At 54.9% G+C, this 115343-nt stretch carries 100 protein-coding genes, 1 tRNA gene and 1 pseudogene (2 of these 102 only partly in view); 54 read left to right on the top strand and 48 right to left on the bottom strand.

The genetic code is table 11. The features are described 5' to 3' along the window. From fimZ to B2Q93_RS10535, 3 genes are all read right to left on the bottom strand, one after another. A protein-coding gene (gene fimZ / locus B2Q93_RS10525; RefSeq protein ID WP_040076822.1) for a fimbria biosynthesis transcriptional regulator FimZ crosses the window boundary here: on the bottom strand, window positions 1-440 show its 5' portion. The gene continues 193 nt to the left of window position 1, outside the view; the window shows 440 of its 633 coding nt (coding positions 1-440); the start codon lies at window positions 438-440; the stop codon falls past the left edge of the window. Between the two features lie 734 nt (window positions 441-1174). Beyond that, the gene (locus B2Q93_RS10530) at window positions 1175-1915 is read right to left on the bottom strand and encodes a DNA-binding response regulator (RefSeq protein ID WP_286932848.1); all 741 of its coding nucleotides are present in this window, start codon (window positions 1913-1915) and stop codon (window positions 1175-1177) included. Between the two features lie 26 nt (window positions 1916-1941). Continuing rightward, window positions 1942-2649, bottom strand: coding sequence for an EAL domain-containing protein (locus B2Q93_RS10535; RefSeq protein WP_349679652.1), 708 nt, complete (start codon window positions 2647-2649; stop codon window positions 1942-1944). Between the two features lie 275 nt (window positions 2650-2924). Between B2Q93_RS10535 and B2Q93_RS10540 the strand changes: the two genes are divergently transcribed. From B2Q93_RS10540 to B2Q93_RS10590, 11 genes and pseudogenes are all read left to right on the top strand, one after another. Further along, a tRNA-Arg gene (locus tag B2Q93_RS10540) sits at window positions 2925-3001 on the top strand. A gap of 247 nt (window positions 3002-3248) precedes the next feature. Beyond that, window positions 3249-3704: a hypothetical protein gene (locus B2Q93_RS10545; protein WP_286932850.1), complete on the top strand. Its 456-nt coding sequence runs from the start codon at window positions 3249-3251 to the stop codon at window positions 3702-3704. A gap of 309 nt (window positions 3705-4013) precedes the next feature. Further along, window positions 4014-4289 (top strand): annotated as a pseudogene (yahO, locus tag B2Q93_RS10550) (DUF1471 family periplasmic protein YahO). A 317-nt stretch (window positions 4290-4606) separates the two neighbouring features. After that, window positions 4607-5692: a YncE family protein gene (locus B2Q93_RS10555; protein WP_286932852.1), complete on the top strand. Its 1086-nt coding sequence runs from the start codon at window positions 4607-4609 to the stop codon at window positions 5690-5692. A gap of 53 nt (window positions 5693-5745) precedes the next feature. Next, window positions 5746-7935, top strand: a complete 2190-nt coding sequence (locus tag B2Q93_RS10560) for a TonB-dependent receptor (protein ID WP_263617293.1) — start codon at window positions 5746-5748, stop codon at window positions 7933-7935. A gap of 120 nt (window positions 7936-8055) precedes the next feature. Next, the gene (locus tag B2Q93_RS10565) at window positions 8056-10029 is read left to right on the top strand and encodes a PhoX family protein (protein WP_286932855.1); all 1974 of its coding nucleotides are present in this window, start codon (window positions 8056-8058) and stop codon (window positions 10027-10029) included. A gap of 104 nt (window positions 10030-10133) precedes the next feature. Continuing rightward, window positions 10134-11522 carry a phenylalanine transporter gene (gene pheP, locus B2Q93_RS10570; protein WP_040076723.1) on the top strand — a complete coding sequence of 463 codons (1389 nt, stop codon included), beginning with the start codon at window positions 10134-10136 and terminating at the stop codon, window positions 11520-11522. Window positions 11523-11834: 312 nt separating this feature from the next. Then, window positions 11835-13073 (top strand): MFS transporter, encoded by a 1239-nt coding sequence (locus B2Q93_RS10575; RefSeq protein WP_286932859.1) that lies wholly within the window; start codon window positions 11835-11837, stop codon window positions 13071-13073. A 14-nt stretch (window positions 13074-13087) separates the two neighbouring features. Then, the gene (locus B2Q93_RS10580; protein ID WP_286932861.1) at window positions 13088-14113 is read left to right on the top strand and encodes a sugar phosphate isomerase/epimerase family protein; all 1026 of its coding nucleotides are present in this window, start codon (window positions 13088-13090) and stop codon (window positions 14111-14113) included. After that, window positions 14106-15248, top strand: a complete 1143-nt coding sequence (locus B2Q93_RS10585) for a Gfo/Idh/MocA family protein (RefSeq protein ID WP_286932862.1) — start codon at window positions 14106-14108, stop codon at window positions 15246-15248. The genes B2Q93_RS10580 and B2Q93_RS10585 overlap by 8 nt, the downstream gene beginning before the upstream one ends. A 75-nt stretch (window positions 15249-15323) precedes the next feature. After that, entirely contained in the window at window positions 15324-16304 is a 981-nt protein-coding gene (locus B2Q93_RS10590) for a LacI family DNA-binding transcriptional regulator (RefSeq protein ID WP_286932863.1), read from the top strand. A 3-nt stretch (window positions 16305-16307) separates the two neighbouring features. Here the strand turns inward: B2Q93_RS10590 and B2Q93_RS10595 are convergent, their stop codons facing one another. Both B2Q93_RS10595 and B2Q93_RS10600 read right to left on the bottom strand, forming a co-directional pair. Next, window positions 16308-17552: a mechanosensitive ion channel family protein gene (locus B2Q93_RS10595; protein ID WP_286932865.1), complete on the bottom strand. Its 1245-nt coding sequence runs from the start codon at window positions 17550-17552 to the stop codon at window positions 16308-16310. Window positions 17553-17631: 79 nt separating this feature from the next. Next, window positions 17632-19068, bottom strand: a complete 1437-nt coding sequence (locus B2Q93_RS10600) for an MFS transporter (RefSeq protein WP_286932867.1) — start codon at window positions 19066-19068, stop codon at window positions 17632-17634. 108 nt (window positions 19069-19176) lie between these two features. On the opposite strand from B2Q93_RS10600, the gene B2Q93_RS10605 reads away from it, so the two are divergent. The 3 genes from B2Q93_RS10605 to B2Q93_RS10615 all read left to right on the top strand — a co-directional run bounded on the left by B2Q93_RS10605 (window position 19177) and on the right by B2Q93_RS10615 (window position 21878). Beyond that, window positions 19177-20055: a helix-turn-helix transcriptional regulator gene (locus tag B2Q93_RS10605; RefSeq protein ID WP_046884390.1), complete on the top strand. Its 879-nt coding sequence runs from the start codon at window positions 19177-19179 to the stop codon at window positions 20053-20055. 24 nt (window positions 20056-20079) lie between these two features. Further along, window positions 20080-21114, top strand: coding sequence for a DUF2157 domain-containing protein (locus B2Q93_RS10610; protein WP_286932870.1), 1035 nt, complete (start codon window positions 20080-20082; stop codon window positions 21112-21114). Window positions 21115-21269: 155 nt separating this feature from the next. Next, the gene (locus B2Q93_RS10615) at window positions 21270-21878 is read left to right on the top strand and encodes a hypothetical protein (RefSeq protein ID WP_286932872.1); all 609 of its coding nucleotides are present in this window, start codon (window positions 21270-21272) and stop codon (window positions 21876-21878) included. A 28-nt stretch (window positions 21879-21906) separates the two neighbouring features. On the opposite strand, the gene nfsB is transcribed toward B2Q93_RS10615, so the two are convergent. The 3 genes from nfsB to B2Q93_RS10630 all read right to left on the bottom strand — a co-directional run bounded on the left by nfsB (window position 21907) and on the right by B2Q93_RS10630 (window position 23629). Beyond that, a complete protein-coding gene (gene nfsB, locus B2Q93_RS10620) occupies window positions 21907-22560 on the bottom strand; it encodes an oxygen-insensitive NAD(P)H nitroreductase (protein WP_040076712.1) in 654 nt (217 codons plus the stop codon). Window positions 22561-22680: 120 nt separating this feature from the next. Next, window positions 22681-23049 (bottom strand): MmcQ/YjbR family DNA-binding protein, encoded by a 369-nt coding sequence (locus B2Q93_RS10625; RefSeq protein ID WP_040076711.1) that lies wholly within the window; start codon window positions 23047-23049, stop codon window positions 22681-22683. Next, entirely contained in the window at window positions 23042-23629 is a 588-nt protein-coding gene (locus tag B2Q93_RS10630) for a TetR/AcrR family transcriptional regulator (RefSeq protein WP_040076710.1), read from the bottom strand. Before B2Q93_RS10630 ends, B2Q93_RS10625 begins: the two co-directional genes overlap by 8 nt. 190 nt (window positions 23630-23819) lie before the next feature. On the opposite strand from B2Q93_RS10630, the gene B2Q93_RS10635 reads away from it, so the two are divergent. Together B2Q93_RS10635 and B2Q93_RS10640 are read left to right on the top strand one after the other, a co-directional pair. After that, the gene (locus B2Q93_RS10635; RefSeq protein ID WP_040076709.1) at window positions 23820-24923 is read left to right on the top strand and encodes an MBL fold metallo-hydrolase; all 1104 of its coding nucleotides are present in this window, start codon (window positions 23820-23822) and stop codon (window positions 24921-24923) included. Between the two features lie 32 nt (window positions 24924-24955). Further along, window positions 24956-25297 (top strand): RamA family antibiotic efflux transcriptional regulator, encoded by a 342-nt coding sequence (locus tag B2Q93_RS10640; protein WP_040076707.1) that lies wholly within the window; start codon window positions 24956-24958, stop codon window positions 25295-25297. A gap of 40 nt (window positions 25298-25337) precedes the next feature. Here B2Q93_RS10640 and B2Q93_RS10645 read toward each other — a convergent pair whose 3' ends face one another. Then, window positions 25338-27482: a TonB-dependent siderophore receptor gene (locus B2Q93_RS10645; RefSeq protein ID WP_286932876.1), complete on the bottom strand. Its 2145-nt coding sequence runs from the start codon at window positions 27480-27482 to the stop codon at window positions 25338-25340. A 123-nt stretch (window positions 27483-27605) separates the two neighbouring features. On the opposite strand from B2Q93_RS10645, the gene B2Q93_RS10650 reads away from it, so the two are divergent. Continuing rightward, a complete protein-coding gene (locus tag B2Q93_RS10650) occupies window positions 27606-29174 on the top strand; it encodes an alpha/beta hydrolase-fold protein (RefSeq protein WP_286932878.1) in 1569 nt (522 codons plus the stop codon). On the opposite strand, the gene B2Q93_RS10655 is transcribed toward B2Q93_RS10650, so the two are convergent. Beyond that, window positions 29160-29408: a DUF1158 domain-containing protein gene (locus tag B2Q93_RS10655; RefSeq protein WP_046884383.1), complete on the bottom strand. Its 249-nt coding sequence runs from the start codon at window positions 29406-29408 to the stop codon at window positions 29160-29162. The genes B2Q93_RS10650 and B2Q93_RS10655 overlap by 15 nt on opposite strands. A gap of 486 nt (window positions 29409-29894) precedes the next feature. On the opposite strand from B2Q93_RS10655, the gene B2Q93_RS10660 reads away from it, so the two are divergent. Further along, window positions 29895-32618 (top strand): cation-transporting P-type ATPase, encoded by a 2724-nt coding sequence (locus B2Q93_RS10660; RefSeq protein ID WP_286932880.1) that lies wholly within the window; start codon window positions 29895-29897, stop codon window positions 32616-32618. Window positions 32619-32706: 88 nt separating this feature from the next. Here the strand turns inward: B2Q93_RS10660 and B2Q93_RS10665 are convergent, their stop codons facing one another. Then, window positions 32707-33828: a YbdK family carboxylate-amine ligase gene (locus tag B2Q93_RS10665; protein WP_286932883.1), complete on the bottom strand. Its 1122-nt coding sequence runs from the start codon at window positions 33826-33828 to the stop codon at window positions 32707-32709. 256 nt (window positions 33829-34084) lie between these two features. Between B2Q93_RS10665 and B2Q93_RS10670 the strand changes: the two genes are divergently transcribed. Beyond that, window positions 34085-34558: a cold-shock protein gene (locus tag B2Q93_RS10670; RefSeq protein ID WP_046884380.1), complete on the top strand. Its 474-nt coding sequence runs from the start codon at window positions 34085-34087 to the stop codon at window positions 34556-34558. Window positions 34559-34621: 63 nt separating this feature from the next. Here B2Q93_RS10670 and B2Q93_RS10675 read toward each other — a convergent pair whose 3' ends face one another. Next, complete coding sequence (locus B2Q93_RS10675; protein ID WP_207293159.1) at window positions 34622-35077, bottom strand: hypothetical protein; 456 nt, start codon at window positions 35075-35077, stop codon at window positions 34622-34624. Window positions 35078-35463: 386 nt separating this feature from the next. Here B2Q93_RS10675 and B2Q93_RS10680 point away from each other — a divergent pair, with 386 nt between their 5' ends. Next, complete coding sequence (locus B2Q93_RS10680; RefSeq protein WP_286932886.1) at window positions 35464-36162, top strand: GNAT family N-acetyltransferase; 699 nt, start codon at window positions 35464-35466, stop codon at window positions 36160-36162. 42 nt (window positions 36163-36204) lie between these two features. Here the strand turns inward: B2Q93_RS10680 and betA are convergent, their stop codons facing one another. The 3 genes from betA to betI are packed head-to-tail and all read right to left on the bottom strand — an operon-like array spanning window position 36205 to window position 39956. Next, entirely contained in the window at window positions 36205-37869 is a 1665-nt protein-coding gene (betA, locus tag B2Q93_RS10685) for a choline dehydrogenase (protein WP_286809752.1), read from the bottom strand. 13 nt (window positions 37870-37882) lie between these two features. After that, entirely contained in the window at window positions 37883-39355 is a 1473-nt protein-coding gene (betB, locus tag B2Q93_RS10690) for a betaine-aldehyde dehydrogenase (RefSeq protein ID WP_263616396.1), read from the bottom strand. 13 nt (window positions 39356-39368) lie between these two features. Further along, window positions 39369-39956, bottom strand: a complete 588-nt coding sequence (gene betI, locus B2Q93_RS10695; protein ID WP_046884375.1) for a transcriptional regulator BetI — start codon at window positions 39954-39956, stop codon at window positions 39369-39371. A gap of 128 nt (window positions 39957-40084) precedes the next feature. Here betI and betT point away from each other — a divergent pair, with 128 nt between their 5' ends. The 5 genes from betT (at window position 40085) to B2Q93_RS10720 (ending at window position 46000) form a co-directional block, all read left to right on the top strand. Then, complete coding sequence (gene betT / locus B2Q93_RS10700) at window positions 40085-42118, top strand: choline BCCT transporter BetT (RefSeq protein ID WP_046884374.1); 2034 nt, start codon at window positions 40085-40087, stop codon at window positions 42116-42118. A gap of 245 nt (window positions 42119-42363) precedes the next feature. Further along, window positions 42364-42705 (top strand): DUF6572 domain-containing protein, encoded by a 342-nt coding sequence (locus B2Q93_RS10705; RefSeq protein ID WP_046884373.1) that lies wholly within the window; start codon window positions 42364-42366, stop codon window positions 42703-42705. Between the two features lie 381 nt (window positions 42706-43086). Next, the gene (locus tag B2Q93_RS10710) at window positions 43087-43926 is read left to right on the top strand and encodes a sugar phosphate isomerase/epimerase family protein (protein WP_052953253.1); all 840 of its coding nucleotides are present in this window, start codon (window positions 43087-43089) and stop codon (window positions 43924-43926) included. Between the two features lie 76 nt (window positions 43927-44002). Further along, entirely contained in the window at window positions 44003-44287 is a 285-nt protein-coding gene (locus tag B2Q93_RS10715) for a TonB-dependent receptor domain-containing protein (protein ID WP_233801089.1), read from the top strand. Between the two features lie 774 nt (window positions 44288-45061). Continuing rightward, window positions 45062-46000 (top strand): IdsF, encoded by a 939-nt coding sequence (locus tag B2Q93_RS10720; RefSeq protein WP_286932890.1) that lies wholly within the window; start codon window positions 45062-45064, stop codon window positions 45998-46000. Between the two features lie 70 nt (window positions 46001-46070). On the opposite strand, the gene B2Q93_RS10725 is transcribed toward B2Q93_RS10720, so the two are convergent. From B2Q93_RS10725 to B2Q93_RS10735, 3 genes are all read right to left on the bottom strand, one after another. After that, complete coding sequence (locus B2Q93_RS10725) at window positions 46071-47903, bottom strand: glycoside hydrolase family 15 protein (protein WP_286932892.1); 1833 nt, start codon at window positions 47901-47903, stop codon at window positions 46071-46073. Window positions 47904-48205: 302 nt separating this feature from the next. Then, window positions 48206-48793 (bottom strand): DUF4142 domain-containing protein, encoded by a 588-nt coding sequence (locus B2Q93_RS10730; protein WP_040076684.1) that lies wholly within the window; start codon window positions 48791-48793, stop codon window positions 48206-48208. Window positions 48794-49233: 440 nt separating this feature from the next. Continuing rightward, window positions 49234-49791: a histidine phosphatase family protein gene (locus tag B2Q93_RS10735; protein ID WP_286932893.1), complete on the bottom strand. Its 558-nt coding sequence runs from the start codon at window positions 49789-49791 to the stop codon at window positions 49234-49236. Window positions 49792-49933: 142 nt separating this feature from the next. Between B2Q93_RS10735 and B2Q93_RS10740 the strand changes: the two genes are divergently transcribed. Continuing rightward, window positions 49934-50626 carry a hypothetical protein gene (locus B2Q93_RS10740; protein ID WP_286932895.1) on the top strand — a complete coding sequence of 231 codons (693 nt, stop codon included), beginning with the start codon at window positions 49934-49936 and terminating at the stop codon, window positions 50624-50626. Window positions 50627-50637: 11 nt separating this feature from the next. Here the strand turns inward: B2Q93_RS10740 and B2Q93_RS10745 are convergent, their stop codons facing one another. After that, entirely contained in the window at window positions 50638-51219 is a 582-nt protein-coding gene (locus B2Q93_RS10745) for a nuclear transport factor 2 family protein (RefSeq protein WP_286932897.1), read from the bottom strand. A 109-nt stretch (window positions 51220-51328) separates the two neighbouring features. Here B2Q93_RS10745 and B2Q93_RS10750 point away from each other — a divergent pair, with 109 nt between their 5' ends. After that, entirely contained in the window at window positions 51329-52210 is an 882-nt protein-coding gene (locus B2Q93_RS10750; protein WP_286932898.1) for a LysR substrate-binding domain-containing protein, read from the top strand. Between the two features lie 198 nt (window positions 52211-52408). Here the strand turns inward: B2Q93_RS10750 and B2Q93_RS10755 are convergent, their stop codons facing one another. After that, a complete protein-coding gene (locus tag B2Q93_RS10755; RefSeq protein ID WP_286932899.1) occupies window positions 52409-53605 on the bottom strand; it encodes an MFS transporter in 1197 nt (398 codons plus the stop codon). 152 nt (window positions 53606-53757) lie between these two features. Between B2Q93_RS10755 and B2Q93_RS10760 the strand changes: the two genes are divergently transcribed. From B2Q93_RS10760 to B2Q93_RS10780, 5 genes are all read left to right on the top strand, one after another. Beyond that, complete coding sequence (locus tag B2Q93_RS10760) at window positions 53758-54660, top strand: LysR family transcriptional regulator (RefSeq protein ID WP_286933416.1); 903 nt, start codon at window positions 53758-53760, stop codon at window positions 54658-54660. Window positions 54661-54993: 333 nt separating this feature from the next. Then, window positions 54994-55512, top strand: coding sequence for a CbrC family protein (locus tag B2Q93_RS10765; protein ID WP_286932901.1), 519 nt, complete (start codon window positions 54994-54996; stop codon window positions 55510-55512). Window positions 55513-55806: 294 nt separating this feature from the next. Continuing rightward, window positions 55807-56130: an antibiotic biosynthesis monooxygenase family protein gene (locus tag B2Q93_RS10770; protein ID WP_286932903.1), complete on the top strand. Its 324-nt coding sequence runs from the start codon at window positions 55807-55809 to the stop codon at window positions 56128-56130. Then, the gene (locus B2Q93_RS10775) at window positions 56123-56515 is read left to right on the top strand and encodes an amino acid-binding protein (protein ID WP_046884364.1); all 393 of its coding nucleotides are present in this window, start codon (window positions 56123-56125) and stop codon (window positions 56513-56515) included. The genes B2Q93_RS10770 and B2Q93_RS10775 overlap by 8 nt, the downstream gene beginning before the upstream one ends. Next, window positions 56512-57222 (top strand): ArsR/SmtB family transcription factor, encoded by a 711-nt coding sequence (locus B2Q93_RS10780; RefSeq protein ID WP_286932905.1) that lies wholly within the window; start codon window positions 56512-56514, stop codon window positions 57220-57222. Before B2Q93_RS10775 ends, B2Q93_RS10780 begins: the two co-directional genes overlap by 4 nt. Before the next feature lie 340 nt (window positions 57223-57562). Here the strand turns inward: B2Q93_RS10780 and B2Q93_RS10785 are convergent, their stop codons facing one another. The 7 genes from B2Q93_RS10785 to B2Q93_RS10815 all read right to left on the bottom strand — a co-directional run bounded on the left by B2Q93_RS10785 (window position 57563) and on the right by B2Q93_RS10815 (window position 63944). Next, the gene (locus B2Q93_RS10785; protein ID WP_286932907.1) at window positions 57563-57934 is read right to left on the bottom strand and encodes a hypothetical protein; all 372 of its coding nucleotides are present in this window, start codon (window positions 57932-57934) and stop codon (window positions 57563-57565) included. Window positions 57935-57994: 60 nt separating this feature from the next. Further along, entirely contained in the window at window positions 57995-58738 is a 744-nt protein-coding gene (locus B2Q93_RS10790) for a hypothetical protein (RefSeq protein WP_286932909.1), read from the bottom strand. 167 nt (window positions 58739-58905) lie between these two features. Then, a complete protein-coding gene (locus B2Q93_RS10795) occupies window positions 58906-59466 on the bottom strand; it encodes a fimbrial protein (protein WP_286932911.1) in 561 nt (186 codons plus the stop codon). A 27-nt stretch (window positions 59467-59493) separates the two neighbouring features. Beyond that, on the bottom strand, window positions 59494-62112 hold the full coding sequence (locus tag B2Q93_RS10800) for a fimbria/pilus outer membrane usher protein (RefSeq protein WP_286932913.1): 2619 nt from the start codon (window positions 62110-62112) through the stop codon (window positions 59494-59496). A gap of 33 nt (window positions 62113-62145) precedes the next feature. After that, window positions 62146-62844, bottom strand: coding sequence for a fimbria/pilus periplasmic chaperone (locus B2Q93_RS10805; RefSeq protein WP_286932915.1), 699 nt, complete (start codon window positions 62842-62844; stop codon window positions 62146-62148). 72 nt (window positions 62845-62916) lie between these two features. Further along, the gene (locus B2Q93_RS10810) at window positions 62917-63510 is read right to left on the bottom strand and encodes a fimbrial protein (RefSeq protein ID WP_286932917.1); all 594 of its coding nucleotides are present in this window, start codon (window positions 63508-63510) and stop codon (window positions 62917-62919) included. A 164-nt stretch (window positions 63511-63674) separates the two neighbouring features. Then, entirely contained in the window at window positions 63675-63944 is a 270-nt protein-coding gene (locus B2Q93_RS10815; protein ID WP_286932919.1) for a hypothetical protein, read from the bottom strand. A 224-nt stretch (window positions 63945-64168) separates the two neighbouring features. Here B2Q93_RS10815 and B2Q93_RS10820 point away from each other — a divergent pair, with 224 nt between their 5' ends. Both B2Q93_RS10820 and B2Q93_RS10825 read left to right on the top strand, forming a co-directional pair. Continuing rightward, on the top strand, window positions 64169-64966 hold the full coding sequence (locus B2Q93_RS10820) for a winged helix-turn-helix domain-containing protein (RefSeq protein ID WP_286932921.1): 798 nt from the start codon (window positions 64169-64171) through the stop codon (window positions 64964-64966). Continuing rightward, complete coding sequence (locus B2Q93_RS10825; protein WP_286932923.1) at window positions 64953-65432, top strand: hypothetical protein; 480 nt, start codon at window positions 64953-64955, stop codon at window positions 65430-65432. Before B2Q93_RS10820 ends, B2Q93_RS10825 begins: the two co-directional genes overlap by 14 nt. A 662-nt stretch (window positions 65433-66094) precedes the next feature. On the opposite strand, the gene B2Q93_RS10830 is transcribed toward B2Q93_RS10825, so the two are convergent. The 5 genes from B2Q93_RS10830 to arsH form a co-directional block, all read right to left on the bottom strand. Next, window positions 66095-66670: a C40 family peptidase gene (locus tag B2Q93_RS10830; RefSeq protein WP_046884504.1), complete on the bottom strand. Its 576-nt coding sequence runs from the start codon at window positions 66668-66670 to the stop codon at window positions 66095-66097. A gap of 275 nt (window positions 66671-66945) precedes the next feature. Continuing rightward, window positions 66946-67287, bottom strand: a complete 342-nt coding sequence (locus B2Q93_RS10835; protein ID WP_046884357.1) for a DHCW motif cupin fold protein — start codon at window positions 67285-67287, stop codon at window positions 66946-66948. Between the two features lie 84 nt (window positions 67288-67371). Then, window positions 67372-67629 carry a hypothetical protein gene (locus B2Q93_RS10840; protein ID WP_286932925.1) on the bottom strand — a complete coding sequence of 86 codons (258 nt, stop codon included), beginning with the start codon at window positions 67627-67629 and terminating at the stop codon, window positions 67372-67374. A 288-nt stretch (window positions 67630-67917) separates the two neighbouring features. Then, window positions 67918-68457, bottom strand: a complete 540-nt coding sequence (locus B2Q93_RS10845) for a VOC family protein (protein WP_040076662.1) — start codon at window positions 68455-68457, stop codon at window positions 67918-67920. 209 nt (window positions 68458-68666) lie between these two features. After that, window positions 68667-69365 (bottom strand): arsenical resistance protein ArsH, encoded by a 699-nt coding sequence (arsH, locus tag B2Q93_RS10850; RefSeq protein WP_286932928.1) that lies wholly within the window; start codon window positions 69363-69365, stop codon window positions 68667-68669. A gap of 81 nt (window positions 69366-69446) precedes the next feature. Between arsH and B2Q93_RS10855 the strand changes: the two genes are divergently transcribed. Genes B2Q93_RS10855 through arsC form a run of 3 tightly spaced genes read left to right on the top strand, consistent with a single transcriptional unit; the run spans window position 69447 to window position 71538 of the window. Further along, on the top strand, window positions 69447-69767 hold the full coding sequence (locus B2Q93_RS10855) for a metalloregulator ArsR/SmtB family transcription factor (RefSeq protein WP_046884353.1): 321 nt from the start codon (window positions 69447-69449) through the stop codon (window positions 69765-69767). 43 nt (window positions 69768-69810) lie between these two features. Next, on the top strand, window positions 69811-71100 hold the full coding sequence (locus tag B2Q93_RS10860; RefSeq protein WP_286932930.1) for an arsenic transporter: 1290 nt from the start codon (window positions 69811-69813) through the stop codon (window positions 71098-71100). A 12-nt stretch (window positions 71101-71112) separates the two neighbouring features. Beyond that, window positions 71113-71538, top strand: coding sequence for a glutaredoxin-dependent arsenate reductase (gene arsC, locus B2Q93_RS10865; RefSeq protein ID WP_046884351.1), 426 nt, complete (start codon window positions 71113-71115; stop codon window positions 71536-71538). A gap of 69 nt (window positions 71539-71607) precedes the next feature. Here arsC and B2Q93_RS10870 read toward each other — a convergent pair whose 3' ends face one another. Both B2Q93_RS10870 and B2Q93_RS10875 read right to left on the bottom strand, forming a co-directional pair. Next, entirely contained in the window at window positions 71608-72567 is a 960-nt protein-coding gene (locus B2Q93_RS10870) for a GlxA family transcriptional regulator (RefSeq protein WP_046884350.1), read from the bottom strand. Between the two features lie 92 nt (window positions 72568-72659). Then, window positions 72660-73436 (bottom strand): MBL fold metallo-hydrolase, encoded by a 777-nt coding sequence (locus tag B2Q93_RS10875; RefSeq protein ID WP_207293171.1) that lies wholly within the window; start codon window positions 73434-73436, stop codon window positions 72660-72662. A gap of 287 nt (window positions 73437-73723) precedes the next feature. Here B2Q93_RS10875 and B2Q93_RS10880 point away from each other — a divergent pair, with 287 nt between their 5' ends. Then, window positions 73724-74500 carry an alpha/beta fold hydrolase gene (locus B2Q93_RS10880; RefSeq protein WP_286932932.1) on the top strand — a complete coding sequence of 259 codons (777 nt, stop codon included), beginning with the start codon at window positions 73724-73726 and terminating at the stop codon, window positions 74498-74500. 292 nt (window positions 74501-74792) lie between these two features. Further along, a complete protein-coding gene (locus tag B2Q93_RS10885; protein ID WP_233801136.1) occupies window positions 74793-75170 on the top strand; it encodes a RidA family protein in 378 nt (125 codons plus the stop codon). 240 nt (window positions 75171-75410) lie between these two features. On the opposite strand, the gene B2Q93_RS10890 is transcribed toward B2Q93_RS10885, so the two are convergent. After that, entirely contained in the window at window positions 75411-75692 is a 282-nt protein-coding gene (locus B2Q93_RS10890) for a hypothetical protein (protein ID WP_263616438.1), read from the bottom strand. 380 nt (window positions 75693-76072) lie between these two features. Between B2Q93_RS10890 and B2Q93_RS10895 the strand changes: the two genes are divergently transcribed. Beyond that, window positions 76073-77038 (top strand): NAD-dependent epimerase/dehydratase family protein, encoded by a 966-nt coding sequence (locus B2Q93_RS10895; RefSeq protein ID WP_286932936.1) that lies wholly within the window; start codon window positions 76073-76075, stop codon window positions 77036-77038. A 139-nt stretch (window positions 77039-77177) separates the two neighbouring features. Then, the gene (locus B2Q93_RS10900; RefSeq protein WP_286932939.1) at window positions 77178-78374 is read left to right on the top strand and encodes an MFS transporter; all 1197 of its coding nucleotides are present in this window, start codon (window positions 77178-77180) and stop codon (window positions 78372-78374) included. Between the two features lie 16 nt (window positions 78375-78390). On the opposite strand, the gene B2Q93_RS10905 is transcribed toward B2Q93_RS10900, so the two are convergent. From B2Q93_RS10905 to B2Q93_RS10915, 3 genes are all read right to left on the bottom strand, one after another. Continuing rightward, on the bottom strand, window positions 78391-79287 hold the full coding sequence (locus tag B2Q93_RS10905) for a LysR family transcriptional regulator (protein ID WP_286932942.1): 897 nt from the start codon (window positions 79285-79287) through the stop codon (window positions 78391-78393). Between the two features lie 200 nt (window positions 79288-79487). After that, complete coding sequence (locus tag B2Q93_RS10910; protein WP_286932946.1) at window positions 79488-79880, bottom strand: VOC family protein; 393 nt, start codon at window positions 79878-79880, stop codon at window positions 79488-79490. A 171-nt stretch (window positions 79881-80051) separates the two neighbouring features. Further along, complete coding sequence (locus B2Q93_RS10915; RefSeq protein WP_286777641.1) at window positions 80052-80963, bottom strand: alpha/beta fold hydrolase; 912 nt, start codon at window positions 80961-80963, stop codon at window positions 80052-80054. 92 nt (window positions 80964-81055) lie between these two features. Here B2Q93_RS10915 and B2Q93_RS10920 point away from each other — a divergent pair, with 92 nt between their 5' ends. From B2Q93_RS10920 to B2Q93_RS10935, 4 genes are all read left to right on the top strand, one after another. Then, entirely contained in the window at window positions 81056-81631 is a 576-nt protein-coding gene (locus B2Q93_RS10920) for a CGNR zinc finger domain-containing protein (protein ID WP_286932950.1), read from the top strand. A gap of 542 nt (window positions 81632-82173) precedes the next feature. Next, on the top strand, window positions 82174-82749 hold the full coding sequence (locus B2Q93_RS10925) for a TetR/AcrR family transcriptional regulator (protein ID WP_286932953.1): 576 nt from the start codon (window positions 82174-82176) through the stop codon (window positions 82747-82749). Between the two features lie 48 nt (window positions 82750-82797). Then, window positions 82798-83274 (top strand): DUF1348 family protein, encoded by a 477-nt coding sequence (locus B2Q93_RS10930; protein WP_207293182.1) that lies wholly within the window; start codon window positions 82798-82800, stop codon window positions 83272-83274. A 290-nt stretch (window positions 83275-83564) separates the two neighbouring features. After that, complete coding sequence (locus B2Q93_RS10935) at window positions 83565-84047, top strand: glutathione peroxidase (RefSeq protein ID WP_207293183.1); 483 nt, start codon at window positions 83565-83567, stop codon at window positions 84045-84047. Window positions 84048-84106: 59 nt separating this feature from the next. On the opposite strand, the gene entD is transcribed toward B2Q93_RS10935, so the two are convergent. Then, window positions 84107-84754, bottom strand: coding sequence for an enterobactin synthase subunit EntD (gene entD, locus B2Q93_RS10940; RefSeq protein ID WP_212476911.1), 648 nt, complete (start codon window positions 84752-84754; stop codon window positions 84107-84109). Window positions 84755-84847: 93 nt separating this feature from the next. Further along, a complete protein-coding gene (locus B2Q93_RS10945; protein ID WP_046884337.1) occupies window positions 84848-87088 on the bottom strand; it encodes a TonB-dependent siderophore receptor in 2241 nt (746 codons plus the stop codon). 254 nt (window positions 87089-87342) lie between these two features. On the opposite strand from B2Q93_RS10945, the gene fes reads away from it, so the two are divergent. The 3 genes from fes to entF are packed head-to-tail and all read left to right on the top strand — an operon-like array spanning window position 87343 to window position 92635. Beyond that, entirely contained in the window at window positions 87343-88548 is a 1206-nt protein-coding gene (fes, locus tag B2Q93_RS10950; protein ID WP_286932959.1) for an enterochelin esterase, read from the top strand. A gap of 11 nt (window positions 88549-88559) precedes the next feature. Further along, entirely contained in the window at window positions 88560-88772 is a 213-nt protein-coding gene (locus B2Q93_RS10955; RefSeq protein WP_040076627.1) for an MbtH family protein, read from the top strand. After that, complete coding sequence (gene entF / locus B2Q93_RS10960; protein WP_286932963.1) at window positions 88769-92635, top strand: enterobactin non-ribosomal peptide synthetase EntF; 3867 nt, start codon at window positions 88769-88771, stop codon at window positions 92633-92635. Before B2Q93_RS10955 ends, entF begins: the two co-directional genes overlap by 4 nt. Before the next feature lie 65 nt (window positions 92636-92700). Here entF and B2Q93_RS10965 read toward each other — a convergent pair whose 3' ends face one another. From B2Q93_RS10965 to fepD, 7 genes are all read right to left on the bottom strand, one after another. Beyond that, window positions 92701-93258, bottom strand: coding sequence for an Ail/Lom family outer membrane beta-barrel protein (locus tag B2Q93_RS10965; RefSeq protein ID WP_207293186.1), 558 nt, complete (start codon window positions 93256-93258; stop codon window positions 92701-92703). A gap of 783 nt (window positions 93259-94041) precedes the next feature. After that, a complete protein-coding gene (locus B2Q93_RS10970; RefSeq protein ID WP_052953248.1) occupies window positions 94042-94287 on the bottom strand; it encodes an Imm31 family immunity protein in 246 nt (81 codons plus the stop codon). After that, entirely contained in the window at window positions 94265-103387 is a 9123-nt protein-coding gene (locus tag B2Q93_RS10975; protein WP_286932966.1) for a hemagglutinin repeat-containing protein, read from the bottom strand. The genes B2Q93_RS10970 and B2Q93_RS10975 overlap by 23 nt, the downstream gene beginning before the upstream one ends. 27 nt (window positions 103388-103414) lie before the next feature. Beyond that, window positions 103415-105091: a ShlB/FhaC/HecB family hemolysin secretion/activation protein gene (locus B2Q93_RS10980; RefSeq protein ID WP_286932969.1), complete on the bottom strand. Its 1677-nt coding sequence runs from the start codon at window positions 105089-105091 to the stop codon at window positions 103415-103417. Window positions 105092-105229: 138 nt separating this feature from the next. Then, window positions 105230-106030 (bottom strand): iron-enterobactin ABC transporter ATP-binding protein, encoded by an 801-nt coding sequence (fepC, locus tag B2Q93_RS10985; RefSeq protein ID WP_286932971.1) that lies wholly within the window; start codon window positions 106028-106030, stop codon window positions 105230-105232. After that, window positions 106027-107019, bottom strand: a complete 993-nt coding sequence (fepG, locus tag B2Q93_RS10990; protein ID WP_286932974.1) for an iron-enterobactin ABC transporter permease — start codon at window positions 107017-107019, stop codon at window positions 106027-106029. Before fepG ends, fepC begins: the two co-directional genes overlap by 4 nt. Then, window positions 107016-108020: a Fe(3+)-siderophore ABC transporter permease gene (gene fepD, locus B2Q93_RS10995; RefSeq protein WP_046884330.1), complete on the bottom strand. Its 1005-nt coding sequence runs from the start codon at window positions 108018-108020 to the stop codon at window positions 107016-107018. The genes fepG and fepD overlap by 4 nt, the downstream gene beginning before the upstream one ends. A 112-nt stretch (window positions 108021-108132) precedes the next feature. Here fepD and entS point away from each other — a divergent pair, with 112 nt between their 5' ends. Next, window positions 108133-109374, top strand: coding sequence for an enterobactin transporter EntS (gene entS, locus B2Q93_RS11000; RefSeq protein WP_233801171.1), 1242 nt, complete (start codon window positions 108133-108135; stop codon window positions 109372-109374). On the opposite strand, the gene fepB is transcribed toward entS, so the two are convergent. Continuing rightward, complete coding sequence (fepB, locus tag B2Q93_RS11005) at window positions 109371-110330, bottom strand: Fe2+-enterobactin ABC transporter substrate-binding protein (protein ID WP_046884328.1); 960 nt, start codon at window positions 110328-110330, stop codon at window positions 109371-109373. The genes entS and fepB overlap by 4 nt on opposite strands. Window positions 110331-110516: 186 nt before the next feature. Between fepB and entC the strand changes: the two genes are divergently transcribed. The 5 genes in view from entC to entH are tightly spaced (at most 10 nt apart) and all read left to right on the top strand, a layout consistent with a single transcriptional unit that may run on beyond the window. After that, complete coding sequence (entC, locus tag B2Q93_RS11010; RefSeq protein WP_286932979.1) at window positions 110517-111692, top strand: isochorismate synthase EntC; 1176 nt, start codon at window positions 110517-110519, stop codon at window positions 111690-111692. A gap of 9 nt (window positions 111693-111701) precedes the next feature. After that, entirely contained in the window at window positions 111702-113312 is a 1611-nt protein-coding gene (gene entE / locus B2Q93_RS11015; protein ID WP_286932981.1) for a (2,3-dihydroxybenzoyl)adenylate synthase EntE, read from the top strand. Window positions 113313-113322: 10 nt separating this feature from the next. Continuing rightward, window positions 113323-114177: an isochorismatase gene (locus tag B2Q93_RS11020; RefSeq protein WP_207293195.1), complete on the top strand. Its 855-nt coding sequence runs from the start codon at window positions 113323-113325 to the stop codon at window positions 114175-114177. Beyond that, entirely contained in the window at window positions 114177-114932 is a 756-nt protein-coding gene (entA, locus tag B2Q93_RS11025) for a 2,3-dihydro-2,3-dihydroxybenzoate dehydrogenase EntA (protein ID WP_286809718.1), read from the top strand. Before B2Q93_RS11020 ends, entA begins: the two co-directional genes overlap by 1 nt. After that, window positions 114933-115343 carry the 5' portion of a proofreading thioesterase EntH gene (gene entH, locus B2Q93_RS11030; RefSeq protein WP_286809717.1) on the top strand. It continues 3 nt past the right edge of the window, so only the first 411 of its 414 coding nucleotides appear in the window; its start codon is at window positions 114933-114935; its stop codon lies off the right edge, out of view. It begins immediately after the preceding gene.

Raw genomic sequence — 115343 nt, forward strand, 5'->3', positions numbered from 1 at the left:
TCGCTGAATTTGCCCCGTCTGGACTTGAAATGATTTATAAAATTTAACGTCTCCGCCGGGAAAAAGGAGTAACCTGATAAAATCATTTCTACGGCGTTATAGATATCATTTAAATCTTTACGTTTACTCACAAAACCGTTGGCGCCGGCAGCTAAAGCTCGCCCGGCGTAGAACGCCTCTGATTTTGAAGATAAAAAGAGTACCTTTATATCTTTGTTTATATCTTTGATTCTTTTCAGTAAAGAAAAGCCATCCGCGCCGGGGAGCTCAATGTCGAGGATGACAAGATCGACAGGGTGATTCCGAAGATACTCAAGCGTCTCATGGCAATCCCCTGACTTGAGTGTAATCTCAATATTTTTATTTTTCTGTAGCAGGACCTCTATCGACATTCTGACGATAGGATGTTCGTCCATAATGATTACGGATGCCGGTTTCATTGTTATGCCTCAGATGTTTAAAGCGTGGGTAAGTCGGAAGGATATTTTGCACATCCTTATGCGGGGGTCGTCGTTAAAAAGTCATCACTGCCATACTGGCATAGTGATGTTCAGGGCACCTCTTTATTATGAATAAAATACAAGCTCACCACAGCGTGAGATATTATTCAGGAAATTGATCTTATAGGTCTTATTATACCCGCTACGTTTTATCCGAAAAGCAGGTAAATGATTGTTAATGGCTTGCCTAATATGATGTTCTGGAGAGGAAAAACTATTATTTTAAAATTGGGTTAATAACCTGCCTGGATGAAGAATGGCAGCGAAACATGTGAATGTATCAGGAAAAAATAATACATCTCGCCAATTGTTGACAAAATGTTAATAATCGAGCGATGGCTTCCGTAGTTGAAATTCCCAGCATCGTCAGCGAAGAGGGTGCGCAGCCCGCGCTGTACCTTCATGTGAAACATTCAGAGAAATTTTTTCTACCAAAAGCCATATCTGCTGCGCGCCTGCCCGGCAACCAGCGTCCCGTCTACAACCAATCCTTGTTTACATTGCTATTACATTAATTACGCAAAACAGCCCGCAGTCGTAACCAGACGAATATTCTTTTTTGGCCGTATTTCTGGTGTTTAGCATCGTCAGAGCGGTGCCGTTAGGAATAGTTATATTTGTTATTCTTTTGTTTTTATTTAACAAAAATTTAACCAGATAATCTACGTCATTTCTTAACATTCTCCAGGAAGAGAGGGGCGATCGAACGTACTGGACGAGGCTGGAAGCTGGCCCAGTAGATGAAAGAGCTCCTGACGATGACTCAGCCCCAGCTTATTCAGGATGCGGCTAAGCCGGTAAACGACGCGGCTATAGGGCTGGCTATTCTCCTGTGCTATCTCCTTCAGAGATTGTCCACCCGATAACGGGAACAGCAGTTTCCACTCGTTGGCTGAAAACCACCCCTCTTTCGGCATATCGTGCGGATTCAACGCCGCTGGCAAGGCGGTAGCGCAAAGCTGGCGTTCGACGACGTGAAACGGGCCCGCCGTTTTGCAAAACAGGCGGCCCGGGTAGTTATCAGCGCGTACCAGCAAAGTGACTGGGGTATAGGGAGGGTAGAGCGTTATCCTGCGCAGGGCGTCAAGGAGTTCAAGCCACGGCGCGATGTCGCTTTCAATATCAATCACCAGCCGGGCGGAGGGCCAGAGCTGACTGGCGCCCAGGGCCTCGTCCAGAGTGTCATAACTGCGGCAATGCTTCACCGGTGGGGGGCTGCGTTGTAGCCCAGCGCAGAGATAGTTATCGCGGGAGACCAGGATCATCCAGGGAACTTCAGGTTTGCGCGTTTGATTTATAGCCTGGCTGAGATAGACCAGCCGATCAAAGAAAGGCGCGCTAAAACGGGACTGTGCGAAACCTAACGAATCACTTCCCGTGCGACGTCGCCGGTAACGGCGTACGGTCATGCGCATAGTTGTTCCCTCAGGCAAGCCTCCTTTTAGCCATGCCGTCTGCCGACGGAGGGCCATAAATATCCCTGGCCGAATCCGGCCCCCGCCTGACGCGCAAGCGCTAAATCCTCTTGTGATTCGATCCCTTCAACAAGGACGTTTCGCGCAAGCGTTGCGCAGAGGTTTACCAGGGATGAAAATGCGGGAGTCGTCTTCAGACGCCAGAACGCCATCTTATCGATCTTGATCCCGCTCAAAGGTAAATGCGCGTCGATGAAACCGTGGATTTGCGCTTCATCAACGTCATCGAGCCATATACGGCAGCCACGCCCGCACAAAAGATGCAGATGTTCTATCGCCCGGATGCGTGAGGTGCAGGGCAGGGAGAGAAGCTGAGCGGGTTCAACGATCTCAATATTCGCACCCGGACCGGGTAGCGGCAGCAACTGGTGAAATAAATCCACCTCTGTCAGCAGGGTTATCGGCAAGTTGATGAAAAGGTTGTGCCAGGGAAGGTGATTTTTGAGCGTCTCGCACTGTACTTGTAGCAAGGCGAGCGCCTGTTCCGCAGAGAGTTGTTGAAACCACGGCTCGCTTTGCAGGGCAGGCGACAAAAGGCTCAGCACTTCCACACCGACAGTGTGAAATGTGGCGAGGTTGACGATGGGTTCCAGCTTCATGCCGACGATGCCGCAGGGGAGAGACTGCAACGGACTCTTTAGCGGAGGGGAGGCCAAAAACGAGGTTAAGCTCACTTCACTGTCCTTTATACCGGCTTCCAGGGCGCCGGGTTACCGCAGAACAGTGTGTCGGGTGGCGGAGGGGGATAAAACTGGGCGTTACTTAATGTCGACTAAGCTATTTCGTAGTTGGCTGATCCGCCAGTAAATGTTGAAATTTTAAACGTATTGTTAAGGGGGAAAGAGACATCTGCTGAGATGCGCGGCAAACGCGCCGAAAGGCATTGACTCACCTGCTATTGACCGTATAATTCCACGCGTTTCACCACTGCGTAGTACCCGCATTCAGTGCGCCCTTAGCTCAGTTGGATAGAGCAACGGCCTTCTAAGCCGTAGGTCGTAGGTTCGAATCCTACAGGGCGTGCCATTTCGAATCAGAGACTCACCTCCCGCGTCACAAATGTCATGCTGAGACAGAGTTGGGACATCAGCCGTCAAAATCAAAAAGCAATGTCTGAAATAAACGCCTTCATACGGTTACTATGCGTTTAATCAATCTGAAACATAAGGTTAGGGTAAAACAGCACCGCCAGAACTGGTAGGAATAATCCTAATGAGTTGCGGTTGAAAGTTCATTCTGAATAATGGACGCAAACTTGTTATGGAAAACGCTTATGAGAATCTGGCTTGGTATCCTTTCATTTCTGGTTGTAATCAGTTCAAGTGCTTCGGCTGCTTCTCTCCAGCGGGAATACAACACATGGTATTCGGATGGGGTGGTACTTTACGGCATGACGCAAACCTCGGATGAGCTTCCGGTTATGGTTAGCATCTCACAGCAGGGTCATCCGGGCGCCAACATGGTTGTTTCCTACATCGCTGAAGGTGGGTGTGATACGCCTGAAAAGCCTTTCGAGGTGAGTGGACACGAAGTTCCCGCAACTTACAAATGCGTGAATATCGGACACAATCAAAAAATTGAACACTTTGCAGTGACTGATGCGGAGCGGGTAAATGGGATGGTTCAAAACCTGAAATCAGACTTTACGCTCGTCTTACAGAATGACATTAAAGTGTGGGCAGCGAATATTAAGACGCCGAAGTTTGGCGTTGCCCCCAATTTCTTATAGCTCTGCAGAGTCGCCGCCTGGAATGTTTTCGTTACTTTCGCTTCTTTAATTCGCGTCGTTAAAGTAATGAACCGCTGCCCGCTATACAAAATGCCCGTTGCACGGTACGGGCTGATTGAGACCATTAACCTCTGCTCGCCCGAACGCAACTGCCGCTTACCGTTAAAGAAACAGAGCCTGCATCCCGCACTGTCATAAATAATGCGTTCCAGCTCATGGAATTTGTACGCTTTCTCACCCATGCTGTTTAAACTTTGCGCACTGCCGCAAGGTCAGGTAGATCCTGTATTAATCAAAAGGAATCAGGTTATGAGAAAGACGACTGCTATTTTGTTAGGAACCGCTTTTTTCTTTACCACCAACGCCTTTGCTGCAGAACTTATGACGAAAGAGGATTTCTCTTAGGTCGAGTCTCAATACGAGAAAATCGGTACGGTTAATACCTCGGGTGAAACGGCGGTTTCGGATGCAAAAGAAGAGCTGATCAAAAAAGCCGATGAGAAAGGTGCTGATGTGCTGGTGCTGACCTCCGGCAATACCGATAAAAAAATCCACGGCACCGCCGACATCTACAAGAAAAAATAACCCTTCCACCGCCCCGGGAGACCGGGGTGGTGTTCAATCACTTCCCCTCTTTATGTCCCCCTTCGGCTTTTATGTCGGGAGATGTCCATATTTACACTTGATTACGAAAGGATAATAAGTATAGTTCTCATTCTCTTTAGTGTTTGCGGGTGACAGGGATCTTTCCGCAGCAGGAGTGAGCGCAGATCTCACAAGGAACACTGAGTGTTACGGTGGAGTCTGCAGGGGCGTAAGCCCAACATCACAACCATAAACGCATTTTCATGCGACGCAGACATCCGCCTCAAATTCGATTTGTACGGTAAAGGATGTTCCTGATGACCCAAAAACTTTCCGCCCTGGCGCTATTCGTTGCCCTCTCCCTGACGGGCTGCGCCACACAGCAATCCGCCGTCACCAAACCGGTAGCACAAACTCCCGACGCTGCGACAGCGCCCGCCCAGACCGGCGTGGTTAAACGCGAGCTGGCAGAGGGGCTGTATGAAATGGTGCTCAGCCCGAAAGGCGATGCGCTCTACGTAGCCAGCGCTGAAGGCTTTAAAGACGTGCAGGGTGGGGTGGTGTACAAGCTCGATCCCACCACGCTGAAAACCCTCGGCCGCAGCCATACCGACCTGAAAAACTTTGCGCTGGCGATCTCTGACGATGGCAAAACGGTCTATACCACCAATTCGCTGGATGGCGGCATCAGCGCTATCGACACTGCCGACGGCAAAGTGAAACAGCGCCTGCTCTTTAGCGAACGCAATAAAGAGGGGTATCCGTACGGTGCGCGTCAGGTCTTGCTGCATAAAGGCACCCTCTATATCGGCGGTGTCGCCGATCCGGCAGTAGTCTGGGTTGTGGATGCAAAAACGCTGAAGCTGAAAAAGACCATCAAGAACGCCGGTCAGTGGGTGACAGGCCTGCTGTGGTCTGAGCAAACCGACCGTATCTATGTGGCTAACGGCGGCGGTGAGATCCTGGTGCTTAACCCGCACACCAACCGTATCGAAAAACGCTGGAAACCGCTGGGCGATAAACCGGCGTTGCTGCTGAACTTCGCTGAAGACAAGGCCACAGGCCGTCTCTTTGTCACCGACAACTCGAAAGCGAAAACCACGCTGGTGCTGGATATCCACAGCGGCAAGGTGATTAAGCAGCTGGATGTCGGCGATTCGCTGGCGGTGAAATTTAACGCCAAACGTAATGAGCTCTACATCTCCCAGCGTGAGGCAGGAAAAGTACTAAGCCTGGATGCGACCACCTATGCGGTGAAGCAGAGCTGGGATCTGCCGCCGAACCCGAACAGCCTGCTGCTCTCTGAAGATGGCCAGACCCTGTACGTTACCGTCAAACAGCCGTTCAACAAAGATCACTCCACCAGCGGGCCGGATAGCGTCGTCAGAATCTCTCTTAAATAAAAATAGTCAGGCCCGGCAACGGGCCTTTTTGCGCGTATTTGAACGAGTTAACCATGAACAACACCAGAAAATTAAATAAAACGTTGCTGGCGCTGGCTATTGGCGCCGTCACCCACTCCGCCTGGGCCGCCGTTGACCCCAAAGAAGAGACCATTGTGGTGCAAGCCGCGCCAACCGGTGAGTTCAAGCCCGGCGGCGATCAGCTGGTGCCGGCCTTCCTGGATGGGCAGGTCGCCAACGGCGGACGCCTGGGGATGCTCGGCCAGCAAAACGCCATGGACGTGCCTTTTAACATCATCAGCTACACCTCCAAGCTGGTGGAAGATCAGCAGGCGCGCACCATCGGCGATGTAGTTTCTAACGACGCGGGCGTGCAGCCGCTGCAGGGCTATGGCAACTACGCGGAAAGCTTCCGCATTCGTGGCCTGAAGTTTGATGGCGATGACATGACCTTCGGTGGCCTCTCTGGCGTGCTGCCGCGCCAGGTGGTAGACGCGCAGATGGTCGATCGTATCGAGATCTTCAAAGGGGCTAATGCCCTGATGAACGGCGCGGCCAGTTCGGGCGTGGGCGGGATGATCAACCTTGAACCCAAACACGCCGGTGACATCCCGCAGGTAAAACTGGGGATGGATTACACCTCTGATGCGCAGATTGGCACCACCCTGGATGCGGGCCGTCGCTTCGGCGACAGCGATCAGTTCGGCGCCCGCGTTAATCTGGTCCACCGTGAAGGGGATAGCCCCGTCGACAACGATCGCCGCCGTACCACCCTGGCCTCGCTGGGCCTGGACTACAAGGGCGATAGCTTCCGCACCTCCGTCGATATGGGCTACCAAAAGAAAACGTTCCATGGTGGCACAACCGGTCTAAACATTTCAGTGGTCGATTTTGTCCCCTCGCTGCCGAAAAACGATCGCAGCTATTCGCAGAAATGGGCCTGGAGTGATATCGAGAATGAATTCGGCATGTGGCGCAGCGAATACGATATTAACGACAGCTGGACGGCTTACACCGGCCTGGGGGCGCAGCATGCTCACGAGCAGGGGCTCTACAGCGCGCCAAGACTGCTGGATGCAGACGGCACCGCGAAGGCCAGCCGCCTGGATACGAACCGCATCATCGACTCCGTGAGCGGGATGGCGGGGATTCGCGGTCAGTTTGACACAGGCTTTGTTTCACATAGCGTGAACCTGGGCTATTCGGCGCAGACGAAAACGGACAAAACCGCCTGGAAAATGTCGGCGCTGGCGGATAACCCGATCGTCAATATTTACCATCCTTATGCGGTTAATCCTCCAGTCAGCACGGACTCCGGTGGAAAGGGGGGGAATTACACCGATCCGCGTATAAGCGGACGTACCCGTCTGCAGGGCTGGTTGCTGAGCGACACCCTGAGCGTACTGGATGATACGCTGCTCTTCACCGTGGGGGCGCGTCATCAGAAAGTGGTGATTCGCGGCTACGATAAAATCACCGGGCAGGAGAACGCCGCCGACGGCTTCGACGGCAGCCGCTGGATGCCGACTTACGGGGTGGTCTATAAACCGTGGCAAGAGCTGTCGTTCTATGCCAACCACACTGAAGCGCTGCAGCCGGGCAAAACGGCACCTAACACCGCCAGCAACTACGGGCAAAGCACCGGCATCGTGCACTCTAAGCAGAACGAAGTGGGGGTTAAAGCCGATTTCGGACGTATCGGCGGCTCCCTGTCGCTGTTTGAGATCAAAATGCCGACCCCAACGCTCGACAGCGTAACCCAACACTACGGTCTGGACGCCGAACAGCGTAACCGTGGCGTAGAGCTGAGCGTCTTTGGCGAGCCGATGCTGGGCCTGCGCCTGAACGGCGGTGCGACCTGGCTACAGGCCGAGCTGACCAAAACCAACGGCGGCGTTAACCAGGGCAATGATGCCATCGGCGTGCCAAACTTCTACGCCGTGCTGGGCGCGGAGTATGACATCAAGCCGGTCGAGGGGCTTACCGCTATCGCGCGTGTAAACCACTCCGGCTCGCAGTATGCCAACCTCGCCAACACCAAAAAGCTGGATAGCTACACCACACTGGATCTGGGCGTGCGTTACCGCGTAGCGCTGAACAATAATCAGAATCAGATGACGGTACGTGCCGGCGTAGAAAACGTTACCGACGAAAACTACTGGGCGGGTGCGGACGACAGCGGCACCTATATCTACCAGGGTGAGCCGCGCACCTTTAAAGTCTCTGTTGGCTACGAGTTCTAAGTTTTACCTTCGTTATCCGGGGCAGGGATGCCCCATTCTTGCGTCTGTTATAAAACTGTCATGCGGAGTTTTTATAGTGTTCCCACCGTGCTATTTTCGAGCCAATGACAGGAAGCCATCGTGGGTAAACCTCTTAAGTCCGTATTTAAAAAAGAACATCGCGACGATGTCAGTAATCCCTCTACCAACCCGGCCTTTTCCAGCGTAGCGGAGATATTTCTCTCCCGCCGACGTCTTCTGCAGTTGGGTGCCGTTGCCGGAGCCGCAGCCGCGTTTCCCCTGCTGATTAAACCTGAGCAAGCCTTTGCGGCAGTTGCTACGCCCTCACCGCTGGCGAAAGCGGTCTCACTCGGTTTTACCAGCATCGCCGTGTCCACAGAGGATAGCGTCAGGGTCCCCGAAGGGTATCTTGCGCGGCCATTCTACCGCTGGGGCGACGCCACCGGCATTCAGGGGAATATGCCCGCCTTTAAACTGGATGCCAGCAACACGGCAGAGGAGCAGGCGGTACAGGCCGGTATGCACCACGACGGCATGGCGTGGTTCAGTCTGCCGCAGAATCAAGACAACCCCGCTCACGGCCTGCTGGCAATGAACCACGAGTATATCGATAACGGCATGCTGTTCCCCGACGGCGCGGCGAACTGGAATTTTGAGAAAGCGCGCAAAGGGCAGAACGCTATGGGCGTGTCGGTCATCGAAGTGAAAAAAGGGGACAGCGGCTGGGAGGTCGTTCGCCCCTCCGGCTACGCCCGGCGCATCACGGTTAATACACCGATGCAGCTTACCGGCCCGGCGCGCCACCAGCCGTTGATGAAAACGGCAGCCGATCCGCAGGGTGAGCAGGTGCTGGGCACCATGCAAAACTGCGCCAACGGCCATACGCCCTGGGGAACCTATCTCACCTGTGAAGAGAACTGGTCAGATATTTTTGTCAAAAAAGGCGATCATAACGCGCTGGAAAAGCGCTACGGCATTAGCGATAGCGATGAATCCTACCGCTGGAATGAAGTCGATGACCGTTTTAACGTTGATAAAACCCCGAATGAACCTAACCGCTTTGGCTGGGTGGTCGAGATCGATCCCTATAATCCCACCTCGACGCCGCGTAAACACACCGCGCTGGGCCGCTTTAAGCACGAGGGGGCCGCGGTAACGCTGGCGGCCGACGGACGGGCGGTCGTCTATATGGGTGACGATCAGAAATTCGAATATATCTATAAATTTATCTCAGAGAACAAATACGACCCGGCGAACCGCGATGCCAACATGCGTCTGCTGGAAACGGGCACGCTCTACGTGGCCCGCTTTAACGACGATGGCAGCGGCGAATGGCTCCCGCTGATCTACGGGCAGAACGGTCTGGATGCGCACAAGGGCTTTGAAAGCCAGGGCGATCTGTTAATCAAAACCCGACTGGCCGCCGATGCGGTAGGGGCGACGAAAATGGATCGTCCTGAGTGGATCGCGGTGGATCCACACAGCAGCGGTAGCGTCTATTGCACGCTGACCAATAACAGCGATCGCGGGAAAGAGGGCAAGGCGGCACCAGATGCGGCGAATCCGCGGGCGAATAACCAGTACGGCCATATTATGCACTGGCTGGAAGCCGGGAACGATCCTGCCGCCCAGGGTTTTGCCTGGGATATCCTGGTGCTGGCGGGGCGCGCCCAGAGCGACGATCCGCGCGCGAAAGGGACGATGAAAGGGGCCGAGTTCGGCAGCCCCGACGGCCTCTCCTTCGATCATCAGGGAGTGCTCTGGATCCAGACCGATGTCTCCTCCAGTACCATCAATAAGAAAGCGTACGAAGGGATGGGCAACAACCAGATGGTGGCGACCATTCCTGGCACCAATGATTATCGACGTTTCCTGACGGGACCGCGTGGCTGTGAGATCACCGGTATCGCCTTTACGCCAGATAACCGCACGCTGTTTATCAATATTCAGCATCCGGGGGAGGGCGGGGATGATATTACCGACCCGGCCAACCCGCGCGCCGTCTCTAACTGGCCCGATGCCAATCCGAATGGACGCCCGCGCGCCTCGACGGTGGTGATCACCAAAGCGGACGGCGGCATTATCGGATCTTAACCTCTGCATGCCGGGCGGCGTCCGCTGCCCGGCGATTCACTTGCTCCCATCTGCCTGAAGTGTTAAAAGGTGCCCCTTCTATTAGAAAGAGACAGGGGTAGGACGTGAAAGACGCGTCATCCGCTTCAGCCACTGGTGCTGCTGAAGCCTCGTCGGAACAGGCTCCGACGCTGCATCGTGGTTTGCAAAATCGCCATATTCAACTCATTGCCCTTGGGGGCGCTATCGGTACCGGCCTTTTTCTCGGTATCGGACCTGCAATTCAAATGGCCGGGCCAGCCGTACTGCTGGGCTACGCTATCGCCGGGATTATCGCCTTTCTGATCATGCGCCAGCTCGGCGAGATGGTGGTGGAAGAGCCGGTATCCGGTTCCTTTGCCCACTTTGCTTATAAATACTGGGGCCCGTTCGCCGGCTTCCTCTCCGGCTGGAACTACTGGGTGATGTTTGTGCTGGTGGGCATGGCTGAGCTCACTGCGGCAGGCATCTATATGCAGTACTGGCTGCCGGACGTGCCGACCTGGATCTGGGCCGCAGGCTTCTTCATCATCATCAATGCCGTCAATCTGGTGAACGTGCGCCTGTATGGCGAAACCGAGTTCTGGTTTGCGCTGATCAAGGTGTTGGCGATCGTCGGCATGATCGGCTTTGGCATCTGGCTGCTGTTCTCTGGTCATGGCGGGGAACGGGCATCGATCGACAACCTGTGGCAGCACGGGGGCTTCCTGGCGACCGGCTGGAAAGGGCTGATTCTGTCGCTGGCGGTCATTATGTTCTCCTTTGGCGGGCTGGAGCTGATTGGTATCACCGCCGCTGAAGCGCAGGATCCGCACAAGAGCATCCCTAAAGCCGTAAACCAGGTGGTCTACCGTATTCTGCTGTTTTATATCGGTTCGCTGGTGGTGCTGTTGGCACTCTATCCGTGGGTAGAGGTGAAATCGGACAGCAGCCCGTTCGTGATGATTTTCCACGATCTGAACAGCAACGTTGTGGCCTCTGCGCTGAACTTTATTATCCTGGTCGCCTCGCTGTCGGTTTATAACAGCGGCGTTTACTCCAATAGCCGGATGTTGTTTGGTCTCTCCGTGCAGGGCAATGCGCCGAAATTCCTGACCCGGGTCAGCCGTCGCGGCGTACCGGTGAACTCGCTGATCCTCTCCGGGGCGATTACGTCATTGGTGGTGCTGGTTAACTACCTGTTGCCGCACGATGCCTTTGGCCTGCTGATGGCACTGGTGGTCGCTACGCTGCTGCTGAACTGGGTGATGATCTGCCTGGCACACCTGCGTTTTCGCGCGGCGATGCGCCGTAAAGGGCGTGAAACGCAGTTTAAGGCCCTGCTTTACCCGGCGGGTAACTACCTCTGTATCGCTTTCCTGGCGATGATCCTGGTGCTGATGTGCACCATGGATGGTATGCGTACCTCAGCCATTTTGTTACCGGTGTGGGTGGTGTTTTTGTTTGTGGCGTTTAAGCTGTCGCGTAAAAAGTAACGGCAGGGTTTAAGGGCAGTGGCAACCTAGAGTGTCATGCCGGGCACGGTGGAATCGTTCCGTTCACCTCAAGTTCAGCAGAATATGGCATTGCACCACCCGTGAACGTGACAAGGGGGACCGTCGGGTCCCCCTTGTCAATCCCCGCGGCCCCGCAACGAAATCGGTGCTACGCACTGCGCTAGCGCATAAGAACCTTTATCGTGACCCCTCTCCCAATTCTGCTTCGATCCCCATGATCTTTCTTTTGTAATCGATTACTTTCCAATTGATGTAATTTGTAATCGATTACTTTTGAGGGTGGGGCAGATCATGGTGTCAACAACTGAAAGTCGTGGAAAGGCGATAGTCCAGCACCGCATGCTGGTGCCGCGCCTGTCGCTGATGATGTTCTTACAATTTTTTATCTGGGGGAGCTGGTCAGTTACGCTCGGCCTGGTAATGACCCAGCACAATATGTCACTGCTCATCGGTGACGCATTCTCGGCGGGGCCTATTGCGTCAATCTTGTCGCCGTTTGTGCTCGGCATGTTAGTTGACCGCTTCTTCGCCTCGCAAAAAGTGATGGCGGTGATGCACCTCGCCGGGGCGGTGATCCTGATGTTCGTCCCCGGGGCACTGGTGGCGGAAAACGGCGCGCTGTTAATTGGCCTGCTGTTTGGCTACACGCTCTGTTATATGCCTACGCTTGCCTTAACCAATAACATTGCTTTCCATAGCCTGGCGAACGTCGATAAAACTTTCCCGGTGGTACGCGTGTTTGGCACCATCGGCTGGATTGTGGCGGGGATCTTTATCGGGGTGACGGGCGTCGCCTCCAGCGTCACCATCTTCCAGGTGGCGGCGGTAAGCTCCGTGCTGCTGGCGCTCTATAGCCTGACGCTGCCGCATACGCCTGCGCCCGCCAAAGGGCTACCGGTCAAGGTGCGCGACCTCTTCTGCGCCGATGCGTTTGCGCTTCTGAAAACGCGTCACTTCTTTATTTTCTCCCTGTGCGCAATGCTGATCTCTGTACCCCTTGGGACCTACTACGCCTACACCGCGTCGTACCTGGCCGACGCCGGTATTGCCGACGTCAGTACCGCCATGTCCTTCGGACAGATGTCCGAAATCTTCTTCATGCTGGTGATCCCGCTGCTGTTCCGCCGTCTTGGGGTGAAGTACATGCTGCTGATCGGCATGCTGGCCTGGTTTGTCCGCTATGCCATGTTTGCGCTGGGGGTCAGTGAAGAGGGGCGGATCCTGCTCTATCTCGGCATTCTTCTGCACGGCGTCTGTTACGACTTCTTCTTCGTGGTGGGCTTTATCTACACCGACCGCGTGGCGGGTGAAAAGGTAAAAGGGCAGGCGCAGAGCATGATCGTGATGTTCACTTACGGTATCGGCATGCTGCTCGGCTCGCAGATCTCTGGCGCGCTCTATAACCGCCTGGTGGCGGGTCAACCCGTGCCAGCGGCGTGGGTCACATTCTGGTGGATCCCGGCGGTAGCCGCTGCCGCGATCGCACTGATTTTCCTTGCCTCATTCAAATATGAAGATGACAAGGCGTAATAACGGGAGGGGGTATGAGGACAATTAAAGGACCGGGTATTTTTCTGTCGCAGTTCATCGGGGGGCACCCCCCCTTTAACACCCTGGACGGGCTGGCAGGCTGGGCGGCGGAGAAGGGCTACAAAGCGCTGCAAATCCCCTGTAATCATCCGGCGATATTTGATGTGGCGCAGGCGGCAGCCAGCCAGACTTACTGCGATGAAATCCGCGGAAAGCTGGCCGAGTTTGGGCTGGAGGTCAGCGAGCTGTCCACGCATCTGGAAGGGCAATTGATTGCCGTTAATCCTGTCTACGATGACGCCTTTGATCACTTTGCACCACAGGCCGTGCGGGGGAATGCCGGGGCGCGTCAGGCGTGGGCGACCCAAACGCTAAAACAGGCGGCGATGGCCTCGGCCAGACTCGGGCTCACCGCCCACGCCACCTTTTCCGGCTCGCTGGCCTGGCCATGGATGTACCCCTGGCCGCCCCACAACGAGGCGCGCTTCCGCGATGCCTTCAGCGAACTGGCGCGCCGCTGGCGCCCCATTCTGGATGCGTTTGATGAGCAGGGGGTCAATGTCTGCTACGAGATCCACCCAGGGGAAGATCTGCACGATGGGGTGACCTTTGAACGCTTCCTGGCGCTGGTGGATAACCACCCGCGCTGCAACATCCTCTACGATCCCAGCCACCTGTTGTTGCAGCAGATGGACTATCTGGCTTTTATCGATCACTACCATACCCGCATCAAGGCGTTCCACGTGAAGGATGCAGAGTACCGCCCGAACGGACGCAGCGGCGTCTATGGCGGGTATCAAAGCTGGATCAACCGCGCCGGGCGCTTCCGCTCGCCGGGAGATGGGCAGGTGGATTTCAAGGGCATCTTCAGCAAGCTAACCCAGTACGATTATGACGGCTGGGCGGTGCTTGAGTGGGAGTGCTGCCTGAAGGATGGCGACACCGGCGCCCGGGAAGGCCGCGAGTTTATCTCCCGGCATATCATCCCCGTTTCGGCGCGCGCCTTTGATGATTTCGCTGCAGGAGAGAGTGATGATTAACGTGGGCATTATCGGCAGCGGCTTTATCGGCCCGGCACACATTGAAGCGCTGCGCCGCCTCGGCTGCGTGCAGGTGGTGGCGCTTTGCGACGGGTCGTTTGCGCAGGCCCAGGAGAAAGCACAGGCGCTGAATATTCCCCACGCCTACGCCAGCGTGGAGGCGCTCCTGGCACATCCGGATCTGCACGTGGTGCATAACTGCACGCCAAACCATCTGCATGCAGAGATCAACCGCCAGATCCTGCGCGCGGGTAAACACGTCTTCTCAGAAAAGCCGCTGTGCATGACCCCGGAAGAGGCTCGGGAGCTGGTGACGTTGGCGGAGCAGGCCGGGGTGATCCACGGGGTGAGCTTTGTCTATCGCCAGTTTGCGATGGTACGCCAGGCGGCCAGCATGGTGCGCGACGGCACTGTCGGGCGGCTTTTTGCCGCCCACGGTAGCTATCTGCAGGACTGGATGCTGCTGGAAACCGACTACAACTGGCGGGTGGATGCCGCACTCGGCGGCGCGTCGCGCGCGGTGGCGGATATCGGCTCTCACTGGTGCGATACGGTGCAGTTTATCACTGGCCGCCGCATTACCGAGGTGATGGCCGATCTCGCCATCGTCTGGCCAACCCGTAAGGCGAACGTTGCCGGCAATCAGACCTTCAGCCACGCAGCCGAGGCGGAGTATGAAGATAAACCCGTTACCACGGAGGATTTCGGTTCGGTGCTGTTCCGCTTTGACGACGGCAGTAAAGGCTCTTTCAGCGTCTCGCAGGTGAGCGCAGGGCGCAAAAACCGCCTCAGCGTTGAAATCAATGGCAGCGAGTGCGCGCTGGCCTGGGACCAGGAGGTACCGCAACGGCTATGGATTGGTCGTCGCGCCGAGGCCAACCAGCTGCTGACCGACGACCCTGGCCTTATGCACCCGGACGCCGCCGACAGCGCCCACTTCCCCGGCGGGCATATTGAAGGCTGGCCGGATGCCTTCAAGAACATGATGGCGCAGTTCTATCGCGCCGTTCAGGCCGGGGCCATGCCTGCGCAGCCGCTGTTTGCCACCTTCCACGACGGCGCCAATGTGATGCACATCATTGATGCCATTGTGCAGAGCCATCAGCAGCAACGCTGGGTGAAAGTCGCCGTGTAACACGCAGCCCGGTACGCCGGGCCGCGAATTTATGGTAGCCTGCCGGGAATCTCAACTGCAGGATCACTCGTTGTTATGTCCATTCAGAAAATCGCCCGGCTGGCGGGCGTGTCGGTCGCGACGGTCTCGCGCGTGCTTAATAACAGCGATACCGTTAAAGCCAAAAACCGCGACCGCGTCTTGCAGGCGATAAAAGAGGCCAATTACCAGCCCAACCTGCTGGCGCGTCAGCTGCGTACTGCGCGCAGCTACATGATTTTGGTCATGGTCTCGAACATCGCAAACCCTTTCTGTGCCGAGGTGGTAAAGGGCATCGAAGAGGAGGCGGAAAAGAACGGTTTTCGCATTCTGCTCTGTAACTCCGGCTCGGATATTGAACGTTCACGCTCGGGCCTGAGCCTGCTGTCGGGCAAGATGGTCGACGGTGTCATTACCATGGATGCGTTCTCACGCCTGAACGAACTGGCAGCGCTGATTGGCGAGGCACCCTGGGTGCAATGCGCCGAATATGCCGATGCCGGGGCGGTTTCCTGCGTCGGTATTAACGATGTGGATGCGTCACAGCACGTGGTCAGCCGTCTGGCTGACGCCGGCCGGCAGCGCATTGCCCTGATTAACCACGATCTCAGCTACAAGTATGCCCGCCTGCGCGAGCGCGGTTATAAGAGCGTGCTGCATCTGCGGGATCTGGAGTATCAGGCGGTGGAGTATGCCAGCGAGCTGAGTTCGGCGGCCGGCATGGCGGCGATGGAAGCGCTGCTGGCAGCGCCCACCCGGCCGGATGCGGTCTTTGCTGTTTCCGATACCCTTGCCGCCGGGGCGCTGCGCGCCATTGAGCAGGCGGGTTTACGGGTACCTGACGATATCGCCGTGACCGGCTTCGACGGCACCGAGCTTGCCGGGCTGGTCTCACCACCGCTCAGCACCATCGAACAACCCTCGCGGGATATCGGGCGCAAGGCGGTGGAACTGCTGCTGAACAAGATTGACAACCCCGATGCGCCCACGGAGCGGGTGATGATGGACTGGCACTATATTGAGCGTGCCAGTACCTGATCGTTATTTTGTCAGGGTGCCTGCCAGCGAACGAATATCGTTACCGGTAGGGGCCTGATGAATACGCAGCCCAAACTCCTCAATCACGGCATAGATATGATCGAAAATATCGGCCTGAATAGCTTCGTATTCTGCCCAAATCACCGTATTGGTAAACGCATATATCTCGATGGGCAGACCGTTCGCCTCCGGTGCCAGTTGACGCACCATTAAGGTCATATCCTGGCGAATGCGCGGGTGGTTGCGCAGATATTCATTCAGATAGGCGCGGAAGGTGCCAATATTGGTCATCTTTCGCAGATTCAGTACCGATTCACCCTCACCGTTCTCCTGATTCCACAGCGTAATCTCTTCATGGCGTGCGGCCATATAGGGCTTCAGTAACTTCGCCTGTATCAGTTGCTGCTGCTCCCCGGCATCCAGAAAATGGATGCTGGTGGTATCAATGTTCAGGCTGCGCTTAATACGCCGCCCCCCGGAGGCGGACATCCCGCTCCAGTTGATAAAGGCATCGGAGACCATGGCCCAGGTCGGAATGGTGGTGATGGTATTATCAAAATTGCGCACTTTTACTGTGGTCAGCCCAATGTCGGTGACCGTGCCATTCGCGCCATATTTCGGCATCTCCAGCCAGTCGCCCAGCTTAAGCATGTCATTGGCAGAGAGCTGGATCCCGGCGACCAGCCCCAGAATCGGATCTTTAAAGACCAACATCAGCACGGCGGCCATCGCGCCCAGACCGCTTATCAGAATCGCGGGGGACTGACCAATCAGCAGCGAGATAATTAAGATCCCCACCAGGATTGCGCTCACTAACTTAATACCCTGGAAGATCCCTTTCAGCGGCAGTTGCGAGGCGGTCGCCAGCTTTTGCGACAGGTTGAAAATCACATCCAGCAGGGAGAAGAAGGCGAGCAGGGCGTATACCATCACCCACAGTTTTGCGCAGGTGGTGAGTATTTCAGCCGCTTCGCTGCCACGCTGCAGCCATAACACCGCCTGCACGTTGACGATAATCCCCTGCAGGGTAAAGGCTAAGCGGTGAAATAATTTATTCTGGGTAATAATCTGCAGCCATAAATGGCTGCTGGCCTGCGCCCGTTTTTCGAAAATGCGCAGCACCAGCTTGTGTAAAATAAGATGAATAATGAGGGCGGTAAGAAAAATAATGCCAAAAATAATCACCAGCGAGGTGGTGTGATTAATTTCAATGCCTAACTCTTCGACCTGAGCAATGAATTCCTGCATAACGTCTCCTGTATTGATGCGGCTACATGATGACGGCTGCGAATTTATTATGCAAACCGCGACGTTATGCAGGAGAGGGTTATTTCACGGCGGTGCAGCCCGCCGGGACTGTCGCACTCAGGCGATGGCGCAGGCGGAGCGTGGCCGCGGCAAGTATTCCCATCATGGCCGTTTCCACCAGCAGGAAGACGTTAATTGCCCTGGCATAATCGCCCCCGTGCGTCTGCAGCGCGTGCAACAAGATCGCGCCAAATATAGCGGGGCCCAGCCCCAGCGCGGCCTGTTGCAAGGTGCTAAGAATGGCGCTGGCCGCGCCGGCGTCGTCCGGTCCGATATCACGCATCCCCATGCGATAAAAGCTGTTCACAATCAGCGCCTGGCCGTAGCCCACCAGCCCGGTGGCGGGGGCCAGCGTCAGGGCGGTATTGTGCAGCCCCCAGTAACGGAAGGTCGCGATCAGGGCCAGCAGGCCGACCATCTGAATCCCCAGCCCCATCAGCAGAATAGTGCTTGTGCTGTAGCGGGCGATCAGGCGCGGGGCAAACCACGCCGAGACAAAATAGGTCACCCCGAGGGCGATAAAGCTGTTGCCCGACTGCCAGGGCGCCATCCCCAGCCCGGTCTGCATGGTCAGCGCCATGCAGAACATAAATCCGGACCAGACGCTGAAAAACAGCATCGCAATCAGTACGCCAAAACGAATACTGTGAAGCTGCATCAGGCGCGGGGGGATGAGCGGATGTGCCTGCTCACGCTCTTTTTTCCGGGCGCTGATAATCATCAATCCCGCCAGCGGGATGATGGCGATAAGCGCGACCTTAAGCGGCCATGCCCAGTGCCACTGAGGGCCGAGCGCCATCGGGAACAGCAGGCAACAGAGGATCGCGGCCAGCAACACCGTCCCTTGCCAGTCGATGCGCGACGGGATATCACGATGCGTCTCCGGGATGTACTGACGGCTTAACGTCAGCACCAGCAGGCAAATGGGCACGTTGATAAAGAAGGCATTACGCCAGCCCAGCCCGGCAATATCTGCCGACACCAGCCAGCCGCCGCCCATCTGGCCGACAATAAAAGCAATCCCCCCTATGCCGCCAAACAGGCTAATGGCCTTCGCGTGGGCGCTGCCTTTTAGCGTGACGTGCAGGGTGGCCAGGATCTGCGGCATGATCAGCGCCGCGCCTGCGCCCTGCACCACTCGGGCGGCCAGCAGTTGCGACACGCTGCCTGCCATACCGCAAAGCAGTGAGGCCAGGCCGAATATCGCTACCCCGGTAATAAACAGACGACGGCGACCAAGGTTATCCCCCAGTTTGCTACCGAGCGCCAGGCAGACGGCGAAAGCGACCCCATACAGGGCGACGATTAACTCCAGTTCGGTCGCGCTGGCGTGCAGCGAATGCGTGATGGAGTCCAGCGCGACGTTCGTGATCGAGGTGTCAATCAGCGGCAACATCTGGCCGGTGAGCAGTAAAATGAGGCCGGCGCGCCCCGGTGAAACGGCAGAGGTTTTCATGGTAACTCCATTGCATGTAACAGCTGAGGGACGTAGCATCAACGATCTGATAAACGGGTACCAGTTCCTGCTTATACTGGTACTGGCACTACCACGCAGGAGTGATGTATGGCGTTGATAGCAGACCCCCTTCCTTCGTTACAGGAAGAGAACCGTAAACAGCTCGGCGCGTTTTTACGTTCCCGCCGCGAAAGCCTTGATCCGCAGCGGCTGGGGCTGCCGCGCAGTGGCCGCCGGCGTACCCCAGGGCTGCGCCGGGAAGAGGTGGCGATGCTGGCAGATGTGGGCGTGACCTGGTACACCTGGCTGGAGCAGGGCAGGGATGTCAACCCCTCAGGCGTGGTGATGGCGGCGGTGGCAAAGGCGCTACAATGTACCCCTACCGAGACGCGTCATCTGTTTGTGCTGGCCGGGCTGCCGCCGGGAGAAGCGCCGCAAACGCTGCCGTGCGAGGGGATAAGCGAGGGCACACGGCGCCTGCTAGATACCCTGATGCCGAAACCGGCCAGCATCCAGAAACCGAACTTTGACATCGTGGCCTGGAACGACAGTTTTGGGCATCTGATGGGGGTGGATTTCAATACTATCCCGCCAGAGGATCGCAACTGTATTTACCTCTACCTGACCCATCCCACATGGCAGGCCCGCCTCGGCAGGCGTGATGACGTGCTGGCGATTTTTGTCTCTTATTTCCGCGCGGCGATGGCCGAGCATCGCGGCGATCCCGCCTGGGAAGCTCAGCTGGCGCGCTTTTTTGCGGTCTCGGCGGAGTTCGAAGCCTTGTGGCACCAGCGCTACGACGTGCGTGGCGTAGAAAACCAGTTGAAGCTGTTTTCCCATCCGGAACTGGGTGATTTTCATCTGCAGCAGATGTACTGGTACTCAGCGCCGCGAAACGGATCCCGGCTGCTGGTCTATCTGCCGGTGGATGAGCAGGGTGAGCATGCACTAACGTGGCTGGCTCAACAGGCTGTTATACTCAGTTAACTCTATCGGCTTCAGGGATTGAACATGCAGGTAACGCGTAAACAAGAGCGTCTGCTACGCCGGGCGCTGGCCCAGTGGGAGCAGGAAGGGGCGCTCAGCGCCAGCGATCATCAGCGGCTGGCTGCAACCTTAAAACGTACCGTGCTGGACTGGCAGCGGTTGAGCCGCTACGCCATCTGGACAGCGCTGGCCTGCGCAATTATCGCCCTCGGCAGCCTGTTTGCCGACAGCGAACTGATGGCCTGGATAATCGATTTTCTCTCCTTCTCCTCGTTGGCCCGCATCGGCCTCCCGGCCGCGCTGGCGGTAGGGTTTTACCTGTGGGGGTTTGCCCGACAGCGACACGAAACCCAGTGGCACTACACCACTGAAGGTCTGCTTTTTCTGGGCGTGCTTTTTACGGCAATCGCCCTCTGGCAACTGGGCGAACGGCTGGATAACGGCAGCGGGCATCTTGCCCCCCTCTTCCTGGTGGGGTGTGCGGTCTATGGGCTGGTGGGCTTTTTCGGGCGTTCCGGGCTGGTGTGGCTCTTCTTTTTGCTGTCGCTGGGTAACTGGTTTGGCGCCGAGACGGGGTATGTATCCGGCTGGGGAGCTTACTGGCTGGGCATGAACTACCCGGTGCGGTTTATCTTCTTCGGTGGGGCATTACTGGCGCTCTGCTGGCTGCTGCGTAAGCCCCTTATCCAGCGTCATCTCTACACCACCAGTAAGGCGATGGGGCTGACCTATCTCTTCGTCGCGCTGTGGATCATGTCGATTTTCGGTAATTACGATATCGATAACTGGTATGGCGTGACACGCGCGGCGTTACTCCCCTGGGCGTTACTCTTTGCCGTGGCCGCGGTGGTGGCTATTTACATCAGTCTGAAAACCGACGACGGCATGCTACGCGGATTCGGCCTGACCTTCCTCGCGATTAACCTCTACACCCGCTATTTCGAATACTTCTGGGACGGCATGCACAAGGTGCTGTTCTTCCTGATTCTGGCGGTGTCGTTGGCGATGCTGGGGCGTTATGCGGAGAGGATTTGGCACGCCACCGAACCCGTTAACTAATTTTTTGCGAGTCGCTTTCCGGGAATCAATTCGAGTTGAGGTGGCGCGGTAAAAATTGCGTATTGTTCATTGCGTTAACAAAATAACTCACTGAACTTCCGTCATTTCGATGGAAAGTAAAGTGGCCTATAATGACGAAATGAGCAACAACCCCCATGTCGCCACTGATGATTGAATCTGCTGAATTCAGCCAGAAGCTGGGGCTTATCGCCCGTAATATCGAACATACGGAAGCCTTTCTGGCCCGCGGTACTGCAGCCTTCGCGCTGCCGGGTTTTGTCCTGCCTGTCGGCTATCGCCTCTTAAAATCCCTTTATGGGGACGAATACCGGATAGTGACAACGGAGGAGGGGCAGCCCTATACGGCCTATGCCGTTAAGTTGCAATTTCAAAATGAGATCACTTTTCCCCACGGGGCAGCCACTCAGGTTATGGTCTGGCGTACCCCGCGTACGGTTCATCAGCCTGTCATTAGCGGGTTTCCGCAGCTTTTTTTCCAGTGGCTCTTAAATGAGTACGATATTGTGGTATCAGACAGCGAACAGACCGGCGATGGCCAGCGTTTTTGGTTGCGGATGATCGACTGGGCGTACAGCATGCAGTATCAGATTAGCGTAGCAGACGGCACAGTCGGTGAGGCGTGGGAATTAACGCCCGTAGCATCTTACGCTGAGCTGGAAGCGCGGTGGATTACCTTTGCATGGGGTGACGATAAGAATGTGCACCCACATCGCAGGCTGGTGATCAGTAAGGTAAAATTGTAACGGGCCGCAGAGAGCGGCCCGTTTGCTTTTAGCACTCGGTCACGATAGTGCTTAACGGCAGGCGAGATTTCGGCAGGGAGGCGTTGAAATCTTCCACGCTGTGATAGCCCACCGGCACCACCACGACGCTGGTGAAGCCCTGCGCTTTCAGGCCAAACTCTTCGTCCAGTACCGCGGCATCAAAGCCTTCGATTGGCACAGCGTCCAGTCCGAGCGCCGCCACGCCCAGCAGGAAGTTACCCACGTTCAGGTAGACTTGTTTCTCCATCCAGTGGTTGTCATCTTTTAGATCTTTGCGGTGCATATCGGCAAAGAAGGTGCGGCCTTTATGGTTGGCGGCTTTGGCCTCTGGGGTGGCGAAGCGGCCATCGGCCTCTTCCTGGTTTACTACGCGCTCCAGCCAGGCGTCGTCCATCGCGGTTTTGGCGCAGAACACCACCACCAGCGACGCGTCCAGCATTTTGCGTTCGTTAAAAACAAAACCGCCCGCAGCCGATTTTGCCACGCGGGCTTTGCCCTCTGGCGTACGGGCAACGATAAAGTGCCACGGCTGGGAATTGGTGCTTGACGGGCTGTACTGCAGCAAGGTTTTCACCTTCTCTACCTGCTCGTCGGTCAGGGTTTTGCTCGGGTCAAAGGCTTTGGTGGAGTGGCGTTTCAAAGCAACAGAAATAATATCCATAACAGCTCCTGGTGAATAAGATCCGCCCCTCAGCGAGGCGTAAGCTGAGCAGATTACCAGGGGAAACGTGAAATGATAAGTGCGTTAAATGCGCTTAAACTGTTCGCCTGAGGCGAACAATCACTGCGGGCGAATACGCTTCTGGTCACGTTTGGGCAGTTTATCCACGACCAGATGCCAGGAGTCCAGCACCAGATCGGTAACCAGCTCAGGGGTAATATCATCGCCGGCATAGAGGGAGATCCAGTGTTTTTTATTCAGGTGATACCCCGGCTCCAGGCTGCGGTAGATAGCCTGGTTGAGCAGGGATTTTTCTGGATCGGCTTTCAGGCTCACGTGCGCCCGCCCGCGCGCCACGCCCATCAGCATAAATATTTTCCCGCCCACCTTAAAAACATCATACTCCGGGCCAAACGGCCAGCAATGTTCCGTAAAGGGGAGCTCCAGCGCCACTTTTTTGGCCTGCTCCTGCAAGGTACGACTATCCATTGTCCTCCTCCGAGGCGAGGCCGCGCCACATTACCTCAAAGCCCAGCGATTTAAATTCCACGGCGCGAGAGGGATCGCGGGTGGCAAATTCCATCGTGGTCTCGGCCAGGGATAAGAAAATGGCATCGCCAAAGGTGCGGAACTCGTCGGACATAAAGACCTGGCGGATAGAGCGGCGGCAAAGCTCATGCAGCTCAGGGAACATCTCTTTTACGGCCTGTTCGGTCTCATTGTTGATTTTCTCGCTGACGCCCAGCTGGCGAATGGCCGCGTGGGAGACCGGATTGCGGATACCCCATTCAACGTAGCTGTTCCAGATATTACGCGTATATTCTTTTGGCAGCGTGATGGTGCGATCAAGGTTCGCCAGCATCGACTGGCAGAGATCCTGCTTCAGGTGCAGATAGAGGGCATTCAGCAGATCGTCTTTGGTAGCAAAGTAGCGAAACAGAGTCCCTTCAGCGACCCCCGCGTTACGGGCAATTAATGCCGTCGAGGCGGCAATGCCAGACTGGGCAAATGCAGCCGTTGCCGCCTCCAGTAACGCCAGTTTCTTATCTTCGCTTTTCGGACGTGCCACTAAATATCCTCCCGTGTCAATTGTAAAAAAGCGTATTGAAGCATGCGTTTCATATGGCTGCAACGCGGAATGTCAAAGATTGAAAACGTCTTGACGACATTCTATTCACTCCTATAATGAGTGCTTACTCACTCATAATCAAGTTTTGCCCGCGCATACCATCGGATGGAGCGCGAAATCGGGTCGGGATATGAAGAAACCTCTCATTGTAAGCGTGGTGTTGGTCATGATTCTTGCGTCAGCGGCGAGTTTGCCTTTTGTCTTCAATGCGGGTTTTGGACAACCGCCTCAGGGCGCACAGCTAAGCGAAGTGGAGGCCTCTCCTCACTACCGCGACGGCCAGTTCCACAACACCCTGCCAACGCCGGGCTATACCGGTCAGAAAAATATGCTGGCGGCATGGTGGGGCTTTTTGATGACCAAAACCGAAAATGCGCGTCCGGCGGCACCGCTGCCAATGGTCAACACCGATCTGGCCAGCCTGCCGCTGGAGCAGGAAACCCTGGTCTGGCTGGGTCACTCTTCCTGGTATCTGCAGCTGGCGGGCAAGCGCATCCTGATTGATCCGGTGTTCAGTAACTACGCGGCGCCTTTCTCGTTTCTGAATAAAGCCTTTACCGGGGACTACCCGTGGCGGGCAGAGGCGATGCCGGAGATCGATCTGCTGATCATCTCTCACGATCATTACGATCATCTCGATTACGCCACCATTAAGGCGCTGATGCCAAAGGTGAAGCGTGTCATTACGCCGCTGGGCGTGGGCTCACACCTGCGTTATTGGGGCATGAACCCGGACATTATTGACGAACGCGACTGGAACCAGTCGGTGCCGGTGAGCGATGCACTCACCGTTCACGTTCTGCCCGCTCGCCACTTCTCCGGGCGCGGCCTGAAGCGTAACCAGACATTATGGGGCAGCTTTATGTTCGTCACCCCGCAGCGCAAGGTTTACTACAGCGGGGACTCTGGCTACGGGCCGCACTTCAGCGCCATTGGCGAGCAGTTTGGCGAGGTGGATCTGGCCATCATGGAAAACGGTCAGTACGACCAGGACTGGAAATACATTCACATGCAGCCGGACGAAACGGCACAGGCCGCGGTGGATATTAAGGCCAAAGCGGTGGTGCCGGGGCATAACGGACGCTTCGTGCTGGCTAAGCACACCTGGGACGACCCGTTGATCCAGCTCACCCGCGCCAGTAAAGATAAAAATTATCGGCTGTTAACGCCAGAACCCGGCGAGCCGGTAGATGTTAGTAGCGCCACGCAGCACTTTCGCGAGTGGTGGAAATAATGTTAACCCGAGGAAGAGAAGGGGAGAGCAGTATGACTATTTCCGCTCAGGTCATTGATACGATTGTCGAGTGGATCGACGACAACCTCCATCAGCCGTTGCGCATTGATGATATCGCCCGTCACGCGGGATATTCGAAATGGCATTTGCAGCGGCTTTTTATGCAGTACAAAGGAGAGAGTCTGGGACGCTATATCCGCGAGCGCAAACTCTTGCTGGCGGCGCGCGATCTGCGCGAGTCAGATGAAAAGGTCTATGACATCTGCCTGCGTTACGGCTTTGATTCCCAGCAGACCTTTACCCGGGTCTTTACCCGCACCTTCAATCAGCCGCCTGGCGCGTATCGCAAAGAGAACCACTATCGGGCGCACTGAAGGTTGACCTCTCCCGCCAGGGGAGAGGGCGACATTCCTCTTACCAACGATAGTTCACGGTGGCGGTCATCGTCCGGCCAATGCCATAGAAGCATGCCGTATCGCTTGCACACGAAGCCACATACCGGGTATCCGCCACGTTATTCACGTTGAACTGCACGCTGGCGCCTTGCAGCGTGCTGTTCAGCTCGCCGAGATCGTAGCTCACCATGGCGTCATACAGATCGACCGAGGGCACCTTGAACGTATTCTTCGCATCGCCGTAGCTGGTGCCGATGTAGCGCATACCCACGCCTGCGGTCAGGCTCTTTAGCGCGCCTCCGGGAATGGTATAGCTGGCAAAGGCAGAGGCCATATGGGCGGGTATACGCGCCGGCGTTTTGCCCTCCGTCCCTGCCACCGTGGTGCTTTTGTTTTCTGCATCCGTCCAGGTATAGGAGCCAATCAGGTTGATGTTCTCCATCAGCGTGGCGTGGATCTCTGCTTCAACCCCTTTCGAGCGAACTTTGCCGGCGTTCTCAAACCAGCCTTCGGCGCTGTTGTACGTTGCGACGTTCTCCTGGGTTAAATCGTACAGCGCCAGGGTCATCAGGGTGGTGTCCACTGGCTGATACTTCAGGCCAATCTCCGTCTGCTCGCCGGTGGTCGGTTTAAAAGGCCCGACGCCCGGCGCGCGGTTGGTTTGCAGGTTCGGTTCGAAGGAGGTGCTGTAGCTAATATAGGGCGACAGGCCAAAATCAAAGGCGTACAGCAGGCCGGTACGCCAGGTGAATTTGCTGTCGTTTTGCTGGGTGACGCTGCTGTCCGTGAAGTCTTTGGTGCGAACTTCGCTCCAGTCGTAGCGCCCGGAAACCAGCCACTCCCAGTTTTTCCAGCTCATCTGATCCTGCAGATAGAGGCCCATCTGGTCGAGATTTTGCTGTTCATCCGTTGCGGTGCTGAACGTGCTTTCATCGACATTCACGCCGTAGACCGGGCGGGTCCAGTCGAGGTCGTACTGCGTGCCGGCGCCGCGCGCCAGCAGCTGTTTATCTTTGCTGGCCTTGTAGTCAACGCCACCCAGCAGAATGTGGCTGACTTCGCCAGTACTGGCCAGATACTCCAGCTGATTATCCAGACCAAACTCGTTGGTGGTGCGCACTTCACGCTGCGCCCGGCGGGTCAGCAGCGTGCTGTTGGCGGCGCTATTGGCATAAACAAGGTAGCGATACTTCTGCTTGATAGTGGCGTAACGCGCGTTCTGGCGGAAGGTCATATTATCGGCGAACTGGTGCTCCAGCTCGTAGCCGATAAGGGTCTGCTCGCGCCAGGACTGGTCGTAACTGGGATCGCTCACGTTAAAATCGTAGGGAATGTACTGGCCGTTAGCGCTCTTTACCGTGCCGTAGGCGGGCAGGAAATTGCGGTAACCTGCATCGGGATCTTTCTGGTAGCTGGTGAGGAGCGTAAAGCGCGTCTGATCGTTTGGATACCAGGTGATCGCCGGGGCTATCGCCATACGCGTCTCTTTATAATCGTCCACCTGGTTGTGCTGGGTGCGAGCAATGCCGTTCACACGATACAGTACGCGACCATCGTCGCTAAGCTTGCCGCCGAAATCAAATGCGCCTTCTGCCAGATCATGATTGCCGGTGCGAAACTGCACATTATGGATAGCCTCTGCGGTGGGGCGTTTGCTGGTCATGCTGATTAAACCACCAGGGTTTACCTGACCGAACAGAACGGATGCCGGACCCCGTATCAGCTCCACCCGTTCCAGTAACCATGGATCGATCGTCCCCGTCTGGGAAGAGGCGGTTGCGCCAAAGCTCAGCCCGTCGAGGAACTTTGGCACATAGCTAAAGCCGCGCACAAAGACCTCGTCGTTACGGTTGGATGATCCGCGGTATTCTGTAAAGACCCCAGCGGAGTAGCGCAGCGCCTGCGATACGGAGGTGACATCCTGCATTGCCATCTGGTCGCGGGTGATCACCGAGACCGACTGCGGCGTCTTCACAATTTCTGCGCTGGTTTTCGTCGCGGAGAGCGTTTTGGTGGCCACAATGCCGTTGACCGGGGCCGTGGGCTCCTGATTCACGCCCTGCGTAACCACAAGCGTTTCTTCATTGTTTGCGGCCTGAGCCACCATGCTGACTGTCGCCAGGCTCATAAGCCAGAGGCGCATTACTTTATTCTTTTTAAACATTTTTATTATCTATCCTTGGTTGCTATCGCCATAAAAACACCGGTAAAAACGTTTTAAATGATATTGCAAACAATTACCATTTGCATTAGCGTTACTGACAAATTTTGCGAGGAAAGGGCGTAAATGAAAAGGGTGTGGAGTGGGTTGCTGTTAGGAATAAGTACACTGCCAGCCATGGCGGCGACCTGTGAACACTCTTCCCTTCAGGGGGATGTGCAGGGGAAATTTGATGCCAGCGGCGAAGTCTGTTTTACGCTGCCGAAACTGAATGAAAACTATGTCTCGGCCACGCTAAAAGGGGTAACGGACGCCCGCCTGCTGGATGGACAAAATAGCCGGATTCGCACCCTGATTGAGAATGGCCCGGCGGACGGCGAACACTCGCTACTCTTCGCTTTGCCGGTGCGCCAGAACACCTCCCTGGTGCTGCACGGCGAACCGGGTCAACCCTGGCATTTTCAGTGGCGAATAAGAGAAACCTCCGCATTACCGCGCGTGCAGATGCTTGAGCCTGAAAGTCCGACCCTGAATGCGCTGGCAAAAACGGTTGCTGCTGGTGGGAGTACTGAGGCGTTCTGGCAGGCGCAGCGTCGGCAGGGAACGCCGATGGTGGAGCCGGTGGACGCCGACCACAAGCGGGTGACCTTTCTCTGGCGCGGCGCGCGGGAGAACGTCTTCATTCTTGGGTCACCGGCGGGCGACCATGACCCCCTGTTCCGTTTAGGGCAAAGCGACGTCTGGTTTCGCAGCTATGTGGTGCCTTCCGATACCCTGATGCAGTACAAGCTGGCGCCGGATGTGCCGGTTATCACCGGCTCCCCACGCGATCAACGTCGGGCGATCCTGGTCAGCGCACAGGCCGATCCGCTCAACCCCCACACTGCCGTGCAGGGTAAGCAGGATCGCTGGAATCGTTATTCACTGCTTGATCTCAGCCCGACGCGCTACTGTTCCGCGCAGGCCGCCGCCACGCCCATTGTGAATGGCTCGCTTACCCGTCACACCTTTACCAGCAACCAGCTTGGCAACAGCCGCGACGTGTTGCTCTACCGGCCGCGCAGCGCGCAGCCAGCGCGCTGGACGCTCATCCTCTTAGACGGGCAGATCTATCAGCGCGACTATCACGTCGCCAATATCTTCGATAGCTTAATTGCGCGGCATGTTCTGCCGCCGATAAATGTGGTCTTTATCGATAGCCTCGATCACGCCCGCCGTAGTCAGGAGTTGCCGCCTAATCCGCGCTTCGCCAACGCCATGGCCCACGAGCTACTGCCCTGGCTACGGGGTCAGGGCGTGGCTTTACAGCGGCAAAAAACGGTGCTGGCGGGCTCCAGCTACGGTGGCCTCGCCGCCTCGTGGGTGGCTTTACGCTATCCACGCCTGTTTGGCAATGTGCTGAGTTTGACCGGCTCTTACTGGTGGGCGCCTAAAGGCGAAGAGGCAAGCTGGTTAACACGTCAGTATCAGCATGCCCCGCACTACCCGATTCGCTTCTGGCTGCAGGCCGGCAGGTTTGAGAGTAGTGGTCCGGATGGCGGTATCTACCGGAATACCCTGGAGTTTGAGCAGGTGCTAAAAGAGAAAGGGTATCGGGTGAGTTTTCACCCGTGGTCCAGCGGTCACGATTACACGGCGTGGTGCGAAGCGCTGGTCCAGGGGATGCGCGATTTCACCGGTTTACGACGCCCGTGAGAACCAGCGGCGCCAGATGAAACGCAGGATGAAAAATTCAATGGCGCCCAACAGCAGAAACCACAGGCAGAACAGAATAGTGTATAGCTGATTCAAATCGACCATATGGAAGGTGGTCATTAGCTTTTGCGCCAGCCACAGACCCAGCGAGGGCGCGGGCAACAGCAGCACGGAGAGAAAGGCCATCAGCAAAATGCCGCCTGCCGTTAACAGCGATTCTAACGGGTGTTTCATAGTAATGTTAATCGTCAGTTAAAAATAGCATTGTCCGGGATAGCGCAACGTAAAGCAATATAAACCTCTGGCCGCGAGGGCGGATAATAATCCGCCGATGTGCGCCGGAATTGCATTATTTTAGTGGCGAATATTCAAGTAATCCTTATCCGTGTAAATTAATGTCATCCCACGGAAAATAATTTAACGAAAGTGTAGGTGCTATATCCAATTAACGTGGCGATAACAATGGCAGCGACAATATATAACGCCAGGCGGCGACCGCGATAAATACCAAACATGCTTCCCCCTTGTTTAAGGTTGGTTTAGAAATGTTTTGTGAAAATCATTATATGAAATAAGTTGTGCTGAGTTTTGCCATTATCTTTTTAGAATATATTGCGATAAATCAATTTTTGCCACAACTTATTAATTTATTTCACGCCCATTTTAATAAGCCAGAAAGGAATTCCGGCTGCCATTCACATGAAATTAAAGGAACTGACTATGACGAAAATGCCTAACCCGCCGTCTTCGCCATCCACTGACAACAAGGCTTCTGGTCTGGCGTACCAGCAGACCGTAGAGCAGACCCTGGCCGGACTGCAAACGAACGCTAACGGTCTGAGCCGCGCCGAGGCAGATGAACGCTTAAATAAATATGGCCCGAATGCGTTGCCAGAGAAAAAAGCGAAACCTGCCTGGCTGCGTTTTCTGGCCCATTTTAATGATGTCCTGATTTATGTACTGCTGGCGGCAGCGGTATTAACGGCGGTAATGGGGCATTGGGTCGATACGCTGGTTATTCTTGGCGTGGCGGTCATTAACGCTTTAATTGGTCATGTTCAGGAAAGCAACGCTGAGAAATCGCTGCAAAGTATTCGAAATATGCTCTCTAGCGATGCACGTGTTATTCGTCACGGCGAGCACGAAACCATTCCAACCACTGAAATCGTTCCGGGCGATATTATTGTCTTGCGCGCAGGGGATCGTATTCCGGCGGATATGCGTCTGATTGAAGCGCATAATTTACGCGTGGAAGAGGCGATACTGACCGGGGAATCCACGGTGGTGGATAAACATACCGATGCGCTGCACGGCGAACTGCCGCTGGGCGATCGCACCAATCTCGTCTTTTCAGGCACGACCGTCAGCGCGGGCGGTGGCGTGGGCGTGGTCATCGCCACCGGGCAAGAGACTGAACTTGGGCACATCAACCAGATGATGGCCGGTATAGAGAAGCACCGCACACCGCTGCTGGTACAGATGGATAAGCTGGGCAAAGCGATTTTCGCCATTATCCTGGCGATGATGGCGGCGCTGTTTGTCTTCAGCATCCTGTTGCGCGATATCCCGCTGGGTGAACTGCTTCTCTCCCTGATAAGCCTGGCGGTCGCAGCCGTGCCGGAAGGTTTGCCGGCCATTATTTCGATTATCTTGTCGCTGGGCGTGCAGGCGATGGCGCGTAAGCGGGCGATCATCCGCAAACTCCCTACCGTGGAAACGCTGGGGGCAATGACCGTGGTCTGTTCGGATAAAACCGGCACCCTGACCATGAACGAGATGACCGTGAAGGCAATCATCACCGCCGAAAGTTGCTACAGCGTGGACGGTAATAGCTACGAACCGGAGGGGAAGATCTGCCTTGAGGGCAGCGACGAGCCGGTACAAATCCAGCCAGGCACCGTGCTGGAGCAGTATCTGCGCACGATTGACCTCTGCAATGACAGCCAGTTGATTAAGGACGAGCGCGGCCTGTGGGGCATTACCGGCGGGCCGACCGAAGGGGCGCTGAAGGTGCTGGCCGCTAAAGCGAAGCTAAGCCCCCTGGCGACCACGCTTATTAGCAAAATCCCGTTCGACTCCCAGTACAAGTACATGAGCACGCACTACCAGGTGGGCAACGACGCGCAGATTTTAATTACCGGCGCGCCGGACGTGATTTTCGCCCTTTGCGAGCAGCAGCAGACCCGCAACGGCGCCGAGCCCTTCAACCGCGCGTACTGGGAAGATGAGATGGCGCGCTTTGCCCGGCAGGGGCTGCGCATGGTTGCCGCCGCCTTTAAGCCGGCCGCCGCCGACAAGCCAGCATTACGTCATGAGGATCTCAGCAGCGGGCTGATCATGCTGGGGATCGCCGGCATGATGGATCCACCGCGCCCGGAAGCGATCGATGCCATCCACGCCTGTCAGCAGGCGGGGATCCGAGTGAAGATGATCACCGGTGACCACCCACAGACGGCCATGAGCATCGGTCAGATGCTGGGAATTGCTAATAGCAGCCAGGCGATAACCGGCTATCAGCTGGAGCATATGGACGATGCGGCGTTGGCGACCGCGGCGGTGCAGTATGACATTTTCGCCCGTACCAGCCCGGAGCATAAGCTGCGCCTGGTGAAAGCCTTGCAGGAGAAGGGCGAGATTGTCGGCATGACGGGTGACGGGGTGAACGATGCGCCCGCGCTGCGTCAGGCGGATGTGGGCATTGCGATGGGTATTAAAGGCACTGAAGTGACTAAAGAGGCGGCCGATATGGTCTTGACCGATGACAACTTCGCCACTATCGCCAGCGCGGTAAAAGAGGGGCGCCGCGTTTACGACAATCTGAAGAAGACCATTCTCTTCATTATGCCGACCAACCTCGCGCAGGGGCTATTGATTATCATCGCCCTGCTGGCGGGGAACGTCATTCCGCTGACGCCGGTACTGATTTTGTGGATGAACATGGCAACCTCCGCCACGCTCTCTTTCGGCCTGGCTTTCGAAGCCGCCGAGCGCAACATCATGAAGCGTCCGCCGCGCCAGACTGCGCAGCATGTGATGGATGCCTATGCCGTATGGCGCGTGGCGTTCGTTGGCACCATGATTGCCATCGCCGCCTTTGCGCTGGAAGCCTGGCTGGCGCCGCGTGGGCACAGCGCCGAATTTACCCGCACTGTGCTTCTGCAGATGCTGGTCTGCGCCCAGTGGGTCTATATGATTAACTGCCGCAACACCGAGGGCTTCTCCCTCAACCGCGGCCTGCTGGCTAACAAAGGTATCTGGCTGGTAACGGGTGTACTGCTTCTGCTGCAGTTGGCGATTATCTACCTGCCATTTATGCAGATGTTATTCGGTACTGAGGCGTTGCCACTGCGTTACTGGTTCGTCACCCTGGCGGTGGCTGGCGCAATGTTCTTCGTTGTCGAAATTGAGAAACGATTGACCCGGAGGTTCCGTAAGGCGGCATAAGATAAATGGCTCCTCCCGCCCTCTCCTTAACGGGGAGAGGGCGAGTGGAGATCACGAGCCTTTAGGCCATCATGCCTGTCCGTAAGCGTTACGGGCTCGTTGCCCACAGCTCAGCATGTTTCTGCACCAGAGTGATCAGCGACCCGCCGTCGGCGACGAAATCACGCATGCGCTGCGCCTCGCTTTTACCCTGTTTCAACATCAGGCCAATCTCCTGAATCGCGCTTGTCGCCCCCAGCTTTTCAGCTGACGGGGCGACGCGCTCCAGCAACCATGCGATATCCTCTGCAATGGTCTTCTGCTCACCGCTGTGAACATCCGTCAAAATGCCCGCCAGACCGTAGCGGCAAGCCTGGAAGCGATTGAACCGATACAGTAGAAAATCCTGCTCCTGATGTTTGTAAGGCCGGGTGGTCAGCAGCCAGTGCGAGGTGGCCTGAATCAGACCCGCGATATTAATGGCATGGCCCAGCGTCAGGGGGGTGTCCATTACCCGCACCTCCACGGTGCCGAAATGGGGGCTGGGGCGGATATCCCAGTGCAGATCTTTGATGCTGTCGATCATGCTGGTGGAGCTAAGCCGGCGGAAAAGCCCTTCGAACGCCTGCCAGTTAGGTACCCAGGGCATCAGCCCGTTATCCGGGAAGCCTGAAAAGATATTCAGCCGTGATGAAGCAAACTGGGTGTCGGTGCCCTGCATATAGGGCGAGGAGGCCGCCAGCGCAATAAAGTGCGGCACAAAGCGGGATAAACCGTGCAGCAGATAGATAGCGTCGTCACCGGTGCGGCACCCCACGTGCACATGCTGCCCGAAGACCGTCGCCTGTAAAATCAGGTAGCCAAAGCGCTCCAGGGTGACGTTATAACGCTCGTCATCGCACACTTCCTGGCGTTGCCATTTCTGGAAGGGGTGGGTACCACCGCCGCAAATCTGCACATGATGCTCGCTGGCTGCGCGCAGAATGGCCTGCTGGATAGCCGAAAACTGTGCGGCGGCCTGGTCAATGCTCTGGCACACGCCGGTGGCAATTTCGAGCATGCTTTCGGTGATATCGTGTTTGACTTCACCGGCCTGGATCTCGTTTTCAACCGCGGCAATCAGCGCGGAGGAGTCCTGGCTAAGGTCATAGCCCGGTGGGTTGACCACCTGGAGCTCCAGTTCAATGCCAAGCGTGAAGGGTTCAGAGGCGTGGAAGTCAGGTAAAGGCATGGCACACTCCGTTGTCAGGTATCATTTCAGTATAGACAACGCAGGCGGTTCGCCCTCGCTGGTCAGTTGCCGGTATCGGCACGCCCCGGCAACTCACCGCGTTTTGCCGGGGCGCGTTTCATCCCGCCTTGATCTTCACTGACCGTCATTGCCGATTTTTTCTCTCCTTGTCTCCCCATAGCCTCAAAACCCATTGTGCTTTACACTGCGCGCTGCAAAAATTGAGTTATGAACGATCAGACAGGCGGTAAAAGCGATGAACGGAACAATCACAACGTGGTTTAAAGATAAAGGCTTTGGATTTATCAAAGATGAGAACGGTGACAACCGCTATTTTCATGTGATTAAGGTCGCTAACCCTGATCTGATCAAAAAAGATGCGGCGGTGACCTTTGAACCGACCACCAATAACAAAGGCCTCTCGGCGTATGCCGTGAAGGTGATCCCCGAAAGCAAATACCTCTTTATTGCGGGCGAGCGTGTGAAGCTTACCTCGATCAAATCTTTCGTGGTCTTCAGTGAGGATGAACCTGTTGAGACCGGGATCGATAAAGAGAACGCGGTGCTTTCAGTAGGGATCCTGATGAGCAATATCAGGCCAAAAGCGGATAAGAAGCCAGGCGAAATGCGCGCCGTGAAGAAGCTGGCCATTACCACTTTCCAGAATACAACGCTGATCTTCACCGAAGATGAGATCGACATCGATGCCACGGTGAAGCTGCTGAAGTGATCCTGTGCCGAAATTCTGCAGCAATGAGAAGCAGAATTTCGGCTTTATAGGTTGTCTCTGCACTTACTGTGCCGCGCCGGACGACTCCTTCACAAATTCCTCCAGCATCCACACCATGTCATGCAGTAGCCCCGTAAGTGAACTCTCCACGCTGGCTGGCAACGTTCCGCCCAGAACGGCCTGCGTCAACGCCAGGGCATAATCCACCTGAACGGTTATCTCCTGCCAGCACGCCGGCACGCTGGTGCTGAATCTTTCACCTTCGATCAACTGCGCAATCAGTTCCGGGGAAGGCTCGCTCGTGTCGCACTCCCGCATCTGCCCAAGGGTTTGCAGCAGCTTTTCGCAGAGGGCTTTACGCGTGTCGTGCGCGTCGGTCTCCTTCAGCACGCTAACCAGTGCCGCGCTGATATCAGCCAGTTCGGGAAGTTCTGCCGTTGTGGCAAGCGGCGTATCGATCAGTTGTTGAACTAACGCGTTAGTGGATGAGGCGTAAACGTATGTCGATTTTGTTGTCATGTCGTGTTCCTTCTCTATAAAAGCTCCTGATAGCGAAATTTTCTGTGCTCGTGAGGGGTAGCACTGACGGAGGTAGGAATACCGTACACGACAAAACGGCCAGCCAACCGGCTGCTCCGCCAGCGCTACCGCGATTTTAACGGCGTGGCAAAGTGAATGTCGTGTCATCCTGTCTGGGTTCCTACACCCGGTTGCAGAGCGCCCGCAACTCAGGCACTTTACGGCCCCGCCCTGGCAAATAACAGTCAAAACCGCGAAATGCACCCGCTAACTTTTCGATTTGCGAGGCGCTTTCCAGAATGTCGGGATCCAGGCGTAAAAATCCTCTGTTCGCCTGCTTTTCATCCTGATATAACAAAGTGTTTACATTTCAAAGGGGGGGCACCGTGCCGGAAATTAATGAATTTGGTCAGACTGTTAATGACATCGTTCCCGGCTGGAATGGCGCACGCGTTTTACCCCGCTCGCTTCTGTCAGGACGCTTCTGCCGACTGGAGCCGCTGGATGCCGCCCGCCACGCCGTCGATCTGTTTGAGGCTTTTGCGCTGGGTGATGGCAGCGACTGGACGTGGATGGCCAGTAACCTGCCGGAAAACCTGGAGGTCACCCGACACTGGCTGCTGGGCAAAGTCATGGACGATGCCCTGGTGCCCTATGCGGTGATTGATACCCGCACGGACCAGGCCGTGGGGGTAGTGTGTTACATGGCGATCGACCGCCAGATGGGAACGGTAGAAATTGGTCACGTGACCTGGGCGCGCAAAATGCGTCACAGCCCGATGGGTACCGAAGCCATCTGGCTGCTGTTGAAAAATGCTTTCGCGCACGGATATCGCCGGCTGGAGTGGAAGTGCGACTCAATGAACGTGGCCTCGCGCCGAGCCGCCGAACGGCTGGGGTTCACCTGGGAAGGGCGGTTGCGACAAAAAATTGTGCGCAAGGGCCGAACGCGCGACAGTGATATGCTTTCGATTATCGATGGTGAGTGGCCAGAAAAAGAGGCGGCGCTGTGTGCCTGGCTGGCGGCGAAGAATTTTGACGGGGAAGGGCGGCAGATTAAAAAACTGGAAGCGTTTCGCGAATAATCCTCCTCTCCAGTGAGGAGAGGAGGAGAGGTGAAGGGCGACTTAACTGCGAACCGGTGCGCCGTTCGCCACATAATAGGCTGCCGTGCTTTTCGCCAGCGGCTCGCTCCCGCGGATCGCGTCAGCAATTTTCTCGCCAATCATAATGGTGGTGGCGTTCAGGTTGCCGGTGATGATCTGCGGCATGATCGACGCATCCACCACGCGTAACCCTTCCAGCCCGTGAACACGGCCTTCGCCGTCTACCACCGCCATCTCGTCGTAGCCCATCTTGCAGGTGCCGCACGGGTGGAAGGCGGTTTCAGCGTGGTTACGCACGAACTCGTCCAGCTGCTCGTCGGTCTGGCACTCCACGCCCGGGCTGATTTCCCGGCCACGGTATTTGTCCAGCGCGGGCTGGTGCATGATCTCGCGGGTGATGCGGATCGCGTCGCGGAACTCCTGCCAGTCCTGTTCATGGGACATGTAGTTAAACAGGATCGCCGGATGCTGATGCGGGTCGCGGGATTTGATCCGCACGTGCCCGCGGCTCGGCGAGCGCATGGAGCCGACGTGACACTGGAAGCCGTGCTCTTTCACCGCGTTCGAGCCGTTGTAGTTAATCGCTACCGGCAGGAAGTGGTACTGAATGTTCGGCCATTCGAACTCCTCGCGGCTGCGGATAAACCCGCCCGCTTCGAAGTGGTTGCTTGCGCCCACGCCGGTGCCGCCAAACAGCCACTCCGCGCCAATCTTCGGCTGGTTCCACCACTGCAGGGCAGGGTAGAGGGAGACCGGCTCTTTGCATTCGTACTGGAGATACATCTCCAGGTGATCCTGCAGGTTTTCACCCACGCCGGGTAAATCATGCACCAGTGGAATGTCGAACTGCTTCAGCAGTTCAGCGCTGCCCACGCCGGAACGCTGGAGGATCTGCGGAGAGGCAATCGCCCCCGCGCACAGCAGCACCTCTTTGTTCGCCGTTGCTTTCGACGGGATAGTGCTTTCACCCTCCAGCCACTCGACGCCCACCGCGCGTTTGCCGTCAAAGATAATGTGATCGGTCATGGCGTGAGTGCGGATGGTCAGGTTCGGGCGCGGTTTCGCCTGGTCCAGATAGCCGCGCGCGGTGCTGGCGCGTCGACCCTGCGGCGTGACCGTGCGATCCATCGGCCCGAAGCCTTCCTGCTGGTAGCCATTGAGATCGTCGGTGCGCGGATAACCCGCCTGCACGCCCGCTTCTACCATCGCCTCGAACAGCGGGTTCACGCCCGGTTTAGAGGTGGTAACGCTCACCGGACCATCGCCGCCGTGGTAGTCATTCGGACCCACGTCGCGGGTCTCCGCCTTGCGGTAGTAGGGCAGGCAGTTGAGATAGCTCCAGTGCTCCAGCCCGGTTTCCTTCGCCCAGTTATCCAGATCCATGGCGTTACCGCGCACGTAGCACATGCCGTTGATCAGCGATGAGCCGCCCAGCCCTTTACCGCGTCCGCACTCCATGCGACGGTTGTTCATATACGGCTCTGGTTCGGTTTCATACGCCCAGTTGTAGCGCTTGCCCTGCAGCGGAAACGCCAGCGCGGCGGGCATCTGGGTACGGAAGTCAAAGCGGTAATCCGGACCGCCTGCTTCAAGCAGCAGCACGGTGGTGTTCGGATCTTCAGTCAGTCGTGTTGCCAGCACGTTGCCGGCAGAGCCGGCTCCGATAATGATGTAGTCAAATTGCAAATAAACCTCCCGGTTAAAATATGGACTGGAATTTAGCCATCTCAACCTGGATGGACTTCACCTGGGTATAGCTCTGGAGCGTCATCACTCCGTTCTCGCGGCCAATGCCGGAGTGTTTATAGCCGCCGACCGGCATCTCTGCGGCGGATTCACCCCAGGTGTTGATCCAGCAGATGCCCGCTTCGAGCTGATGAATGGCGCCGTGGGCGCGGTTCAAATCGGCGGTGACGATGCCCGCCGCCAGCCCGTAGTCGGTGTCGTTGGCGCGACGAATCGCTTCCTCGTCGGTTTCATAGGTGAGGATGGACATCACTGGCCCGAAGATCTCCTCGCGCACGATAGTCATCTCGTCGGTGCAGTCGGTGAACACGGTCGGGGCCACCCACGCACCGTTGTCAAAGCCTTCACCTTTCAGCACGTCGCCGCCGCACAGCACGCGCGCGCCTTCCTCTTTGCCTTTGGCGATGTAGCGCAGCACGTTTTCGCGGTGCGGGAAGCTGACCAGCGGGCCGAAGTTGGTGTTTTCATCGAACAGATCGCCCGCACGGATGCGACCCACGCGCTCGACAATTTTCTGCTCAAATGCGGCTTTGTATTTCGCAGGCACAAACACGCGGGTGCCGTTAGTGCACACCTGGCCGGAACTGAAGAAGTTGGCCATCATGGCGATGTCTGCCGCAAGATCGAGATCCGCGTCATCGAAAATAATCAGCGGTGATTTGCCGCCCAACTCCATCGTCACCTCTTTCAGGGACGAGGCAGCCGAGTTCGCCATCACCTTTTTGCCGCTGGCGACGCCGCCGGTAAAGGAGACTTTCTCGATGCCCGGATGTTCGGTCAGGAACTGGCCGGTTTCCGCGCCCACGCCCGGCAGGACGTTAAACACGCCGTCCGGCAGACCCGCCTCGGTGTAAATTTCGGCAAGTTTCAGGGCGGTGAGCGGAGTAACCTCACTCGGTTTGAAGATCATTGCGTTACCCGCCGCCAGCGCCGGGGCAGATTTCCACAGGGCGATCTGGATCGGGTAGTTCCACGCACCGATCCCCGCCACCACGCCCAGCGGCTCGCGGCGGGTGTAGACGAACGAGGTATCGCGCAGCGGGATCTGGCTCCCTTCCAGCGCCGGGATCAGGCCCGCATAGTACTCCAGCACGTCCGCGCCGGTGACGATGTCGACGGTGCTGGTTTCAGAAAACGCTTTACCGGTATCGAGGGTTTCCAGCTTCGCCAGTTCGTCGTTACGTTCGCGCAGGATCTCCACGGCGCGGCGCAGAATGCGCGAACGCTCCATGGCGGTCATCGCTGCCCAGATTTTTTGCCCGCGCTGTGCGCTTTCAACCGCGCGGTCGACATCCTCGCGCCCGGCGGCCTGTACGGTCGCCAGAACTTCGCCGTTGGCCGGGTTGATGGTCTCGAAGGTGCGACCGCTGGTGGCCGATGTATAACCACCATTGATATAAAGCTGCTGTTCTGCCATTCGGGACATAATTTCTCCTCGGTTAATCGGTCGGTAAATGCTGGCTAATAAAGTGGCTGGTGAGCGACTGGGCCAGGGTTTTGTCCAGCGGTTTGCCGCTCAGTGCGGCGCGTAGCCACAGCCCGTCGATCAGGGCCGCCAGTCCGTATCCTGCCTCCTGCGCCTGGTCACGCGGCAGTTCACGACGAAACTCGTACACCAGATTCGACAGCAGGCGGCGGCTGCTCACCTGCTGCAATCGATAAAGCATCGGCTGGTGCATACTGCTCGCCCAGAAGGCCAGCCAGGCTTTCATCGCCGCGCTGCTTACCTGGGTTTCATCAAAGTTGCCGCCGACAATCGCCTGTAATCGCTGCTCCGCGCTGCCGTTGGGCAATGCATGTAAACGGCTTAATACCGCATCGCGCAGCTGGCCGGTAATGTCGCGCATGGTCGCTTCCAGCAGACCGTTTTTGTCTTTGAAATAGTGACTGATGATCCCCGTGGACACGCCCGCCCGACGGGCGATCTGCGCGATGGTCGCGTCGTGCATGCCCACCTCATTTATTGCTTCCAGCGTGGCGTCGATCAGTTGCCTGCGCCGGATTGGCTGCATCCCCACTTTGGGCATTTTTGCCACTCCATTCATCAGCGTTGGTAATACATTAAAGCGGTTTTTGATTGGACGTTCAATATAAAATGTGTCTTAATTGTTGCGGATTTGGATTTCAATAGTTACAAAAACAGTGGGGATACTGGATGACAGACCTTTCACAAGACAGAGAAAAAGACAAAATCAACCCGGTCGTTTTTTATACTTCCGCCGGGCTGATTTTGTTGTTTTCCCTGACGACGATCTTCTTTCGTGATTTTTCTGCCGAGTGGATTGGGCGCACCCTCAACTGGGTGTCGAAAACCTTTGGCTGGTACTATCTGCTGGCGGCGACGCTCTATATCGTCTTCGTGGTGTGCATTGCCTGCTCGCGCTTCGGTTCGGTGAAGCTCGGGCCGGAGCAGTCAAAGCCCGAGTTCAGCCTGCTGAGCTGGGCCGCGATGCTCTTTGCCGCAGGCATCGGCATCGATTTGATGTTCTTCTCCGTAGCCGAGCCGGTCACGCAGTATATGCAGCCGCCGGAAGGGGCGGGGCAGACCATGGAGGCTGCGCGCCAGGCGATGGTCTGGACGCTGTTCCACTACGGCCTGACCGGCTGGTCGATGTACGCCCTGATGGGGATGGCGCTGGGATACTTTAGCTACCGTTATAATTTGCCCCTGACTATCCGCTCTGCGCTCTATCCGATTTTCGGTAAAAAAATCAACGGGCCCATTGGGCATAGCGTAGATATTGCGGCGGTGATCGGTACTATCTTCGGCATCGCCACCACGCTGGGTATCGGTGTGGTGCAGCTTAACTACGGGCTGAGCGTGCTGTTTGATATCCCGGATTCGATGGCGGCCAAGGCGGCGCTGATTGCGCTGTCGGTGATTATCGCCACCATTTCGGTCACCTCCGGCGTGGATAAAGGGATCCGCGTGCTCTCCGAGCTGAACGTCGCGCTGGCGTTGGGGCTGATTCTGTTCGTGCTGTTTATGGGCGACACCTCGTTCCTGCTTAACGCGCTGGTGCTGAACGTTGGCGACTACGTGAACCGCTTTATGGGCATGACGCTGAACAGCTTCGCCTTTGACCGCCCGGTGGAGTGGATGAACAGCTGGACGCTCTTCTTCTGGGCGTGGTGGGTGGCCTGGTCGCCGTTTGTTGGCCTGTTCCTGGCGCGTATTTCGCGCGGACGCACCATTCGCCAGTTCGTGCTGGGAACGCTGATTATCCCGTTCACCTTTACCCTGCTGTGGCTCTCGGTGTTCGGCAACAGCGCCCTGCACGAGATTATCCATGGCAATGCGACCTTTGCTCAGGAGGCGATGGCGCACCCGGAGCGCGGTTTCTACAGCCTGCTGGCGCAGTATCCGGCGTTCACCTTTAGCGCCTCCGTGGCGACTATTACCGGCCTGCTGTTCTACGTCACCTCGGCGGACTCCGGCGCGCTGGTGCTGGGGAACTTCACCTCGAAGCTGAAGGACATCAACAGCGACGCGCCAAACTGGATCCGCATCTTCTGGTCGGTCGCCATTGGCCTGCTGACGCTCGGCATGCTGATGACCAACGGCATTTCCGCCCTGCAGAACACCACGGTGATCATGGGGCTACCGTTCAGCTTTGTGATCTTCTTCGTGATGGCCGGGCTGTACAAATCGCTGAAGGTGGAAGACTACCGCCGCGAAAGTGCCAATCGCGACACCGCCCCGCGCCCGATGGGCTCGCAGGACCGCCTGAGCTGGAAGAAACGTCTGTCGCGCCTGATGAACTACCCGGGCACGCGTTACACCAAACAGATGATGGAGACGGTCTGCTTCCCGGCAATGGAAGAGGTGGCTCAGGAGCTGAAGCTGCGCGGCGCGCGCGTCGAGCTGAAAAGCCTGCCGCCGGAGGAGGGCGAAACCCTGGGGCACCTGGATCTACTGGTGGATATGGGCGACGAGCAGAACTTTGTTTACCAGATCTGGCCGCAGCAATATTCCGTGCCCGGCTTTACCTATCGGGCCCGCAGCGGGAAATCAACCTACTACCGGCTTGAGACGTTCCTGCTGGAGGGAAGCCAGGGCAATGACCTGATGGATTACAGCAAGGAGCAGGTCATTACGGATATTCTGGACCAGTATGAACGGCACCTGAACTTTATCCACCTGCACAGGGAAGCGCCGGGGAACAGTGTGATGTTCCCGGATGTGTAAGCTGGAGTGTTAAACTGAGAGCGGCGCCATGCCTAAGTGTGGTGCCGTTTTTTTTGGCGTAAGCGCCAGGCACCACGAAAAACGGTATGTGTTTGGGGTTAGGGATGAATGGCTGACTGGTACCTGGGGCCATCCTGAATTCAATTTACTCTTGCCAGGTTAAGCAGGGGCAATGATTCATACGTAGGGTCTATGTTAATTTACGGTGATAATTCATCATTGTATGCCGGATAAGCAGATACATTATGTCAGTAGAAGACCTCAATACGATCGACTGCATTGGTATACCGATAGAAACTCCGCATGAAGTAAATCTGGGGATTTCTGATCATCTTGAGTGGGATGCCTCGTTGGATGAGCACCTGTATTTGCTTCAGGAAAAAATTAATACCTACCTCCGTTTTATCGAGTCGGGAGAAATCTATCAATGTTTTCCACCTGCCACTCCAACGACAAAAAAAGTTATCGAGATCTTTTTTAAATATGAACCGCCAACTCTTGCAAACGCTTTTCTGAACCATGTTACTGATTGCTTAAATGAATTAGGCATAGAACTGAAAATGAAGGTGGTAGAGTTCTGCAAATAACTGTCGCATCTTGCTATTTCAGTGAAGTCTGAAATGCTCTGATAAGGAACTATGAACTCATAGTGAACCGTCATGACTCTGGCGCTTTGTGAATTGAAACTCTCCCTGCGGAAACTCCTTAGCCTTTCCTGATAGTCGTCAGTACAGATCCGACGTAGCATTTTTCTGAGCCAGGTTGAAATGAAAATTCAAAAGAGGAGTGGGATGTCCTGGCAACGCCTTTGATCGGCTTTGTAGGAGGCTTTGAGGTAGAACTTGTAACCATAATTTCATGATTGCTATGATTTATATCACATTTTTCTCTTCAGATTGCTCGTGCCTGAAGTAATCGACATTTTTTTATTATATTTTGTAATCGATTACTTTTGATCTGGAGAGATTATGATTTACCGTCTAGTAATAAGTACCTGTCTGCTGGCGTCGGCTGCGCTCATCTCATTTTCAGCCTCAGCGGCCTCAGTTAATGATGAAGTCGCACTGCAAATGTATACCTTACGTAATGTCGGCTCGGCAGAGAAACAGTTTGCCATGGCGCATGAAGCCGGGTTTAAGCACATTGAAATCGTTGGAACACATGATCTCAGTGCAAAACAGTTAGCTTCTCTGCTGAAAAAAAATGACCTTACTGTTACGTCAGCTCATGTGCAGCTTTCAGCACTCGAAAACGATTACGCCAAAACCGTCTCTTTTAACAAATCAGTAGGTAACAACACTCTAATTGTTCCCTGGATCGAACCGAAAGATCGTCCAGACAGTTCTCAGAGCTGGATTGATTTCGCCAAACGTCTGGACGCGCTGGGAGCTAAACTGCATCGCGATGGTCTGCAGCTTGCTTATCACAATCATGATTTTGAAATGAAAAAATATGCAGGAGAAACGGCCCTCGACATAATCCTGAAGCATTCTTCACCTGATAATCTGAAGCTGGAGATGGATGCTGCATGGGTATCACGCGGCGGTCAGGATCCGGTTCGGTTTCTCAGGGCCTATCCGGGGCGCATTTATGCCATTCATGCCAAAGATAATGCGTCGATTGGCATCCGTGATGACGAAATGAACTTTGCTCCACTCGGGGAAGGACTGTTGGACTGGTCTGGTATTCTTCCGGCAGCGAAAGGCAGCGGAGTTCAGTGGTTCATCATCGAGCATGACAAACCAAAAGATGCGTGGAGCATCATTACCACCTCTCTGCGTAATCTGCGCGCGGCGCTGGAAAAATAAGTGATGTGATTTCCTGCACAGCCTCTTTTAGCGATCTGCTAAGGGTTGGTACAGTCTTTACTGTATCAGCCCTCAGATGCGCGCAATAACGATTTCATTATGCGTTCCGGTCCGCTTTTCCTGCGCAACCAGGGAATCACCTCAAATTCTGACATGGGGTGCGCGATACGAAAAACATAACAGCTTCGGCGGTCATGTCAGCCCACGCGCGTATCTGGTATGGAACATGCTTGATGACTGGACGTTGAAAGGATGGGGGATTACCGGATTTAAAACCCCCTCGTCTGGCCAGCTACACAATGGCGTGAGCGGGATAGCTGGTAACGATCTGCTTAATACGGTTGGTAATCCGGACCTTTAACCAGAAACGATCTGAATTATGAAACGGGGCTTTATTATGAAAATAAGAATAATGTAAAAGCCAGTATCACCTGTTTTATTAGTAATTCCTGGAATGCTATTGAAAGCGAAACGATCGATGACTCGACCAATAGCTATCTTAATGTAGGTAAAGCCATTAATCAGGATATTCAGGGTGGCGGCATTCCTCCCGGTATTCATTCCGGAACTGATGATGAATCTCAGACATACATACACTCTTTGTCAACAAATCTGGTGACAGTCCGTATGTCTGGTTTGCCACCCGTATGATCGGCAAAGCGTAAAATTACTGACACTGGTTAGCTTTGAAGGAGCCCTTTCTGAAGAAACGTGACTTTCGCTGCTTCATTTAAATCCATCTCTTTTAGCATGCCGTGCGTTACCCACATCGCTTCCAGAAACTCTTCATTGAGCGTAATAGTGCAATTGGCACTCACGCAATCGAAAAATTTACCTTCGCAGAGCTCTTTTTCTGGCAGGAATGTAAGAAGTGGCAGGGTGGTTTTGATTCTGGCAACAAGAGGCGCTTAAGGGGAGGGGGAAAAGCATAAACCTGCTCGATGGCAGACTCAGTGCCATTCGGAATATAAGCCTTATCTTTTATCACTACAGGATAACTGCTACTCTATCATCCCGATATTCCTCGGGATTTTCTAACCTAAATACATTGCGGCATGATATTTGCGTTAAGGTATCCCCTCTACTAGCCTGCGCTTATAAAAGATATTCAGTGACCAGAGTGAAACGGATTTTTATGCGAAACATAACAAAAAAAAACGAACATAACGGAAAGCGTCGCACTGCTCTTTTTGCAATATTGCTGTTGCTGCCCGCCTTTATAGCCAGTGCTCAGCAGAATGTAGAAGGAAAATATCTTTTTGCGTTTACCTCGACCAAAAGCACCTGCCTCTTGCGCGTGAACGATCTCCCCGCGTTTGATAATACGACGGATGATGACGGCACCCTCTCTGCCGGGTTAAATATGACCACCTTTCTGGAGAACGGCAGCAACCAGATTGAGCTTTTGATGGGGCCGCAGGATGCTGAAGATCCGCAAACGCTCTTTGCCGACTCCTCGTGCCAGGTCACCATTACGTATGAAACGGAAAAGGAGAGCGTCAGGCTGGCCGACTATCGCCTGGCGGTGAACGATAAAAAAGCCATCACCGCTCTTTATTCGGTCAACGCTACACGCGGGGAGAAATTCACCGAGGGCTATAGCAAATTAGAGCGCGATTACGGGTTATATAAAATGCAGGGCGCACTCTCCCTGCAGCACCTGCCTGTCTGGTCATGGGTGAACGCAACGCCAGTCACGGAGAACGATCTCCCCAAAATTCGTAAGGCCTATGAAGATATTTGGGCACAGATAAAACGTCGCGATATCGATGGCCTGAAACGTACCGCAAAAGTGTCGTCAGCGGAAATGGCCAGGGCCGAAGCCACCACGCCGGAGATGATATTTGTCTCGAATGATTTACCCGCCTATGTTGCTGCGCCAGAACTCACACCCGTGGAAATAGACTGGGAAAAATATCACCTGCTACGCTATCGCGACGGGCGTCTTTTCCGGCTTGGCGTCGGGTTCTTCCAGAACTCTCCGCTGATGTTCCAGGATGCCAAAGGGAAAGTGATTTATACATGGAATCCCCTGTTCTCAATGATTGATGGCAAGGTTGTATTAGTCCGCTAACGGCGGGGCGGCAAGGTGAATGCAACACCTTGCCGCACTAAGAGGCGTTGAATTGCCCGGCGTTTCAGGTTTATTCGTGCCCGTGATGCTCACTGATGGCCTGCGCTGCGCAGATAAGCGCAAGATGACTCAGTCCCTGGGGCATATTACCCACCCACTCGCCGGTGCGGGTATCAAACATCTCATTGAACGTTTCAACATTGCCGCGGTGGCACAGCGTCCCCAGAATCTCCTCCATGAGTTCCCCCGCAATCTTCGGATCGCCCATCGAGGCCCAGGCCTCTGCCAGCCAGAATGAGCAGGCAATGAAGGTACTCTCCTCCTGTTCAACCCCGCTGTAGCGGTAGACCATCGCGCTATTGTGACCCAGCTCGCGCTGGATAGCCTGATAGGTCAGCTTCATGCGTTTCGGATTGACCTTCACACCGTAGCGTGAAACCAGGGCGAGCGAGGCATCCAGCTTGCCGCCATCTCCGACGTAAAAGCAGTAGGACTGATGGGCATCGGACCAGCAGTGCTCTTCCACCCAGTCCCGGATCCGATCCCGCTCGCGCTCCCAGCGCGCCTTCCATGTGGGTTCAATATGGCTAGCCTCCGCCAGCACCACGGCGCAGTCCAGCGCCAGCCAGCAGGACATTTTGGAATGGGTATAGTGATGCTCGTCCGGTAGCTCCCAGATGCCGGAGTCTTTCATGCGCCAGCGGTCAGCGCACTGATTGGCAAGATGCCCGAGAAAGCGTGACGTGCCCGTATCCAGAATGTGGCCTGCTTCCACAAACAGCTTTGCCACCCCAAGCATATCGGCATACATGCTCAGCTGGCGCTGGTTGCGGGCATTATTACCAATGCGTACCGGCTGCGAATTTTGGTAACCCTGGAGTTCGGCATACCACTCTTCCGGGACCAGATCGCCTTCCAGGGTATAACAGGCCCGCATCTCCGGACCGTGTTTAATAATGGTTTTCGACAGCCAGGAAAACGCTGCCTTACACTCTTCCAGGGTACCCAGATAGGTAAAGGCTTTGATGATCAGACAGGCATCTCTTACCCAGGCAAAGCGGTAATCATAGTTTTTCTCGCCGCCGATCCCTTCCGGCAGGGAGGTGGTAGCCGCCGCGGCCAGCGCGCCGGTTGGTGAATACCAGAGAAACTTCAGCGCCAGCGCAGAGCGGATAACGTGATCTTTATACAGACCATCATATTTCAGCCCCTTCACCCAGTCCTGCCAGGCGGTGTGGCTGGTTTCGATGCGATTATCTATCGCCTGAATATCCGGCACCGCCAGCGGTTCGCTCTGGGTCACGAGCAGGGCAACCACCTCGCGGCTTCCCTTTTTCAGGGTGATTTCCGCTTCGATCTCCTCGTCATCGGCATGGGTGATGACGACGTTTTCACTGGTGTGTAGCATCGCCATCAGATCGCCGATATGGTAAACGCTGCCCTTGAAGGTGTCTGACCGCCAGGGCGATCGCGTTTCGATCATGGTGCCGAACCGCAACTGGAGCCGGAAAGGAACCGTACCGCGCACACCTTCAAGCCGCCGCGCCAGTTCACTCCAGGGCAGGCGTCCCGCCAGGGTACTGTTAATCGACTCGGTTAACAACGCCGTGCCATCCTCCGTCTCAAAACGGGTCTCCAGCACGTTGCTGTCCTCGCGGTAAGCGCGGGTGACGGTATACTCAACCGCGGGCGTCAGGCTAAAAAAACCGCCGATGGTCGGGTCAAGCAGACGATCAAAAAGGGGCGGCGAGTCGAGATTCGGCGCACTCCACCAGTCGATTGAGCCATCCGGGGCAATAAGCGCCACGGAACGGCCTTCGCCGATCGCGGCATAATCCCCCAGGCCAATGAACCCCTCCTCGCGTAACGGCATCGTGTATTTAGCATTTTTCAAATGAGTCATCCCTTATGTCTGGTGCAGCGGGCCGCGTTGTCGTCACGTTGTGGTGAACCCTATAAAGCCTGGCATACTGTGATGGATATCGCGCTTTCGGAGAGGAGTTTTTGAGAATGTGCCGGGCTTAACGCGTCATGCCGACAGCGCTAACACGTTGAAATACCTTTTTTGGGAGAGGAGGGCCGGGCATATCAAAGGCAGCTTAATCCTAGGCCTGGCCGTAGCCAGAAGCGCTCCTTCGCCTGGTTTGCGCCATGCTGCCGGGTACGAGTCCAGGCGCAGCGCCCTGCGCCTGGCAAACGATCCGCTTACTTATCGGCCGGCATCTTCATCTGCTCGGCAGCCTTCAGGTGCATCTCAACGACCGGGGTGTGCTCGTCGGCCAGAGCCTTCACATCCGGATCCTTGATATTTTTGGCATCGCTCTGCAGTTTAGACAGCACCATTTTATGGTCTTTGGTACCGGCGTTTTCCATATACATCTTATCGAATGCGTCACCGCTCTCTTTTTCCAGCTTGTCGGCCATCGCCTTATGCTGAGCGTCCGGCTCGGTCGGCAGCGTTACGTCCTTTTGCTTAGCGACCGTCTGCACTTTGGTCAGGGCATTGCCGTGGTCATCGACCATCTTCTGCGCAAAGGCTTTTACCTCACTGCTCTGGGCTTTGTCCAGCGCGATTTTGGCGGCGGCAACTTCGTTGATATTGGCCTGCGCCATGTCTTTCAGCGCTTTTTCATCGCCGGAACTGAGCTTAGCCATCGATCCGGTCGAGCTGGTCTGGGCTGAGGCGTCACTCTGCGCGGCGCTCGTCGCCTGGGCATGCACACCGACAGTGCTGAACATTGCGGCGACTGATGATGCAATCAGCAGTCCTTTCAAGGTCTTACACTTTTGCATGTTGCTCTCCTGATGGTCATGGATAGGGTTGATGTCAGAGACTGAATCGTGCGTCTTATCCTGCAAAATCGACAACTGCAATGGTCAGTATAGTGGACAGGCGAGGAGGGATAGCAGATTAAGCTATATTCCTGGTCGGAGGGTGGCAGGAAATGACGCACGCTGGAGATTGAGCTGGCCTGAAAAGGGCCCGGTGCGCCATTTTTACAGGGCTTATCACGCAGGGATTTGCATACCTATTCGCTTCGCGTCAACGCAACCAGGTATGCTGACACAGGAACAAAATAATAGGCGCATTAACTGTCGATACAGACGGTACTGAAAAATCAGTCACCTTCTCTATTTTGCTGACTAAGGATGGCGGTTTTTTTTATGTTTTATTCTGATAACAGTGACCCAAATTTTCCTGCTGCCCTCGGTTGCGGGAGATAGAGATTTAATTAATGAAATCTGTAACGCCTTGCGTTCCAGTAACCGTTCCCCTGACAACGATGCTCCTTCAAACCCAACGACCTCAGTTCTCTTGCAATGAGTCGATTCATCACGCCATGCCCCATGAGCAGCACAGGCCCGTCGGATATTTTTGCACACCTGACGAGAATATTCGCAGCGTGTTTAGCGCGTCGCTTTGCTATTCTCATCGACTCCACTTTACGGGAAAAGCCGCAGATCCACATGACGCGGAAGAGAGCAGCCCAGAGGGATGGGGATAATCTGATGCCGGGAAAGGCGAATACCGGCAGGTCAGCCTCCCTGAAGGCCTTATCGACGACATCCGGTTCACACCCTAATGCTCTGAGGGAAGAAAGCGTTCTGGGAAGCGGGCTACTTATGATTTGTGATGCGCTGGAGGCTAAGCGTTTACTGGATTCAGGCGGCATATTATCTCCTGTGTCAGAGAGATCATATTCCGTTATCCAGTTTGCCATTTCATGACTCGTTACCTTTGGGGAGCCTTCATAAGCAGGCTTTCCATGACGCATTAAAATAATTTCCATACCGCGTTTATTCCCTGTGGCCTTTTAGGTAGTGGCAGACTAACGCGATTAAGCCAGGGATCACTACGACCATCTTTTGGGTTGACGTACGGGGGGAAATCGCACCTTATGGTCTTTTCATCTCTGCGGCATTGGGTCACTCATGAAATCATTACGTCTGCCAGACATTTATCGTTCAACAAATTTAAACACGTTAGCGATATGGAAGGAAAATGCTGGGATCGGGGAGATCAGAGAAGATAGCTACTACGACCCGGTAAAACTTGCTCTGGCAACGGGCATAAAACCCGCTATGCCATCACCTGTGTCACGCCTGGTTAATGAATTAAACGCCGTTATAAGTAACGATCCCCTCGCCGATATTCTGCCGACAGAGAGTTTTCATTTCACTTTCTTACCTCTGACTCTGCCGCTGTATCAGGTCAACGAGCCATTGCCTGATAAAGTTCGGCAATTGACGACTATCTGGACGGGATACGATTCGAAAAAAATTGTTATCAGACACCTTCGCTTAGTCGTATTACCCAGCCAGTTGTTACTGGCTGGGATCCCAGAGGAAGCGGCGGTAACGATGCGCCAGTCGTTATGCGAAGAGATTCTGGCGTCTCGCTGGAAAGAGGAGTTACTGATGCGCCACAGCAACACGCCATTACCCGCTCCGTTCTGGCACAGCACGATTCTGCGCTACCACGCTGCTTATTTACCTGCTGCGGTGCGTCAGTTTTTCTTAGAACGTCAGAATAATGATTACGGCGATGTCGCCGGAGAATTGACATTAGCGAGGATAAGTTACAACTGGACAAAATTTTATCCATTCCGCTACGGCACAAAATGAACTCTTCTCCATCAGGCTGTTAGCCAGCGCTGACCTTCGGCTTTCATTGCTGTTTCAAGTTCGCTGCCCCGGGTGGCAAATACGCGCCCGAGTGGAAACCCGCTGCACTCCAGTAAGTAAGCCAGCGCTGCATATTCTCGTGGATATTTCAGGGCAATATTCCGATCAATTTCGACAGGACCTAACGGGAAGGTAAATGTGCCGATGTCGTAAATACTCTGACGGCGAAAGAGTTTCCAGACCCCCTCTCTTTTTTCTGCCAAATCATAAAAGCGATTGTGGCATTCACAGCCAATATTCAACTTCACGTTTTCAGCAATTATGATTGCATTGGTTTCCAGAATGGCTTTATTACCTGCGTCATTAAATGTCACAGCGGGGGAGGCGATCAGGTGCTTAGTCCGCAAATCCGACGCCCCCATCCGCATTGAACCCTCTACAAAATCACTCGCCAGCCCTTCAAACCAGGTGATTTCAATGGTGCCATCAGGATGGAAAAGGTTTCGTAATTGTGCCCATTCGCCAAGATCTCTGTGCATCCAGCCATTCACTAAATCGTTAAGTTGTTGACGGTCTTGCAGTTGATTGTTCATTGCGTTTGCTCCGGTACGTTGACAGGATTCAGTTTGCCCAACATAAAAGATAAAATGAAATATATTGATTTTACTAATCAATCATTTTTAATTATTGATAGGTGCAGCAATGGATTTACGTCATCTGCGTTACTTTTTAGCCGTCGCGGAAGAGGGCCATTTTGGTCGTGCCGCGAAGAGGCTTAACATTGTTCAGCCCGCCCTGAGTATGCAAATCAAGGCGCTTGAGGCCGAACTGGGAGGGGCCCTCTTCGTCCGTACCAGCCGTCGGGTTGTGCTTACAGAAGCGGGGCTGTTAATGCAGGCTGAAGCAAAGCGGATAGTTGAGCAGACCGAGCGTGCCAGGCTTACCGTGGAACGCGCGATTCGGGGGGAGACGGGCCGGGTACGGGTGGGATTTGCCGGAAATGCCATCTTCAGTGGCAAACTGATAGCCGATCTACGTCTGTTTCATCAATGCTTTCCTGATGCAGAACTGATGATCCATGAGGTCGGTCCGCAAGAACAGGTTGAGGCCATTTTAGCCGGGCAACTGGACATAGGGTATACGCCCGTGCACAGCAAAATTACGGCATCAGATCTGGCTGTCAGACGTATTGGCGACTGGGAAATACGGGTTGCACTTACTGAGGATCATCCGCTTACTCAGTATGAATGCCTAACGATAGACATGCTTGCCGGGCAACCCCTCATTATTTATGACGCTCACGACGCACATGAGCATCTTTTTATCACTCTCACCCAGCGGCTTGGGGAAGATTGTCACATTGCTTATCGATCGGGTAGCACGCTGAGCATACTTGCTATGGCTGCTACCGGTTTGGGGCTGGCATTCATTCCAGCGCCTTTGCAGCAGGTGCATATTCCGGGCCTGGTTTATCGTCGTCTGATTGAACCCAATTTAACCGCTAATCTGGTGCTTATCAGTCGTGAGCAAGAAACCAGTGAAAGTGTTAAAGCCTACCTGAAGTTGGTTAGCCGGTCCGCCTGAGTGGGTGACACCAGTAAAAACGAATAGAGGGATGTGACAACGCCGCTTTGTTGAGGAGCCTAATAAATAGATTCTCTACGTGGCGTGCCCCTTAAGCCATAAAACCAGGTGTCTGTCTCTCGCTTTTACCCGATTTCAGTTCCCCCTGCGGGTCCTGCAGGGGGAAGCGAAAATGCCATTTTGACGCAGGGCGTGCCTTTATACCGACTCTGTCGGAAAACCGTGCAGCCTGGTAGCCCAGATCACCGCCAGTGCTGAGAGCAGCAGTAAAACGACCGCAGGTGAGAAAGCGGTAGACCCTAAGGAATCAAGCAATATACCCCCGACAATACCGCCGCCGGCAATCGCCAGATTCCAGGCTGTGACCAGCATGGATTGTGCCACGTCAGCGGAGTCACCCGCGTTTCTGGCAATGGCGGTCTGGAATAAGGTTGCAGCGCCACCAAAGGATAAGCCCCAGACGGCAACTGCCATATAAACCGCAGCCGGCATATCATTCATCACTCCCAGTACAAACGCAGACAGGGCGAACAGTACCGTACTGATCAGCGTCAGCAGGCGCAGATATCGGTCAACGAATACGCCGATAACCCAAATACCAAGTAACGACGCGACACCAAAAACCAGCAATATCAGGTCAGTTCGTTCAGCCATGCCCATGGATGCCAGAAACGGCGCAATGTAGGTATAAAAGATGTTGTGCGCCAGGACGAACGTCAGTACCACAAATAACACCGGGCGGACGCCTGCAAGCGTCAAAATCTGTCCCAGCGGCAGGCGTTTACCCGCAGCCAGCCCCGCAAAATCAGGCACCCGGATACGCACCCATACCATCAACCCCACCGCCATCACGCTCATGATACCGAAGCACATGCGCCACCCGATCAGGCTGCCAAGAAGAGTGCCGGCAGGCACGCCAAGCGACAGAGCAAGTGGAGTGCCGACCATCGCTATGGCAATAGCCCGGCCTTTCTTTTCGTCTGGCACCATACGTGCGGCATAGCCAGCCAGCAATGCCCAAACGAGCCCGGCTGAAACGCCGGCCAGGAACCTCGCCGCCATCGTAATGACATAATTAACAGAGAACGCTGTGACGGTATTTGCGACAACAAATCCTGCCAGCGCGAGCAGTAATAACGGGCGGCGACGCATGCCCTGCGTGGCGGTAATTAGAGGGATAGCAGCCACCAGCGATCCGACAGCGTAAAGCGTAACGAACTGTCCGGCCAGCGCGCCCGAAATATTCATGCCAGCGCTAATCTGCGGCAACAATCCCACAGGGAGAGCTTCTGTCACAATGGTAATGAACCCTGCGAGGGCGAGCGCCAAAAGCGCGGCAATGGGGAGCCGATCATGTTCAGCATTTTGACGCTGAGTGAGAGTTGAATCAGTCATAGTTGTGCCTTGCTGCGCGGCGGAGCCCCGTCTTTGTTAACCGGGGCCGCCAGAGGAAGTGGGTAGCAGCCATAATGCGGGTGTTACTTATTCAGGACAATAATGCTAATGTTCAAAACATATCGGACAAATATTCTTAAGTGTTGTTAATGATGGAATCACTGAGTGGTATCACTTTTTTTGTGCAGGCAGCAGAAGCGTTGAGCTTCTCCGGGGCCGGGCGTAACCTTGGCGTTTCTTCATCAACGGTAGGCAAAAGCGTCTCCCGGCTGGAAGAGCGGTTGGGCGTCCGCCTGTTTCACCGCAGCACGCGAAGCATAAGGCTCACCGCTGAGGGCAGTCTGTTCCTTGAACGATGCCGCCGCATTCTGAGCGAAGTGGAAGCCGCCGAGCTGGAGCTTTCTGAAACCAGACTACAACCCCGCGGGCGCTTGCGTATCAGTATGCCTCTTGTTGGTATGCTGGTGATGCCTGCCATAACCGCCTTCATGCATCGTTATCCCGAGGTCGAGCTGGATGTGGATTTTTCGGATCGCATGGTAGATGTGATTGAAGAGGGATTCGATGTAGTGATGCGTACCGGTGAACCGGCTGATTCACGCCTTATGTCACGCACGCTGGGCAACTATCAACTAAAGCTGGTTGCTTCACCGGGCTATCTGGAAGCGTTCGGGGTACCCGAAACCCCTAACGATCTGGTCCAGCATGCCTGCCTGCACCACAGATTTCCCAGTACGGGCAGGCTTGAACCCTGGCCGCTGAAAACATCCTCTGATACACCGGTCGTAAGCCCACCAGTAACGATGATATGCAACACCTCGGCCGCACTGATGGATGTTGCCCTGGCAGGGCTGGGCATAGCCTGCCTGCCGGATTTCATGATACGGCCCTCTCTGGCGACAGGCCAACTTCAGCTCGTCCTTGATCAGCATATCGCGCATCAGGGTACGTTCAGATTGTTATGGCCCTCAAGCAAGTTTCTCTCACCTAAAATACGCGTGTTCATCGACTTTATGGCCGAAACGCTTTTTCGGGACGAGGATGAGATCTGTTAAGTCTGCATGGGGCATTTGGGGGGATCGCTTGCGAATGTAGTATCCGCTTTTTGCTCACAGCGGACGTTGGCTCACAACCTGGCTCGCTTTGCGCCAGAAGCGGAAGTTTATTTACCCCAACTGTCGAAAGGTGAATCATTGCGTTAAGGCTTTGTTTGCGTATCTGTCCCAGAAACCGGTCATTTTGAATAGGCGGGGCGTCCAGAAACGCCAGGTAATCGACTTGCCTATAGCACTTATCAGGGAGGGTATACGACACCTTCGTGTCCGTAGGTATAACGCTTTCCCTGTGTTATTGTGCCAATAAGTGCATGGGTAAATTAAGGATGAGATATGTCCCGATTTAATTATATGAGTGACGACTACTTATCGACAGTATTTGCCGATGAGTCATTTACTTGTGATTGCTGTAAAAAAATTAGCAATGCTAAATATAACGGCCCCCAATATTCCACGGCGGATAATGATGCCAGCCTTTGTCCGGATTGCATTCAAACTGGTGAGGCTGTTCAATCCGGCTTAGTCGATTTTTTTAATGAAATAGATCCTGAATGTGTCGATGAGAACGTCTCGAGTGAAATTACTTGCCGCACACCGGGCATCTTTACCTGGCAAGATCAGGAGTGGGCTACGCATTGTAATGATGCGTGTGAATATCATGGCGATGCTACTGCTCAGGATATAATCAAAGCAGATGAAAAAACTATCCAAATCTGGATGGAAAGATACGACCAAAGCCGGAATGACTGGGATACCTTTATGAGCGGGTATCAACCCGGAGGAGATCAGGGGGTTTATAAATTCTCGTGTAAACACTGCAACGCTATCGTTCTTAATTGGGATTTCTCATAGTTCTTGGGAACAAAGAGAGTTGAGTCGCCACGATGCCGATATGCACGTTTGCGTTCTTTGATAAATGTTAACGTCCGCTTTTGCTCAGAGCGGACCTTCAGGGCCATTTAGGCCATATCGTGTGGCCCCTTCTGATTCCGCGAATGTTTCCTTTTCAGGGCGCGCAGGCCTTGCAATGTACTTTGCTTTATCATGATCAAAGCTTCGCTAACGCACTGGCATATTTCGGCGCCCACCGAAGCAACATGCCTCCGTCATCATTAATCTGTCCGAAATTTGACGATGGAGCGAAACATGATTGCAGTACTTTTTGAGGCAGATGCCCTGCCAGAAGCGCAGGAAAGATATCTTCAGCTCGCTTCAGAGCTGAAGCCTCTCTTATCCGACACGCCCGGCTTTATTTCAATTGAGCGTTTCCAGAGCCTGGCTACACCCGGAAAAATTCTTTCGCTGTCGTGGTGGGAAGATGAGGAATCTGTAGCGGGATGGAAGCGAAATGTGATGCATCAGGCTGCTCAGACAGAAGGGAAGCAGTCGATTTTTTCATTCTACAGAATACGGGTAGCCAGCGTACTCCGTGATTACTCTTCAGATAAGGGAACAAATCAGCATGTATGACATTCACGTTATTCTCAAAAATAGCCCGGGTTCCCTTGGTTCACTGGGGAGGGTATTGGGCGAAAACGGAGTGGGACTTGAAGGCGGTGGCGTATTTACAGGAGCAGAAGGCGGGCACGCACATTTCCTGGTTGAAGACGGTGAAAAAGCCCGCAGAGTGCTGACTGAAGCCGGTTTTGAAGTCCGCAACCTGTGTCGTCCTCTGGTAAGAAAGTTACCTCAGGAACGGCCCGGAGAGCTGGGAGAAATAGCGAATAAAATTGCCCGGAACGGGATCAATATTCTGGTACAGTACAGTGACCATAGTAACCGGCTCATCCTCATTACGGATGATGATGCCAGGGCAGCCGAAGTAACCCAAAAATGGGCAATACCTTCTGAATGAACATCGTTAAAACAAAGCGCGACAGTGAGCCAGATGATGTCCTTGAAACATCCATGGCAATGGTGGCTTCTGCGTTGTCTGACCCGTCCAGGGTCAGCATCCTGTGCGCCCTGATGGACGGGCGCGCATGGACAGCCACCGAACTTAGCGTAGTGGCTGATATAGCAGCCTCGACAACCAGCGGGCACCTAAACCGGCTTCTTACCAACGGTCTGGTTATTTGCCTGACGCAGGGGCGTCATCGCTATTACAGCCTTGCGGGACATCATATCGCCGGACTGCTGGAAAACCTGATGGGTGTGTCCATGCGTACTCGTAAGGCTCCTGCCTGTAGTACACCGCACTCTCTTCGTTATGCACGCACCTGCTATGACCATCTGGCAGGCGAGCTTGCTGTCAACATTTATGAGTGTATGCTGCGGGAAAAATGGCTGGAAGCCGACGGCTCGGCACTGACGTCAGCCGGCAAAATACATTTTGAGAAAATGGGCGTCGTACTGAATTCACGCTCGCGCCGCAAGCACTGTTGCCCCTGTCTGGACTGGAGTGAAAGACGTTCCCACCTCGGCGGTAATGCTGGCTCGGCACTGCTTACGCTTTTTCTTGAAAAAGAGTGGATAACGCGTACACCGGGATATCGTGAAGTGAATCTAACCGATTCAGGCAAGGTCGCCATGTATCGGCTGTTTGGGCTTAAAATTACCTGAGCTGGTAATACCTCTTTCTATGGCAGGGGGGCTTAAGGTGCCTTCACGTTATTCACCCATTTTTACGAACAAAGGTCTGGTTTTCGCTCACGGCGGAACTTCATATCCCTGTCATCTTTTAATTTCATATTCTTCCTCCCGGATCTCCTTACCATTTCCAGAGAGGGGTTAGTACAGATCTGACTCCATGTGTTTTCGGATCTCCGGTGAGAAAGATAAGGGCTCATCCACAAAAGGCAACAGTTAATCAGGATTGTTACTTATGCGGGATTAAAGCTTATGAAGGTAAAGAACGCATACATTATGAAGTAAAGGACAGTAACGCAGTCTGCGTTCCGTGCTACGTCAGGTCCTCCTGTACAGCATCATCATGATTCTGCAGACTCAGATCATAGATGCTGATAAGTAAAGCCAGTGCTTTATAAGCATAGCTTTCTCCCGTCTTGAGGGTGATTTCACCCCGGCGTTCCATCTCTCTGCCGACTGAGCTCAGGCTACGCATTATGGGCAGCAATTGACCTAACCGGCGGGCATAACCACAAGCAATCACAACGCGCTCAGTAAATTCAGGGCGATCAGTCATACCCTGACCTGATTCAGGCTTTTCCCCACAGTTATTCCCGCTCTGCAACCTGTAACAGAGGTTTAGCAGACTCATTATCTCATCAGCGATCTGGCAGGCATAGGGATCATGCAGAATATTATCTTCCATTTCGGCCTCCTCCATCAGTAACAACGATTGTGTCTGCGCCTGTTTTGAAAATAGACAGTGTCAGCCACACTGAAGAGTTGCAGTTACGGTTGCTTTGTATTCCCCAGGAGGTGTGTCTCTTGAGGTGTGCATATGGGCAGACCAGGAGGCACCTTCCGGAACTGATACGGTATTGGTGTCCACTGGAAAACCATTAAGGCCCAGGCGTATATGCGCACCCTGTCCAGATGGGCGGGTAATGTCAAGTCGGCCAGAGCCGCCAACAGGACCGGCTAAATTACGGCTCAGTGAGTCTCCTGCAAAAGCAGCGCCAAGATCAACCGTGGACGGTAATTCCCATGTTGCAGATATTTGTGAGTGAGCAGAGCCCTGGCTACTGGCCGATCTTACTATCAGGTTATTTTTATTCACAACTTCAACCTTCATTGAATATTGAGGGCTGTCTACCGGACAATCTTCGAATCTAAGTGTTCCAAACAAGCCCCCTTCGTTTAAATTCAGAAAATACGTAGTTCCGACAGTTTGATAGCCCGCTGGAGTTGCGATCAGGTTAACTGCTTTATTATTGATCGTAACGGCATCATTAACCCAGAACTGACACTCAATGGGAAGCAGCTGTGAATTGATATAAGCTTTTAAAGTATAAGGACTGGCGCGTAGTTGCGCCAGTGTGACAGAGGGAGCATCTTCTAACATTATATTTGGAAAACCGCGAGTGTCCAACGTATACCCTCCGCATGAAGCAGTGACTGCCGCAGCTGATGAATGGTAAATGATAAGTAAAATGTAATATATATATTTCATGAGGTACCTGAAAAAAATATGAATAAAAAATATGACGACTGTAGCAATATTTATTTTAATCGGCTTTGTAAGCAGGCAAAGACATAGCGTTAATATCTTTTAGTACTTAAAAATTCGGATGAAGAGTTGATAAAAGATTTATAACAACAGCTCCCCGTATGATTAGCTTATTGATAATCAAAAGTCATACTTACCACGCTCCTGAACCCCCCCGCTTCGACTGTTTCTTTTGTAGCCACGTAAGAGACTTTGTAGTCCAGGACATTAACTGGCAATGGCAGCAGAGCGCTGGTCTGTTGAATACTACCATCAGGCCTGAATTTCGTAATCCCGTCGGTCTGATAGAAGTAAATACCCACGCCTCTGGAACCGTCAGCAAGTGCATTTTTAAACGCAACAGGATCATCAACATCCTCCTGGCCGAAAGCCTTGACCACCACACGGTTAACGGTTTCACAGTCTGTGAGAGTGATCCTGACCAATTTTTCTCCGGCTGTAGTTCCTTTGCCACGAAGTTCGCGTGCAGTTATATCCGGTAATGTAATACTCTGGTTTGCTGAACCGCTATCAATAGTGCAGGTATTAGCCAGAACCTTCCCTGTAATTGTGATAGTGGCTGTATCTGCAGCAGCGTAAATAAGTGATGACTTTCCTGCCAGCAGGAAAAGCAATGCACGCAAAATAATCAATGAAAAATTGTTTTGTTTGCACAAGGTATTTCTACGCATATTAAAGGCCTCATTAAATATTATAGGTCAGATGCAATTACTGTTAATTCTTATAATCGGATTTTTATCATGAACCGGAGGCAAACGATATTGCGCGCTACAGTGCTTGCTATCACCCCATTCAGCGTATACGGAGCCGGTTTCCTGGAGGCCAGAAAGATAAACCTGACCATCATCACCAACAATGCCGCTTCGCTCATCAAACGTGACAACCGAACCAAAAGGTAGCGGTTTGCCTTTGTGAGTAAGTGTCATTAATACACGGTTGCCGTAGTGCCCTTTAAAATAGGTCTTAACCACTGCACCACGGGTAGGTACGACGTGTGTAACGGCATTATCAATATCAGTCATATCGTCCAGCGAGGTACTATCGAGAGCAACGCGATTTTCACGATATACGGAGGCATACGGTTTGATCGCGTAACCTCTCCAGTCAGTGTGTACGCCGCTTTCGTTCTCAAGCGCCACAGATGCGATTCCGGGTGCAGCAACAAGTATGCTCGTATCGCCCATCTGCTGCCCGATAGTCAATCCTTCATCATGCAACAGTGCTCCTCCTGACATGCCGTAATTTACCTGCTGGTAGTTTTGGCTGTAGCTATAACCCAGACTTGTGCTGCCGTAAGTTCCACGATAACTGGCTCCGGCATTTCCGCTATTGCCTTCAGCGGGCTTATAAGCCTGAGACACATTCCAGTTCAAGTTGTCCCCATCAAGTAATGTACCGCTCAGGCCAGCCTGATGTGAGATATCTCCGTTACCATTTCTCCCTGCACTATAGGTTGCATAAAGATTTTTTTTGCTGCCGGGGAATAACGAACTGAGCGGAGCAGACAGAGTGAGGAAAGCAGAATTCTCTGACGTTGCCCGACCGGAATAGCGGCTGAGTGTAATACTGTAATTTACAATACCAACAGAACTTGTAAATCCAGCCTGCAATGAATCAGTGGCGCCTGGTGTGTTCCAGTAGGTTTCACGATTACCAGAAAAATAAAAAGAGCTGGTATCACCTACCCGCTGGGAAACACTTGCCTGAATTTTCGCTCTTCTGCGATCATTGAGGTCATAATATCCTGACTGTCCATTTTTAAGTGGTCTTCCATCAATTCCTGTTTCATCGGATTGATGAAGCCATCCACTCATCCTTTTCAGCGCACTCTCGTTCAGGGTGCGGTAGCCGCTTGTGGAATAACGGTAACCGGTAAGCTGAAAAGTGGTGCCCAGATTATTAAGTGTACGGGCATACAGAAAACGAAGGGATTGCCCTTTATGACGGCTACCATCAGTTAAGGTACTGTCAGCATGAGAAACATCAGCTGAAAAAGCACCTAATGAACCAAGATTCATGCCTGCCCCCAACAGCCCTGAAAAATAATTTTCAGAGTACTGTGTTCCTCCATAGCTGGTTAAGCCGAAGGGAAGACCCCATATCAATGTTCCCTCAGCAAATTTCGGTTCTTCGTAATTTTTACCGGATGAGCGGAATGTTCCTGCGGTCAGGCTGTATTTAACGCGACCCTCACGCTGCAGAAGGGGTAACGTCGAATAAGGAACGATAGATATGCGTTCAGTGCCGTCCGCTTCAGTTACAGTAACTTCAAGATCTCCGCTTGAACCCATAGCAAAAAGGTCATTAATTTCGAAGGCTCCAGGCGCGACATACGTCTGATATACAGTGTACCCATTCTGACGCACATTGACTCTGGCGTTAGTGAGTGCAGTGCCCCTGATCACTGGAGCAAAGCTGCGCTGACTGTCCGGATACATATGATCATCGGTAGAAATCTGAATTCCTCTGTAACCTACAGAATCAAAAAGTTCTCCTTTCGTCATGCTGTCCCCCGCAGTAAATTCACTGCGTAACGGAATAATTGCACGACCAATAAAAGTACGGTGATGCTGCCACTGACGATAACGATATGAACTACCGGAATTCTCATTCCAGGTCCGTTCGTCACGCAATCGCCATGGTCCAAGATTCAGGCCGCTATTCAACCCAAGATAGTGGCTACTACGATTACCGTTGTTACCACGAACATTGTTTCCGTTGAAAACATAATTCAGCCGAGCTGCATTAATTCCTTCATCCCAGCGGTCAGGTGGAATGTAGCCTCGTGCACTACTCTTCATCGCAGCCTGAGGAATACTCACGTCAAGTCGCATATGTTCGAAATCGAAACGGGTAAAAGCTTCAGGAATAAAAACACCGGGAGATAAGCACTGTGTATCCTGAGCATCAGAAAGTAATCTTAAATTTACGCCCAGTTCATCAAGTAATTGACGATTCAGGCAAGCAATCAATCCTGTTCCATCACGGACCGTCATTTTTGCTTCTTCTGAAGAAAGTTGCTCCGCTTTGGTATCTTCAGCTGAGATAAATCGGAGTTCACGGTTCATCATCTCCTTACCGTTCAGGAAGATATCAACCTGATAATTTCCCGGAAGTTGAACCCCAGCCTTTTCAAAACGCGAAAGATCTGCAACCATATCCGGGTTATCCGCAATAAGCTCAGGCGCAAAATAAAGCCCCGAATAAGCGCCAGTAGAATAAAAAATACATAAAATAACGCTTATTTTAGCCTGAAATGAAAAGCTTGAATTATGGAAGTGGCTAAGCATCCCATCGTAATTAGCCGTTTTTTTCATTTTATCTTACTCTAAATCACGGAGTTATAATTATTAAAACGTAACACTCCTAACAGGAGTAAGTGCTCCGTAATCATCGATTGTCCTGAATTTAAATTCATTACCTGTATTAGCACGATAAGGGAATTCGGCATTATCCTGAGGATTAATCATAATGTCAGGGATATTGCTCCCTCCGATTCGGATCTGAGCCAGCGTAATGTGGTATGGGGTAGGGTTATGAACCTTTACCTTATCTCCCTGTCTGGTTACCTGGAGAAAAGATGGAGCATCGATAACAGAAGGTTTAAGCCCCTGGGGACGAACAAAAAGTTTAATTCTGGTTACTGCGGCAACCATCAGCACGTTTTTGCCGTCTAATTTATTCTTATCAAGTGATGGAATGGCTTTAGTATTAAGATAGTACAGTGTCTCTTTTTCAGGGTTTACGGCTTGCCCGACATACATTACCCGCAAAACATTCTCCTTACCCGGCCCACTGACATACATAGGAGGAGTAACGACAAAATCCTGACTTTTGGTCCCATTAGCTTCTTCGATCCAGGACTGAACTAAAAAACTGGACGCGTCTGAAGTGTTACGTACCTGCATACTGACCTGCTTCTGATTTGCAGGATAGATAAGGCGAGTGCCGCCAAGCATTATTCCTCCGGCCTGTGCGACAGAGGTGGTTACGCTAGCAGTTAATAATATTAGCGAGAACCAAAAATTGCCTGATATTTTGAAAGTCATTATTTAACTACCCTTCTTGAAAAAGTATATCTGTAAAATGCCCACCGCATCAACGGTGGGCTGACAAATCAATTATTCGTAATTAACACGGAAGTTCACAGTTGCATTAGCTGAGCCCGCTACTACACCATCGGCAGTTGCGACATATTTAGCGCTGAATGGGATTTCGTTTGCACCTGCAATAATTGTTTGCGACTCTGATGCAGCAGAGCCATCCACGTTCAACGGCTCATTATTTTGCAAAATTTGAATACCTACATTCTGTGCAGCTGAAGTAGTGTCACCGGCACCGGTTGCCGCAGACTTAACAGCAAGCGTCTGACTGTCACCGGCTGTTGCACCAATGAAAGTGATAGAGGCACTGGTATAGGCTGCACGAGCGTCAGGAGTTTCAGGAATAGCGTCTGCACCTAAATCGCAACCTACAAGCTTAATACTGAAAGGCACTGAAGATGAACTATCACCTTTGGATGAAAGACGATTGGTCGGAACCTGACCAAGCGTAACAGTTTGCCCGTCGCTGGTTGTATCTACCGCGCAGGGGGCTGCGACAATCGAGCCTACAAAATTAACCTGACCACCATCAACAGAAACGGGTGCCGCAAAAGCTGGATTCATACTGCCCATAATTAAAGTAACGAATGAAGCCATAACTGCTTTTTTCATATTGAGTCCTTTGTTTTTTAAATATAAATAAATAGTTCAGCCATAAGTAATTATGACATCTTATAAATCAGATTAGGTGTAACGAATAAAATCAATTCCATTTAGAAGAAACGATTCATCCATGCTTTTAGTGCTTATAATTGGTAGTGTGTTTTACGTCCTCCTTATTTAATGAAAGATAATTTGTCGTTTAGCTCATGAAGCCGGTAAAAATAGGCAGAACCATCATCATGTTTTTGTAAACACTCCTCAACCTTCATGGCAACATATCTCAGGCCTGCTGAATCCAGCGTAGGTGGCGAAATGCAAATAAAAATCCTGATGGCTGCAACCTCAGTAAATCCGTAACCAGATATAGCCGCTTCTATCTCGCTACACTTTATTAATCCAGAGAAATCGATCCCCATGAAATTTTTCATACCAGTCAACTTCACTTACCCCTCCTCGAAGAAATAAAAAGTAACGAATCACCTGTGTTACGAACTGTAGAAATCTTAAGTGCTGAACGATCAAATAAATATATATATCGAGGAATTTATGAGATATAGGATATTATTCTAATTTATAATTACTTATTAGCATTTATGTCTGCGAGTGGTGCGTGTCATTCATTCACGTATACTACGTTTAAAGCTACAACGTTAGTTATGGTGAATTTATGATTTACATTTTTGATGGTGGTGTTTCTTTCAGATCAGAAGATTCAGCTTTTTTTATAGAGGATAGCGATGAAGTTGCGATTACCATTAGCCTGACTATGGGGCGACTGCTTACTTACCTGATTGAACATCATGGTGAAGTATGTTCACGCAATGAGATACTGGAGCATGTCTGGGATGCTTATGGCCTGCAATCCTCAAACAACAGTCTGAACAAATATATTTCGGATTTACGAAAAACGTTCAGCACACTGGGGCTTGATCCGAATACAATAGCGACTGTTCCCCGCTTAGGGTTCATGCTTTCATTGGATCTTAAAATTTCTTACTCGCAGGACAGCTTATGTAGCAGATCTGAAAAATCGAGCGAAGCAGAGAATCCGGTTCAAAAAGGGAATAAAATAGTTTCTATGGTTACAATAGTCTTTCTTTGCCTTACGTTTTTAGCCATCCTTGTTTTCCCTTTCATTGTACAAAATTCATCAAGGGAAGCTAACCTCATTTATAAAAGGCAAGCGACCAGTATCGGTAAAGTAAAAATGTGTAGAATATTCTCACTAAATGAAATGCCCAGTAATTTCAAGTCAGCTACAAAAAACATTGTCGACGACTTAATTAAAAGGCACGGAATATCCTGTGAAAGAGAGTCTACTGTTTTTATGAATTTATCAGATGCTGTGTTGTTGGGAGATACGGGTAGAGTTTTTTTTGCACAGTGCTTTAAAACACCTGGCATCAAAAATAAAGTTCCATCCTGCAAAAGCTTTTATGAGATGCAATACAATGCGCCAGTATAAATTCATGTCCTTATCAATATTGTTGTTTTTTTTGGTTATGCTTGGTCATTTTTTATATTTCAGCCTGTACACAAGGCACTTTTTTGACATTAAATGCGTTGCCCATTTCACAGTTGCAAGAAATGAGCTTAATACTAATATGACAGTGACTTCTGTACTAACTTTGAAACCAGATTTTACTGGGCGAATGCAAATGAGTGGAAGTGTGACAACAAATAGGAATGTTCAAGCCGTATTGAGGTTTGTTGAATTTGACTATGAGATTGATAGCGAGAAAGTGCTTAAACTGAATAATTTCAGGCTTTCAAAATACGCAGGGGACAGTATGGATGAGTCTTTTTTTCAGGAAAAAATCATAGACCTCGGTCCTGATAAAACCCATTTTTTCACGCTGGAAAGGGTTAATGATTTGATAATCGTTGGTAATGGACACTCGCCTGTTTTCATCTGTGTTAAAAACAACTAATGCGCTTTCTAAGTTTCAGGTGGTTGTAAGGAGATCAATCGAGTGAATCATGGATTCTGATAAATAGCATTGTTATCGTCATCGAAGGAAGGTGAGGCCTACATTTTATTCTGATAACACAAGATTGAGTACGTTATATTGCTAACTTTGCCCTCTTTTTTAGCATCCTGATTATTCCGGGTGTCTGAATTATGTCGTCAGTTGTTGCCCTCATCTTGCCCATCGGCCTGTTGCAGAAAACCCTGTTCCTACATGCAATAGTGTATATGTTTAAAATTACTCACCTGGCTAACATACGAAGTGAAATCACAAATGATATAACTTATTAAGGCCAGTGTTTTCCCAGTTGGCTTCAGCCCGGCAAGCCTCTCATCTGTGAGGCATCCGTAATTTAATACAGGTTACAAACTCCCGGAAGAAATCGATCATCTAAGCCTGCCTGGCCTCTGCAACGGAATGCGTAAACACTTGATTGCATAATATCTCAGTAGTCTCTTGGGTACGGGCGTACAAATCATTGGCTGAATTTATCCAGTTCTTCAGCTCGAAGTGGCTAAGGTTCTCCAGTTTGGGTTAGAGCCGACTTTACTTTTTTTTCGGATCTGCAGGGATGATAAAAGATATTAAAGCAATATATACACTAATTATGAATAATTGTCTGATTAGAGAGAGTTGTCATGTGCATATTTTGGTAATTTATGATTCATCGTAATAACTTCGCTGATGTTATTCGGCAATCGACGAGCGCCAATATACATTCTCTTCCAGTATACATTCCTTAAAGACGAACGGGTGACACCCTTACTGACTGACGCGTGAATAAACTTATTGTTGGTATCATAAAAACCAACATGGAAGCCATTTTTAATTTTGAAGAAAACAAGATCTCCCGCACGAAGATTTTTTTTATCAACCTTTACCCCCATATGAATAAGATCATGAGTGGTAACACGTTTCATAGGAAGGTTAAATCTGTCTTTAAGGGTTCTCCATACAAACCCAGAACAATCGACACCATCAATATCAGTCCCTCCCCACTGATAGGGAGCCGTACGCCAGGTGTTCAGCTGATCGTGCAGCGCAGCCACGACAGGAATTAAGTCCGGAGAATAATGACTGTTAGATTTGACAAGAGATTTGCCGTCATTATTTTTTACTTTATGAACTCTTTTCTCACTGCAACCGGAAATAATCGCAACGACTAAAAGAATAACTAATTTAATACTTATAAGTTTCATAAACATTTATACAGGTAACCGGAATGTCATACTAACCCGACAGAAGGATTACCCCTGTATATAATGTGAGCAACTTACTCTACATTACAAAATTCATAACTTGTTAATGTTTTTCGGTTATCTTGCTCGTTACTGGTATTGTCATGGCCTTTCAGCAGGCTGATTTCGCGCTTCCTCTGGCGTCGTACGTATTCCTGCCACGCCAGTACCGTCATGCTGAACTCCCATCGCTCTCGGCAATAAGTCGTGGTTTACAGGGCTGGGTTGCAAGAGAGTCAGTCAACAATAAACAGTTTTGCACCCGTACTCGTTTTCGACTGATGTTGCTCTGCATTATCGCCAACCTGATAGCTCATGCCTGGCTTCAGGATGAATTTCCGCCCATCATCGAGCACTGTTTCTAACTCGCCTTCCATGCAGAACAGGATATGGCCTTTCTTACACCAATGGTCCGCAAGGTAGCCCGGCGTATATTCAACCATCCGCACACGGATTTGATTAAGCGCGTTACCAAAGAATTGGGTGCGCCAGTAGGCGGTGCCAGTCTCTCCTGGATGCTCTGTTCTTTCGACGTCATCCCAGTTCGTTGTACCAAAAGCAAACGCATCCATCTTCATTCTGTTGTTCTCTTTGTGAATTAGAATTCAATCAGCGCACCCACAGGATTATCGTTGCGCTGCTTAACTTCACCCTCGGGGGTATTAATTTTCAAATAGCATTTTAACCATCGGCGACCCGATTAAAACGATCAGCATGACCAGACTCGTTGTCCACACCGGCAAGGGGAGACGACCATTCAGTGAAAATACGATAAGGGCACAGGCAGCCAGTAGCATAGAGCCATACAGGAACAAGAAGCGCGGCGAGGTTAGCTCTGGGGTGCTGGGGAACTGCAATGAAAATATTGGCCCGATAAACAGGATGGCCAGCGGTACTGCCCAGTATAAATTCAGTTTCATAAAGCGCTTCCTTTCTTTATTTTCAGCTCGTGATGCAGCAATGATCGGATCTTTCTGGCGATATACAAAGCGGAAATCGTTTTTTGGCCCCAGAAAAAATTCTGAGGCGCTTTGCGAATGGGACGGAAATTAAGCGGGACATCTGGCGACGGGATAAATCATTCAGCTTCAATCTTGCGCATGCGTTAACCTTTATTCTGCGCCGTAGCATCGGCACTGAATCCTTAAAGGAGCGGCTCTACGCTAATTGCTTACGCTGAGCGCGTTGCCCGCCACCTAACCCTTTGATTACGGTTCCGGTACCCAAATTTTCGCTTCGCTATCGTCAGGGTAGTAATAGCCATTGGGTATCGATTGCAACTCGACAAGACTTCCCCAGGGGGTATAAAAGTATACGCCGGCATTATTTTCAGTGTCTTCATGACGCGAGTTCCCGTGGGGCTCTGAAAGAAACTTGCCTCCCGCAGCCTTCACTCTTTCAATGGCGTAATTGATATCGTCTACGTATAAAGAAATATGGTTCCAGCCAAAATCCTGCACTCTTACCGGCTTCGTTTGATCTTCACTGATAATTTCAAAAAGTTCCAGGTTTGGCCCATTACCAATGCGCAGTAGCCGTTGCTTGATCATCATTGAGCCAGAGGTTAAGCCCAGTTGTTTCTCGGCATCAGCCCCTTTCAGCGGTGTGTCCTTGTCCGTCAGGCCGTCATAAACATATTTTGCATCCAGCGCCTTCTGCAGAAATTCCGTTGCCTGTTGCAGATCGGGCACGGTTAATCCGATATGGTTGATACCGCGGGTAACAGCACGAGTCGTTTCATGTTCCATCTCTATCCTCCAGTCAGGTAATTGAACGCTCTTAAAAAAGCGTAGTCCCTTTTCCTTGATGAGGTTTGTTCATGCGTTTAATGAAAGACTAAAAATCAGACGTTATGGGCGAAAAGACAACAGCTTGCGTAGTGCAGATCTGTTGTCCGCTTTGGCCAGAAGCGGACGTTGCCAACTCTACGCAGTCTCTCTTATCGAAGAGATAAACGTTAAATTTTTTCCTGATTAACGCGGACGGAGAGCGCCTGGTGGCTCTCTTTTCGTTCGCTATAACGATCGGCGAGATAATCTGTTTGCCCCTTCAGCAGCAGCGTGATTTTAAATAACTCTTCGGCCACATCGACAATACGGTCGTACCAGGAAGAGGGTCGCATTCGTCCATTTTCATCAAATTCCTGCCAGGCTTTGGCGACTGAGGACTGGTTGGGAATGGTGAACATCCGCATCCAGCGGCCCAGAATACGCATCTGGTTCACGGCATTGAAAGATTGCGAGCCGCCGCAGACCTGCATCACCGCCAGAGTTTTCCCCTGGGAGGGGCGAAGGGCGCCTTCGCTTAAGGGTATCCAGTCAATCTGGGCTTTCATCACCGCGCTCATGGCCCCATGCCGCTCCGGGGAACTCCACACCATGCCGTCACACCATCTGACCAGCCCGCGCAGTTCGGCCACTTTTGGGTGCGTATCCGGGGCGTCATCCGGCAGGGGTAAACCGGAAGGGTTAAACAGTCTCACCTCTGCGCCCATCGCCGTCAGCAGGCGACCCGCTTCTTCCGCTGCGAAACGGCTGTACGAACGCTCCCTTACCGAGCCGTACAAAATCAGAATACGTGGCGGCTCCTGAAGCTGCAGGCGTTCAGCAATCTTTTGGTCAAAGCATTCAGCGTTCAGGGCAGGAAACTGTTCCATTGTTTACTCCGGGAGATGATGATTTCAAAAAATACACATATGATTTACCATATATGAAAGATAAAGGGAACGGAGCAAAAAATGCTACAACCTGTGCAGCTTTTTAAAATCCTGGCGGATGAGACCCGTCTTGCCATTGTCATGCTTCTCCGGCATTCGGGTGAGCTGTGCGTCTGCGATATTTGCGCGGCTACCTCGGAGTCACAGCCCAAAATTTCCCGGCATATGGCTATCCTGCGTGAAGCAGGGCTGGTGCTCGATCGTCGGGAAGGCAAATGGATCCACTATCGTCTTTCTCCCCACATGCCGGCATGGGCCAGTGAAACAATAACGCTGTCATGGCAGTGCCTGCGCGAAGAGGTGGGTGAATGGTTAAAAAAATCCGCCTGTACCTCCTGCTGAGTAGTGTAGTCATATACGTATAATCATATATAAGGAGCCTGAAATGTTTCTGGCAGGGAGTATCTTTATCCTGACGCTGGTTCTGGTCATCTGGCAGCCCAGGGGGCTTAGCATCGGCTGGAGCGCAAGCATCGGAGCCGGGCTGGCGTTGGTTACGGGAGTTATTCATGTCGAGGATATTCCCGTCGTCTGGGACATCGTCTGGAATGCCACGGCCGCTTTTATTGCGGTGATCATCATTAGCCTTTTGCTTGATGAGTCCGGTTTCTTTGAATGGGCCGCGCTGCATGTTTCACGCTGGGGGAACGGACGGGGTCGCCTGCTCTTTACCTGGATAGTTTTGCTTGGCGCTGCGGTGGCTGCGCTGTTTGCCAACGACGGCGCAGCGCTGATATTGACGCCAATCGTGATTGCGATGCTGCTCGCACTGGGGTTCAGCCAAGGGACGACGCTGGCCTTTGTCATGGCGGCAGGGTTTATCGCCGATACCGCCAGTTTGCCGCTGATCGTCTCCAACCTGGTAAATATCGTCTCAGCGGATTTCTTCAACCTGGGCTTTACACAGTACGCCTCGGTCATGGTCCCCGTAAACCTGGCGGCCATTGCGGCCACGCTGGTCATGCTGCATCTTTTCTTCCGCCGCGATATCCCGGCGACCTATGACGTCTCGCTTCTGAAAACGCCTGCCAGCGCGATAAAGGATCCGGCGACCTTCAGGGCGGGCTGGATTGTGCTGCTGCTCTTGTTGATTGGGTTCTTTGTTCTGGAGCCGCAGGGGATCCCGGTCAGCGCAATAGCCGCGGCTGGCGCGGCTGTGCTGCTGGTGGTGGCGAAGCGAGGCCATGCCATCAATACAGGAAAGGTGCTGCGCGGAGCGCCATGGCAAATCGTGATCTTCTCGCTCGGCATGTACCTGGTGGTTTATGGCCTGCGCAATGCCGGACTCACAGAGTCGCTCTCGGGCGTGCTGAATCTGCTGGCGGATAAGGGGTTATGGGCAGCCACGTTCGGCACCGGCTTCCTGACCGCCTTCCTCTCGTCGGTGATGAACAACATGCCGACGGTGCTGATTGGCGCCCTCTCTATTGACGGGAGTACTGCAACCGGCGTCATTAAAGAGGCGATGATTTACGCCAACGTCATTGGCTGTGATTTAGGCCCGAAAATCACCCCGATAGGTAGCCTGGCCACGCTGCTATGGCTGCATGTGCTGGCACAGAAAAACGTGACCATCACCTGGGGATATTACTTCCGCACCGGCATTATCATGACCCTGCCCGTGCTCTTTGTCACTCTGGCCGCGCTGGCGTGGCGGCTCTCTGTCACTTTGTAATGAGATACTGATATGAGCAACATCACCATCTATCACAACCCGGCCTGTGGCACCTCCCGTAACACGCTGGAGATGATCCGTAACAGCGGGAACGAACCGAACATTATCTATTATCTCGATACGCCCCCCACCCGCGATGAGCTTGTGCAGCTGATCCAAGATATGGGGATCCCGGTGCGGGCGTTGCTGCGTCAGAACGTTGAACCTTATGCGCAACTGGGTCTTGCAGAAGAGATATTTTCTGATGCGCAGTTGCTTGATTTTATGCTTCAGCATCCCATCCTGATCAATCGACCAGTGGTGGTCACGCCGCTTGGGACAAGGCTTTGCCGGCCTTCAGAAGTGGTGCTGGAGATCCTGCCTGAAGGTCAGAAGGGCGCTTTCACGAAAGAGGATGGCGAAAAAGTTATTGATGAGACCGGTCAGCGGATTAAGTAGCTGGCCCTCATTCGTTGAGCCGGGCTGACTGTCTCAGAAAATGCCAACGATCCTGCGTGGGCAAGCTCTTTAAAACAGGCCCGGTCCCCTGAAGGTGCGCCGCCATTCGCTGGGGCTGACATTAAAGCGCGCCTTGAAACTCTGGCGAAAAGAGACCGGGGACTGGTATCCCACCAGGGACGAAACCACGTCAATGCTGTGATCCGTGGTTTCGAGCAGCTCCTGGCTTCGCTGCAGACGCTGGGCGCTGAGCCAGTCTTTGACGGTCATACCGGTTGCCTTCACAAAATGGCGCGTCAGCGTGCGCCGGCTCATGCCGGAAAAACCGGCCAGAGAGTCAATATCGTGGCGCTTGTCCAGGTTGCGGCGCAGGTAGTTAATAAGGTCATTAATCTGCTCGTCACGCGTCGTCTCCGGCACCACGTGCTCAATAAACTGCGCCTGTCCCCCTTCACGGTACGGAGGAATGACCATTCGCCGGGCCACGCGGTTCGCAAGTGCAGAGCCGTAATGTTCCCGCACGATATTCAGGCAGCAGTCTATGCCTGCGGCCGTACCCGCAGAGGTGATCAGGCGCTCATCGCTGGTATAGAGCGCATTACCGTCCAGCCTGACCTGCGGAAAGCGCCCGGCAAAATCCTGCTCAAACTCCCAGTGCGTCGAGGCCCGGCGGTTATCCAATAGTCCGGCATAGGCGAGTACGTAAGCCCCAAGGCAGAGTCCCACCACCTCAGCCCCGCGTTGCCAGGCAGCTCGCAGGGCATCAAGCAGGGCAGGGGAGGGACGCACCCCGGGATGCTCCCAGAAGGGGACGATAATAATGTCTGCAATCTCGAGTTGCTCAGCGCCATGCTCCACGTTAATGGAAATCCCGATATCAGATCCCACTGTGCCAGGCTGCTCAGCACAGATCGTCACGTCGAATAGCCCCGGCTCCGGCATGGCCTTATCAAAGACCATGGACGGAACGGAGAAGTGAAACGGGCTAAAACCCGGCGTGGCAATAACGGCAACGTGCAGAGCGGACATAATAGAGACCTTTTACTGATTAAATCGGGTATAGCCGACGTTTTGCCGGCAGGCGGCAATCAGATTTTAGCCGCCTGCAGACAGGCTGTGCGTCAGAGACTGAGCGTCTCGCCGTCTTCAGGCACCCGCACCTTTTGTTGCAGACCGTTTTCTGCGGTGTATGCACGCAACTCAGCGCGGCTGAGCAGGCAATGGTTTACGGCTTCCATATGTGAGGCCACCAGGGTCGCTGCCGGCAGAATCTCCAGCGTGCGCAGGGCATCCTCTTTACCCATAATAATGGCGCCAATCCCGTCGACCGTCGCACATCCGATATTGAGGACGACGACGTCCGGCGCGTATTTCTTCAGGCTGCTCACGTACGGCGGTACCCAGATGGTGTCGCCGGCAATATAGAGCGTCTTTTCACCCTCGGCGGAAAAGACCAGCCCGCACGCATCGCCCAGGCGTTCGGCCACTTCAGGAATGGCATAGGCTTCATCGCTGCCGTGCTGTCCATCGGTTTTCACGACGTTAATGCCGGCAATGACGTTGGTGTCAGCCAGCACGCTGACTGCGGTAAAGCCCTGAGAGCGGATAAGTGACGCATCGCTTTCATTCTGGGTGTAAATCACCTTGTCTTTGGGGATGAGCTGCTGAGCCGCTTCGTCCCAGTGATCCTGATGCGTATGCGTCACGATAATCACATCTACGTCCAGCAAGGTGTCAACGGAAACCGGCAGCGCCACCAGAGGGTTACGCAGGTGAGAACGCGCCGTTCCGGGAAAGCCGGGCCAGGCCTCTTTATCCGCGAGCATCGGGTCGATCAGGAAGCGAACCCCGGCATAGTCAAGCTTCAGTGTGGCGTTTCGTATTTGAGTCAGCTGCATTTTTTACTCCGTCAGGTACACCGCAGCGATGCGGTCTGTGCATGGAGAGCGCAGTATAAAAAAGCTGCGGAAGAGGGGTGAGGCGCGCGCAGGTCATTCTTCGATGAAAAAGGGTCAAAAAGCGATGCCATCGCGCTCAGAGCATTATCCCTTTCCCGTTGGCGACCGGCCTGTCTCCTGTGGAAACGAGGTTGGCCCGATATCATCGCATTTTGACTTCCTGGCCTCTCACGCCGTTGCGGGGCGTTTTTTATACTGTTCGGACTGTTAACATCCGAGGTAATACTATGGCATACGCACTCATCGATGACGGCATCGAAATTTACTACGAAGCGAAGGGGCAGGGCCTGCCGATCGTTTTTGTTTCCGGCTATTTTGGCATCAGCGATATCTGGCAGGCACAGACCGACGTGTTGTCCAGGACATTCCGCACGGTCTCTTATGACAGCCGCGGCTATGGCCGTTCCGCTAAACCCCTGCAGGCAGAGGCATACAGCATTCCGCGTCACGCAGAGGATTTAAAAGCGGTGATTGATGCGGCTGGCATCAACGGGCCTGTGGTACTGGTTTCTCATTCGATCGGCTGCAATATCATCTCCACCTTTGCAGCGAACTCTCCGCAGCGGGTGGCCGGACTGGTCTATACCGCCTGCTACGTAGACGGCAAGCAGATGCGCGACGCGGGTATGACCGTGGAGGGGGTTAGCGAAGCGGTTGCCACGCCTTCCGGTGCGGTGGCCTTTTATCAACCCTTTGGCGTCCCGGAAAGCGTGGGTGCCGAGGCCGCAAAATGGGCGACGCATGCGCTGCAGGCGAATGCCGCTGCATTCCTGAACCATGAAATGGCCGATCGCTATTGCGCTATTACCGCACCGGCACTCATCCTGCAGGGTGAAAACGATGCGCCTAATCCGCTTCCTTTTGCCACCGCGCTGCAGCAACTGCTGGGCGGTGGGGCAGAGCTAAAGGTGCTGAAGGGGGTCAACCACTTCCCGCCGCTGGAGGCACCGGAAACCGTTACGACCTTTGTTGAAGAGCATGCAGCTCGCTGCTTTGCTGAATAATCCTTCTCTGAATGCCCATTAACGACGAAGCCACCTGCAGGGGTGGCTTGTATGAGCTGTGATAGGTTTTCGCGGTGTATGCTTATGCGTTAAAGGGCATATTCATCATCGCCTTATCCTTAGGCATTTTTGATATTGGTCGCTATTCGCTCAGGGCGAACCTCAAGCTCAGATAGCCTGTTCGCGTGATGCAACAAATGGACGTTGCGCGTTTAATCATCAAAAATCAGGGTGGAGCATTTTAAGGAAGATGGTAAGGTCGTTGTTTGCTCACTTCCAGAAGGATCTCAGTATGAACAACCTGTTACGCAAGAATTATCCTGAGTTAGGTGAAGTAAAGGCTCCTTATGTTCATTCCGTAAAACATGGCAATACGCTCTACATTTCAGGATTGACCGCATTTGGCACCGCCGCTCAACAGAAAGGCATGGCTGAACAGGCTGAAGAGATATTCAGTCAAATGAGAAAAATCATTACTCTGGAAGGTGCTGATTTTTCAGCCCTGATCAAAGTGACGATATTTATTACCTCTTTTACGGAGATCGACGAACTACGCAGAGTGTTGTACCGAAATTATGGTGATCACTTGCCAGCGAGCTCGCTCGTAGAAGTCAGCCGCCTCTTTTCACCTGACCTCTCGATAGAAATTGAGGCGATATTCGGCCTCTAATTCATATTTCATAACCGGATAAGTTCAACTCTTCAGTTTTTAACGCCGTTATATAAAACCCTTTCTGGAAATAACGTCCGCGCCTTGCTCGAGGCAGACTGCACGACGCTTCAGGTGGTCAGTTTCGTGCCAGGCGCGGACGTTCCTGGCACTGTATTATATTATTCACCGTAGGCAGGTCGTGGGGCAGGCGTTTGACGCATTGAGGGCCGAGTCTGGAAGCCTTCCAGACCTTACCCGTCAGTTGGCTTCGCCCTGTAGCCGGTGCCGATAATGTTTCAGGACAACCTGTGTCACGATCTGGCCGTAAATAAAACCGCCCAGCCCAGCAAATACTACGGTGCCAGCCATGCCGCCAAAGTACGCTCCTGCGCCGCCGAAGGCCCCGCAGAGGGCGAGGCCGCCCCAGGTTTGCCAGTGCCGAAAGGCCGATTTATACGCGCTCCGCCACCGTCTTACGCGCTCCTTATAAGGTAAGTCTTTTAGTTCGCTAATACTTTTAAGGGTCCAGTAGATTTTCACGGGGATGTCCTTGGTCCGTTGCTTACGTAAAAGAAAACATAAAACGTTGGCATAGGAAAGGATTACTCAGTGTCCGCTACTGGCTCAAAACGAACCTGCAGTCCAGCCAATTCGTCCGCTTCATGCCATAAGCGGACATTGAACGCTTTCAGGATAATTTCATAACAGCTCTGGTATTTATGCTTCTGCAAATCAATTTCTAATGATTATTGCTATTTCGCCATAAAAGCATTCTGAATTGGGTTAAAGTCAAACATGATAGTGCGCACTACAATACCTCTCTTATTGATACAAGCATTCAGGCTAAGCCTTTCTAACTGAGCTCTTCCCGGCAGGGATAGCTTCAGAAGCCGTTGCGGAAATACATTAAGGAGAAAGCTATGTCTCGTATCGTTGTTATTGGTGGCAGTGGTCACGTAGGCTCTTATCTTGTTCCAATGCTGGTTGAATTGGGTCACCAGGTGGTAAATGTCAGCCGGGGTGCAGCAAAGCCTTATCGCCCTCATTACGCATGGTCTCTCATCGAAAATGTTGTTATTGACCGGCTGGAAGAAGAAAAGAAAGGAACCTTTGGTCAACGTATTGCTGAGCTTCAGGCCGATATTGTCATCGACATGATTGCATTTGATCTCGACAGTACGCAGCAGATTGTTGAAGCGCTTCGCGGCAGGATTGAGCATTATCTTTTCTGCAGTTCAATCTGGGTTTACGGTCGTTATGTGTCAGTCCCCTCTCTGGAGACAGATCCTGTCAGCCCGATTGATGCTTACGGACAGGGTAAAGCGGAAAGCGAAGCCTGGCTGATGCGTGAGGCGCGGCTGTCTGGCTTCCCGGCTACTTGTTTCCGTCCGGGACATATTGTCGGTGAAGGATGGGTACCAACTACGCCTCAGGGGAATTCGAATCCTGAAGTATATTCGCGTATTGCCCGTGGTGAAACGCTGGCACTGCCTAATCTCGGAAGTGAAACGGTACATCATGTTCATGCAGTTGATGTCGCACAGCTTATCATTAAGGCCATTGAAAACCGTTCTGCTTCAGTAGGTGAAATTTTCAATGCGGTATCCGGCCAGGCCATCACGCTCAGGGGTTACGCTGAAGCTGTTTTCCGCTGGTTTGGCAGGGAGCCGTCCCTGAAGTTCCAGCCTTTTCACGAATGGCTTGCCGGGCTTGAACCTGAGTTTGCTGAAAACTCCAGAGGGCATGTGGTGCGAAGTTCTTCACATTCCATTGAGAAAGCCCGCGTCAGGCTGGGTTACCAGCCCCGTTACAGCAGCCTGGAAGCAATCCATGAGTCCGTTCAGGCACTGATAGTCCAGGGGCAGGTAGAGTCACCCTCACGCTAATTACGACGCTGATACGTTTTTAAACCTTTGTTCTGGCGGGGCAGACTGATATCGCTGCTCCGCCAACATCCTGCTTTTTTATCTGACTGCAGGCTGTAAGCCTGTGGTAATTGTTCACCATCATCATTAGAAATTATTTATGAATAAACCGCTTAATGCGGGCGGCTTCAGTGCGCCCGAAATGACGTCTGCCTGGAGTGCAGTCATCAGCATGGCTCTGCTGTGCTTCGTCCTCGTTTCATCAGAATTTATGCCGGTCAGTCTGCTGACACCGATTGCAAATGATCTGTCGGTCACGGAAGGCCAGGCGGGTCAGGCCATTGCCTTTTCCGGGCTATTTGCGGTGATTACAAGCCTGTTTGGTAACACATTGCTTGCCCGCTTCGACCGGCGTACAGCAGTGATTTTCTATACCCTTGTGATGGTGATGTCCGGGGTCATCGTCACGTCTGCTCACGGCTACGGCATGTTTATGTTCGGGCGTGCGTTGATTGGTATATCCATTGGGGGATTCTGGTCGCTTTCTACGGCCATTCTGGTACGGATTGTGCGTCCCGTGAGTGTCCCTAAAGCTATCGCCATTCTGCAGGGCGGGACCGCACTGGCGTTCGTGGTGGCGCCACCGCTGGGAAGCTTTCTGGGCAGCCTCATCGGCTGGCGGGGTGCATTCTTTACCGTGGTACCTGCGGGTGTGATCTGCCTGATATGGCAGATGGTCGTCATACCGAAACTGCCGCCGCAACGTGATACCGGCATAAGACAGATAGCATCCCTGTTACGCAGCCGGACATTCGCCCTGGGCATGATTGCCGTAACGCTTGCCTTCATGGGACAGTTCTCGCTGTCCACTTACCTGCGTCCTTTCCTCGAAAGCGTCACTGGACTGGGCATCAACATGATTTCCCTGTTCCTGTTGGGCGTAGGCGTTGCAGGGCTGACGGGAACGCTGATTTCAGGTTTTTTTGTCAGGGATAATCTGCTGCCAGCCCTCACCGGTTTACCGGCGGGCCTGGCGATCGTCGCAGGTCTGCTCACAGGACTGGGACACATACCCGCCGCCACAGGAGCATTGCTTCTGGTATGGGGCATACTTGTGACTCCCATTCCTGTCGTATGGAATACCTGGATGACCCGGATTATTCCGGATGAACTGGAGGCTGGCGGTGCCCTGATGGTCGCCCTGATTCAGTTCGCCATTACAATGGGCGCATTCACTGGGGGCGAATTATTTGATCACCGGGGCTGGGTCAGCACCTTCATGCTCGCAACCGCCCTGCTGGTAGCCTCAGCCATTATTGCCGTCATGCCCGGGCGTCGCTCACTGGCAGAAAAATAATTGCCAGACAGGCCGCCTAACCCGCCGAAGGGATGCGTAAGGCATCAATAATAACTTTCAGTGCCGGCGACATCTGTCGCCGGCTGGGATAATAAAGATGATAGCCCTTGAAAACAGGGCTCCAGTCCTCAAGCACTCTCTCCCACTTCCCCTGCTTTATCCCGGGTTCAGCCAGATTATCCGGAACATATGCCAGTCCATATCCAGCTTCAACGGACGTGAGCATCGGATAAACACTGCTGTATATCAGCTGACCCTGAACTTTCATGTTCAGTTTCTCATCCCCTTTTTCAAACTCCCATGCGTACAGCTGTCCGGCACCGGAGTGTCTGACATTGATGCAGTTATGACCAGCCAGTTCTGAAGGGTGTGAAGGTTTACCGGCCCTGGCAAGGTAGTCCGGAGATCCAATTACGGCAGGCCGCCAGTCAGCCCCAATCCTGACAGCTATCATATCCTTGACCACATCATCGCCTAACCGAACTCCCGCATCAAAGCGCCCCTCAACAATATCGATAAAGCCGTTTTGCTGAGACAGTTCGACCTGAATATCAGGATAATGTTTAAGGATTGGGGCCAGAGCCGGCCAGATGTACTCATGCAGCATGTGATCTGAAACCGTGAGCCTTACCGTTCCCGCAGGTGTGTCGCGAAAACGAAGCAGGTCAGAGATATCTGTTTCTATGGCGTTGAGGCGCGGTTCAAGCGCGGCCATTAGTTTTTCACCGATATCGGTGGGTGCCACTTTACGTGTTGTACGCATCAGTAACCGCATTCCGAGTCTTTCTTCAAGACGTCGTATAATGTGAGACAAAGTGGACTGAGAAATATTCAGCCGGGCAGCAGCTCTGGTAAAACTCCGTTCCTGCGCGACAGCAAGGAACGCAAGATAATCATTAAAATCTTCGCGCATGAACGTTTTCCGTGTAATGAACAAACCTGTTAGCTGTAGCTTTTCCTAAATAATATTACAGTCATCCTCTTTGAAAGTCCGTATTCGCTCGAAGCGGTCATCAATAAATACCGCCGCAGCCGCGCTTAAACTGATTTCTTTACCAGTAATATGAATATTTCAACCTGGCTTTTTCTCAACTCAATGCGTCGTATCTTCCTTCACTCTGAATAATGAAATTCAATGCGTATTCCGCTCGGGTCGTAGCACATCATGTGCATAGACGGCCCTTCTCTGATTAATGCCGGTTCAAATTCAATCTCAATATTGTTCGCCTTGAGCACCTCAAGGATCTCAAACAGCGCCGCTTTAGTTTTAACCCGTAGCGCCAGGTGGTGGAGACCGACATTCTTTTTACGGTCAAAGTTAACGGGCTCTTCGGTCTGCGTTTTCCAGAGCGTAATCATTATTGCTCCGTCCCTGACAAAGATGGCCGGATAATCCTCGCGCCTTTTTACCTCTTCCCAGCCCAGCAGTTTAGTGAAGAACCCGGCGCTCTCTTCAAGCTTTGATACCGCCAGACCAATGTGATGTACACCTGTAGTCAATGACATATGAAATAATCCTTTATGGAACGATGCTGACCCGCTTCTGAATCGCGGTACGTTAAAGCGTTGGTAAGATGCAGCCTGGTCACGTCGGCACAAATGCCTGTACCGACGCCTTTCGTCTGAGGCTGTACTTTTCCCTCCGCCGGTTATTCGCGCCGGTGAGGGGCGTGAAGATTACTGAACGAGATGCCTGTCGAGGAAGTCGCGAATGTCAGCCCCTATCTCATTCGCATGGGTCTCAAGCGCGAAGTGGCCGGTATCATAGAAATTTATCTGCGCGTTCGGGATATCACGCTTCCAGGCTTCGGCACCTGCGGCCATAAAGAACGGATCATGTTTACCCCATACCGCCAGCAGCGGGGGCTGGTAGTCCCTGAAATACTGCTGAAACTGCGGATACATCCGTACATTCGAAGCGTAATCCAGTAATAAATCGAGCTGGATCTCCGCATTGCCCGGCCGTAATACCTGCATTCCTTCCAGCGAGTAGCCATCCGGAGAGACCAGACTCGGATCGCTTACCCCTTCCAGATACTGCCATTTGATTGAGGCGGGCGTCGGAAATTCACGCAGCGCGCTGCGGTTCTCGGGAGTCGGGTCGCGCCAGTATCGTTGAATAGGTGCCCAGGCCTCGCCCAGCCCCTCTTCGTAAGCGTTGCCATTCTGGGAAATGATGGCGGTAACCCGCTGTGGATGCGCGAGGGCAAGACGCCACCCGACGGGGGCGCCATAGTCGTGAACCATCAGAGCATAGGCGTCGATGCCGAGCGCTTCAGTGAACTGGTCAATGGTTTCAGCCAGCTGGTCAAAGGTATACGCGTAGTCGCCGCGCGCTGGCGCCTCGGTAAAACCAAAGGCCGGTAAATCTGGGGCTATCAGACGGTAACGATCGGCCAGTTGGGCAATAAGGTCGCGGAACATAAATGATGAGCCTGCAAAACCGTGCAGCAGCAGCAGAACAGGCGACGCCGGATCGCCTGCCTCACGGTAAAACACGTTAACCTTACCCGCCTGTTGATAGCGGTAATGAACCTGCGCGGTAGATGCGTTATCGGCGGATGAAGATCCTGAATATGGAGACGTCATAGTAAACCCCTTGTAACCGTTAAAGTGCTTAATTGAAGGTTACACATATTTTTGGTAACCTGTCAAAATTATTTAATGGGTTACAGGTGCCTATGAACATCGAAAAGCTTTCTTCTCCGCCGCTCTTCCTGGCTGATAACCTCGCGCTGGATTTCATCAACAGTGAATATGGGATGGGTGACGAGCGACACGATTGCTTTGAGGATGCGCTCAGCGTTATTGACTGGCTGGAGAGGGTGGGCCTGGTGCCTGAAGGGACGGAGGCTCCGCCTGAATTATTGACGGAGGCTCGCCAGCTCCGTGAAGCTGCCAGAGCCGTCGTGCATGCCGCGATGCAGTCCCGTGAGGCAGAGCTGACGGTCATCAACCGGATTCTTGAAAAAGGGCGGCCTGAGGTCAGGCTAAAATGGGCGCAGGATACACAGCGCTATCGTGTCGATGTACATTGCGGCGTTGAGAGTCCTGCCAGCCTGCTCTGGCCCATCGCCGACGCCCTGGTAAAACTCGTCACAGATGAAAAATTCGAATATGTACGCCAGTGTGAGGCGCATAACTGTGTTTTACTTTTTCACGATTTGAGTAAATCGCACCGCCGTCGCTGGTGCAGTATGGCCACCTGCGGTAATCGCATGAAAGTGGCCGCGTTTCGAAACAGGAAAAGTTCATAGTCGTTCAGGCCGCACCTGTAAAAGTGCGGCGTGAACTAACAGTTAAAAACATACGGTGCCCGGCGCTCCGGGCGGCAAAGCTTTTCGCGTATTGATTGGGTATGAAGTGAACTGGATTATCTTTAATGGACGATGGTATCTGATATCCCCGATGCCATTAAATGGTGAGTTCAGGCTGACCATACCTGGCGAGCGGACCAGTATCATTCTCGACAGAGTACAAATGCGTCGGGCGGTTAAAGAGAGCCTGGGTCTGCCAGGCATATCTCGCACTCAATCCAACAAACTGCGTTGATCGGCGCGCAGCACTATCCCCGCATTTTTACGTTTATTGCCATCTGACCCAGCCTCAAATTTCTTCCTCCACGCCCGATTTATTTCTGAATCCGTATCTGTTCAAGCGAACCCCCGTTACAACGTGAGTATAAAATAACTTCTTATTCAACTGGTTACGTGGGTTCCCCTTCGTGATTTATCCCTTCTGAAAAAAGAAATAACAACAAATGCTTGACCAGGTAGAACGATCGTTCTACCTTTAAGGCATGAACAAGAAGCCAACTGATACACGAGAAAAAATCCTCACGACCGCTGAGCAACTTATCTATCAGAACGGGGTCCACGCCATGGGCATGGACCTTCTGGTGAAGACCTCGGGCGTCGCCAGGAAAAGTATTTATCGCCATTTCGCGAACAAGGAGGACGTGGCATCAGCCGCGTTAAACGAGCGTGACGAACGGTGGATGCAGTGGTTCAGAACCGAGTCTGATAAAGGCGAAACGCCCAGGGACCGCATTCTGAATATGTTCACCGTTCTGAAAAGCTGGTTTGAGTCCGAGGGGTTCCGGGGATGTGCCTTTATCAACACGGCCGGAGAAGTGGGGGACCCGGAGGATCCCGTCCGCCAGATAGCGAAAATGCATAAGCAAAAATTGCTGGATTACGCGCTCGAACTCAGCGAGCAGTTGAACCCTGAGCACGCTGTTGCGCTGGCCAGACAACTGCTGCTTCTGATCGAGGGGGCTATCACCATGACCTACGTAATGGGTGACCGGAACGCCGCTGACGACGCACGGGAAATGGCAAAAGTTTTACTGGAACGGCTCTCAGCCGGGGCCTGAGCAACGAATCTTTTATTACCTTTAAATCAAGTTAACAGGAATATTACCATGACCGATACACAAGTCCGTCCGCCGCTTCCGCCATTTACGCTGGAAACCGCCATTGAGAAAGTCCGTCTGGCTGAAGATGGCTGGAACACGCGCGATGCGGCCAAAGTCGCGCTGGCTTACTCGCTGGATACCAAATGGCGTAACCGTGCCGAATTCGCCAATAACCGCGAAGAGGCGGAAGGTTTCCTCGCCCGTAAGTGGAAAAAAGAGCTCGAATACCGCCTGATTAAAGAGCTGTGGGCGTTTGGCGGGAACCGTATTGCCGTGCGTTATGCTTACGAATGGCGTGATGACTCAGGCAACTGGTTCCGCTCCTATGGCAACGAGAACTGGGAGTTCGAGGCTGATGGCCTGATGAAACGTCGCTTCGCATGTATCAATGACATGCCTATCAAAGAGAGCGAGCGTAAGTTCTTCTGGCCGCTGGGCCGTCGCCCTGACGATCACCCGAGCCTCTCTGACCTCGGCCTGTAAGTCAGTCAGATATTGCGCGTGAGATAAAGCAGGGCTGTCTCAGTTCATTTTCGGGGAGCCTCGCTTTTCGCGCGTCACCAATCTGACATTCTGCGAGCCTGGGCCAGCATAAGCGCCCAGATCCCAAAGGCTTCATTGTTATTATTCCGCATCTCTGCAACTATGACCCGCACATAGCCTACCCGGCAAAACGACCCACCGAACAACACCGCCGAATCTGGGCTATGACATACGCGATAAGCCATAACAGCAATATGCTGACGAACGGAGTGAGCGCTGAGGACCGCAATATGACCAACTTTTACCCTTTTTCTGCCAGTACACTGCGTGGCGAGCCCATCCCGATGGCCGACTATGCTGGCAAAGTGATTCTGGTAGTGAATACCGCCAGCCATTGTGGTTTCACGCCTCAGTATGCCGGCCTTGAAGCGCTCTACCAAAAGTATGCGGCCCAGGGGCTGGTGGTGCTTGGTTTTCCCTGCAACCAGTTTGGCAAGCAGGAGCCCGGCGGAGCCGATGATATTGAGCAGACCTGTCACATCAACTACGGTGTGAGCTTTCCAATGTTCGAGAAAGTGGAAGTTAACGGCGCCGCCGCGCACCCGCTGTTTCGCTACCTGAAAGAGGCGTTGCCCGGCGTGCTGGGCGGGCGGATAAAGTGGAACTTTACCAAGTTCCTGATTGGTCGGGACGGCAAACCCCTCAAGCGTTATGCCCCGTTCACCAAACCGGAAAACATAGAGGCCGACATTATCGCTGCGCTCGAGCGTTAATCGTATCAGCCCGGGCTATTGCGGTTCTGAAAGATAAGCGCCACCTGAAGGCGAAGGGCTCAGTCGATGAGCGTGACTAGCGCGTGATTGAAGCGGCGCCAGAACAGAGTAAAAGCATGGTTTTCCTGGAATCCCCCCAGCGGCTGGCACAGCGTAAGTTGCAGACTATGGTCGGTAATGGCGCTGACGCGGGTGGTTTCAAAACCCATATACGCCTTCACTCTGGGAAAGAGTGCCTTAAACAGGCTCTCCTTGGCGCTAAAGGCCAGCGTTAAGGCGAGAGGAAAGGGCAAACCGCTGTTGAGCAGCAGGCTACTTTCCACGTCGTTAACAATGCCCTCTTTAATGTCGAAAGCCTCTTTTTCGTCGAGGATCGCTTCATAATCAATCCCCACTAACGAATTTTCGCTGACGATAGCCATCGCGATATGGCCGCTGTGGCTGATGCTGCCATTCAGGCCCGTCGGCCAGAGCGGTTCGCCGTTTTCACCTACGCCCGGCACGGTCGATACCCCCCGCGATGAGAGAGCCGAGACCGCGGCGATCCGCCCGGCAAGGTGCTCTGTTTTGCGCTTGCGCCCGGCGTTAGCCAGCTGCGTATGATGGGGGAGCCAGAGGAGATCGTCCTCCGTAAAGGTGGCGGGATCGAAGGTCACAGTGTGGACGGTGGTGCCGGCGAGCTGAAAAGTGGATGTGGTGTAATACATGGCGTCCGGGATCTCGCACGGGTTTAAAACCCATGTTATCGCACGGGAGGCGATAAAACGGCAACCCATCCAGGTTGCCGTTATCAGGTTGACTTAGAAGTGCGTATTCACGCTCATGTACCAGGTGCGTCCCGGTTCGTTAAACGTATAAGCCCCTGCGCCGTACATATAGGCGCCGGTCTGGTCATTACCCGTGGTTTGCGCATTACCTGCACGCCACACGCGTTTATCAAACAGGTTATCCACGCCGCCGGTCAAACTCACGTTTTTGGTGACATCCCAGGTCGCGCTCAGGCCAACAATGCTATATGGGCTCACTTCGTCTTTCTCAGAGCCGGTTGCCGGTTCGCCTTTGTAGTTGTATTTCTTCGGCTGCTGCTTGCCGTACCAGGTGAAGGTCGACTGCAGCGACACATCCTGATGTACCTGCCAGCTCAGGGTCGAGTTCAGCGTGTACTCAGGGATGATCGACAGTCGGTCACCGGTCTCTTTGTTTTTACTTTGCAGCATATAGGTGAGGTTATTGGACCAGTTTACCGTATCGCTAACCGGGATATTGAGCGAACCTTCCAGACCTTCTACCACGGCTTTCGGGACGTTCTCCCACTGATAGATATCGGTAGAGACCTTGCTGGTTGAGGTATGACCGATTGGCGCGTAACCCGCTTCGATCTTGTCGCGATAGTCGTTACGGAACCAGGTCACGCCGGCCAGCCAGCCATCGTGTTTCCACTCCAGCCCAATCTCTTTGTTAATGCTGGTTTCGGCCTTCAGGTCGTCATTGCCCATCATGTAGCAGCCCACGCCGTCGGAGCTTGCGTAGCAACCCTGGCCTTTACTGTACAGCAGGTAGTTCGGGTTGGTCTGATACAGGCTCGGGGCTTTATAGGCACGGGCAATACCCATTTTCAGGGTAAAGTCATCCCCCAGACCTTGCGACAGGTTCAGGGAGGGGCTCCAGTTGTTACCCACAATGGTGTGGTGATCGAAACGCAGCGCCGGGGTCAGCATGGTGCTGTCGGTCAGCTCCATGTTGTTCTCTGCAAAGACAGAGAAGATTTCGGCCTGCGAATACGGGCTGCGATCGTCGCTCATGCCCGGGATCGCGCCGCCTTGCAGGGGTTGCGTGTTCGAGGTGGAGTCCTTCATCCGCTGCTGGTTCCACTCGGTGCCCAGAGTCAGGTTCTGATTGACCAGGAAATCGATCGGAATATTCACTTCGCTGTGCAGCATGACGTCTGCCAGGTCAGTATCGGTGAACTGATTGCTGTTAAACAACCCTTCCAGGCCGCCTGCCAGCCCTTCGCCCAGACGGGAGTTACGGGTGTGCTCGTATTGCGCCCAGTTGCTGGTGGTAACGCCGTTATCCCAGCCACCGTTCCAGGTGACGGCAAAGTTCTGGCGATAAATACGGTTCGTCTCTTTACCGTAATTTTTCTTAACCAGACCCTCTTTCGCATTGTCGTTATTGGTGTTTTGCGTATCACCGGCGTAGAGGTTGTTCTGACGGCTGTAGCCCGCTTCGAACTCCAGCGACTGCATTGGCGCGAAGTCCCAGCGAACCACGCCGTTAATGTCTTTGTTCTCGACCCCTTCACGGCCTGCTGGCAGGGTGTCGGCGTAGGCGCCGGTACGTTCAGACTGATGACCGTCGTTGATGTCCCACGCATCGGCCTGGGTTTTATCCAGATTGCCATACATGCGGAAGCTGAAATCGCCCCCCAGCGGCCCGCTCAGGCTGAAGTTGGTGCGTTTGGTTGAACCCTCTTCTTTGTGCTCTGGCGCGTTGAGATAGGTGTTCCAGGAGCCGTGCCACTGGTCGTCGAATTTTTTGGTGATAATGTTCACCACGCCGCCCGCCGCGCCGTTGCCGTAACGCGCAGCCGCAGGACCACGAATAACTTCAATGCTCTCAATCATCTCTGGCGGTACCCAGCCGGTATCACCACGCGTATCACGCTCGCCGCGCCAGCCCAGACGGATAGAGTTGCGGCTGGTCACCGGTTTGCCATCAATCAGAATCAGGGTGTTCTCTGGCCCCATACCACGAATATCGATCTGGCGATTGTTACCGCGCTGGCCGCTGGTGGAGTTACCGGTCAGGTTGACGCCAGGCATGGTGCGGATGATCTCTGCCACATCGCGTGCAGGAGGATTTTTGCGGATCTGATCGGCGGTAATCTTCGACACCCCCGGTGCCTGCAGGTTCTGCTCGGCGGCGGTGATAACCATGGTGTCTTCATGCGCGGGCGTCTCAGCGGCCATAGCGGGCAGGGCCGTGCCGAAAATCCCCAGGTTGACCAGTACGGCCAGTGAGTGAATCTTGTTGTTCATTGTGTGTCCTGCTTTTCGTTGCCGCGTTCCCCTGGCTCCGTTCCCGAAAGGGCAGGGAGGCGGCAGGATGTCGCCCGCAAGGCTGTGTAAACTGCTCGTTCCTGATCAGTACACAACGCCAGGCATGGTTAATAAATGGTCACGCTTCCCACAGCGCGACCATACGCTATTGCAAATGCAAATAGTTATCAATAATATTATCGATATAAATTATCGTTGATCAAAAACAGGCCTGTAAACATGGGGTTAATTCAGTGACAACGCTGGAGACAGGAAGCGACGCCTGGTGGCGGGCGGTAAATGGCCCGCAGAAGGTGCAGGAAGGGGATCACTATCGGGTCACGTTTTACTGGCGCGATCCGGCCGGCACCGAGCAGACGTCGCGGTTAAAGCGAGTCTGGCTCTATATCACCGGCGTCACCGACCATCACCACAATGCCCGCCCACAATCTCTGACGCGCCTGCCTGGCACCGATGTCTGGCAGTGGCAGGGCACCTTCAGCCCGCACTGGCGCGGCAGCTATTGCTTTATCCCCTCCGTGAATGACAACGATTTTGCCGATACCGTGTTTGCCGCCGATCCGCCGGATCGTATGGCCCTGCGTGAAGGGTGGCGTAAGCTGCTACCGCAGGCCATTGCCGATCCGCTCAACGCCTGGAGCTGGCGCGGTGGACGTGGGCATCCCGTCTCGGCGCTGGAGATGCCCGGTGCGCCGGTGCAGCCGGGCTGGGAGATGACGACGTGTAGCCATGCGCAACCACGCTGCATCACCTGGCAAAGCGACAGGCTGGGCAATAGCCGTCGGGTCTGGATATTCACCACCGGCGATGACGCCCCCGCAGAACGCCCTCTGGCAGTGCTGCTGGACGGGCAGTTCTGGGCCGAGAGTATGCCCGTCTGGTCGCCGCTCACGGCCCTGACTCAGGCGGGAAAACTGCCGCCGGCGGTTTATCTGTTAATCGATGTGATCGATACCGCCCATCGCAGCCGCGAGCTGCCCTGCAACCCCGATTTCTGGCTGGCAGTGCAGGACGAATTACTGCCGCAAGTGCAGGACATCGCCCCCTTCAGCGACCGGGCCGACCGCACGGTGGTGGCCGGGCAGAGTTTTGGCGGCCTCTCCGCGCTCTATGCCGGACTTAACTGGCCTGAACGCTTTGGCTGCGTGCTCAGCCAGTCGGGGTCGTTCTGGTGGCCCCATCGCGGCGCTCAGCAGGACGGGCAATTGATTACCCAACTAAAAAACCATGAAATCACGCCGCAGGGATTGCGCATCGTCATTGAAGCGGGGATCCGCGAGCCGCTGATCCTGCGTGCCGGACAGGCACTTTATGCCGAGCTACAACGCACGCAGTTGCCGGTTTTCTGGCGTCAGGTTGACGGCGGACATGATGCACTTTGCTGGCGCGGAGGGCTGACGCAGGGGCTGATAACGCTCTGGCAGCCGCTTATTCAATAACGGAGTCTGGTATGGAATTTACTAATCCCTTCGACAATCCGCAGGGTCAGTTCATCCTTTTGCAAAACGCACAGCAGCAGTTCAGCCTCTGGCCGCAGCAGTGCGCGTTGCCTGCGGGGTGGCAGGTGGTGAGCGAGCCGCAATCCAGCGAGGCCTGTCAGCAGTGGCTGGCGGCAAACTGGCGCACCCTGACCCCCGCCCATTTCGCTGAGGAGCAGGCATGAGCACGCGTCTTCCCCTTGTCGCGGCTCAGCCGGGTATCTGGATGGCAGAGCAGCTCTCTCCCTTGCCCAATGCCTGGAGCGTGGCGCACTACGTAGAACTTGAGGGTGAAATCAGCGCGCCGCTGCTGGCAAAAGCCATCGTCGCGGGCATGATGCAGGCCGATACCCTGCGCACCCGTTTTGCGGAGGATAACGGCGAGGTGTGGCAGTGGGTGGATGAGACCCTGCCGCTAGCTGAACCCCCTATTGTTGACTGCCGCAATGAAGCCGATCCGCATGCCGCCGCCATGGCGCAGATGCAGGCAGATTTACACCAAAACCTGCGAGTGGATAGCGGCCAGCCGTTGGCCTGCCATCAGCTGATTCAGGTAGAGGACAACCGCTGGTACTGGTATCAGCGCTATCACCATCTGGTGGTGGATGGCTTTAGCTTCCCGGCCATTACCCGGCAAATCGTCGCCATTTATCGTGCCTGGTCGAGGGGAGACGAGACCCCCGCATCGCCCTTTACCCCTTTTGCGGAGGTGGTGGAGGAGTATCAACGCTATCGGGAGAGCGATGCGTACGCCCGCGATGGTGCTTTCTGGGCTGAGCAGCGTAAACAGCTACCGCCGCCGGTGTCGCTTTCCGCTACGCCGCTGCCAGGCCGGGCCGCGACCACCGATATTCTGCGCATGAAGCTAAGCGCTGATGCCCGCGCCTTCAGTAAGTTGGCAAACGCCGGGCAGGTGCAGCGTACCGATCTTGCGCTGGCGCTGGTGGCCTTATGGCTGGGACGTCTGACCGGACGGATGGAGTATGCCGCCGGGTTTATTTTTATGCGTCGTATGGGCTCAGCGGCACTTACCGCCACCGGCCCGGTGCTGAACGTGCTGCCGCTGGCGGTCACCCTTCAGCCTGCGGAGACGCTGCCCGCACTGGCGCAGCGCTTAGCCGGACAGCTGAAAAAAATGCGTCGTCATCAGCGTTACGATGCTGAGCAGATCGTTCGTGACAGCGGGCGTACCGCCAGTGACGAAGCGCTCTTCGGTCCGGTCTTCAACGTTAAAGTCTTTGACTATCAGCTCGACCTGAACGGCGTAACGGCCACGACTCACACCCTGGCGACGGGCCCGGTAAACGATCTGGAGATGGCGCTGTTTCCGGATGAGCAGGGCGGATTGACCATTGAGATCCTCGCTAACCAGCAGCGTTACGACGAAGCGACGCTGAGCCGGCACGTAGAGCGTCTGCATGCCCTGCTGGCTCAGTTCGCTGAAAACCCGGCGCTGACCTGTGGCGCGGTAGAGACCGTTTCGCCCGCTGAGTATCAGCAGCTGGCGCAGATCAACGATACCGCGGTGGCGCTACCCGCCACCACCCTGAGCACGCTGGTGGCAGAGCAGGCTGCCCGCACGCCCGATGCCCCGGCGCTCGCCGATGCGCAGCACGAACTAAGCTACCGTCAGATGCGCGAGCAGGTGGTTGCCCTTGCCACGCTGTTGCGCGAACGGGGCGTACAGCCAGGCGACAGCGTCGCGGTGGCGTTACCTCGCTCGGTATTCCTGACCCTGGCGTTACATGCCATCGTGGAGGCGGGGGCCGCCTGGCTACCGCTGGATACTGGTTATCCGGACGATCGCCTGCACATGATGCTCGAGGACGCGCAGCCTTCGTTGCTGATCACGACCGACGACCAGCGCGCGCGCTTCAGCCAGCTGGCGATACCGACTTTTAGTTACAACACACTATTACCTGCCGCGGGCAGCGAACCGTTGAACCTGTGCGCGCCGCAGCAAACTGCCTACATCATCTTCACCTCGGGCTCAACAGGACGGCCGAAAGGGGTGATGGTGGGTCAGACCGCCATCGTTAACCGCCTGTTATGGATGCAGGATCACTACCCGCTGACTGCTACAGACGTCGTCGCGCAGAAAACCCCGTGCAGCTTTGATGTGTCGGTATGGGAGTTCTGGTGGCCATTTATCGCCGGGGCGAAGCTGGTGATGGCCGAGCCGGAGGCCCATCGCGATCCGCTGGCTATGCAGCAGTTCTTTGCCCGGTACGGCATCACGACGACCCATTTCGTGCCTTCCATGCTGGCCGCCTTTGTGGCGACCCTGACCCCGGAAAACGTGGCTTGTACCCGCAGCCTGAAGCAGGTGTTCTGTAGCGGTGAAGCGCTGCCGACCGAGCTTTGCCGTGAGTGGGAGCAGCTTACGCGCGTGCCGCTGCATAATCTGTATGGCCCGACCGAGGCGGCGGTAGATGTCAGCTGGTATCCGGCGTTTGGGCCGGAACTGGAAGCCGTGCAGGGCAACAGCGTGCCGATTGGTTTCCCGACGTGGAACACCGGCCTGCGTATTCTGGATGCCATGATGCGTCCGGTGCCGTTTGGCGTCGCGGGCGATCTCTATCTCACCGGTATCCAGCTGGCTCAGGGCTATCTGGGCCGTCCGGATCTGACGGCCAGCCGCTTTATTGCCGATCCCTTTGCCCCCGGCGAACGGATGTATCGCACCGGCGACGTGGCGCGCTGGCTGGATAACGGCGCGGTGGAGTATTTAGGGCGCAGTGACGATCAGCTTAAAATACGCGGTCAACGCATTGAGCTGGGTGAAATTGACCGGGCGATGCTGAGCCTGCCGGACGTGGCGCAGGCCGTGGCCCATGCCTGCGTCTTCAACCAGGCGGTGGCGACGGGCGGAGATGCGCGTCAGCTGGTGGGATATGTCGTATCTGAGTCCGGCCTGCCGCTGGATCGCGACGCGCTACGCGAGAGGCTGAAAGCGCAGTTACCCGCCCACATGGTGCCGGTGGTACTGCTGCAAATCAGTGAGTTGCCGCTGTCTGCCAATGGCAAGCTTGACCGCAAGGCGCTGCCGTTGCCTGCCGTGTCCAACAAAACCAGCGGTCGCGCACCGGGATCCGACACTGAAATCGCTGTTGCTCAGGCCTTCTCAACGCTGTTGGGTTGCGAAGTGAATGACATTGAGGCCGATTTCTTTGCCCTGGGTGGCCACTCGCTACTGGCGATGCGTCTGGCGGCACAGCTTAGCAATACGTTTGCCCGCAAGGTAACCCCAGGACAGGTGATGGTAGCCTCAACGGTGGGGGCGCTCAGCACGCTGCTGGCGTCGTGGAACGATGATGAAGCGCAACGTATGGGGTACGAAACCCTGCTGCCTCTGCGTAAAAGCGAGGGGCCTACGCTGTTCTGCTTCCATCCGGCTTCGGGTTTTGCCTGGCAGTTCAGCGTGCTGGCGCGCTATCTGAGCCCGCGTTGGTCGATAATGGGGATCCAGTCGCCGCGGCCCGAGGGACCGATGCAGCAGGGTGACAATCTGGATGCGGTGATCGACCATCATCTGGCGACACTACAAGCCCAACAACCGCACGGGCCCTACTATTTGTTCGGTTACTCACTCGGCGGTACGCTGGCGCAAGGTATCGCCGCACGTCTGCGTCAGCAGGGCGAAGAGGTCGCTTTCCTCGGATTGCTGGATACCTGGCCGCCAGAGACGCAAAACTGGGCAGAAAAAGAGGCAAACGGACTTGATCCCGAAGTGCTGGCCGAGATTGCCCGCGAGCGCGACGCCTTTATCGCCGCCCAGCAGGGGCAGGCGCCTGGCAAACTGTTTGAAGCGATAGAGGGCAACTACGCTGATGCCGTGCGCCTGCTAACTACCGCTCACAGCGCGAAGTTTGACGGCAAAGCGACGCTGTTTGTCGCCGAGCGCACGCGCACGCAGGATCCGCATCAGGCATGGGCACCCTGGGTGGGAGAACTGGAGGTATACCGTCAGGATTGCGCTCACGTCGATATTATTTCGCCGCAAGCGTTTGAGACCATTGGACCGGTATTACAGAGAATTCTGGGATAATGACTCCCTTTAGCATGACTATCCCGGCCTGTGCCGGGATTTTTTTTCAGCTGGGTGGGAGGATATTAGAAGCGGTAGCCGACAGTGAGGTTAAAGCCATTAACGGAGTAAGATTCGTAATATTTTGCTGTGGTACCTTCGTAGCCGATGCCGATAGAAAAATCATCCGTTGGGTTAAATTGTACGCCAGCGCCCCAGGCGAACTGGGTTGAATTTTCTGAGGTTTTATCCCGCTCTGAATAGCCCCAGTCATAATCCCATCGGGTTTCTCCATCCCATTTGATATAAGAAACGCCACCCAGCGCATAAACAGATACGTAATCGTTAATACGATAGACTGGCCCAGCCAGCAGCGAATAATATTTGATATCGTCTTTATATGACCATGTCTCGCCAGCTTCGTACTCGCTATCACTGTTGTCCCCGGTCAGATAGGTGAAAGAGCCCATCACGCTAAAAGGGGAGTCCCATTCATAGCGATACTGAACGTTCACGCCACGGATATCACCCAGATTTTCAAAGTCACTTTGTGCATAACCAATCGAGACAGTATGGTTATTTGCCAGCGCAGTGCCGCTCATCAGGGTACTTGCTACCAGCAGCGCCAAAGACAATTTTTTCATTGATTAACATCCTTATTTTTACTGTGAAACACGCCCGTGAATGCGGCGTAGTAATATGAAGTTTACCTTTTCGAGGCAGAAAACTTTGCCTGAAGGGCGACGCTATTTTGAAGGGGTAAAGCCCATAATTGTATTTATTTCAGTAAATTAGATGCTAAATTCAGAATCTATTTAGCCTGATGCTGTAATGGGTGTTATTGCCAGTTGATGTGATAAACGAAGGCGAGGGCTGCTTTGAATAGGTGGGCGGGCTTTGAGTGTGATGATGATATTTTGTCTTTCGAGGCGGGAAGGTAACAGCGGGGCAGCAGGTCGCTGCCGCTGAAGGAGAGGGCAATGTTACGCTCTGCTGGTTAAAAATGCTCTGTAGTATAAACGAGGGGTGACAGTATTAGCGGGTGGACTAAAGCGGCATGGTTTATGGCAGATTTTTATTCAGGGTGACTGGTTATATGGGCTATAGCCTGGTGCGAGCGTAACGCTATCTTTTTGCGTGGCGAATGGATAGCGCAGGTAGGATTTATCAGGGGATGCCCATTAATAACCGGGTAATGCCCGACTGTATCGTTATCACCGCCCGGAACACCCATGAGCTGTACGGCTGCGCCGAAGGGCTTAAGCGTTGCGCCCGTCAACCGGAAGAAGATGGGGCAGTGGATCGGAGCGTTTCCGGGAGCGCTTATACACCGGCGATCTGCCGGTGTATAAGCGTGGGGACGGGCATTTAGGGTGAGCCTAACGGCTGATAACATTATCCCGGCTAATGGCCGGGATCTTTTGGGGTTAGTAAAAGTCTTCTCTTTTAAAAACTATACCCGTAGGTTCCAGATCATCTTTCTCAAAATAAACCGTAGTCTCTTTCCCATGTAAGATTACAGAGTACCCATAAATAATCTCATTCTCTTCACTGATGCCAAGAACAACGCCTTTACAACCAACATATTTCTTGTGCTTTGCTTCAGGAACAACCTCAACTTCTTGGTAAAAATCAATTTTCATATATATATCACTTATGAGTAATTCTGCCATCGAGAGAAATATTCAAGTGAGAACCATCCCTTGTTGCCCAACCCAATTGCGCTTTACCTGTTCGAGATAACTGTACATCCCATTCAAACGCTTGCCCTGCTGTACGAGACGGACCTTTTACCCACTCATTACCAAATCTATCAATATATCCATTATTCGGCCCTCTCGGTAAAGGCTGCGATGCAGAGTAGCCTTCGGGTGGCACATAACGGATCTTTCCTTCATTCGGTAGTTGCACATAATTGATTCGCCCTTTGATTGACCACGGCTGTGCTGCACCTGCTGTTCCTGAAGGATTAAATGGAGGCTCTTCTACATATGATAGTTTGGCGGTGGTTCCTTTCCCTGCTGGAGTTGTAGCAGTCGATTTCCCTCCCGGCAGGGTCTTCGCCTGTGCTAAAGCCCCTGATATTGTCCCTGCAACATTCTCCAGCGCTTTCTGGTCACCATTCCAGGCCTTCACAACGGTAGTTTTAATACCTTCCCACGCATCGCCATTTACGATGCTATTCAACACTTTCGCTGCCGCCGCATCTTTTTTAGCGATATCACTTTGCGCCTGACTACAGTAGCTCCCCTCTGTTGCACAGGTTGTTAACGCTGCCACTATATCAAACGCCGTATCACCGCTCAGCATCGCGAAGTCGCCGGTTTCAGCAGCGGCATTGACCAGACCATTTGCAATCTGGGAGACGGTGTTCTCACCCAGTTGTTCCCTGATCTGTTCTTTCCACCATTCCTTGCTTTCTTTCAGTGACTCGCGGCCCTTATCCCCGGCCATCGAGTTATTCTCAACCTCCACCCGTGCTGTGTTCGCTCCCACGGCAGCCAGCGACACATCCCCGCCGCCCGCAGCATACCCTACACCGGCTCCGGCGAGGGTGACAAGGTTACTTACCAGGCTTTTCTCATCCGCGGTCAGCTGGCTGACGTCCTTGCCGTACAGCGCGCTGACCAGCCGTTCGGAGAGCAGGGAAGCCGTCACTGCCCCTGTGGCCCCGGCCTTCATGCCGTCAGCGCCGCTGCCGCCTGCAAGCTGGGTGAGGGCGGCCGCCACGATGCCGTGCAGTGCTGCGCGGGCGGCATCGTTTTCAACGTTTTTCACCAGTGAGGCGAGCAGGGGAGCCGCTCCCGCCGCGGCCCCGGCCTGCATGTTGCCGCCGAGCGCGCCGGCCAGCAGACCTGCCGCCGCACTGCCCTTCGTCCAGAAGGCGCTCCCCGGACCGTAGTCGGTGCTGTTGTACTCCGGCTGGCTGCGGATAACCGCCTCCCGCTGGGCGGCAGTCAGGCCATCAAGCTTCCCTTCCGATGCCAGCTTCGCTTCCAGTGCGGCATTGGACTCTGCCGCCTGCTTCTGGGCGTATTTGCTGTAGGCATCCAGCACCGTGGTACCCAGGGCTGCGGCTTCGCTCTGTACCGCGAGGTCATCCTTCACCTGCTGAATATCCCCGCGGATATCCACGCCGTCGTGCGTGTTCTCCGTATCCCGGCTGAGCCCGGCGATGTCCTGCGTCTGGCCTTCCGGGTTGCGCAGGGTAATCTCCCCGTCGCTGATGGCGGAGCGGGTGGTGCCGCTGTCTTCGCCGCCCGCATGCCCCGTACCGATAGCCGGGGCTACGTTGAGCTGCATGCCGTCGTTGCCGCCGAACAGCTTACCGCTGCCCGAGAGGGCCACGCTGTAGCTGTCACCGGAAGTGGTGCTTCTGTTTTCGAGATCACGCCAGCCGAGGGTGCCGGTATCGAGCCGGTTTTTATCGGCGGCGGTGGAGCTGATCACGGCCCCGTCCAGCTGGGTGTGGTTGCCGGTGGTGATATCAAAGCCGCCGCTGCCCGCGCGGATGGCGCTCTGGTTTGCCACGCTCTGGCCTTCGTGGGTGATGTTCTCGCCGGACAGGCTGACGCTGGCCGTCGAGGCGCCATAGCAGATGGGCGGAATGCACAGACTGAGCCCGACCCCGGAGGCGCTGTTTTTGCTGTCCAGGGTAACGCTGTCCTGCACGCTGCTGACCGTCAGGTCGCGACCGGTGTTTATCTCCACGCGGTTGCCGGAAAGCTCCGCGCCGCGCAGGGTGGTGTCGCGCCCGCTGGTCACGCTCAGCAGCTCGTCGGCGCGGATAAGGCTGTTGCTGTTGAAGGCAGAACTGCCATTCTCGCGGCCGCTCTGCTGCGAGGCCCCGAGCTCAATGCTGAAGCCGTTCTGGCCGCCAATCAGGCTGAAACCGACGCCAATACCTACCTGGTTCCCCTGGCTGCGGCTCGACCGGGTGAGGGTGTCCTGAGAGGCAGTCATCAGAAAATCGCGACCGGCGTCCAGGGTGACGCGGCGGCCGTCGATCTGCACCCCTTCGCCGACGATATCGTTGCGGGCGCGGATGTTGACCTCTTCACCGGCCCGCAGGGTGGTGCCCTGCGTATCGGCGCTGTGATACTCGCTCTGCTGCGAGGAGGAGCCGGCGGTGAGAGAGACCTTCGCTTTCACCACCGAGCTGTCCGTCATGGCACCCTGGACGGCAGTGGCGCCCGCCTGTCCGGCGCGAATGGCCGTCAGGCGTGGGTCATCGCCGTTCTCCGCGCTGCGGGCGGCGTTCTCGGCGCTTTTCGCCGCATCCACCGCCCAGCCGCCCGCGGAGGCGGTGACGCCGTACTGCGTCTGGCTGCTGCGGGATGCGCCGTCGCGGGTATCGCGACTCACGTCCAGCAGGACATTCTCGCCGGTGAGGGTGGCTGATTTGCCGGCCGCCACGTCCGTACCGGATAGGGCGATATCTTTTCCGGCCTGAACGATGACATTACCCTCGGTGCTGTTGAGTTGGCTGCGCAGGCCGCTCTCGAGGCTGCTCGCCTCATGGGTGCGGTAACTGTCCCGGCCATAGCCCACGGTGCCACCGTAGCCATCGCTACCCAGTGTGCCGACGGTTTTACTGCTGCCGCTGGCATCGTGGCGGGCGGTATCCTGCCCGGCGGTGATCCGTACATCGCCCAGGGTGGCCGAAAGCATCAGATCGTCCGTGGCGCTGAGGCGGCTGCCGCTCACGTCGATACTCCCTTCGCGGCTGTTAAGGTAGATATCACGGCCCTCAATCAGCGAGGCGTTCTGCGTGGTGCTCGCACCGCTGGTTTTACCCTCAGACTGGCTCATGCCGCCAGGCAATATCCGGTTGCCATGCTGGCCGCCACCGCCGGTAGCACGCACCGTGCTGCCCATGCTGATGTCATCGGTAACCATCCACCCGCTCTGGCTATTGCGGGTGTTGTACGCTTCGCGATCGGTCGAGGTCGTGATACGGATATCGCGGTGGGCATCCAGAATGACCGATTCCCCTGCCTGGAGCTGGCTGCCTGAAATCACCAGATCGTTGCCCGTGGCGTTCATCTGGATATTGCCCGCCGCGTTCAGCTTGCTGCCGCTGCTGAACTCACCCTCGTAGTGCGACTCCTGAGTGGATTTACTGCTGCCGAACGAGGTCGTCACCATATTGCCCGGCCCGTCGAGGCCCAGCGCCGCGCCTTCTGCGGCGAGAGCCTTCACGCGGTCGACGGTGCTGTTACCCCCTTTGCTGGACAGCGCATCGCGCACGTTGCGCACCGAATCCTCGAACGGGGCCTTCACGCTGACGGTGAGGCCGCTGCTGCGGGTCTCCTGTTTCATCGACTCCTTGAGGGTGTCGCGGCCAGGCAGCACTGCAATGTCGCGACCGGTAATATCGATATGACCCGTTGCGCGGGTAGTATCGCCTTCGGCGCGGCCCGCAACGACATCGGCGGCGCTTAGCGTCACCTGCTCCCCGGCGCGGATAATCACGTTGCCGCCGGAGGTGCCCACCAGGCTGCGGGCATCGCTCTGGGTGGTTTCCGTACCCTGACGGGTGGTTTTCGTTGACTGGGAACCCACGGTAACGCCCACGCCCGAACCGCTGCCGAAGACGCCCGATTTCCTGGTCTTCTCCATGTGATAATCGGCGCGGGTATGGGTTGCGGCTTCAATGGTGACGTCGTGGCCCGCCTGCAGGGCGATATCTCCCTCGCCAGCAACCGATGAGCCGTGGATCAGCAGGTCGTTACCCGCCTGCACCGTCACGTTGTCGCCGCTTAACAGGCTGCCCTGCGCGGTGGTCTGCCAAATTTCGTCATGGGTAACGGTGGTTTTCTTCGACAGCATCCCGCTGGTGCTCTGACGGCTGTGCTCCTCGAGATGAGAAGACGATTCTCCGCTGGTCAGCGTCACGTTGTTTCCCGCCGCAACGATAAGATCATCCCTCGCCGTCACGCTGGCGGCCCGGGCATTAAGGTCGTGCCCGGACTGCAATACGACATCGCCGCCGCCGTTAATCTGGCTACCTACATCTGAGGACTGCTCCAGCAGACGGCTGTTGCCTTTGCCCCAGTTGCCATACTCGGTGCGTGCCGTGCTCACCGTGTCGAGGGTCAGATCGTTGCCTGCGGCAATTCGCGTGCGGCTGTCGGCCCCGGCGTTGCTCACCTGGCTGCCGGTGAGGGTAATATTATTCAACGCCTGTAAGCTCAGGTCGCCGCTGTCACTCTGCACAAAAATAGCGGCCGGGCGGTCGACCCAGCGGTTGGCCGCATCGCCCTGAGTGGTCGTGACGCTGTTAATGTCACGCCCGGCCATCAGGCTCAGGCTGTCGTTACCCTGTAGGGTACCGCCCAGGTTATTGATATCCGTGCGTGCTTCCAGAGCGACGTTTCGCCCGCCGATAAACCCGGTGTTGGTCAGGCTCTCTGCGGTTATCTGCGTAACATCCCGGCCGCTAATGCGCCCGCTGTTGGTGAGATCCTGTTTCAGATCCAGCACAATTTCGTTACCGGTCAGCAGGGCGCCGCTGGCATCAAGGTCGCCGGGTTTTACCTTCGCATACACTTGTGGCACCAACACCCGCTGCGTGGTGCCGTCTTTCAGAGGGATCTCCTGCTGCACCAGCCAGACGATGTCGCTGGTCAGATGAGCCATCTGTTCTGCGGTGAGCGCCACGCCCGGTACCAGGTGGTATTGATGACCAAATGCCACGCCAGCGTCCATCAGCACCCGGAACTGCTCTTCATCGTTACTGAAACCCTGCAGATAGCGGTTGCCGGTAAGCTGAATAATCTGCTCGCGGATCAGACGCTGCTCATAAAACCCGTCGCCCAGCCGTTTGAGCATGTTATTACCGTCGAGTTTGAACTGCCGCTGCATATAGTCGCTGCCGAGCCAGGTTCTCCGGTCCGTGAAGCGCGGATCGGTCTCAATCAGATAAGGGACATCTGTGTTCAGGTGCAGCCGGAACAGGCTGTTGTCTGGCAGACGTAGATCCGGGGGCGTGATGCGAATAACGCTGTTCTCACCGCCGCCGATCTCCATGATCTGGCCGGGCAGGGCGGGTGATGTCGTACCGGCGCGCGCGGTCCCGGTGGTCATACCCTCGGTGTTGCGGCTGGCAATCGTAGCGCCGCTCCCGCTGTTCTGGGTATGGCTCTGCCAGGCCATCTGTTTGAGGTCGATGGTTTGGGTGACTGGGGCGGGTGCGTAATCGCTATATTTTTTGCCCTGTGAGGTTTTGGTGCCGCCAAATCTGCGTTTTTTCTTTTTGGCATACCAGCGGATCTGGGTACCAATATCAGTGGTTATCCGTACCCCCGTGGTCGCCAGATTATTCAGTTCTCCGATGATGCCGCCCAGCAGACCGCCTGCCACAATCTGGCTGTCCTGGTTATTGACCTGACGGCTATTAAAGTGGATGTTACCGCCCGCGATAATCTTGCCGGGATCGGTTTCGGTGACCTGGGTCTCTTTCACCTCCCGTTTGTACTTATACTCATAAAACTCACGCCCTTTGGTGCCGTCCGGCATTGTCGCCTGATGTACATCCCACTTATCCTTATCGCCGATAAAGACATCCGCCCGGTCGAAGCGGTTTGTTGAGCCTTTCAGCGCGACTTCGTGGTGGTCGGAGTTTTCGACGACGACTACTTTGGTTTTCATTCCGGCGTTAGTGTTATTGATGGTGGCGACGCCAAGGAACATATTCCCCGCCGCTTCTATTGTCGCCCCGGTGTTGTTTAGCGTCTGCGCCTGCCCCTGCGCTTCATATTGCGCATTAAGGTTGCCGCCCATAGCCATATCCCCGGCACTGTAGATCAGGGCGTGACCCTTGTTATTAATCGTCCCGGCGGCGATATCAAGCCATTCACGGGCGGCAATGACCGGTGCCACCCCTTTTTTGGCCTCGTTATTGATGATTGCGGCGGCCAGCGCGAGATGGTCGCCGTAGATACGGCCAGTGCCGTAGTTATTGAGGGTAGCGGCGGTGAGGTGCGTCAGGCCGCCGTCCAGCAGGCCGCGGTTGGTCAGTGTGCCTTCAATGAGCAGATGGTTTTCCCCGGCGCTGATCCCGGCGTTCACCTTGTTGGTGAGATTTTTCGCCGTTATCGTCAGGGCTTTTCCGGCTTTGATCAGATTTTCGTTGGTCAGCCCCTTCGCCAGGGTAAAGGTGACATTGCCGTTGGCGATGATCTCCCCGGTGTTCACAAAGGCTTTTTGCAGATTAAGTTGCAGCGCATCCTGCGAGAGCAGTTTGCCATCGCCGCTGGCAGAAGCGGCATTGACCTTCAGTTCGCGGCCTGCAATCAGCGTGCCGTCGGTGTTGGTGAGGGCGAGCGTTTTTCCGCCCCTGACATCCAGCTCCCCGGCGGACGAGAGCAGGCCGCGGGTATTATCCAGTAGAGTGAGCGTGTTGACGATCAGGGTGTCATTACTGCGTATTGCGCCGTCGCTATTGTCGAGCACCGGTGCGTTAAGGATGACCGCATCGCCCTCGATGCCCCTGTTCTCGCGGGCAGTATTGCGGTTAAGCAGGCTCTGGGCGCTCAGCGTGGTGGTTTTGCCGCTGCGGATCAGCCCGGCGCTGTTATCCAGCTGTGTCCCGACGGCAAGCGTCATATCCCCGGCGGACTGGATCTGTCCGCTCTGGTTACCCAGCTCGCTGCTCTCTAGCCGCATCTCCCCGCCCGCGGCCAGTATTCCCTGCTGATTATTCAGCGGACTGGCCTGTGTGGTTAGAGTCATTGCGTCGCCCGCCACAATGTGCCCGCTCTGGTTATTGAGCGCACCGCTTTGCAGCACCAGATTCTGCCCGGCGCTAATCCGCCCTTGATTGTTAGTCAGAGTCTGGCCACGGGTCTCCAGCGTCAGGTTGTTGCCCGCCTGGATCAGCCCCTGGCGGTTGACCAGCGCGTCCGTTGTCAGGCTGAGATGTGATTCGCTGTAAAGCGTGCCGTGGGTGTTGTCCAGGGCGAGGCCGTTAATCAGGCTGTCGCTGGCGGAGGCCATGTATCCGCTGCGGTTGTCCAGCGTGCCGCCGCTGAGGGTGAAGGTCCCGAAGCTCAGCAGGCCGCCGTTTTCGCCGCTGTCGCGATTGCTTAGCGCGCCGCCATGCAGATCGATATTCAGGGCGCTGCCCGCCTGAACTAAACCGGCATCGTTGTTCAACCCCCCGCTGTGTAGCATCATCTCCCGGCTGGCGGTGAGAATGCCCTGCTGGTTATTGATGCTGCGGGTCGCAGTATCGATAGCGAGCGCGTTGGCCTGGATGCGACCTTGCTGGTTGTCGAGCGAGGCGCCGGTAAGGGTCAGTTTTTCTCCGGCGTTGGCGATGATCCCACCGCGGTTATCAATCCCGTCCTGATGGGCCAGCGTCAGGGCCGCCTCACCACGTTGTTGCAGCACGCCTTCGCGGTTCGACAGCTGGCGGGCGGTGATGTCCAGCGTGTCGGCGGTAATGTTACCGCCGTCATTATCCAGTTTCCCCCCCGTGCGCACCGTCACTGTCCGGGCTTCCGTGCTGGCTTGTGCCGTGCGGATGTTACCCTGAGTTGCCGTCAGTTCGATCTGCCCAGCGCGGCTCTGACTGGCGCTAAAATTGAGGTCTGCTCCGCGGGCCGATATCTTTCCGGCGGCCTGATTTTGCCCGCTCACCTTCAGTGTACCTTCGCTGGTGAGCGTCAGGTTGCCCGTTGCGTTTGCGCTACCGTCGGGTTTTATCCCGGCTGCCAGCACGCCGCTGCTCTGGATGCCGCTGCGGGAGGAGAGGTGGATGGTCTCCTGCGCCTGAATCTGACCGCTGTTGGTGAGGGTACCGTCCGCATTCACTACCACATCGCCCGCCGAGGCGCCAATCACGCCGGCGTTACGCACGCCAAGGCCGCGCTCGGTTCCGCGCAGATGAATTTTACTGGCGTACATACCGCCAAGCTGCGCCACGTCGAGCGTAAATTGTGGCCGCGTGCTCTCATCCCCGTTTTTCGCGGTCACGGCCTGATGCGCGGCATCCACGATATTGCGTCCGGTGCTCACCTTCAGCTCTTTTGCCCAGAGACCGGCATTCACTTTTACCGCGCGGGCAATCAGGTCAGTGCTGTCGGCGCGGGTGCTGTCCATCCCGCGCCCCTCGATGACAATCTCGCCGCGCTGCACGTCATAGCCGCTGATTTTCCCGTCGTTCATCTGTACCTGGCCGGTGGTCAGAGTGGTGCGGTTGGCGTTGATAAACCCGCAGCCATCGCAGGTAATCCCTGCCGGGTTAGCGATCACTACCTGTGCTTTTTTACCCGCCACTTCGATGATGCCGTTGAGTTTGCTGGGGTCGCGAGAACTGACCTCGTTAAGGATGACCTTCGCTTCCCCCCGCGCCAGCCAGGGGTTGGCGGCTACCATGCCGGCCAGCTCACTTTGCGTATTACGGGCAGCGTTATTCAGGATCACCCCTTTCTTGTCCACATCGAAACGGGAGAAGCTGTTGCGAGAGACACCGGCGTTGGACGGCGTCTGGATATTGACCTGCGGGGTACCATTCGCGCTGCTGATGATGGTCGGCCGCTGGTTTTTAGCCGCTGCGCCGTTGGCGATAATATCGGCCTGCACGGTCTGCACCGCACCCAGCGCCAGCCACAGGCTGAAGCTTAACGCACTCACTTTACCGATCAGGCGGCTCAGCGTATGACCCGTACCGGACGCCCGGGTGCCGATCGCCCGGGCGATCTCCGGCACCACCATGAGCATTCCACGCGCCTGGTTGAAAACAATGCGATACAGATTCTTATTCATGGTCTATTCCTTTAAGCGCGAAAGCGATCACCAGTCCCAGTTGAGGTTAAAGCCGAAGGTGGCGTGGCTTGAGGAGAAGCCGTCTGGCTTCGAAAGGGGTGTGCCGGCGAAGAGGTCATAGTTGACCCGGAGTGCGCTGCCGCGCAGGCCAACCACGCCGCCCGCCAGGTGATGACCCAGCAGATACTCTGAGCCGACGCCGCTAACCTCGCCGTAATCCACACCGAGATAGAGCTCCTGTGCGGACAGTGGCGTACGCCAGGCAAGATCGTTACGCACATACCATCCTTCGCTGGCATTGAGCGTGAGCTCACCATCGAATCCGCGTACCGACCAGCGGTTGCCGATAGCAAACTGATCCTGCGGCGTAAGCGGGGTGTTACTCATCTGGCGCAGGTACTGCAGGTTGTAGCGAAAGTTTTGTGAGCCGAGTGCAAAGGGCAGATCCAGCCCGGCGTTTATTTGCAAGATTTTGCTGAGTGCGGTGGCATAGCCGGGATACTCTTCCGGTGCGCGCTGCGCGCCAAACCAGCGGGTACCGCGCTGATAGCTGATGCCTGCATCCAGCGTCACGGGGCCGATATAGTGGCGATGCTGTAATCCGGCCTTCCACGCGGCGGTTTGACGGCGCTGGACATCAATTTCGGTGTCATCGATAAAGTTGCGACTTTCCCGCGCTGAGACATGATAGCTGAACGTGGTTTTCTGGCTGCCGCTGCGGTGCAGTACCCGGCTGAGCTGTAGATCGAGATTTTTGCTCTTTCCGCTGTAGCGGTAATCTCCGTTGAGGCCGGGGCTGGTCTGGTAATAGTCGTAATCGCTGGCGGTGACGCCCGCCAGCCAGTAGCCAAAGGGCACCGAATAGTGGGCCGTGTAGTTTGTGGTGCCTTTGCCATCTTTGCCGTTCAGATCGTGGCTGGCCGAGAGGTACATCAGGTCGCTTAAGGAAAACGGATTATCCAGCGACAACGTGATACCAGCCTGATAGCGCCCGGTGGCGTTGCTGCCCGAGTCATCCAGCGACAGTCCCACGCGCCACGGCTTCTGCTGGTGGCGCGTAATGAGGATGTCGCTCTCACCAGGCTTATTACCGGGCAAAATCTCCATGCTGGCTTCCACCGTGGGCAGCCGCTGTAAATTCTCCAGCCCCTGCTCGATATCGCGCAGATCCAGCAGGTTGCCCTCACGGGCAGGGAAGGCGCTGTAAAGCTGGATATAAGTGCTACTTTCCGGCGTCAGGCTGACGTGACGGATATCTCCAGGCACTACCCTGAGCGCCAGTGTACCCTGACGTAAATCCTGAGCAGGCGCCAGCACTCGGGTGGTGATCCAGCCGTGAGCAACCAGCCGATTTTGTAGGGCGCTCATCAACATGTTCACCCCTTTACCGCCGAGGCACTTCCCTTGCGCCTGATTCGCAATGCGCTGCAGCGGCAGCCAGTGGGGCAGGGCCTCTTGCCCGCTGAGCGTGACGCGCGCAATGAGGAAGCAGGGGGTTTCCGTTGGAAAGATAAGCTGGCTGGAACGATCGTCGCTACCGGAGAGGCGCACGTCTGGGGTGGGTGGGGTAAGCTGTTGTTCAAGCGCCTTCTGACGCTGTTGCTGAATGATAAACTGATTGTCAGGCTCAGCGGCAAAGAGCGGCTGGCCGAGCGTAAGGCAGGCAAACGCCGCACATATCCCTTGTAGCGCACGAGGCATCATAAGCATTCCATGCTGTGATTGAAAAAGAAGCAGTCAGGTCAGGAATGTTAATGTTTTTGCCGGGCAGATAAAGGGGCGTAATTCTTAAAAAGCAGTTAAATCTGAAAGATAGGGCGGGTGAGTACGAAAACGGACGGCCTAAGCCGCCCCTTTTCCTAATGGAACCACCAGCGGCGTCCCGGCCACCGGATCGTCAATAATCATGCAGCGCATGCCGTAGATCTGTTCGATCAGATCCGGCGTCACGATCGCTTTCGGTGCGCCTTCCGCCACGATCTTCCCGTCGCGCAGGGCAATCAGGTGGGTGGCATAGCGGCAGGCCTGATTAAGATCGTGTAATACCGCCGCCAGCGTATAGCCCTGAGTGCGGTTCAGCTCACTCAGCAGCTCCAGCAGATCAATTTGATGGCTGATATCGAGCCAGGTGGTCGGTTCGTCCAGCAGCATGATGGCGGTCTCTTGCGCCAGCACCATGGCGATCCACGCCCGCTGTCGTTGTCCACCAGAAAGGGTATCCACGCTTTGAGCGGCCAGATCGGTGATGCCCGTGGCCTGCATTGCGCGGGTTACCGCGGCCTCATCCTCTTTACGCCAGCGGGTAAACAGCGGCTGATGCGGGTAACGGCCGCGCGCCACCAGCTCCTGTACGGTGATATCTCCCGGGGTGGTGGCGTTCTGCGCCAGCAGACCAATACGGCGAGCCACCTCTTTGCTGGCGTAGCGCTGGATCTGCTCGCCGTCGAGATACACGTTCCCGGCCAGCGGCGTCATCAGGCGGCTCAGGGTGCGCAGCAGGGTCGATTTCCCGCAGCCGTTGGGGCCGATAATCGCCGTAAAGTGCCCGTCGGGAATGGAGACATTCAGATCCTGCGCCACGGTTTTTTTGCCATAGCCAAGGGTAAGATTTTCGCCGCGCAAGCGGGTGGGTATTGTGCTCATTTCTTGCGTGACTCCTGAACAAGCAAGACGATGAGATAGATACCGCCAAGACTGACGGTAACTACCCCGACCGGAAGTTGATAAGGCATAAACAGCTGCTGGGCACAGAGATCGGCTGCCAGAAGCAACAGCGAACCGCAAAGCGCGGCCTGGGTTAAGCCCCAGCGCGCGGTGCCGCTCAGACGGCGGGCAATATGCGGTGCGACCAGCGCAATAAATGAAATCGGCCCGGCGATGGCGGTGGCGGCCGCGGTCAGCACCACCGCCACCAGCATCAGCATTAAGCGCGAACGCTCCACGCCCACGCCCAGGGCACAGGCGCTGTCATCGCCCATCTCCAGCAATCGCATACGCTTCACCAGCAGCCAGGCACACAGCAGCATCAGGCCGATAATGGGGGTGGCTGGCAAGGTTTTCGCCCACGTCAGGCCATTTAGCGAACCCGCGTTCCACAGCCCGGCGGAGAGGGAGGTTTCCAGCGAAGCACGCAGCAAAAGCCAGGTATTGAAAGCCATCAGCATAGCCCGAACGCCAATGCCGATAATAATAAGACGGAAGGTTTCGATCCCGTTACGCCATGCCAGGGTCCAGACCACCAGCGAGGTCAGGATCCCGCCCAGCATCGCCGCCAGGGCTATCGCCGTCAGATGCTGACCAAAGAGTACCATGGCCACCAGCACGCCGCTCCAGGCCCCGGTGTTGAAGCCCATCACATCCGGGCTGCCTAATGGGTTACGCAGTAACGACTGGAATATGGCGCCGCTGACGCCAAGGGCTGCGCCCACCAGTATCGCCATCATCACGCGCGGCAGGCGCCACTCGGTGACCACCAGGGTGACGTTGCGCGGCGCGCTGCCAAACAGGGCATCGATGACCTGATGTATATCGAGGGTAACGGCGCCGCTGCACAGGCTCCAGAGGGCCACCAGCAGACTGGCGGCGACCAGCAGAAAACAGCTCAGCAGTAAACGTGGCGACGGGGCATTCACAGGCCACCTCCGCGTTTACGTCGTACCAGGAAAATAAGCACCGGCGCGCCGATAAAGGCGCTGACCACCGAGACCCGCAGCTCGCCCGGCACCAGCAGACGGCCAATAACGTCGGCATACAGCAGCAGGGCAGGGGTGGCAAGCAGGGTGACCGGCAACGACCAACGGTGATCGGCCCCCACCAGCCAGCGCGCCATGTGCGGCATCATCAGGCCAATAAAGGCAATGGGGCCAACGACCGCCGTCGCGCTGCCGCACAGGACGGTGATGGCCAGCAGGCCAATAAGCTGAGTGCGTGCCACCCGGCTGCCCAGCGCGGTGGCCGTGTCTGCGCCCAGGCTAAGACTGTTCAGGGCCCGGCTTAACATCAGTGCCACCACGGCGGCGATGACCACCGGTAACGTCACCACTTTAAGCGTCTGCAGCGTGCGGATGTCCAGCGAGCCCGCCTGCCAGAAACGCAGCTGATCCCACACGTCCGGATTGAGCAGGGCGATGCCGTTGGATAAGCCTTCCAGCACGGCGCCCAGCGCCACCCCCGCCAGGGTTAAGCGCACCGGGCTGAGCTGCCCGCCCCCCTGACTGCCGGTAAAGGCCACCAGCAACGAGGCCGCCAGCGCGCCGCAAAAGGCCATCATCAGTTGTTCTACGGGGGAGGAGAATCCAAACAGCGCGGCGCCCAGCACGATGGCAAAACTGGCCCCGGAATTCACCCCCAGGATGCCGGGGTCGGCCAGCGGATTACGGGTCAGGGTCTGCATGAGGGCACCGGCCAGCCCCAGCGCCGCACCGGCCAGCAGGCCAGCAAGGGTACGGGGCAGGCGGGCATCCAGCACAATAGTGCAGTCCGCGCTTTGACAGGTGCCGGACAGGGCATCGACAATCACGGCGGCGGGCAGAGGTTTTGCGCCAACCAGCAGACTGAGTGCAGCGGCAAGAATTAACAGGAGCAACAAACCGGGCACGGCAAGGGCACGCCCGGTAGAAGGTGAAAACGACATAGCAACGTCCATGACTTGATAATGATAGTAATTATCGTTATCTATCTTATTTGGCTATGTTAGCATGTGCGGCCATGGAATTGGTAAAAAAAGAAACCATTAAGGCGTTGTAATGACCCAAAAATCCTGGCTGCTCAACCTCAGCCTGCTGAAGACTCACCCGGCGTATCGCGCCGTCTTTATCGCCCGCTTTATCTCTATTTTGTCCCTTGGCCTGCTGGGCGTTGCCGTGCCGGTACAGATCCAGGCCATGACGCACTCCAGCTGGCTGGTAGGGCTCTCGGTGACGCTGACCGGCGGGGCGATGTTTATCGGCCTGATGGTGGGCGGCGTACTGGCCGACCGCTTTGAGCGAAAAAAACTGATTCTGCTGGCGCGGGGAACCTGCGGCGTCGGCTTCGTCGGGCTGTGTCTGAACGCGCTGCTGCCGGAGCCGTCGTTGATTGCCATCTATGCGCTCGGACTCTGGGACGGCTTCTTTGCCTCTTTAGGGGTGACGGCGCTGCTGGCAGCAACGCCAGCGCTGGTGGGGCGTGAAAACCTGATGCAGGCGGGGGCGATCACCATGCTCACCGTGCGTCTGGGCTCCGTGATTTCGCCGATGGTGGGCGGCTTGTTGCTGGCTACCGGTAACGTGGCCTGGAACTACGGCCTGGCGGCGGCAGGCACCTTTATCACTACGCTGACCTTACTGCGTTTGCCGCTGCTCCCGCCGCCCCCTCAGCAGCGTGAGCATCCGCTGAAATCCCTGCTGGCGGCGATTCGCTTCCTCTTTACCAATCCGCTGATTGGCGGCATTGCCCTGCTGGGCGGGCTGCTGACCATGGCCAGCGCAGTGCGCGTGCTCTATCCGGCGCTGGCGGGTGAGTGGCAGATGAGTGCCTCGCAGATTGGCCTGCTTTATGCGGCGATCCCCCTCGGCGCGGCGATCGGCGCGCTCACCAGCGGCAACCTGGCCCAGAGTGCGCGCCCGGGGTTAATCATGCTGGTGGCGACTTTCGTGTCTTTTATTGCCATCGCGCTCTTTAGCCTGATGCCTGTCTGGGCGCTAGGTGTGGTCTGCCTGGCGCTGTTTGGCTGGCTGAGTGCGGTGAGCTCTTTGCTGCAATACACGCTGATTCAGACCCAGACGCCGGAAAATATGCTCGGACGGATTAACGGCCTGTGGACGGCGCAGAACGTGACCGGCGATGCCATCGGCGCGGCTATTCTGGGCGGCCTGGGCGCAATCATGACGCCGGTGGCCTCAGCCAGCAGCAGTGGATGTGTGCTGGCGATAGTGGGGGCGATTTTACTGGTAGGACTGGTGAAGCTGCGGCGGTTCAGAAACGAACCGGCCGCCTCTCAGGTTTAATGAAACAGCGACTGCAATCGGGTTAACACCCGCATCGCACTGTAGTAATCCAGGCGGAAGGTCTCGGTTCCCAGCGCCCAGACGCGTTTGTTCTGCACCGCGGGCAGGTGGGCCAGTAGCGGGTTGGCATAAATCGCGTCGACGTCTTTTTGATCCCCGGCGAACAGGAACAGCCCTTCGCCGTTCAGACCCGTCGCCAGATTTTCACCACCCAGTTGAATAATGTCATGGCGTTTACCCTGGCTTTGGGAGGTGGATAGCCCGGCGGGCAGCGTGGCCAGGCTAAAGCCCAGCTGTTGCAACAGTTGCCCCTGCGCAGAATCGGCAGTCCAGAGGTTCGCGCTGTGGGCTGCCGCAGTGTAGACCAGCGCATTTACCGGCTGCGGTGGCAGTTTCATCTGCTGCTTAACCTGGGCCAGCTGTTTATCGAACTCATGGATACGCTCCGCAGCCTGCTTTTCCTGACCGGTGATCGTGCCCAACTGCGTCAGCAGCGTCTGCCAGCTTTTATCGTCGTAATTGATCACAAGCGTGGGCGCGATGGCCGACAGCTGATCGTAAAGGGCCAGGGCCGAGTCGCCGCCGGTGGCGCTGATCAGAATCAGATCGGGCATCTGGGCAGCCACCGCTTCGGCGCTCGCCTCACCAATATAGAGACGCGAGAGTTTGCGCTGTTTGGCAATGTCACCCCACTGGCGCAAAAAGCCCTGGTCGTCTGCCACGCGGTTGTTCGGCGTGGTCGCCCCGCTGGCCACCACCGGCGCGTCGATTGCCAGCAGAGAGCCGGTAAGGGTCACGCTGGTCGAGACGATGCGCGTGGGTTTGCTTTCAAGGGTGTGCGTGCCGTGGCTGTCGGTCACCTGACGGGGCCAGTCGGCGGCGGTGGCTGAGGTTACTCCTAAAACGAAAATGGCGCCCAGGAGCAGGGCATGACGGCAAACGGCGGGGAATTTCACAAAGCGGCATCCTGTATTTGCTGAGGTTAATGCTTCTCATTTTCATGAAAGCGTCACGGGGATGCAAGCGATAGTCGCACAAGATGCGCTGTCTGCGGTTGACACCCTTGCGATGAGCGATTAGGTTAGCCACCAAAATATAAATGATAATAATTCTTACTGCTTTTATCATTTCAGGAGGATGATATGGATACGTCATTGGCCGAGGAAGTCCAACAGAACCCGGCCACGCTGCAATCAGACAGTTTCTTCTTTATGTCGCCTTATCGCAGCTTTACCACGTCCGGCTGTTTTGCCCGCTTCAACGAACCCGCTGAAAATGGCGAACATCTCTCGAGCGCTTTCCAGCAAAAACTGGCGCAGGCCTTTGCGCAGGCGAAAGCCAGCGGCATCGCGAACCCCATCATGGTAGGCGCGATCCCCTTTGATACCCGTAAACCCTCTTCACTGTTTATTCCGCAACGCTGGCAGAGCTTTGCCCGTCCGGCACGTCAGCAGGCTGCGCGCTATGCCAGCCCAACGCAGACGCTGACCGTCGCCCAGCGCAGCGAGATCCCCGGCCAGCCGGTGTTCGAAGAGATGGTTGCCCGTGCCGCCGCGCTGACCGCGACGCCTCGCGTCAACAAGGTGGTGCTGTCGCGACTGATTGATATCGTCACCGAGGAGCAGATCGACAGCGGCGCGCTGCTGGAGCGTCTGATTGCGCAGAACCCGGCGAGCTTTAACTTCCACGTCCCCCTGGAAGATGGCGGCGTACTATTGGGTGCCAGCCCAGAACTGTTACTGCGCAAAGAGGGCTGCCACTTCAGCTCCCTGCCGCTGGCGGGATCGGCGCGTCGTCAGCCCGATGACATGCTCGACCGCGAAGCGGGTAACAAGCTGCTGGCCTCTCAGAAAGACCGTCACGAGCACGACCTGGTGACCCAGGCGATGAAAAGCGTGCTGGAAACCCGTAGCCATCAGCTGACCATGCCCGCCTCGCCGCAATTGATCACCACCCCGACGTTGTGGCACCTGGCAACGCCGGTAGAGGGCGAGGCGCGTGCCGATGAAAACGCCCTGACGCTGGCCTGTTTACTGCACCCGACGCCGGCGCTGAGTGGCTTCCCGCATCTGGCCGCGAAGGCCCTGATTGCCGAACTGGAGCCCTTCGACCGCGAGCTCTTTGGCGGCATTGTTGGCTGGTGCGACAGCGAAGGCAACGGCGAGTGGGTGGTCACTATCCGCTGCGCACGCCTGCAGGCGAACACCGTGCGACTGTTCGCCGGCGCGGGCATTGTGCCGGCTTCCTCTCCGGTCGGCGAATGGCGCGAAACCGGCGTCAAACTCTCCACCATGCTGAACGTTTTTGGTTTGCACTAAGGAACAATCATGACCATTCCCTTTACCCGTTGGCCTGAGGATTTTGCCCGGCGCTATCGCGAAAAAGGTTACTGGCAGGATCTGCCGCTGACTGACATTCTGACCCGCCACGCCAGCAGCGACGCGACGGCCATCATCGACGGTGACCGCCAGTACAGCTATCGCCAGTTCCACCAGGCGGTGAACAATCTGGCCGCTTCGCTACAGGCGCAGGGCATCAAGCGCGGTGAGACAGCGCTGGTACAACTGGGCAACGTGGCCGAGTTCTACATCACTTTCTTCGCGCTGCTGCAGTTGGGCGTGGCGCCGGTTAATGCGCTTTTCAGCCATCAGCGCAGCGAGCTTAATGCCTACGCCAGCCAGATCGAACCGGTGGTGCTGATTGCCGATCGCGGGCATGCCCTGTTTGCCGGCGATGATTTCCTTAACACCTTCGTCGATGAGCACCGTTCGGTGCGCGTGGTCATGCTGCGCGGTGATAACGGTGAACACGCGCTGGAGACGGCGATGGCCCGCCAGGATCCTCACTTTATCGCCTCGCCGACCCCGGCCGATGAGGTGGCTTTCTTCCAGCTATCGGGCGGCAGTACCGGTACGCCGAAGCTGATCCCCCGCACCCATAACGACTACTACTACAGCATTCTGCGCAGCAACGAGATTTGCGCCATCACTGCCGACACACGCTATCTGAACGCGCTGCCTGCCGCCCATAACTTTGCGATGAGCTCGCCGGGTTCGCTGGGGGTGTTTATGGCGGGCGGTTGTGTCGCGCTGGCGCACGATCCCAGCGCCACCCACTGCTTCCCGCTGATTGCTCAGCATCAGCTGAACATGGCCTCGCTGGTGCCGCCGGCGGTTAGCCTGTGGTTACAGGCCATTGCCGATGGGGCAGATAAAAGCCAGCTGGCCTCTCTCACGCTGTTGCAGGTAGGCGGCGCACGGCTCTCTGCGACCCTGGCGGCACGTATTCCTGCTGAGATCGGCTGCCAGCTGCAGCAGGTATTTGGCATGGCGGAAGGGCTGGTGAATTACACCGCGCTCGACGACGCGCCGGAGAAGATCATGAATACCCAGGGCCGCCCAATGTGTCCGGACGACGAAGTCTGGGTGGCCGATGAAAACGGCAACCCGCTGCCGCGTGGGGAAGTGGGGCGCCTGATGACCCGCGGGCCCTATACCTTCCGTGGCTATTACAAAAGCCCGGAACACAACGCCAGCGCCTTCGATGGCAACGGTTTTTACTGTTCCGGCGACCTGATCGCAATCGACGAGCAGGGCTATATCACCGTTCAGGGGCGTGAGAAAGATCAGATCAACCGCGGCGGCGAAAAGATTGCCGCAGAAGAGATTGAGAACCTGCTGTTACGCCACGAGGCGGTGATCCATGCGGCACTGGTCAGCATGGAAGATAGCCTGCTGGGCGAGAAGAGCTGCGCGTATCTGGTGGTGAAACAGCCCCTGCGTGCCGTAGAGGTTCGCCGCTTCCTGCGTGAGCAGGGCGTCGCCGAATTTAAGCTGCCGGATCGCGTCGAAAGCGTGGATGCGCTGCCGCTGACGCCGGTGGGAAAAGTAGACAAGAAACAGTTGCGCCTGTGGCTGGCTGAACGCGCCCAGGGCTGAGGAACAGAAGATGGCCATTCCAAAATTAACCGCTTACGCGCTGCCGACCGTGGCAGATCTGCCTGATAACAAAGTGAACTGGGCGTTTGAACCCGAGCGCGCCGCGCTGCTGATCCATGATATGCAGGAGTATTTCCTCAATTTCTGGGGCGAAAACAGCGCGATGATGCAGCAGGTCGTGGCAAATATTGCTCGCCTTCGTGACTTCTGCAAAGCTCACAACATCCCGGTCTATTACACCGCCCAGCCGAAAGAGCAGAGCGATGAAGACCGCGCCCTGCTGAACGATATGTGGGGGCCGGGGCTGACCCGCTCCCCGGAGCAACAGCGCATTGTGGCCGGGTTGACGCCGGATGAAGCGGATACCGTGCTGGTCAAGTGGCGTTACAGCGCCTTCCATCGCTCCCCGCTGGAGCAGATGTTGAAAGATACCGGCCGTAACCAACTGATCATTACCGGTGTCTATGCGCACATCGGCTGCATGACCACCGCCACCGACGCTTTCATGCGAGACATTAAGCCTTTCTTCGTCGCCGATGCGCTGGCTGACTTTACCCGTGACGAGCACCTGATGTCCCTGAAGTACGTGGCGGGTCGCTCCGGTCGCGTGGTGATGACCGATGAACTGCTGCCCTCTATTCCGGCATCAAAGGCAGCGCTGCGCGAAGTGATCCTGCCGCTGCTGGACGAATCCGACGAGCCGATGGATGACGAAAACCTGATCGATTACGGCCTCGATTCCGTACGCATGATGGCGCTGGCTGCCCGCTGGCGCAAAGTACACAGTGATATCGACTTCGTGATGCTGGCGAAAAATCCGACCCTCGATGCCTGGTGGGCGCTGCTCTCTCGCGAGGTGAAGTGATGGCCGGATTTGATTTTACCGGCAAAACCGTCTGGGTGACGGGGGCGGGTAAGGGGATTGGCTATGCGACGGCGCTGGCCTTCGTTGAGGCGGGGGCGAACGTAACCGGCTTTGACCTGGCGTTTCCGGCGCAGGATTACCCCTTTGCCACTGAAGTGCTGAACGTGGCGGATGCCGCCCAGGTGAGCACGATCTGTGCTCCCCTCCTTGCCGCTCAGGACCGCCTTGATGTGCTGGTCAACGCGGCCGGTATTCTGCGCATGGGGGCCACCGATGCCCTCACGCAAGAGGCGTGGCAAGAGACGTTCGCGGTGAACGTCGGTGGTGCGTTTAACCTGTTTCAGCAGACGATGGGCCAGTTTCGTCGTCAGCAGGGTGGGGCGATAGTCACCGTGGCTTCGGATGCGGCACATACCCCCCGTATCGGCATGAGCGCCTATGGCGCCTCGAAAGCGGCGTTAAAAAGCCTGGCGCTGACCGTCGGGCTGGAGCTGGCGAGCAGCGGCGTGCGGTGTAATCTGGTCTCACCGGGGTCAACGGACACCGATATGCAGCGCACCCTTTGGGTGAGCGATGATGCCGAGCAGCAGCGCATCCGCGGCTTTGGCGAGCAGTTTAAGCTGGGTATTCCGCTGGGCAAAATCGCCCGTCCGCAGGAGATTGCCAGCACCGTATTATTCCTGGCCTCCGATGCCGCCAGCCATATCACCCTGCAGGATATTGTGGTGGATGGCGGTTCAACCCTGGGGGCCTGAATGATCTGGAAACGTCACTTATCACTCGACGCGCTGAATGCCACCAGCCAGAACACGATGGTGGCCCACCTCGGCATCCTCTATACCCGCATCGGTGATGAGACGCTGGAAGCTGAAATGCCGGTAGATACCCGCACCCATCAACCCTTTGGTTTGCTGCACGGCGGGGCATCGGCTGCGCTGGCGGAGACGCTTGGCTCAATGGCCGGCTATCTGATGACCCGTGATGGGCAGAGCGTGGTGGGTACTGAGCTTAATGCCACGCATCACCGGGCAGTGGCGCAGGGCAAGGTGCGCGGCGTGTGCCAGCCGTTACATCTGGGGCGCACCAGCCAGAGCTGGGAGATTGTGGTCTATGACGAGCAGGGGCGGCGTTGCTGCACCTGTCGGCTAAGCATCATGGTGCTGGGA

It is taken from the genome of Leclercia sp. UBA5958 (assembly GCF_002430365.1).
Taxonomy (GTDB): Bacteria; Pseudomonadota; Gammaproteobacteria; order Enterobacterales; family Enterobacteriaceae; genus Enterobacter; species Enterobacter pneumoniae.

What these genes read in the sequence shown, in the direction of transcription:
- B2Q93_RS10530 (WP_286932848.1), bottom strand. Translation starts at nt 1,915, where the DNA reads ATGCGCATGACCGTACGCCGTTACCGGCGACGTCGCACGGGAAGTGAT.
- B2Q93_RS10545 (WP_286932850.1), top strand. Translation starts at nt 3,249, where the DNA reads ATGAGAATCTGGCTTGGTATCCTTTCATTTCTGGTTGTAATCAGTTCA.
- B2Q93_RS10555 (WP_286932852.1), top strand. Translation starts at nt 4,607, where the DNA reads ATGACCCAAAAACTTTCCGCCCTGGCGCTATTCGTTGCCCTCTCCCTG.
- B2Q93_RS10560 (WP_263617293.1), top strand. Translation starts at nt 5,746, where the DNA reads ATGAACAACACCAGAAAATTAAATAAAACGTTGCTGGCGCTGGCTATT.
- B2Q93_RS10575 (WP_286932859.1), top strand. Translation starts at nt 11,835, where the DNA reads ATGGTGTCAACAACTGAAAGTCGTGGAAAGGCGATAGTCCAGCACCGC.
- B2Q93_RS10580 (WP_286932861.1), top strand. Translation starts at nt 13,088, where the DNA reads ATGAGGACAATTAAAGGACCGGGTATTTTTCTGTCGCAGTTCATCGGG.
- B2Q93_RS10585 (WP_286932862.1), top strand. Translation starts at nt 14,106, where the DNA reads ATGATTAACGTGGGCATTATCGGCAGCGGCTTTATCGGCCCGGCACAC.
- B2Q93_RS10590 (WP_286932863.1), top strand. Translation starts at nt 15,324, where the DNA reads ATGTCCATTCAGAAAATCGCCCGGCTGGCGGGCGTGTCGGTCGCGACG.
- B2Q93_RS10595 (WP_286932865.1), bottom strand. Translation starts at nt 17,552, where the DNA reads ATGCAGGAATTCATTGCTCAGGTCGAAGAGTTAGGCATTGAAATTAAT.
- B2Q93_RS10600 (WP_286932867.1), bottom strand. Translation starts at nt 19,068, where the DNA reads ATGAAAACCTCTGCCGTTTCACCGGGGCGCGCCGGCCTCATTTTACTG.
- B2Q93_RS10605 (WP_046884390.1), top strand. Translation starts at nt 19,177, where the DNA reads ATGGCGTTGATAGCAGACCCCCTTCCTTCGTTACAGGAAGAGAACCGT.
- B2Q93_RS10610 (WP_286932870.1), top strand. Translation starts at nt 20,080, where the DNA reads ATGCAGGTAACGCGTAAACAAGAGCGTCTGCTACGCCGGGCGCTGGCC.
- B2Q93_RS10615 (WP_286932872.1), top strand. Translation starts at nt 21,270, where the DNA reads ATGTCGCCACTGATGATTGAATCTGCTGAATTCAGCCAGAAGCTGGGG.
- nfsB (WP_040076712.1), bottom strand. Translation starts at nt 22,560, where the DNA reads ATGGATATTATTTCTGTTGCTTTGAAACGCCACTCCACCAAAGCCTTT.
- B2Q93_RS10625 (WP_040076711.1), bottom strand. Translation starts at nt 23,049, where the DNA reads ATGGATAGTCGTACCTTGCAGGAGCAGGCCAAAAAAGTGGCGCTGGAG.
- B2Q93_RS10635 (WP_040076709.1), top strand. Translation starts at nt 23,820, where the DNA reads ATGAAGAAACCTCTCATTGTAAGCGTGGTGTTGGTCATGATTCTTGCG.
- B2Q93_RS10640 (WP_040076707.1), top strand. Translation starts at nt 24,956, where the DNA reads ATGACTATTTCCGCTCAGGTCATTGATACGATTGTCGAGTGGATCGAC.
- B2Q93_RS10645 (WP_286932876.1), bottom strand. Translation starts at nt 27,482, where the DNA reads ATGTTTAAAAAGAATAAAGTAATGCGCCTCTGGCTTATGAGCCTGGCG.
- B2Q93_RS10650 (WP_286932878.1), top strand. Translation starts at nt 27,606, where the DNA reads ATGAAAAGGGTGTGGAGTGGGTTGCTGTTAGGAATAAGTACACTGCCA.
- B2Q93_RS10655 (WP_046884383.1), bottom strand. Translation starts at nt 29,408, where the DNA reads ATGAAACACCCGTTAGAATCGCTGTTAACGGCAGGCGGCATTTTGCTG.
- B2Q93_RS10660 (WP_286932880.1), top strand. Translation starts at nt 29,895, where the DNA reads ATGACGAAAATGCCTAACCCGCCGTCTTCGCCATCCACTGACAACAAG.
- B2Q93_RS10665 (WP_286932883.1), bottom strand. Translation starts at nt 33,828, where the DNA reads ATGCCTTTACCTGACTTCCACGCCTCTGAACCCTTCACGCTTGGCATT.
- B2Q93_RS10670 (WP_046884380.1), top strand. Translation starts at nt 34,085, where the DNA reads ATGAACGGAACAATCACAACGTGGTTTAAAGATAAAGGCTTTGGATTT.
- B2Q93_RS10675 (WP_207293159.1), bottom strand. Translation starts at nt 35,077, where the DNA reads ATGACAACAAAATCGACATACGTTTACGCCTCATCCACTAACGCGTTA.
- betB (WP_263616396.1), bottom strand. Translation starts at nt 39,355, where the DNA reads ATGTCCCGAATGGCAGAACAGCAGCTTTATATCAATGGTGGTTATACA.
- betI (WP_046884375.1), bottom strand. Translation starts at nt 39,956, where the DNA reads ATGCCCAAAGTGGGGATGCAGCCAATCCGGCGCAGGCAACTGATCGAC.
- betT (WP_046884374.1), top strand. Translation starts at nt 40,085, where the DNA reads ATGACAGACCTTTCACAAGACAGAGAAAAAGACAAAATCAACCCGGTC.
- B2Q93_RS10705 (WP_046884373.1), top strand. Translation starts at nt 42,364, where the DNA reads ATGTCAGTAGAAGACCTCAATACGATCGACTGCATTGGTATACCGATA.
- B2Q93_RS10710 (WP_052953253.1), top strand. Translation starts at nt 43,087, where the DNA reads ATGATTTACCGTCTAGTAATAAGTACCTGTCTGCTGGCGTCGGCTGCG.
- B2Q93_RS10715 (WP_233801089.1), top strand. Translation starts at nt 44,003, where the DNA reads ATGCGCGCAATAACGATTTCATTATGCGTTCCGGTCCGCTTTTCCTGC.
- B2Q93_RS10720 (WP_286932890.1), top strand. Translation starts at nt 45,062, where the DNA reads ATGCGAAACATAACAAAAAAAAACGAACATAACGGAAAGCGTCGCACT.
- B2Q93_RS10725 (WP_286932892.1), bottom strand. Translation starts at nt 47,903, where the DNA reads ATGACTCATTTGAAAAATGCTAAATACACGATGCCGTTACGCGAGGAG.
- B2Q93_RS10730 (WP_040076684.1), bottom strand. Translation starts at nt 48,793, where the DNA reads ATGCAAAAGTGTAAGACCTTGAAAGGACTGCTGATTGCATCATCAGTC.
- B2Q93_RS10735 (WP_286932893.1), bottom strand. Translation starts at nt 49,791, where the DNA reads ATGGAAATTATTTTAATGCGTCATGGAAAGCCTGCTTATGAAGGCTCC.
- B2Q93_RS10740 (WP_286932895.1), top strand. Translation starts at nt 49,934, where the DNA reads ATGAAATCATTACGTCTGCCAGACATTTATCGTTCAACAAATTTAAAC.
- B2Q93_RS10745 (WP_286932897.1), bottom strand. Translation starts at nt 51,219, where the DNA reads ATGAACAATCAACTGCAAGACCGTCAACAACTTAACGATTTAGTGAAT.
- B2Q93_RS10750 (WP_286932898.1), top strand. Translation starts at nt 51,329, where the DNA reads ATGGATTTACGTCATCTGCGTTACTTTTTAGCCGTCGCGGAAGAGGGC.
- B2Q93_RS10755 (WP_286932899.1), bottom strand. Translation starts at nt 53,605, where the DNA reads ATGACTGATTCAACTCTCACTCAGCGTCAAAATGCTGAACATGATCGG.
- B2Q93_RS10760 (WP_286933416.1), top strand. Translation starts at nt 53,758, where the DNA reads ATGGAATCACTGAGTGGTATCACTTTTTTTGTGCAGGCAGCAGAAGCG.
- B2Q93_RS10765 (WP_286932901.1), top strand. Translation starts at nt 54,994, where the DNA reads ATGTCCCGATTTAATTATATGAGTGACGACTACTTATCGACAGTATTT.
- B2Q93_RS10770 (WP_286932903.1), top strand. Translation starts at nt 55,807, where the DNA reads ATGATTGCAGTACTTTTTGAGGCAGATGCCCTGCCAGAAGCGCAGGAA.
- B2Q93_RS10775 (WP_046884364.1), top strand. Translation starts at nt 56,123, where the DNA reads ATGTATGACATTCACGTTATTCTCAAAAATAGCCCGGGTTCCCTTGGT.
- B2Q93_RS10780 (WP_286932905.1), top strand. Translation starts at nt 56,512, where the DNA reads ATGAACATCGTTAAAACAAAGCGCGACAGTGAGCCAGATGATGTCCTT.
- B2Q93_RS10785 (WP_286932907.1), bottom strand. Translation starts at nt 57,934, where the DNA reads ATGGAAGATAATATTCTGCATGATCCCTATGCCTGCCAGATCGCTGAT.
- B2Q93_RS10790 (WP_286932909.1), bottom strand. Translation starts at nt 58,738, where the DNA reads ATGAAATATATATATTACATTTTACTTATCATTTACCATTCATCAGCT.
- B2Q93_RS10795 (WP_286932911.1), bottom strand. Translation starts at nt 59,466, where the DNA reads ATGCGTAGAAATACCTTGTGCAAACAAAACAATTTTTCATTGATTATT.
- B2Q93_RS10800 (WP_286932913.1), bottom strand. Translation starts at nt 62,112, where the DNA reads ATGAAAAAAACGGCTAATTACGATGGGATGCTTAGCCACTTCCATAAT.
- B2Q93_RS10805 (WP_286932915.1), bottom strand. Translation starts at nt 62,844, where the DNA reads ATGACTTTCAAAATATCAGGCAATTTTTGGTTCTCGCTAATATTATTA.
- B2Q93_RS10810 (WP_286932917.1), bottom strand. Translation starts at nt 63,510, where the DNA reads ATGAAAAAAGCAGTTATGGCTTCATTCGTTACTTTAATTATGGGCAGT.
- B2Q93_RS10820 (WP_286932921.1), top strand. Translation starts at nt 64,169, where the DNA reads ATGATTTACATTTTTGATGGTGGTGTTTCTTTCAGATCAGAAGATTCA.
- B2Q93_RS10825 (WP_286932923.1), top strand. Translation starts at nt 64,953, where the DNA reads ATGCGCCAGTATAAATTCATGTCCTTATCAATATTGTTGTTTTTTTTG.
- B2Q93_RS10830 (WP_046884504.1), bottom strand. Translation starts at nt 66,670, where the DNA reads ATGAAACTTATAAGTATTAAATTAGTTATTCTTTTAGTCGTTGCGATT.
- B2Q93_RS10835 (WP_046884357.1), bottom strand. Translation starts at nt 67,287, where the DNA reads ATGAAGATGGATGCGTTTGCTTTTGGTACAACGAACTGGGATGACGTC.
- B2Q93_RS10840 (WP_286932925.1), bottom strand. Translation starts at nt 67,629, where the DNA reads ATGAAACTGAATTTATACTGGGCAGTACCGCTGGCCATCCTGTTTATC.
- B2Q93_RS10845 (WP_040076662.1), bottom strand. Translation starts at nt 68,457, where the DNA reads ATGGAACATGAAACGACTCGTGCTGTTACCCGCGGTATCAACCATATC.
- arsH (WP_286932928.1), bottom strand. Translation starts at nt 69,365, where the DNA reads ATGGAACAGTTTCCTGCCCTGAACGCTGAATGCTTTGACCAAAAGATT.
- B2Q93_RS10855 (WP_046884353.1), top strand. Translation starts at nt 69,447, where the DNA reads ATGCTACAACCTGTGCAGCTTTTTAAAATCCTGGCGGATGAGACCCGT.
- B2Q93_RS10860 (WP_286932930.1), top strand. Translation starts at nt 69,811, where the DNA reads ATGTTTCTGGCAGGGAGTATCTTTATCCTGACGCTGGTTCTGGTCATC.
- arsC (WP_046884351.1), top strand. Translation starts at nt 71,113, where the DNA reads ATGAGCAACATCACCATCTATCACAACCCGGCCTGTGGCACCTCCCGT.
- B2Q93_RS10870 (WP_046884350.1), bottom strand. Translation starts at nt 72,567, where the DNA reads ATGTCCGCTCTGCACGTTGCCGTTATTGCCACGCCGGGTTTTAGCCCG.
- B2Q93_RS10875 (WP_207293171.1), bottom strand. Translation starts at nt 73,436, where the DNA reads ATGCAGCTGACTCAAATACGAAACGCCACACTGAAGCTTGACTATGCC.
- B2Q93_RS10880 (WP_286932932.1), top strand. Translation starts at nt 73,724, where the DNA reads ATGGCATACGCACTCATCGATGACGGCATCGAAATTTACTACGAAGCG.
- B2Q93_RS10885 (WP_233801136.1), top strand. Translation starts at nt 74,793, where the DNA reads ATGAACAACCTGTTACGCAAGAATTATCCTGAGTTAGGTGAAGTAAAG.
- B2Q93_RS10895 (WP_286932936.1), top strand. Translation starts at nt 76,073, where the DNA reads ATGTCTCGTATCGTTGTTATTGGTGGCAGTGGTCACGTAGGCTCTTAT.
- B2Q93_RS10900 (WP_286932939.1), top strand. Translation starts at nt 77,178, where the DNA reads ATGAATAAACCGCTTAATGCGGGCGGCTTCAGTGCGCCCGAAATGACG.
- B2Q93_RS10905 (WP_286932942.1), bottom strand. Translation starts at nt 79,287, where the DNA reads ATGCGCGAAGATTTTAATGATTATCTTGCGTTCCTTGCTGTCGCGCAG.
- B2Q93_RS10910 (WP_286932946.1), bottom strand. Translation starts at nt 79,880, where the DNA reads ATGTCATTGACTACAGGTGTACATCACATTGGTCTGGCGGTATCAAAG.
- B2Q93_RS10915 (WP_286777641.1), bottom strand. Translation starts at nt 80,963, where the DNA reads ATGACGTCTCCATATTCAGGATCTTCATCCGCCGATAACGCATCTACC.
- B2Q93_RS10920 (WP_286932950.1), top strand. Translation starts at nt 81,056, where the DNA reads ATGAACATCGAAAAGCTTTCTTCTCCGCCGCTCTTCCTGGCTGATAAC.
- B2Q93_RS10925 (WP_286932953.1), top strand. Translation starts at nt 82,174, where the DNA reads ATGAACAAGAAGCCAACTGATACACGAGAAAAAATCCTCACGACCGCT.
- B2Q93_RS10930 (WP_207293182.1), top strand. Translation starts at nt 82,798, where the DNA reads ATGACCGATACACAAGTCCGTCCGCCGCTTCCGCCATTTACGCTGGAA.
- B2Q93_RS10935 (WP_207293183.1), top strand. Translation starts at nt 83,565, where the DNA reads ATGACCAACTTTTACCCTTTTTCTGCCAGTACACTGCGTGGCGAGCCC.
- entD (WP_212476911.1), bottom strand. Translation starts at nt 84,754, where the DNA reads ATGTATTACACCACATCCACTTTTCAGCTCGCCGGCACCACCGTCCAC.
- B2Q93_RS10945 (WP_046884337.1), bottom strand. Translation starts at nt 87,088, where the DNA reads ATGAACAACAAGATTCACTCACTGGCCGTACTGGTCAACCTGGGGATT.
- B2Q93_RS10955 (WP_040076627.1), top strand. Translation starts at nt 88,560, where the DNA reads ATGGAATTTACTAATCCCTTCGACAATCCGCAGGGTCAGTTCATCCTT.
- entF (WP_286932963.1), top strand. Translation starts at nt 88,769, where the DNA reads ATGAGCACGCGTCTTCCCCTTGTCGCGGCTCAGCCGGGTATCTGGATG.
- B2Q93_RS10965 (WP_207293186.1), bottom strand. Translation starts at nt 93,258, where the DNA reads ATGAAAAAATTGTCTTTGGCGCTGCTGGTAGCAAGTACCCTGATGAGC.
- B2Q93_RS10970 (WP_052953248.1), bottom strand. Translation starts at nt 94,287, where the DNA reads ATGGCAGAATTACTCATAAGTGATATATATATGAAAATTGATTTTTAC.
- B2Q93_RS10975 (WP_286932966.1), bottom strand. Translation starts at nt 103,387, where the DNA reads ATGAATAAGAATCTGTATCGCATTGTTTTCAACCAGGCGCGTGGAATG.
- B2Q93_RS10980 (WP_286932969.1), bottom strand. Translation starts at nt 105,091, where the DNA reads ATGATGCCTCGTGCGCTACAAGGGATATGTGCGGCGTTTGCCTGCCTT.
- fepC (WP_286932971.1), bottom strand. Translation starts at nt 106,030, where the DNA reads ATGAGCACAATACCCACCCGCTTGCGCGGCGAAAATCTTACCCTTGGC.
- fepD (WP_046884330.1), bottom strand. Translation starts at nt 108,020, where the DNA reads ATGTCGTTTTCACCTTCTACCGGGCGTGCCCTTGCCGTGCCCGGTTTG.
- entS (WP_233801171.1), top strand. Translation starts at nt 108,133, where the DNA reads ATGACCCAAAAATCCTGGCTGCTCAACCTCAGCCTGCTGAAGACTCAC.
- entC (WP_286932979.1), top strand. Translation starts at nt 110,517, where the DNA reads ATGGATACGTCATTGGCCGAGGAAGTCCAACAGAACCCGGCCACGCTG.
- entE (WP_286932981.1), top strand. Translation starts at nt 111,702, where the DNA reads ATGACCATTCCCTTTACCCGTTGGCCTGAGGATTTTGCCCGGCGCTAT.
- B2Q93_RS11020 (WP_207293195.1), top strand. Translation starts at nt 113,323, where the DNA reads ATGGCCATTCCAAAATTAACCGCTTACGCGCTGCCGACCGTGGCAGAT.
- entA (WP_286809718.1), top strand. Translation starts at nt 114,177, where the DNA reads ATGGCCGGATTTGATTTTACCGGCAAAACCGTCTGGGTGACGGGGGCG.